Origin of the sequence: Symmachiella macrocystis, assembly GCF_007860075.1 — a bacterium.
GTDB lineage: Bacteria > Planctomycetota > Planctomycetia > Planctomycetales > Planctomycetaceae > Symmachiella > Symmachiella macrocystis.
On sequence record NZ_SJPP01000003.1, the window covers coordinates 288,358 to 403,700 of the forward strand.

The 115,343-nt window shown below is 55.3% G+C and carries 95 protein-coding genes, 3 tRNA genes, 1 other RNA gene and 2 pseudogenes (2 of these 101 only partly in view); 33 read left to right on the forward strand and 68 right to left on the reverse strand.

Annotated elements, in window-relative coordinates:
* From CA54_RS24570 to CA54_RS24580, 3 genes are all read left to right on the forward strand, one after another.
* A protein-coding gene (locus CA54_RS24570; protein ID WP_146373652.1) for an ExbD/TolR family protein crosses the window boundary here: on the forward strand, positions 1-296 show its 3' portion. 127 nt of this gene lie to the left of the window's left edge; the window shows 296 of its 423 coding nt (coding positions 128-423); its start codon lies beyond the left edge, outside the window; its stop codon occupies positions 294-296.
* Complete coding sequence (locus tag CA54_RS24575; RefSeq protein ID WP_146373653.1) at positions 293-2,527, forward strand: hypothetical protein; 2,235 nt, start codon at positions 293-295, stop codon at positions 2,525-2,527. Before CA54_RS24570 ends, CA54_RS24575 begins: the two co-directional genes overlap by 4 nt.
* A 278-nt stretch (positions 2,528-2,805) precedes the next feature.
* On the forward strand, positions 2,806-4,311 hold the full coding sequence (locus tag CA54_RS24580) for a carboxypeptidase M32 (RefSeq protein WP_146373654.1): 1,506 nt from the start codon (positions 2,806-2,808) through the stop codon (positions 4,309-4,311).
* 47 nt (positions 4,312-4,358) lie between these two features.
* Here CA54_RS24580 and CA54_RS24585 read toward each other — a convergent pair whose 3' ends face one another.
* The gene (locus CA54_RS24585; RefSeq protein WP_197532803.1) at positions 4,359-6,062 is read right to left on the reverse strand and encodes a serine/threonine protein kinase; all 1,704 of its coding nucleotides are present in this window, start codon (positions 6,060-6,062) and stop codon (positions 4,359-4,361) included.
* Positions 6,063-6,632: 570 nt separating this feature from the next.
* Here CA54_RS24585 and CA54_RS24590 point away from each other — a divergent pair.
* Entirely contained in the window at positions 6,633-7,226 is a 594-nt protein-coding gene (locus tag CA54_RS24590) for a hypothetical protein (RefSeq protein ID WP_146373656.1), read from the forward strand.
* Positions 7,227-7,271: 45 nt separating this feature from the next.
* On the opposite strand, the gene CA54_RS24595 is transcribed toward CA54_RS24590, so the two are convergent.
* A complete protein-coding gene (locus CA54_RS24595; protein ID WP_197532804.1) occupies positions 7,272-7,745 on the reverse strand; it encodes a DUF6717 family protein in 474 nt (157 codons plus the stop codon).
* A gap of 317 nt (positions 7,746-8,062) precedes the next feature.
* Here CA54_RS24595 and CA54_RS24600 point away from each other — a divergent pair, with 317 nt between their 5' ends.
* Positions 8,063-9,403: an MFS transporter gene (locus CA54_RS24600; RefSeq protein WP_146373657.1), complete on the forward strand. Its 1,341-nt coding sequence runs from the start codon at positions 8,063-8,065 to the stop codon at positions 9,401-9,403.
* Between the two features lie 324 nt (positions 9,404-9,727).
* Here CA54_RS24600 and CA54_RS24605 read toward each other — a convergent pair whose 3' ends face one another.
* Positions 9,728-10,273 (reverse strand): GspE/PulE/PilB domain-containing protein, encoded by a 546-nt coding sequence (locus CA54_RS24605; protein WP_146373658.1) that lies wholly within the window; start codon positions 10,271-10,273, stop codon positions 9,728-9,730.
* 265 nt (positions 10,274-10,538) lie between these two features.
* On the opposite strand from CA54_RS24605, the gene CA54_RS24610 reads away from it, so the two are divergent.
* Together CA54_RS24610 and CA54_RS24615 are read left to right on the forward strand one after the other, a co-directional pair.
* The gene (locus tag CA54_RS24610) at positions 10,539-11,768 is read left to right on the forward strand and encodes a Glu/Leu/Phe/Val family dehydrogenase (RefSeq protein ID WP_146373659.1); all 1,230 of its coding nucleotides are present in this window, start codon (positions 10,539-10,541) and stop codon (positions 11,766-11,768) included.
* A 2-nt stretch (positions 11,769-11,770) separates the two neighbouring features.
* The gene (locus tag CA54_RS24615; protein ID WP_146373660.1) at positions 11,771-12,298 is read left to right on the forward strand and encodes a cyclic nucleotide-binding domain-containing protein; all 528 of its coding nucleotides are present in this window, start codon (positions 11,771-11,773) and stop codon (positions 12,296-12,298) included.
* A gap of 18 nt (positions 12,299-12,316) precedes the next feature.
* Here the strand turns inward: CA54_RS24615 and CA54_RS24620 are convergent, their stop codons facing one another.
* The 8 genes from CA54_RS24620 to CA54_RS24655 all read right to left on the reverse strand — a co-directional run bounded on the left by CA54_RS24620 (position 12,317) and on the right by CA54_RS24655 (position 25,663).
* Positions 12,317-13,306 (reverse strand): DUF3738 domain-containing protein, encoded by a 990-nt coding sequence (locus CA54_RS24620; RefSeq protein ID WP_197532805.1) that lies wholly within the window; start codon positions 13,304-13,306, stop codon positions 12,317-12,319.
* A 177-nt stretch (positions 13,307-13,483) separates the two neighbouring features.
* Positions 13,484-14,803: a PQQ-binding-like beta-propeller repeat protein gene (locus CA54_RS24625; RefSeq protein WP_146373662.1), complete on the reverse strand. Its 1,320-nt coding sequence runs from the start codon at positions 14,801-14,803 to the stop codon at positions 13,484-13,486.
* A gap of 120 nt (positions 14,804-14,923) precedes the next feature.
* Positions 14,924-15,817, reverse strand: a complete 894-nt coding sequence (locus CA54_RS24630) for an aldo/keto reductase (RefSeq protein ID WP_146373663.1) — start codon at positions 15,815-15,817, stop codon at positions 14,924-14,926.
* A 321-nt stretch (positions 15,818-16,138) separates the two neighbouring features.
* Positions 16,139-18,784 carry a malto-oligosyltrehalose trehalohydrolase gene (treZ, locus tag CA54_RS24635; RefSeq protein ID WP_146373664.1) on the reverse strand — a complete coding sequence of 882 codons (2,646 nt, stop codon included), beginning with the start codon at positions 18,782-18,784 and terminating at the stop codon, positions 16,139-16,141.
* An 18-nt stretch (positions 18,785-18,802) separates the two neighbouring features.
* Positions 18,803-20,785, reverse strand: coding sequence for an alpha-amylase family glycosyl hydrolase (locus tag CA54_RS24640; RefSeq protein WP_146373665.1), 1,983 nt, complete (start codon positions 20,783-20,785; stop codon positions 18,803-18,805).
* On the reverse strand, positions 20,769-22,982 hold the full coding sequence (locus CA54_RS24645) for an HAD-IIB family hydrolase (protein ID WP_146373666.1): 2,214 nt from the start codon (positions 22,980-22,982) through the stop codon (positions 20,769-20,771). The genes CA54_RS24640 and CA54_RS24645 overlap by 17 nt, the downstream gene beginning before the upstream one ends.
* A gap of 119 nt (positions 22,983-23,101) precedes the next feature.
* The gene (locus CA54_RS24650) at positions 23,102-24,601 is read right to left on the reverse strand and encodes a DUF4301 family protein (protein ID WP_197532806.1); all 1,500 of its coding nucleotides are present in this window, start codon (positions 24,599-24,601) and stop codon (positions 23,102-23,104) included.
* Positions 24,602-24,676: 75 nt separating this feature from the next.
* Positions 24,677-25,663, reverse strand: coding sequence for a PP2C family protein-serine/threonine phosphatase (locus CA54_RS24655; RefSeq protein WP_146373668.1), 987 nt, complete (start codon positions 25,661-25,663; stop codon positions 24,677-24,679).
* 572 nt (positions 25,664-26,235) lie between these two features.
* On the opposite strand from CA54_RS24655, the gene CA54_RS24660 reads away from it, so the two are divergent.
* Complete coding sequence (locus CA54_RS24660) at positions 26,236-27,180, forward strand: formate/nitrite transporter family protein (protein WP_146373669.1); 945 nt, start codon at positions 26,236-26,238, stop codon at positions 27,178-27,180.
* Between the two features lie 394 nt (positions 27,181-27,574).
* Here CA54_RS24660 and CA54_RS24665 read toward each other — a convergent pair.
* Together CA54_RS24665 and CA54_RS24670 are read right to left on the reverse strand one after the other, a co-directional pair.
* Positions 27,575-27,659, reverse strand: a tRNA-Leu gene (locus CA54_RS24665).
* A 233-nt stretch (positions 27,660-27,892) separates the two neighbouring features.
* On the reverse strand, positions 27,893-28,759 hold the full coding sequence (locus CA54_RS24670; protein WP_146373670.1) for an alpha/beta hydrolase-fold protein: 867 nt from the start codon (positions 28,757-28,759) through the stop codon (positions 27,893-27,895).
* 217 nt (positions 28,760-28,976) lie between these two features.
* Between CA54_RS24670 and CA54_RS24675 the strand changes: the two genes are divergently transcribed.
* Both CA54_RS24675 and CA54_RS24680 read left to right on the forward strand, forming a co-directional pair.
* The gene (locus tag CA54_RS24675; RefSeq protein ID WP_197532807.1) at positions 28,977-31,094 is read left to right on the forward strand and encodes an alpha/beta hydrolase; all 2,118 of its coding nucleotides are present in this window, start codon (positions 28,977-28,979) and stop codon (positions 31,092-31,094) included.
* Positions 31,095-31,133: 39 nt separating this feature from the next.
* A complete protein-coding gene (locus tag CA54_RS24680) occupies positions 31,134-32,210 on the forward strand; it encodes a hypothetical protein (RefSeq protein WP_146373671.1) in 1,077 nt (358 codons plus the stop codon).
* Between the two features lie 17 nt (positions 32,211-32,227).
* Here the strand turns inward: CA54_RS24680 and CA54_RS24685 are convergent, their stop codons facing one another.
* The 3 genes from CA54_RS24685 to CA54_RS24695 are packed head-to-tail and all read right to left on the reverse strand — an operon-like array spanning position 32,228 to position 34,809.
* Positions 32,228-32,635, reverse strand: a complete 408-nt coding sequence (locus CA54_RS24685; RefSeq protein ID WP_146373672.1) for a hypothetical protein — start codon at positions 32,633-32,635, stop codon at positions 32,228-32,230.
* Between the two features lie 24 nt (positions 32,636-32,659).
* Positions 32,660-33,202 carry a peroxiredoxin-like family protein gene (locus CA54_RS24690; RefSeq protein ID WP_146373673.1) on the reverse strand — a complete coding sequence of 181 codons (543 nt, stop codon included), beginning with the start codon at positions 33,200-33,202 and terminating at the stop codon, positions 32,660-32,662.
* A complete protein-coding gene (locus CA54_RS24695; RefSeq protein WP_146373674.1) occupies positions 33,202-34,809 on the reverse strand; it encodes a Ppx/GppA phosphatase family protein in 1,608 nt (535 codons plus the stop codon). Before CA54_RS24695 ends, CA54_RS24690 begins: the two co-directional genes overlap by 1 nt.
* A 163-nt stretch (positions 34,810-34,972) precedes the next feature.
* On the opposite strand from CA54_RS24695, the gene CA54_RS24700 reads away from it, so the two are divergent.
* On the forward strand, positions 34,973-35,479 hold the full coding sequence (locus CA54_RS24700; protein ID WP_146373675.1) for a GNAT family N-acetyltransferase: 507 nt from the start codon (positions 34,973-34,975) through the stop codon (positions 35,477-35,479).
* Between the two features lie 40 nt (positions 35,480-35,519).
* Here CA54_RS24700 and CA54_RS24705 read toward each other — a convergent pair whose 3' ends face one another.
* The 7 genes from CA54_RS24705 to CA54_RS24735 all read right to left on the reverse strand — a co-directional run bounded on the left by CA54_RS24705 (position 35,520) and on the right by CA54_RS24735 (position 45,380).
* Entirely contained in the window at positions 35,520-36,179 is a 660-nt protein-coding gene (locus CA54_RS24705; protein WP_146374186.1) for an ABC transporter ATP-binding protein, read from the reverse strand.
* A gap of 77 nt (positions 36,180-36,256) precedes the next feature.
* A complete protein-coding gene (locus CA54_RS24710) occupies positions 36,257-36,592 on the reverse strand; it encodes a (2Fe-2S)-binding protein (protein ID WP_231963187.1) in 336 nt (111 codons plus the stop codon).
* Positions 36,593-36,626: 34 nt separating this feature from the next.
* Positions 36,627-38,258: an MJ0042-type zinc finger domain-containing protein gene (locus tag CA54_RS24715; RefSeq protein WP_146373676.1), complete on the reverse strand. Its 1,632-nt coding sequence runs from the start codon at positions 38,256-38,258 to the stop codon at positions 36,627-36,629.
* A 67-nt stretch (positions 38,259-38,325) separates the two neighbouring features.
* On the reverse strand, positions 38,326-40,125 hold the full coding sequence (locus CA54_RS24720) for a prepilin peptidase (protein WP_146373677.1): 1,800 nt from the start codon (positions 40,123-40,125) through the stop codon (positions 38,326-38,328).
* A gap of 84 nt (positions 40,126-40,209) precedes the next feature.
* The gene (locus CA54_RS24725) at positions 40,210-40,833 is read right to left on the reverse strand and encodes a response regulator transcription factor (RefSeq protein ID WP_146373678.1); all 624 of its coding nucleotides are present in this window, start codon (positions 40,831-40,833) and stop codon (positions 40,210-40,212) included.
* On the reverse strand, positions 40,830-44,183 hold the full coding sequence (locus CA54_RS24730) for a PAS domain S-box protein (protein WP_146373679.1): 3,354 nt from the start codon (positions 44,181-44,183) through the stop codon (positions 40,830-40,832). Before CA54_RS24730 ends, CA54_RS24725 begins: the two co-directional genes overlap by 4 nt.
* 351 nt (positions 44,184-44,534) lie before the next feature.
* Positions 44,535-45,380, reverse strand: a complete 846-nt coding sequence (locus CA54_RS24735; protein WP_146373680.1) for a PEP-CTERM sorting domain-containing protein — start codon at positions 45,378-45,380, stop codon at positions 44,535-44,537.
* 401 nt (positions 45,381-45,781) lie between these two features.
* Between CA54_RS24735 and CA54_RS24740 the strand changes: the two genes are divergently transcribed.
* Positions 45,782-46,174, forward strand: coding sequence for a hypothetical protein (locus tag CA54_RS24740; RefSeq protein ID WP_146373681.1), 393 nt, complete (start codon positions 45,782-45,784; stop codon positions 46,172-46,174).
* Between the two features lie 60 nt (positions 46,175-46,234).
* Here the strand turns inward: CA54_RS24740 and CA54_RS24745 are convergent, their stop codons facing one another.
* From CA54_RS24745 to tsaB, 5 genes are all read right to left on the reverse strand, one after another.
* Complete coding sequence (locus CA54_RS24745; protein WP_146373682.1) at positions 46,235-46,660, reverse strand: hypothetical protein; 426 nt, start codon at positions 46,658-46,660, stop codon at positions 46,235-46,237.
* Between the two features lie 148 nt (positions 46,661-46,808).
* Positions 46,809-48,065, reverse strand: coding sequence for an outer membrane protein assembly factor BamB family protein (locus CA54_RS24750; protein WP_197532809.1), 1,257 nt, complete (start codon positions 48,063-48,065; stop codon positions 46,809-46,811).
* A gap of 277 nt (positions 48,066-48,342) precedes the next feature.
* A complete protein-coding gene (gene glpK / locus CA54_RS24755) occupies positions 48,343-49,839 on the reverse strand; it encodes a glycerol kinase GlpK (RefSeq protein WP_146373684.1) in 1,497 nt (498 codons plus the stop codon).
* 217 nt (positions 49,840-50,056) lie between these two features.
* The gene (locus CA54_RS24760) at positions 50,057-50,380 is read right to left on the reverse strand and encodes a DUF6793 family protein (protein ID WP_146373685.1); all 324 of its coding nucleotides are present in this window, start codon (positions 50,378-50,380) and stop codon (positions 50,057-50,059) included.
* A 296-nt stretch (positions 50,381-50,676) separates the two neighbouring features.
* Positions 50,677-51,351, reverse strand: coding sequence for a tRNA (adenosine(37)-N6)-threonylcarbamoyltransferase complex dimerization subunit type 1 TsaB (gene tsaB / locus CA54_RS24765; RefSeq protein ID WP_146373686.1), 675 nt, complete (start codon positions 51,349-51,351; stop codon positions 50,677-50,679).
* 180 nt (positions 51,352-51,531) lie between these two features.
* Between tsaB and CA54_RS24770 the strand changes: the two genes are divergently transcribed.
* The 3 genes from CA54_RS24770 to CA54_RS24780 all read left to right on the forward strand — a co-directional run bounded on the left by CA54_RS24770 (position 51,532) and on the right by CA54_RS24780 (position 56,656).
* The gene (locus CA54_RS24770; RefSeq protein ID WP_146373687.1) at positions 51,532-52,227 is read left to right on the forward strand and encodes an ABC transporter ATP-binding protein; all 696 of its coding nucleotides are present in this window, start codon (positions 51,532-51,534) and stop codon (positions 52,225-52,227) included.
* 33 nt (positions 52,228-52,260) lie between these two features.
* Positions 52,261-55,779 (forward strand): ABC transporter permease, encoded by a 3,519-nt coding sequence (locus tag CA54_RS24775; RefSeq protein WP_146373688.1) that lies wholly within the window; start codon positions 52,261-52,263, stop codon positions 55,777-55,779.
* A gap of 265 nt (positions 55,780-56,044) precedes the next feature.
* On the forward strand, positions 56,045-56,656 hold the full coding sequence (locus tag CA54_RS24780; protein ID WP_146373689.1) for a DUF4291 domain-containing protein: 612 nt from the start codon (positions 56,045-56,047) through the stop codon (positions 56,654-56,656).
* Between the two features lie 193 nt (positions 56,657-56,849).
* Here the strand turns inward: CA54_RS24780 and hisA are convergent, their stop codons facing one another.
* From hisA to CA54_RS24805, 5 genes are all read right to left on the reverse strand, one after another.
* Positions 56,850-57,590 (reverse strand): 1-(5-phosphoribosyl)-5-[(5-phosphoribosylamino)methylideneamino]imidazole-4-carboxamide isomerase, encoded by a 741-nt coding sequence (hisA, locus tag CA54_RS24785; protein WP_146373690.1) that lies wholly within the window; start codon positions 57,588-57,590, stop codon positions 56,850-56,852.
* A gap of 59 nt (positions 57,591-57,649) precedes the next feature.
* Positions 57,650-58,255 (reverse strand): imidazole glycerol phosphate synthase subunit HisH, encoded by a 606-nt coding sequence (hisH, locus tag CA54_RS24790; RefSeq protein ID WP_146373691.1) that lies wholly within the window; start codon positions 58,253-58,255, stop codon positions 57,650-57,652.
* Positions 58,256-58,487: 232 nt separating this feature from the next.
* Positions 58,488-59,498: a DUF1571 domain-containing protein gene (locus CA54_RS24795; protein WP_146373692.1), complete on the reverse strand. Its 1,011-nt coding sequence runs from the start codon at positions 59,496-59,498 to the stop codon at positions 58,488-58,490.
* A gap of 399 nt (positions 59,499-59,897) precedes the next feature.
* Positions 59,898-60,878: a YdjY domain-containing protein gene (locus CA54_RS24800; RefSeq protein WP_146373693.1), complete on the reverse strand. Its 981-nt coding sequence runs from the start codon at positions 60,876-60,878 to the stop codon at positions 59,898-59,900.
* 99 nt (positions 60,879-60,977) lie between these two features.
* Positions 60,978-61,832, reverse strand: a complete 855-nt coding sequence (locus tag CA54_RS24805; RefSeq protein ID WP_146373694.1) for an alpha/beta hydrolase — start codon at positions 61,830-61,832, stop codon at positions 60,978-60,980.
* Positions 61,833-62,019: 187 nt separating this feature from the next.
* Between CA54_RS24805 and CA54_RS24810 the strand changes: the two genes are divergently transcribed.
* The 3 genes from CA54_RS24810 to CA54_RS24820 all read left to right on the forward strand — a co-directional run bounded on the left by CA54_RS24810 (position 62,020) and on the right by CA54_RS24820 (position 65,707).
* Positions 62,020-63,186 carry a hypothetical protein gene (locus CA54_RS24810; protein ID WP_146373695.1) on the forward strand — a complete coding sequence of 389 codons (1,167 nt, stop codon included), beginning with the start codon at positions 62,020-62,022 and terminating at the stop codon, positions 63,184-63,186.
* A gap of 52 nt (positions 63,187-63,238) precedes the next feature.
* Positions 63,239-64,492, forward strand: a complete 1,254-nt coding sequence (locus CA54_RS24815; RefSeq protein ID WP_146373696.1) for an outer membrane protein assembly factor BamB family protein — start codon at positions 63,239-63,241, stop codon at positions 64,490-64,492.
* Between the two features lie 219 nt (positions 64,493-64,711).
* Complete coding sequence (locus CA54_RS24820) at positions 64,712-65,707, forward strand: alpha/beta hydrolase (protein ID WP_197532810.1); 996 nt, start codon at positions 64,712-64,714, stop codon at positions 65,705-65,707.
* Positions 65,708-65,768: 61 nt separating this feature from the next.
* Here CA54_RS24820 and crcB read toward each other — a convergent pair whose 3' ends face one another.
* Both crcB and CA54_RS24830 read right to left on the reverse strand, forming a co-directional pair.
* Positions 65,769-66,170, reverse strand: a complete 402-nt coding sequence (gene crcB, locus CA54_RS24825; protein ID WP_146373698.1) for a fluoride efflux transporter CrcB — start codon at positions 66,168-66,170, stop codon at positions 65,769-65,771.
* 49 nt (positions 66,171-66,219) lie between these two features.
* Positions 66,220-67,611: a DUF1501 domain-containing protein gene (locus CA54_RS24830; RefSeq protein WP_146373699.1), complete on the reverse strand. Its 1,392-nt coding sequence runs from the start codon at positions 67,609-67,611 to the stop codon at positions 66,220-66,222.
* Positions 67,612-68,106: 495 nt separating this feature from the next.
* Between CA54_RS24830 and CA54_RS24835 the strand changes: the two genes are divergently transcribed.
* Positions 68,107-69,129, forward strand: coding sequence for a response regulator transcription factor (locus tag CA54_RS24835; protein ID WP_197532811.1), 1,023 nt, complete (start codon positions 68,107-68,109; stop codon positions 69,127-69,129).
* Positions 69,130-69,336: 207 nt separating this feature from the next.
* Positions 69,337-69,407, forward strand: a tRNA-Gln gene (locus tag CA54_RS24840).
* Positions 69,408-69,496: 89 nt separating this feature from the next.
* On the opposite strand, the gene CA54_RS24845 is transcribed toward CA54_RS24840, so the two are convergent.
* Positions 69,497-69,985, reverse strand: a complete 489-nt coding sequence (locus CA54_RS24845) for a hypothetical protein (protein ID WP_146373701.1) — start codon at positions 69,983-69,985, stop codon at positions 69,497-69,499.
* Between the two features lie 456 nt (positions 69,986-70,441).
* Between CA54_RS24845 and argB the strand changes: the two genes are divergently transcribed.
* The 3 genes from argB (at position 70,442) to argF (ending at position 73,798) form a co-directional block, all read left to right on the forward strand.
* A complete protein-coding gene (argB, locus tag CA54_RS24850) occupies positions 70,442-71,329 on the forward strand; it encodes an acetylglutamate kinase (RefSeq protein WP_146373702.1) in 888 nt (295 codons plus the stop codon).
* A gap of 153 nt (positions 71,330-71,482) precedes the next feature.
* A complete protein-coding gene (locus CA54_RS24855; protein ID WP_146373703.1) occupies positions 71,483-72,688 on the forward strand; it encodes an aspartate aminotransferase family protein in 1,206 nt (401 codons plus the stop codon).
* 186 nt (positions 72,689-72,874) lie between these two features.
* On the forward strand, positions 72,875-73,798 hold the full coding sequence (gene argF / locus CA54_RS24860) for an ornithine carbamoyltransferase (protein ID WP_146373704.1): 924 nt from the start codon (positions 72,875-72,877) through the stop codon (positions 73,796-73,798).
* 19 nt (positions 73,799-73,817) lie between these two features.
* Here the strand turns inward: argF and CA54_RS24865 are convergent, their stop codons facing one another.
* The 3 genes from CA54_RS24865 to CA54_RS24875 all read right to left on the reverse strand — a co-directional run bounded on the left by CA54_RS24865 (position 73,818) and on the right by CA54_RS24875 (position 77,016).
* A complete protein-coding gene (locus tag CA54_RS24865; RefSeq protein ID WP_146373705.1) occupies positions 73,818-74,105 on the reverse strand; it encodes a YbeD family protein in 288 nt (95 codons plus the stop codon).
* A gap of 154 nt (positions 74,106-74,259) precedes the next feature.
* Complete coding sequence (locus CA54_RS24870) at positions 74,260-75,537, reverse strand: SpoIID/LytB domain-containing protein (RefSeq protein WP_197532812.1); 1,278 nt, start codon at positions 75,535-75,537, stop codon at positions 74,260-74,262.
* 150 nt (positions 75,538-75,687) lie between these two features.
* Positions 75,688-77,016, reverse strand: a complete 1,329-nt coding sequence (locus CA54_RS24875; protein WP_231963188.1) for a tetratricopeptide repeat protein — start codon at positions 77,014-77,016, stop codon at positions 75,688-75,690.
* Positions 77,017-77,371: 355 nt separating this feature from the next.
* Here CA54_RS24875 and CA54_RS24880 point away from each other — a divergent pair, with 355 nt between their 5' ends.
* Both CA54_RS24880 and CA54_RS24885 read left to right on the forward strand, forming a co-directional pair.
* The gene (locus CA54_RS24880) at positions 77,372-79,702 is read left to right on the forward strand and encodes a DUF1549 and DUF1553 domain-containing protein (RefSeq protein ID WP_146373708.1); all 2,331 of its coding nucleotides are present in this window, start codon (positions 77,372-77,374) and stop codon (positions 79,700-79,702) included.
* Positions 79,703-79,731: 29 nt separating this feature from the next.
* The gene (locus CA54_RS24885) at positions 79,732-81,180 is read left to right on the forward strand and encodes a DUF1501 domain-containing protein (protein WP_231963189.1); all 1,449 of its coding nucleotides are present in this window, start codon (positions 79,732-79,734) and stop codon (positions 81,178-81,180) included.
* 58 nt (positions 81,181-81,238) lie between these two features.
* Here the strand turns inward: CA54_RS24885 and CA54_RS24890 are convergent, their stop codons facing one another.
* Both CA54_RS24890 and CA54_RS24895 read right to left on the reverse strand, forming a co-directional pair.
* A complete protein-coding gene (locus tag CA54_RS24890) occupies positions 81,239-82,228 on the reverse strand; it encodes a leucine-rich repeat domain-containing protein (RefSeq protein ID WP_146373709.1) in 990 nt (329 codons plus the stop codon).
* A 27-nt stretch (positions 82,229-82,255) separates the two neighbouring features.
* Complete coding sequence (locus CA54_RS24895; RefSeq protein ID WP_231963190.1) at positions 82,256-82,738, reverse strand: RbsD/FucU family protein; 483 nt, start codon at positions 82,736-82,738, stop codon at positions 82,256-82,258.
* Positions 82,739-82,979: 241 nt separating this feature from the next.
* Here CA54_RS24895 and sucC point away from each other — a divergent pair, with 241 nt between their 5' ends.
* Together sucC and sucD are read left to right on the forward strand one after the other, a co-directional pair.
* Complete coding sequence (sucC, locus tag CA54_RS24900; RefSeq protein ID WP_146373710.1) at positions 82,980-84,167, forward strand: ADP-forming succinate--CoA ligase subunit beta; 1,188 nt, start codon at positions 82,980-82,982, stop codon at positions 84,165-84,167.
* 65 nt (positions 84,168-84,232) lie between these two features.
* Positions 84,233-85,111 carry a succinate--CoA ligase subunit alpha gene (gene sucD / locus CA54_RS24905; RefSeq protein WP_146373711.1) on the forward strand — a complete coding sequence of 293 codons (879 nt, stop codon included), beginning with the start codon at positions 84,233-84,235 and terminating at the stop codon, positions 85,109-85,111.
* A gap of 188 nt (positions 85,112-85,299) precedes the next feature.
* Here the strand turns inward: sucD and ndk are convergent, their stop codons facing one another.
* Both ndk and CA54_RS24915 read right to left on the reverse strand, forming a co-directional pair.
* Positions 85,300-85,767, reverse strand: coding sequence for a nucleoside-diphosphate kinase (ndk, locus tag CA54_RS24910; RefSeq protein WP_146373712.1), 468 nt, complete (start codon positions 85,765-85,767; stop codon positions 85,300-85,302).
* 214 nt (positions 85,768-85,981) lie between these two features.
* On the reverse strand, positions 85,982-86,545 hold the full coding sequence (locus CA54_RS24915) for a hypothetical protein (protein WP_146373713.1): 564 nt from the start codon (positions 86,543-86,545) through the stop codon (positions 85,982-85,984).
* A gap of 472 nt (positions 86,546-87,017) precedes the next feature.
* Here CA54_RS24915 and CA54_RS24920 point away from each other — a divergent pair, with 472 nt between their 5' ends.
* From CA54_RS24920 to CA54_RS24945, 6 genes are all read left to right on the forward strand, one after another.
* Positions 87,018-89,147, forward strand: coding sequence for a LamG-like jellyroll fold domain-containing protein (locus CA54_RS24920; RefSeq protein WP_146373714.1), 2,130 nt, complete (start codon positions 87,018-87,020; stop codon positions 89,145-89,147).
* Positions 89,148-89,314: 167 nt separating this feature from the next.
* A complete protein-coding gene (locus CA54_RS24925; protein WP_146373715.1) occupies positions 89,315-90,322 on the forward strand; it encodes an ABC transporter ATP-binding protein in 1,008 nt (335 codons plus the stop codon).
* Entirely contained in the window at positions 90,319-92,604 is a 2,286-nt protein-coding gene (locus CA54_RS24930; RefSeq protein ID WP_146373716.1) for an ABC transporter permease, read from the forward strand. The genes CA54_RS24925 and CA54_RS24930 overlap by 4 nt, the downstream gene beginning before the upstream one ends.
* 144 nt (positions 92,605-92,748) lie before the next feature.
* A complete protein-coding gene (locus CA54_RS24935; RefSeq protein ID WP_197532813.1) occupies positions 92,749-94,071 on the forward strand; it encodes an outer membrane protein assembly factor BamB family protein in 1,323 nt (440 codons plus the stop codon).
* A 170-nt stretch (positions 94,072-94,241) separates the two neighbouring features.
* Positions 94,242-94,597: a transfer-messenger RNA gene (ssrA, locus tag CA54_RS24940) on the forward strand.
* Between the two features lie 60 nt (positions 94,598-94,657).
* Entirely contained in the window at positions 94,658-94,888 is a 231-nt protein-coding gene (locus tag CA54_RS24945) for a hypothetical protein (RefSeq protein WP_146373718.1), read from the forward strand.
* Here the strand turns inward: CA54_RS24945 and CA54_RS30260 are convergent.
* From CA54_RS30260 to CA54_RS25070, 25 genes and pseudogenes are all read right to left on the reverse strand, one after another.
* Positions 94,859-95,911: pseudogene (locus CA54_RS30260) on the reverse strand (tyrosine-type recombinase/integrase); the annotation flags it as partial. The gene CA54_RS24945 and the pseudogene CA54_RS30260 overlap by 30 nt on opposite strands.
* Positions 95,912-95,917: 6 nt before the next feature.
* Complete coding sequence (locus CA54_RS24955; RefSeq protein ID WP_197532814.1) at positions 95,918-96,127, reverse strand: helix-turn-helix domain-containing protein; 210 nt, start codon at positions 96,125-96,127, stop codon at positions 95,918-95,920.
* On the reverse strand, positions 96,124-96,489 hold the full coding sequence (locus CA54_RS24960; protein ID WP_146373720.1) for a hypothetical protein: 366 nt from the start codon (positions 96,487-96,489) through the stop codon (positions 96,124-96,126). Before CA54_RS24960 ends, CA54_RS24955 begins: the two co-directional genes overlap by 4 nt.
* Positions 96,490-96,570: 81 nt before the next feature.
* A complete protein-coding gene (locus tag CA54_RS24965; protein ID WP_146373721.1) occupies positions 96,571-98,064 on the reverse strand; it encodes a DNA primase family protein in 1,494 nt (497 codons plus the stop codon).
* The gene (locus tag CA54_RS24970) at positions 98,054-98,296 is read right to left on the reverse strand and encodes a helix-turn-helix transcriptional regulator (protein WP_146373722.1); all 243 of its coding nucleotides are present in this window, start codon (positions 98,294-98,296) and stop codon (positions 98,054-98,056) included. Before CA54_RS24970 ends, CA54_RS24965 begins: the two co-directional genes overlap by 11 nt.
* Positions 98,286-98,483 (reverse strand): hypothetical protein, encoded by a 198-nt coding sequence (locus tag CA54_RS24975; protein WP_146373723.1) that lies wholly within the window; start codon positions 98,481-98,483, stop codon positions 98,286-98,288. The genes CA54_RS24970 and CA54_RS24975 overlap by 11 nt, the downstream gene beginning before the upstream one ends.
* Positions 98,484-98,608: 125 nt before the next feature.
* Positions 98,609-99,307 (reverse strand): hypothetical protein, encoded by a 699-nt coding sequence (locus CA54_RS24980; protein WP_146373724.1) that lies wholly within the window; start codon positions 99,305-99,307, stop codon positions 98,609-98,611.
* Between the two features lie 339 nt (positions 99,308-99,646).
* Positions 99,647-100,108 (reverse strand): hypothetical protein, encoded by a 462-nt coding sequence (locus CA54_RS24985; RefSeq protein ID WP_146373725.1) that lies wholly within the window; start codon positions 100,106-100,108, stop codon positions 99,647-99,649.
* 144 nt (positions 100,109-100,252) lie between these two features.
* Positions 100,253-100,660, reverse strand: a complete 408-nt coding sequence (locus CA54_RS24990) for a hypothetical protein (RefSeq protein WP_146373726.1) — start codon at positions 100,658-100,660, stop codon at positions 100,253-100,255.
* 121 nt (positions 100,661-100,781) lie between these two features.
* On the reverse strand, positions 100,782-100,997 hold the full coding sequence (locus CA54_RS24995) for a hypothetical protein (protein WP_146373727.1): 216 nt from the start codon (positions 100,995-100,997) through the stop codon (positions 100,782-100,784).
* Positions 100,998-101,487: 490 nt separating this feature from the next.
* Positions 101,488-102,294: a hypothetical protein gene (locus CA54_RS25000; protein WP_146373728.1), complete on the reverse strand. Its 807-nt coding sequence runs from the start codon at positions 102,292-102,294 to the stop codon at positions 101,488-101,490.
* Positions 102,291-102,533: a hypothetical protein gene (locus CA54_RS25005; RefSeq protein WP_146373729.1), complete on the reverse strand. Its 243-nt coding sequence runs from the start codon at positions 102,531-102,533 to the stop codon at positions 102,291-102,293. The genes CA54_RS25000 and CA54_RS25005 overlap by 4 nt, the downstream gene beginning before the upstream one ends.
* Before the next feature lie 481 nt (positions 102,534-103,014).
* The gene (locus CA54_RS25010) at positions 103,015-105,327 is read right to left on the reverse strand and encodes a hybrid sensor histidine kinase/response regulator (RefSeq protein WP_146373730.1); all 2,313 of its coding nucleotides are present in this window, start codon (positions 105,325-105,327) and stop codon (positions 103,015-103,017) included.
* Positions 105,328-106,375: 1,048 nt separating this feature from the next.
* A complete protein-coding gene (locus CA54_RS25020) occupies positions 106,376-106,573 on the reverse strand; it encodes a cold-shock protein (protein ID WP_145377640.1) in 198 nt (65 codons plus the stop codon).
* A 221-nt stretch (positions 106,574-106,794) separates the two neighbouring features.
* The gene (locus CA54_RS25025) at positions 106,795-107,175 is read right to left on the reverse strand and encodes a DoxX family protein (protein ID WP_146373731.1); all 381 of its coding nucleotides are present in this window, start codon (positions 107,173-107,175) and stop codon (positions 106,795-106,797) included.
* Positions 107,176-107,186: 11 nt separating this feature from the next.
* The gene (locus CA54_RS25030) at positions 107,187-107,384 is read right to left on the reverse strand and encodes a hypothetical protein (protein ID WP_146373732.1); all 198 of its coding nucleotides are present in this window, start codon (positions 107,382-107,384) and stop codon (positions 107,187-107,189) included.
* Positions 107,385-107,507: 123 nt separating this feature from the next.
* Complete coding sequence (locus tag CA54_RS25035; protein WP_146373733.1) at positions 107,508-108,515, reverse strand: methyltransferase; 1,008 nt, start codon at positions 108,513-108,515, stop codon at positions 107,508-107,510.
* A gap of 202 nt (positions 108,516-108,717) precedes the next feature.
* Positions 108,718-108,802 (reverse strand) — tRNA-Ser (locus CA54_RS25040).
* Positions 108,803-108,986: 184 nt separating this feature from the next.
* Positions 108,987-109,775: a PEP-CTERM sorting domain-containing protein gene (locus CA54_RS25045; protein ID WP_197532815.1), complete on the reverse strand. Its 789-nt coding sequence runs from the start codon at positions 109,773-109,775 to the stop codon at positions 108,987-108,989.
* A gap of 112 nt (positions 109,776-109,887) precedes the next feature.
* On the reverse strand, positions 109,888-110,526 hold the full coding sequence (locus CA54_RS25050) for a PEP-CTERM sorting domain-containing protein (RefSeq protein WP_197532816.1): 639 nt from the start codon (positions 110,524-110,526) through the stop codon (positions 109,888-109,890).
* Between the two features lie 646 nt (positions 110,527-111,172).
* Complete coding sequence (locus CA54_RS25055; protein ID WP_146373736.1) at positions 111,173-111,784, reverse strand: PEP-CTERM sorting domain-containing protein; 612 nt, start codon at positions 111,782-111,784, stop codon at positions 111,173-111,175.
* A gap of 311 nt (positions 111,785-112,095) precedes the next feature.
* Positions 112,096-112,899, reverse strand: coding sequence for a potassium channel family protein (locus tag CA54_RS25060; protein ID WP_231963191.1), 804 nt, complete (start codon positions 112,897-112,899; stop codon positions 112,096-112,098).
* A gap of 45 nt (positions 112,900-112,944) precedes the next feature.
* Positions 112,945-113,220: pseudogene (locus CA54_RS30265) on the reverse strand (potassium channel family protein); the annotation flags it as partial.
* Between the two features lie 431 nt (positions 113,221-113,651).
* Positions 113,652-115,025, reverse strand: coding sequence for a neutral/alkaline non-lysosomal ceramidase N-terminal domain-containing protein (locus CA54_RS25065; RefSeq protein ID WP_146373738.1), 1,374 nt, complete (start codon positions 115,023-115,025; stop codon positions 113,652-113,654).
* A gap of 243 nt (positions 115,026-115,268) precedes the next feature.
* Positions 115,269-115,343, reverse strand: partial view of a nuclear transport factor 2 family protein gene (locus CA54_RS25070; protein ID WP_146373739.1) — the 3' end only. 327 nt of this gene lie beyond the right edge of the window; the window shows 75 of its 402 coding nt (coding positions 328-402); its start codon lies beyond the right edge, outside the window; its stop codon occupies positions 115,269-115,271.

Below are 115,343 nucleotides of genomic sequence, written 5' to 3' on the forward strand. Positions count from 1 at the left end.
ATATCAACCTGCCCACCGTCAGCGAAGCGCGGCCGTTGACCAATCCGCCCGACCGGATCGAAGTCAATGTGTTTCGCAACGGCCGCATCAAAGTGGCTGGTCAGTTTCTAACGATCGACGAACTCAACGTACGGCTGCAACAAGCCCAACAGCGTTACGCCGATCAAGCGGTGATGATTCGCGCGGATGGCAACAACGCCTATCAACAGGTGATCGACGTTCTGAGCATCTGCGAACAGGCCCAAATCAAACATTTCACATTGGCCGCTCGTGTCGAAGGTGAGGATCCGCAATGAGTGCGACAATTTTCACCGGACTCGAAAACTGGTTACCCTCGCTGTCGTCCAACAATTGGCTGTTGAACCTGGCCTGGGTAGCGCTGGGGTTGGCCACGGTGGTTTTGGCATTTATGTTCATCACCGGCCACGGCAATGCGCGGCAAGTGCGGATCTCGTTAATGATTTCGATCATTGCCCACTGCGCGCTGGCATTGGGCACGGATAAAATCCCCATGGCCGGCGCCGACATCCGTGTCAAACCCAAAGAGCCAACCTTTGAGATCGAGCAATTGGTGTTCACCGCGATCGACGATCAGCAACAAGTCGCCGACCCCAATGCCCCAGCTTGGGATGCCCTAACCCCGACGCCACTGCCCGCCACGCAGCGTCAAAGTTACGAAGACGCGACCGAGGAACTCCCGGAGATCGCCCGTGAAGAGCAGTCGCCGCAAGACCCCGAACCAGTGGCGCTTGCCGATGTTCCCGACGAAATGCCAGAGGACCAACTTGAAATCCCAAGCGCCGAAAGCAGTGTCCCGGCGACCGAACGGACAGCGGACGGAACCCAACTCGACAATTACGAAGAGACAGTCGAATCGCGTCCCGACTTGGACATCCCGGCACCACGCACCGGAGAGCGGCAACCGGAGGACCAAGGGGTGGCGAAATCTGAAATAGAACGCGAAAGTCGTCGTGGCCGCACAGAAGACCCCACTGCCAACTTGCGGGAAAGCCAGCGAATGGAAGTGGCCGACGCTACCACCGACCCGTCGTCACAATTGCAACGCGGGCCGAATTCCGAGGCGGCCAATCGCCGCACTGCAGATGCCGCCGAGACCTTATCGGCGGATGACCCCGGAGCGGAGACGGCCCAACGTCGCGAAGAGGTCGGCAAAGGGCGCCCCAAATCGAAGGCCTTTACCCGTCGTGACAATCCCGGCACCACGCCCAGCACACCTGGTTTGGATGACGATGTCGAACGGAATCCCCGACCGGAAAGCGACGACGATCCCGACTCGCTCTTGTTGACGCGTGAGGGAGGGCCACAACCGATCTCCGAAGACGCAAAATTGCGTCTGACGCGCACGAAAACGACGCGATCCGGCGACCAACGACGTGTGGCCCGCTTGCCTGCTACGTATCAACTTCGCAATGTCGACAACCGCGAGCGAGTCGCCATCCGCCACGGAGCGACCACCGCTTCTGAAGAGGCGGTGGAAGACAGCCTGCAATGGTTGGCCGCGCATCAAAGCGCCGCCGGATTTTGGGATGCCAATGGCTTTACAGAAAATTGCCCCAAAGGAGCCGACGTTTGTTGGGGACTGGCCGGACTCAAAGGACACCAAGGTTCCGAAAAAGACAACGTCCCCAAATCGGGCGTCCAGGCGGACTCGGGGCTGACCGGGCTTGCTGTTTTGGCATTTCTCGGCGCAGGCTATACCCACGAAGAAGGAATCTACGCCGACCAAGTCGACCATGCTTTGCGGTGGTTGATTCGCCAACAAGACGGTGACGGCTTCCTCGGCGGCAACGCCACGCATTACGCCAAGATGTATTGTCACGGGATGGCGACAATCGCGCTGGGTGAGGCCTATGGCATGACACAGGACCCTACGCTCCGCGAGCCATTGGAAAAGGCGATTGCATTCATCGTAGCACGGCAGAATCCCAAGGATGGCGGTTGGCGGTATACACCCGGCAAACTGGGCGACGTCAGCATGTTTGGTTGGCAATTGATGGCGCTCAAAAGCGCCGAAACGGCGGGACTCACCTTTCCCGCTGAAACACGCAGCCTGACGATCAATTTTCTTGTCTCGCACTCACGCGGTAAAAAACGAGGATTATCCGCATATCGCCTCGACGATAAGGTCACCCCCGCCATGACCGCCGAAGCTCTGTTTTGCAAACAGGTATTGGGCATCAAACGCGAAAACTCGCAAAGCGCTGCCGCCGTCGACTATCTGATGCAACATCTGCCGAAACAGTCGGAACAAAATTTGTATTACTGGTATTACGGAACGTTGGCCATGTTTCAATACGGCGGGCAGCCGTGGGAGCAATGGAATGAACGCGTCCGCGAAACGTTGGTGGAAACGCAACGCAAAGACGGACACGCAACCGGCAGTTGGGATCCGCGACCTCCCTGGGGCGACTATGGAGGACGCATCTATTCCACCGTGCTGAGCACGCTCTGCTTGGAAGTCTATTACCGCTTCCTCCCCATGTACCGCGCCGGCGAAACTGAGTAATGCACACACTATAGTATGACAGCGCTACTTAAAATTTCAGGCCATCCCGATTTGGGGTACCACTGGCGGCTCGTCCGCCAGTGTGAACAATGACCAACGCAACTGAACAGGCACACCCCATCCTAACACGGCACTGGCGGGCAAGCCGCCAGTGGCACCCAACACAGTATTTTTATAAGCGACAAGTTGTGATCCGCATTTCGACGATTTAACTTTGCACTTTCAGATTAACTCGCTAACGCTTGAATTCCCGCCCTTCCCTTTTGATACGCGTGCCCATGACCTCCTACGATTCACTACTCACAGAACTCCGCTCAATCGCCTTATTAGAATCTTGTGGCCACGTCCTCGGTTGGGACGAACAGACTTACATGCCTCCCGGCGGGGCGGAACATCGCGCCAATCAACTCTCACTGCTCGCCGGAATGGTGCACGAACGAGCCACGTCGCCGCAATTGGGCGACCTGCTCGCCTCAGCCGAACAAAACGAGAAATCGGACGATCCCGATTTGCCCTCGGCAGCCAATCTCCGTGAAGCACGGCGGAAGTACGATCGTTCGACGAAACTGCCGCGCAGATTGGTCGAGGAACTCTCACGTGTCTGTACCTTGTCGCAACAAGCCTGGGTGCAGGCTCGCAAGGATTCCAAATTTGCCGACTTCCTTCCCTGGTTGGAACAGGTCGTCGCACTTCGCCGCGAGGAAGCTGACGTGGTGGGCTACGGCGATGGTGTTCCCTACGACGCATTGTTGGATGAATACGAACCGGGCATGACCGCAGCTGAGGTGACCACGCTGTTCGCCGGGCTGCGCGACGAACTGGTGCCGTTGATCGCCGAAATCGTCGATAGCGGGCGGCAACCGGACATTTCTATTTTGCAACGCAGTTACCCGGTCGCTGAGCAACGAGACTTCGGCACAGCCGCCGCGACGGCAATTGGTTTTGACTTTCACAAAGGCCGATTGGACGAAGCAGCCCATCCCTTTTGCAGCGGCTTTGGCCCAGGCGATACACGGTTAACCACGCGTTATGATGAACATCACTTCCCCGGCGCATTTTTCGGCACACTGCACGAAGCGGGGCATGGGATCTATGAGCAGGGACTTAATCCCGCCGAATTCGGCACGCCGATGGGGACCTACGCCTCGCTAGGCATCCATGAATCGCAATCGCGGTTGTGGGAAAACTTCGTCGGCCGCAGTCGCGCGTTTTGGAATCACTATTATTCCTCCGCAAAGCAAACCTTTTCCACCGCCCTGGCCGATGTCGCTGAAGACACGTTTCTATGGTGCGTGAACGATGTGCGGCCGACATTCATTCGTGTCGAAGCCGACGAAGCCACCTATAACCTGCACATCTTGTTGCGGTTTGAATTGGAACAGCCACTCGTTTCGGGCGATCTCAAACCGGCGGACGTTCCGGCCGCTTGGAATGAAAAGTTCACACAATACTTCGGCATTACGCCCCCCACCGATGCCATGGGCTGCCTGCAAGACATCCATTGGAGTGGCGGCGGTATTGGGTATTTCCCCACGTATTCATTGGGGAACATGTACGCCGCTCAATTCTTCGAAGCGGCCCGCCGCGATCTGGGTGATCTGGACGAACAATTCGCCGCCGGGGATTTCGCACCACTAAAAACGTGGCTAAACCAAAACATCCACCAACGCGGCCAACAGTACCGGGCCAACCGACTGGTGGAAGTCGTCACGGGGGAACGGTTAGCGTATCAACCATTGGTGAATCATCTCCGCGAGAAATTCTCTGCGTTGTACGGCCTTTAGCAGCGACCGATGGCTGGGGACGGAGCGACACCAACTGAAAGACATGGCTACTGCATCTGCACTTCCAGTATGGTCGCTTCGGGTAGGTCCTCCGTGACCGATTCGCTGTTGGGAGCGGATTCCGGGGGGAGTTTGGCCCACCACGTTCGCGCTGCTGCCGTTGTCCACGCACCGGCGTTGTCACACGCGTCCAAGGCTTCTTCCAATTCCACAGCGGACTGAAACCGGTCCTGCGGCGTCTTGGCTAAACAACGCATGACGACAGATTCCAAATCGGCGGGTATGTCGTCGCAGAAGTTCGAAGGAGGCACGACATCCTGATGCACGTGTGCAAACAGGGCTTTGATCGGTTTGCTCTCCACAAAGACCGGCTGGGCGGTTAGCAGATAGTAGGCCACCGCACCCAACGAATAGATATCGCTACGGGCATCGGCCGCCTGATCACCGGTAACGGTTTCAGGAGGAGCGTACAATGGTGATCCCACCAACGCGCCGTCTAATGTCAAATCCGGCGACCCTTTGGTCGGCAGCGCTGTTTTCACCAAACCGAAGTCTAGAAGTTTGGCGACGTCATACACACCGCCCCGCTGCGCCGCGAAAATATTGCCCGGCTTAATATCACGGTGCACCAACCCACTCGCGTGCGCCTCCTCCAGAGCCGAAGCCACTTGTTGCAGCAGGTGAATCACCCGAGATGCCGGCAAGCGGCCGTAGCGTTCAACCAACTCCTGCAGGCTCAAGCCGGGAAGGTACTCCATGGCGTAATAAAAGGTGCCGCTATCCGTGTGCCCGTAGTCATAGATTTCAATCGTGTTCTGATGGGTCAGTTGGGCGGCCGCTTGGACTTCGCTTTCGAAACGCGCGATGGCTTCGGGATCCTGTTCGCGGTCACGGCGAATCAACTTCACCGCGCACGGCCGTTTGAGCAATCGATGCTCGGCCAGATAGACTTCACCCATGCCCCCTTCGCCCAGCTTTTTGCGCAATGCATACGAACCAATTTGGCGGGCGTTGACGAAGCTGCGCCGCAGGTCGCCGATCTTGTGCGACCCATAAACCGATGCGACCGCCGCCATGATTAGCCACAACAGCATCCACAAAAATTCGCCATGACTGAGCAAGTCGACTGGATGCCCTCGCGTTGCTGCCGCCGCGACGGTGACGGCAACTGGTGCTGCCACCATCAGTCCGGTGGCGACCGCCGCGCGCTTCCAAGTGTTGGGAATGAACAGCCCATACAGGTAGATCAACGTCACCCACTCAACAGCGGCGTCGGCAGCGAAGAGTGTCAAGAAGACTTTCATTGCCCCGGCATGCTGGATGCACAGACAGGCTTCGTCGAATTGTTCCCAAGCAAAATAGGCGCCGGCCAGGCCAAACACGCCGACTTCCACTTTTCGCAGTTGGCACAGCGTGGGGCACCATCGGCTCCACAGCAAGAGACAAAACGCTCCCATGCCGACCGTAGTCAGCACGTGCGAAGTGAGCATCGTGTCGCCCTCAATATCGTCGGCGGGCGAGTAGGCGAGGTCCAGGGCCAAAAAAGCGAGGAAGCCGAGAAACATCAGCAACGTGGCCGCTTTGAGCCGCACTTTCAAAAGCGTCAGATTTTCGGCCGACAGTTGGGTGGATGCGGCGTTACCTGCGCCCAGCATGGGGCAAAACTGTCCCGATGCGGAGAGCGGTGCTGAGTGACGGTTGCTGACTCTGTCACCCAAGTCGCCGGGAGTTGCCCCAGTATCGCTAACCATCGTCATTCCTTTTCCAACTCACGCAGGCAGCAGAGGTGCGGTCCCGCGCATTGCTTCATCCAGATGCGTCAGCCCGGCCTTGGCAAGCGATCCCTAAAAAACGCCCCAAGCGATGAGCTATTCGACAGGTATTCCAACACCTTAGCTTGAAAGCCATTATAGGCAAAATAAATTCCCCAGGCGAGCGAAACGAGCACGCGTGCCCGTGTGGGGCGTCGTTTGACCAGTCACCGTAGCCCCCATTTTATCTCTGTACGACTAAAACGATGAAAACGATTGATTCATCCTTGTCGATTTTGCCGATAACATAAAACAGGCAATTTGGTGTTTTTTGCGTGCCGGTAATCCGCCGACCGTTTTGAGACATCGATGACCTATTGTCAACGGGATTCCCCGTTGAGGCTGTGCGATAAAGCACACAATGAGGATTTACTGAGCGACGCGACGTTCTGCGAAATCATCCATCTACGGATGGTTTCAGGCCGCAAGATTTGTTCTTGATGGTTCGGTCGAAGACTTACGCAGGTCGCGCAAAAATTGTTAGTTCGTAGCATGAGAAGGAACGGCAACATGCGATACCGGCTCAATTTGATTCTGTTCGGCAGCCTGATCTGGGTCGCCACCGGCTGTTGCTGCTGTTATGACCAGTGTTGCAACTACGGTGGATATGGTTATACCCCAACGGCCTATAACTATGGCGGCGGATACAATACGGTCGCCACAACAGGCAACGCCAAGACGCAGGCCACTGGCAACTCGTCGTACGTTGCCAGCAATCAATCGAACTACAACGCAACCACCGGCGCTGTGAATAACTACGCACCGGTCAATGGCACGTACACTGCTGCCAACAACCAAACCATCATGCCGCAACAGCAAAGCTCCACGAGCGGCAATCTCTGCCCCTGCGAAACGTCGGACTTTAGCAGCACGATTATGCAGGACGTCAACGGGACGCCGATGCCCATGGAGGGTATGGTGTATGACGCTTCGGACATGTACATGCCGATGATGACGGCACCGCCGACCACTGCGGCGGAATTGAAAACCGAAACCACCAAACCGGGCGAACTCATTCCGGTTCCGCAACCGGAAATCGGCATCCCAACCAGCACGGATGGTCGCCCGCTCGTCCCGCCCGCCCCTGCTCCGCTGGACAAATAGCTGACCGTAATTGAAATCGCGTTTCACGTGCAGGAACCACACCGCTTAAGGCACCGGGTCGGCTTTGACGAACAATGCATTGGGCGGCGCCGTGTAATACTGAAACAAGGCCGGGCAGATCCAGCCTTCCATCGGCGGATCATCAAGACGATAGTAGTTGCCGGTCCCGTCGCTGCGCGTCCAAGTGAGTTTCTTTTGATACCCGGGGAACTCGGCGGCGGAAAACGTCAGTCGAAAGCCCTGCTCTGCGTCGGGAATGTCAGCGACGAGCGCGTCGATCATCTCCGGCACACCGGCAACGAACGGCTCGCGCACCAGCCCCACCGATGTGTCATCGAACACCCAGGTGCCCGCGTAGCGGTACGGCTGAATGATCATCACGGAGTTGGAACTCGGTGCGGCGCGCGCGTCGCCCTTTATCCCGTAATACCACGTCAGTCCGCCCGCGATGGCGATCGCCAAGAAGGAATAAACGATCACACGTCGTGAATTGACAACGGGACGTTTTGACTCGTTCATAGCGGGACTCCGCTGCGGTGAGATGCACATGGAAACTGTTTCGTACAGTGTCTCACTTGCTGCGCTGCCAGTCAAATCGAGTCAGGCGAAACTGGGGTGCTTCCCATTGCCGCAGCAGGGCCAACTTGCCGTGACCGCTGCCGACCTTTAGGATGCACGGATCGCATTTCACCGGCAGCGCGTTTCCCCATCGCTGTCGTGTCTCACTAGAACCAGTTTCAAAATCCGGGCTGCGCTTGTTCTCGAAACGTGCAGATCAGTGTCAGTAAAACGCGTCAGAGGGTTTTGAAACTATTCGTATTGAAATCGGACCGTGTATGGAAGATGGAAAACCCACCAACGTCCGTTGGACGGTGCTGGCCTTGGCCTGTTTCACGTCTTGGTTTTTATACTTGCACCGCTACACGTGGAATTTCATCGGCCCGGCATTGGAAACGGAATACGGCTTCAACAAAGCTGAGACCGGGAGTTTGGCGGCGTTTTTTAATATCACCTACGGAATCGGGCAAGTGCCGTCGGGCATCTTGAGCGACTTCATGGGACCGCATTTTTTCCTGGGGCTGATCATCGTTCTCTGGTCGTTGGTGTTGCCTTGTCAGGGTTGGGTGACGAGCTTCTCAGGACTGGCGACCACACGCTTGGCGTTTGGGGCCGCACAAGCCGGCGCCTATCCCAGCTTGGCCAACGTCACACAAGCTTGGTTTCCGCTCTCCAGCCGAACGATCATGCAATCGATCATCGCCACCCTGTTTGGCCGAGGGGGTGGAGCGATGTCTTCCATCATTTTGGCGACCGTCTTGATGTCCTGGTGTGGTTTGACTTGGCGAACCGGATTGCTGGTCATGGGGGGCGTCGGCGCGCTCTTTGGCATTAGCTTTTTAATACTGTTTCGCAACTCGCCACATCAGGATCCCCGTGTTAACGATGCGGAACGCGAGCTCATCGACGAAGGCCGACTTCCCCCAGCGGCCGGCGCGCCGCGTGTCTTGCCTTGGCATTTCGTACTTAAAAACCGCAGTATGTATTTTTTCGTGATCCAACAATTCACCAGCGCTGGCGCCGACATGGTCTACAGCCTGTTCATGGGAGATTACTTTTTAAACACCAAAGGCTTCTCGATCGGTCAAACGGGTTTGTTGGTTAGCCTGCCGCTGTGGGGAGGAGCCATCGGCGGCGTGCTGGGCGGCTTTTGCAATGACTTGCTGATTCGCGTAACGGGCAGCCGGCGTTGGTCGCGCAGCACTGTGGGATTTCTGGGTAAGTTTTTGGCCTGCATGTTGATGTTTGTGGTCATCTCCCGCGAGAGCGGAGTCGCCGCCGGTTGGGCACTGTTTGCGGTCAAATTCTTCAGCGACTGGAGCCAACCGACAGTCTGGGGGGCATGCACCGATCTAGGGGGACGGTATTCGGCAACGGTGTTTAGCATCATCAACACGTCCGGCACGGTCGGAGGTGTCGTCGCACCGGCGATTTTTGGAGCGATTCTGGACTTCAACTCGGTGGCGACCATGGTCGAGGGGAAGGAAAAGATGATTGCGAACTACGACCCGCTCTTTTACCTGGTAGCTGCTCTTTACCTAGTCAGCGCCACCTGTTGGCTTTTCATCAATTGCACCGATTCCTTGGAGCGTCACGGAGCCGACGTCAAGGAAGATTAATCGCGTAACCTACTCATTAATAAACACTTGCGACTCCCGGCACGCTGACCATCGATTCGCAAATAAAAACGCCAATTCCCTGAAATTCCTCCCACGCATCGCCCGGCTATGGCGTATTAAATGTGGGAAACTGAAGAACGAAAGCAGAAGTTTCTTCGCATTTAGCTCGCATTAGTCAGCCAAATCGAGGAAGAATACGACGTGTAAAAGCCGCCTCAGGGCGGCTTTTGCATGCGCGGATCACTTTTGGGGCATGCAGCCTGACGGGAGTAGTTTACGAGCGGAGCGTTAAAATGGATCGTCAGGAACGTCAACCCAATCGCTCTAGCAGCCATCGGGTTCGTCGGAGTCGATGCCGTCGCCGTAGTCCGTTTCGGTGAAATCGATCGCCGTTTCGGTGAATTCCGCGAGCATGGAGTCGACCGACTCTGTTTCGCTTTGACCATAGTGACGGTTAATGGCGGCCTGGATCGCCTCTTTCGAGGCCAGGACCACGTCGACATCCCGGTCGAGGATGAAGCGCAGTTTGTCCAACACCTCATAGGCCATCGGGTCGTGGATGGCGACAATCAGCGCTTCTGATTCCAGTGCGAGGGGAATCACGGTGTTTTCTCGCGCGATCGATTCCGGAATCATCTCAATGATCTGCATCGAAATCGGATGTTCCTGGAGAATCGATGCGACTTCTTGCTCAGACAGATCTTCGCTTGAATCGCCCAGCAGGCTCGAATTCGCTCCAAACCACAGCAAGCATCCGCAGTGCGGACAAGGCGCATCGCCTGGCGGCTGTGAAGGTTCGATGACAACTGGTTTCCCGCAAATCGCGCACTGGTTGTCGTCCCCTTCCGGTGTTCGCGACGAGATTTCCATAACGCCCCCTGAGAGAATGTTTGGCTGCCTCAATTCTACGGGCATTTTCAATCGGCGGGCAAGTTTTTTTCGGGAGTCTGCCGAATTTTTTCGCTTCCCACGACTGGCCCGCGGGTAGGGTTTCCACTTGCGTCGTTCCCGACGTCTATGGTACACGAACCGGTACGTGACAAGCAGACAATCGCTAAGTTACACTTGCTGCAGCGGTGAATTTCCGTTCATTTCTCAGCCGCGCCGCAATTCTTAACGTGAAGGTGCAGGAAAGATGAGTTCATTTGATGCTGCCCGGTTATATTTTGAGCAGGCCGCGGAGCACATGGGCCTATCTCAAAACATGCGAACGTTGTTGTTAACTCCCGAGCGGGAACTCAAAGTCCAAGTCGCCATTGAACGCGACAACGGCGAGATCGGAACGTTTATTGGTTATCGGATTCAGCACAACAGCGCGCGCGGCCCGATGAAGGGCGGCTTGCGGTTTCACCATGAGGTCAACGCCGATGAGGTGCTGACGTTGGCATCGTTGATGACGTGGAAAACTGCGCTGGTGAATATTCCTTACGGCGGTGCCAAGGGCGGGGTCTCGGTTAATGTCCGCAATTTGAGTCCCGGCGAATTAGAACGACTCACGCGCAAGTTTGTGGATGAAATCCATGACTTCATTGGCCCCGACAAGGATATTCCTGCGCCCGACATGGGAACCGATGCCCAGGTCATGGCCTGGATCATGAACCAGTACTCAAAATATCATGGCTTCAACCCCGCCTGCGTCACCGGCAAGCCGCTAGAATTGCATGGAGCGGACGGACGTATGGAAGCCACCGGTCGTGGGGTCGGATTGTGCACGGCGGAAGTCTTGCGACGCAAAAAAATGGACATCAACGGCACAACGATCGCGATTCAAGGCTTCGGGAACGTCGGTACATTCACAGCCAAGTTCCTGCACGACCAAGGCGCCAAGATTGTGGGAGTCACCGATGTTTCCGGCGGTGTCTGGAATGCAGAGGGTCTGGATGTCCCGGAGTTAATCCGTTACGCCCAAGAACATCGCGGCATTGCCGGGTTTGAAGGGACCGAGCCAATCAGTAACGACGATTTGCTCACCAGCGAGGTCGATGTGTTGATTCCCGCAGCTGTGGGGGGCGTGTTGAATGTAGAAAACGCCCCGCACGTGCGGGCAAAAATCATTATTGAAGCGGCCAACAACCCGACCGTTCCCGAAGCGGACGAAAGCTTCAATGATCGCGAAATATTAATTCTCCCGGACATTTTGGCCAACGCCGGGGGTGTGATCGTCAGTTATTTTGAATGGGTGCAAAACCGCCAACACTTCCGCTGGGACTTGGAACGGGTGCGTAAAGAACTGGATCGCATCATGTTGGAAAGTCTCAACAAGGTTTGGAAAATCGCGGAAGAAAAAGGAGTGTCGCTCAGGACTGCTTCGTACATTATTGGATTGGGGCGTGTGGGCCGCGCTACCGTGTTGGGAGGAATGTAAACGTGTCGAAATACACTGCGGCAGATTTTATCGACTGTCCGATGTTCGTGAACATGTCGACCGAGGAATTGCAAAAAGTCGTCAACCTGATGTCGATCGAAGACTACAGCGCCGGAGAGACGATTTTTTCCGAAGGAGACTCGCACGCAGTCATTTGGATCATCATCGATGGACGCTGCAAAGTGACCAAAAAAACCCGCGATGGCGGGCAGCGCGATCTGGCAGTGCTGGCACGGATGCGGACGTTCGGCGAGATGTCGTTTTTCCACCCCGCCCCGCATTCGGCCACCGTAACCGCCGAAACCGATGTGACCGTCGCACGTCTAGATCGAGCGCGGTTCCACAGCTTGGTTGACTTGGGTTCCCAAGCGGCGCTGAAAATTGCCTATAACACGATCGCCGTTGTCTCGGAACGTTTGCGAGCGATGGATGAATACGTCGGGCAGATCATCAAATCGGGCGAAACACCACGCAGCGGCCAAGAATGGGGCGAGTTTCGCGCCAAGCTCTACAGCGAATGGCAGTTTTGAACTACGGTAAGAACGGCGTCATTCGACAACATCCGCATCAGTTCCGGCAACCTGCTTGATGGGCTGTGCGGTCTCGTCGGACCGCTGACTCCGCTGCGGCGTAATGAAGATCCCCTTAACGCGCTGCTGCGTACGGCACAGTGTGAGGCCGTATTTGCGCAAGCTTCTGTCGATGTCTTCCAATCGCCGACGGCGAAGCTCGATCAGCGTTTCAGCGGTGTAGTAATCGTAGTCGGAATCATCGACATCCGGGACGGTTTCGTGATCGAACTTCAGCGTAACTTGTCCACTCAGCTCGATCACATTGACCACAGCCTCGCCGATTTCATCCTCAAGGTACTCGACAAAACTGGCGAGAGTCCCCTGGTATTCAACCTCCGTCACGCCGTCGCCGTCTGAACTGGTACTCACGCTTTGCGAATGATCGTCATCTTTGCGGTTTTCAAGCTTCTTACCAATGTTCCCTGCGGCTTCCTTGAGCGGCATCAGCGTGAGAACGGGAATTTCGCGGACTTCGCGGACAATCTTGATGTCGAACGAGGTCTCCAAAGCGCGGGACAATTGGTCGGCCGCATAGGCGCGGGAACCGGTCTTGGGTAGCCCCTTGATGACGACATTGTACCGCCCCTCGGGAAGGCGATTTCCGCCAAAGACGCGCAACGGCGAAATGCGGCATTCGCCACAGAGCAACTGCAACAGCGATTCGTCTTTCACACGCAGGCGACCGAATCGGTGATCGCGTTGTTCGTGCTTCCAGTAACCATGGTGGTTGTCCCAAATGTCATCGTCCTCGTCGCTCTCTTCGATCCGGATGATGCTCACATCTTTGGTGCGCGACAACTCCGTATCAATTGGCGGCGGCGGTCGGAAGCGCTGTTCGTCGGCGGGATCCTCCGCACGTCCGACAGTGGAAACAATGCACAAAACCAGCAGTGCCGCAACCACGTGAAGAGACTGTCGGCGGCATTGTGGCTCTGCCGTTTGAAGCGCTAGGCGTGAGACAGACATGCGCCTCCTCGGTTCTGGTTGGAACGTGTTGCCCATGTCTTGACTGCCTCCTGCTCCACTCATGCCTCGTATTTCAAGCGTCAGCACCTTCGCTCGCATTCTACCCAGGCAGACTGAATGAATGCAAAGAGATTCCGGTGATGTCGAGCGAAAGCAGGCCAAGAATCGGCGGCCAAGTCATTCCGCCAGATCGACCCGAATAATCTCCTTGTCATTGCGGATAAATGCTGATTTCTCCGCGAAGGCGGGATGCGCCCAGACCACCGGGCGGCCGAACGCTTCATTCGTCGGTTCAATGGCGTGGAACCGACTGATTTCGTCGTACCCTTCGGGCGACAATTTGGCGATGATCAAGTCACCGGTTTCACTGAAGAGGAAATACCGGTCCTCCTGTTTGACCAAAAACGCGGTGCCGTGATCGGCGCGGCGTTTACCGCCACTGGTCGGCACGCGAGTTTGCCACAGTCGTTCCCCATCCTCGATGCGGGCACCGACAAGAGCTCCGTCGTGGCAATCGACGCCGTAGATCATCCCATCCTCAAGAATCGGCGTCGCTTCGGCGGAATAAACGGCCTTCTTGGCTTTTCCCCGCCACAATTCACTTACGCCTGGTTTCTCGTCATCCAGTTTCAGCATGACTCCCACGCGGCCAATGCCACTGGCAAACAGCAAATCGCCCGACTGTCGTGGCGCGATGATCGACATTTCATAGGCGGGTTGCAGCGGCACACTCCACAACACTTTTCCAGTCTTGGGCTCCAAGCTGTTGAGGTTGTACGGATCCCAGATCAAGAGTTGTTTGATGCCAGCCGCTTCGATCATTGTCGGGGGACAGTAGCCTTGCGGGTCGGCAGAAAGCGCCCGCCAGACTTCTTTGCCGGAATCCTTGTTAAACGCGACCGCCACGCTCCCTTTGCCTCCCACGAGGCAATACAGCAAATCCCCGTCCACCAACGGATGCCCGGAGAAACCCCAGATCGGGGCGGTCGTGTTGTATTCTTTGGTCAGGTCCTTCCGCCAAACAAGTTCCCCCGTGTCAGCGGTCAGACAGACCAAATCGCCCTCGGCGCCCAGCGTGTAAACCTTGCCTCCCGCAACGGTCGGTGTGCAGCGGGGACCGGCGGCGTAGGAGAGGTTGTAGGTCCGGTCGTATTCGTACTTCCAAAGCTCTTCACCCGTTTCAGCCGAGAAACAGAGCACGCGTTCTTTTCCATTCAGTTTGTTCCGACCGCCCGGGCTGTTAATGATGTCGCCCGACTCTTTTACATAGTCGGTCACAAACACGCGTCCGTCGGCGACCGCCGGTCCGGAATAACCCAAGTCGACCGGCATCCGCCATTTCACGGGAGGCCCTTCGTCTGGAAACTTTTCGATGATGCCCGTTTCCCGCCAAATGCTATCCCGCTCCGGCCCCAACCATTGCGGCCAGTCGTCGGCATATCCAAACCGAGACAAACTGAGCACCACAATAAAAGCCAACAATTTCGTCTGTCGCATCGCGGATCATCTCCGGGGATTTTTAGGAATGCAAGAACATCAGAGCACTGCGCTCACATTGTGCCAACCCCCGTCCAGCCTGTCAAAGCGAATAGCATGTTGAGTGGGGTTTGCGGCGAGCTATGCCCCCAGCGCGGCGACGCGGGTCGTGATTTCGTTGTATAGCTCTGCGGGTAGTGCCCCTTTTTCGATGGCGGCGACGTTTTCCGCCAGATGATCCGCGTTGCAGGTGCCGACGATCGTGGTATCGCAGTGTGGGTGCGAAATCGTGTAACGCAGAATGAGCTCGGCGCGGTTCATGCCCTCCGTAAGCAGTTCATCCAGCTCAGCACCGCTCCATACTTGGTTGAGTGCATCGCGTTGGATCTCCGCATCGGGACCGCCGTGCGCAATTCCCCCGCGAATGATAATTCCCGCGCCGGTCTCAGCGGCTTTCGTTATCCAATCGTGATGCCCCGGTGCGATGCAGGAATAGGGAATTTGAAATGTGTCGAACACACCCAATTCGATCAGTCCGGGAAGCCGCGGCAACGAACTGGAGGACCCGATGAAGCGGATCACGCCTTGATCGCGATAGTCCATCAGCAACTCGATCAACCCCGCGCTCTGCAGTCCCTGTGCGTCGCCTCCGTGAAACTGAAGCAGATCAATATGATCGGTTTGCAGTCGCTCAAGACTCGTTTCAATATTCCGCTGCACGACCTCTTTGGTCCAAACGTGATCGATATCGATGTGATCGAAATGTTGCGTATAGGCACAACCGCACTTGGTCGCTAGATAATACTCGTTGCGGCGGGAACCGATGTATTGGCCGATGCGCTGTTCACTGATTCCATAATCCGGGGCGGTGTCGATGAAATTGATTCCCGCATCCAGCACCGCATTCAGGAATAACTCGGCCGCTGCGTCATTGACCGTGCGGACGCCCCAGGTGTTCGGTCCCCGCAGCCCCATGCTGCCGTAGCCTAGCTGCGTGACTTCCAGTCCGGTACGGCCTAATGTTTTTTTAATCATGGTTGATTTCGCGGTTGGTGAAACAACTTACCTAAGAATTTCCGCACAGAACCCCGAAGGGGTTGAACATTACAGCCCAGGGGAAACGGCGAAGCCGTGCCACGCTGGGAAAGCCATCGCCATCGAACAAACCGTGAAGGGGTTTGTCAACGATTGTCAAAGATTGCTCGGCGGGTTAATGATTGAACTCCCCCTTCAGGGGAGGCATTTGACATCGCACTTGTTCCTAGGGTGCGCTCACTTCGTTCGCGACCCTAGGCTATGATGAGTTACGCCTTCGGCGTAAGTGGCTTCGTACGCGGAATGTGGAGCAATGGGTCTTCACGAGGTCTGGCTGATGACGACTTGGTTGGGATGTAGCGTGATGTTTTGGTTGTCGGACTGCGGGAGTTTTGCGGACGATAAGAGCACAGTGCCCTCCATCGGAATCGAGACGGCTTTGTCGGGACTTTCAGCGGGGCCTATGAGCCGTGTTTGCACGATGACCTCTGTTCCGGAATCTTTTCGAAAGCGCAGGAAAAAGATTTCAGTCTGCGGATCATAACCGGCCGCCATGCTGTCGGCGGACAACCAAGCTTCGGCGAGGCCTTGTTTTCGCAGTGCGATCAAATCGCGGTACCAGGCGAACATCTCCTCGTCGCGGCGGTCGGGGACATCGTGTTTGGCTTGATAAAACGTGTCGGATTGGGACGGCAGCAGAAAATCGCCCCAGACGTGTTGTGGAAATTCACGAGCCCGGCCCGAATCGACAGCTTGTTTCAGTGACGCATTTTCAAAGTCGACGAAGAACGGAAACGGCGCATCGATCGCGAATTCTTCGCCCATAAAAATGATCGGGATGCCGGGATACAATAGCGTTAATGCCGCCGCCGCTTTTTGAAACGCCTTGGATGTCAATTGATGAATCCTCTGGCCTTGTGGGTGATTGCCAACGGAGTCGTGTGTTTGCAAGCCGATGATGAACGACTCGATGTAGGACTTCCCTGCGGCGTTGCGTGACAGATCTCGGCGTTGCGATGCCTCGATGCGTTTTTCGTCGCGACCGAAATAGACAAACCCGTATTGCAGCGCGTCGGCCAAATCGCCACCGAGGTATTCTCGATGGGCGATCCGTAGATCGGGTAATGCATGTGCATAGATCGCATGCATTATACAGTCGCACCAGACGCCGTCGAATGCCAACCGATCGACTTGGTCGTTCAGCGATTCCTGATCAAACATGTTTGTCTCGGCGATCAAATGAATCGTGCGGTCGATCGATTCAGCGTAGCGGGACACGTCGCGGCGCAATTCATCCACAATTGCCGGACGGCTGTCGTCTTTTATAAAGTGCGCCGCATCTAGCCGCAGTCCATCGAGATGATAATCCTCCAGCCAGAACAGGGCATTGTCGATGACAAACTGCCGCACCTCTGTGGAGCCCGGTTCATCATAGTTAAAGGCGTCGCCCCAGGGGGTGTGATGTTTCGTGGATGCATAGGGACCGAACTCGGTCAGATAATTTCCTTCCGGTCCAACGTGGTTGTAGACCACGTCGAGGATCACCGCCATACCCGCCGCATGGCAAGCATCGACGAAACGTTTAAAGTCGTCCGGCTCGCCGTAGGTGTTGCGGACGGCGAAGAGGTTCACACCATCATAACCCCAGTTCCACTGCCCGGGCGTTTGCGCCACCGGCATCACTTCGACAGCGGTGATACCCAGTGCGGACAACTCGGGCAGTTGCGCCGTCGCCGCTTGAAAGTCCCCCGCCTGCGTAAATGCGCCGATGTGCAATTCATAGATGACGAGATCGCGCTTGGCGATGCCGGGCCAGTTCTTATCGGTCCAGGGAAATGCGAGGGGGTTGATAATTTGTGACGGCCCATGCACACCGTCGGGTTGATACCGTGAGGCTGGATCGGGGCGGACTGTTCCGTCGTCCAGCCGATACTGATAGCGGGCCTTTGCAGCGGCCTCTGGCACAACGCCGGTGAAGTACCCCGACTCGCCTTTTTGCAACGCGTGCGTGACCGTCGTTTGACCGTTGTCAATTTCCACTTCGACACGACGCCGATCGGGCGCCCAGACACGAAAATACGTGGCCTGATCGCCGATTGGCGTGGCTCCCAATTTTTGGGGCAAGGATTTCTCGCGATCAACCAATCCAAACCAACGACACCCTTCCCAGACCCCGGTGGTGGCTGGCTGGGTCGCCAGATACAGTCGGTTTTCCCAACCGGCAGTGCGATGCGCCGCATACGCCTGTTGCGCGACTGCACGGTTCGCATTCCCCACAACAATCGCCCGATAACCAGCTGTCAGTGCTGCCAGATCGTTGCCCGAATCGCCCGCGAAGACAATTGCATCCTGATGCAGATCATTCTGTTCGACCCACCAAGCTAATGCGTGCGCCTTAGAGCCCCCACTGGGGAGTAGATCGATTAAGCCATCGCCGTTGAAAGGATCGACGCTGTGGATAATTGAATAGGGTGCGGCGGTTTGCGAGAGTTTCTGTTTGATTTGCTCGACCAAGCAATCCAGCTGCGCGGCATCGGCGTAGTAACTGAGCTTGAACGGCCCCTGTTTCTCTGATTCTTGTAGTCGCAACCCGTCGATAGCGGATAGATGCTGCTTCAATTCATCGACAGGCATTTTAGCGACGATCTCGCCAAGATGTTCCGCATAAGCATGGACCGTCTTGAGAGTGCCGTCGGACTGCCGATGAAAGATTGACGTTCCTACATCGCAAATCAGCCAGTCAGGTTGTGGTAGTTGGTGCTGCTCGATTGCCGTTTGAGCGGATGCGAAATGCCGGCCCGTGATAAAAATCAACGTGACGTGATGACTCTGCAATTGCGCTGCTAACAGGGACAAGTCGGCGGTATTTGCAGGATTGTCAGCGAGTGGAATCAGCGTGCCGTCGAGATCGGTCGCCAAGATTTGATTTGTCAAAACGGGGCGGTCGTGCTGCGAGGGGGTGTTCATTGATTTTCGTTAAGCTGCTCAAACGCGTTTCAACCACAGGATCTGGTACGGTTCCAACTCGACGGGAGCGGAGGTCTCGAACGTCTTCTTTTCAATCACGTCTTCAAAGAACCGCCCGATCCCGGCTGTGCGGAGTTTGTTTCCTTGGACGCTCTGAACTTCTTCAGAAAAATTTGCCAGCACGATCAGACGATGCCCCTCGAAGATCCGCAAATAGCCCAAGACATGCGAATTGTACGTGTTGATCAACTCCATATTCTGGCCGGCCAAGGCTGGTAAGGCTTTGCGAAGGGCAATGAGCTGTTGTGTCGATTTGAAAATGCGGTTGCGGATCGATCCGTTGCCCGATTCGATATGGTCGTTCAATTCTTCCAGATAGTCCCATTGCATTTTCGGCCGATGAATCCAGCGAGAATCGCCCGCCTTGGCAGGATCGGTCACGAACTCGTAATCGTTGAGCATGCCCCATTCTTCGCCCAGATAGAGCAAAGGGATGCCGCCGATGCTGAGCGTGACGCCATGCAGCAGAATCATGCGACGAATCGCCAATTCCTTTTTCTCTTCATCATCCTCTTCGATCGCCTGTTCCAAACCAGCCAACGAAGCCATGGTCCCCGAAATCCGCATGTCGCCAGTTTTGATGTTCTCCTGGAACGGAATCCCGCGGGCAAACGAACCGGGGAATTGTCCCGTGTAAAACTGATTGAGAAATTGCCGATGATCGTATGCCGAGATCCCGATCATGGCCGCATCGTCGTCGTCGAATGTCCAGCCAATGTCGTCGTGGCAGCGCAAGTAATTGACCCAAGCGGTGTGTTCCGGCAGGCGATGCCGGTGCCGCAACGTTTGCATGATCAGACTCACCTGCCGGGTGGCCAACGACTCCCACAGCAACGCCATCAATGTGGGGTTGTAAGAGAGTTGGCATTCCTGCGGGCTGATGTATTTGACGACTTCATCCGGATGCACGATCGCTTCGGATTTGAACAACAAACTCGGCGTCGAAATGCGGGCCAAATGATTGAAGGCTTGGATCAACAGATGCGCTTCCGGCAGATTTTCACAGCCGGTCCCCATCTGTTTCCAGATAAAGGCCACCGCATCCAGTCTGAGTACGTCGACGCCGACATTGGCCAGGAAAAACATTTCTTCCAACATTGCCCGGAACACGGCGGGGTTGCCGTAATTCAAGTCCCATTGAAAGCTGTTGAAGGTGGTCCAGACCCATTGCTGCATACCGTCGTGCCAGGTGAAGTTTCCCCGCCGTACGGTCGGAAAAATCTCACGGAGCGTCGCTTCGTACTGCTCAGGCACGGTCCGGTCGGGGAATAAGTAATAAAACTCCTGGTATTCTCGATCGCCCGCTTGGGCTTTTTGCGCCCAACCATGATCGTCGGCGGTATGGTTGAAAACGAAGTCCAGGACTAGGCAAATCCCCGCGCGTCTGAGTTCGGCGGCCAACATTCGCAGGTCGTCAATCGTTCCGAGTCGGGGATCGACGGAGCGATAATTGCTGATGGCATAACCGCCATCATTGTTGCCCGGTCGCACGGCAAACAGCGGCATCAAGTGCAGATACGAGAGTCCCAACTGCTGAAAATAGTCGACATGCTCACGGGCCTTGACGAGATTGTCACTGAACAGATCGACATACAGCGCGCCGCCGACAATCTTCTCGGATTGAAACCAATCCGGTTCATTGATGCGATGGCGGTCCAAGTCGCGTAGTTCCGCCGGACGGTCGGACCAAGCCTCGGCCGCCGTCTGCAAGATACGCTCGATATGAAAAAAGAAGTCGTACCGCGAACCGTACAAACGAAACAAAATCTCAAACAGCGGACGCCAGTGCGCGTTTAAGCGGCGCTCGAATTCACTGCGCTGTGCCTCATCAATTTCGTTGTTCCGCCAGACATCCTCCAACCGCGGCTTGAGTCGTTCCAATGTCAGATCGGCTTTGAACTCAATCCCTTCGGGAGCGCCGTTATCATTCAATCCGATCATTGGGAATGACGATTTTGTCCAAAAAGTTGTAGTATTGTATACCCTCGAGAATTCCGGCCGCATTTTCGGCTTCAGCGAAATAAATCCGAGGAAGATTTTTTAGTCGATTCAATTCGCTGCTGTGATTCCCCACGACAACGCCCAGCGTTCGCCCCAACAACATACCGGCGTCGTTGCCGGAATCGCCGGCCACCAACACATGCTCCGGAGCGAAGCCCCACTTCCACAGCACGTGCCGCATCGAGAGGTCGCTGCCGCCGCGGACCGGGATGACATCGAGGTACATCCCCAACGACATGACTATTTTAGCACGCAAGCCCGCTTCGCGCAGACTTTTTTTAATGGCCGCCAAAGTCGGCGATTTCGTGAAATCAACTTCATAACTGATTTTGAATTCCGACTGGTGGCTTTCGTCCTGGATAAACATTCCGGGGAGATTGTCCAATACTTCGCGTATTTCGCGAGGTTTCCAAGCGTATCCAATGGACTTTTGCCAACTTTTATCCGGGGTGAGGCTTTCGCCGTAATGTAATTGTGTGCCGCAATCAGTATCCATCAGGTCGGGACGCGGCAATCCCAGTTTTTCCACCAACTCGTGAGCGCTGTCCAGACGCCGCCCTGTAGCGATACCAAAACCGACATGATCGTTTTCGCGAATCAAGTCGACAAATTCCGACAACGAGTCCTCATGGCCGGTCAGTGTATTGTCCAAATCGGTAATGATCAACCGGTCAAATTCCGGTAACCGGCGCGTGATCGGCCGGTTCATGAGCGTCGGGGAGGAGGAGTGCTTATGAATATCGTTAAGATCCCGCAAATAACGCTTCGCATGGTTGCTCCAGGCATAATTCTTACGCGTGCCCTCAACCCCATTGGACGACCATTCCGACCACTCTTCCGGCTCGGTCAACGTCCGCAACAAAGCATGCTCGATCTCTTCACGATTCAACGGATCAACCAACAGTCCGTTACAACAATTCGCAATAATATCGCGCGGGCCGCCGTCATTTGTAGCGACAATCGGCAAACCGGTGGCCCCCGCCTCCAGCAGTGTCAAACCAAACGGCTCGGTCAGTGCGGGATTGATGAACACGCCCCGCGTCGATTCAGCCAAACGATACAAATCGGGTACATCTTCCGGCGCATGTGTTTTGGGATAGGCGACTTTACCATAAAGGTTGTACAGGTCGATGAGGTACAGCACATTGTCGATGACCGCCTGCTGCGCTTTGGGCAGGGAGCGAACGTCGTCGCGGGTCCCCAGCACCAACACCAAATTCGCAATTTCCTGCAATTGCGGGCTTTCACCATAGACCTTGACCAGCATCTCCAAGTTTTTCCGCTCGTCCGGTCGGGCCACCGTGAGAATCATTGGCTTATCAGGCTCGCGGAGGAAGTGGCTTAACTCCTCGGCAATCGGACCGGGGCTCCACTTTTCATCGCGGGGATAAAACTGGGCAAGATCAACGCCGGGAGGAATCACCTCCATCCGATCCGGCACGTAGTGGTCATAGAGTTCGTACTGTTGATGCACCTCTTGGTTGGTACTGGTGACTACCATCGAGGCAGTCTCGAGCGCCATTTCTTCGGCTTCGATTCGCGTGGTGAATTTGTACCGCTTTTCCAGAGTCTCCTCATCAATGCTGCCCAGCGAAAACCGTTGGCGTTTGACACGCCCCAGCGAGTGGCCAGTGAATACAAAGGGAATATGCAGCAATCGAGCCAATTGCGCGCCCACCAAGCCAGCATCGGCATAATGTCCATGAATGATGTCCGGCAATCCGGTCCGCTTAAAGTGCGGCAGCGTCTGGTCGATGAACATTTCTAGATAAGGCCACAACGACTCTTTGCGAAGATAGCGTTTGGGGCCGCACGGGATTCTGACGATTTTCGCGTTCTGTGAAATCGGCTCTTCTAATTGGGCGTAGTCGTCGTCGAGTTTGGGATCCAAGATCTGCCGCGTGAGCAACTCGACTTCACGAACGTGGGGGTGTTCCGCCAGTTCGCGTGCCAGTTCCAGCACGTATTTGACCTGCCCCCCCGTATCGGCGTCGCGCCCCAATTCCGGATTGCGTGCTCGAATCAAGCCATGAATGCTGATCAACGTGATCTTCAAATCTTCCGTTCGCGTGGAAGTCGCCAAGGAAATGCTGTCAGATATCGATGCCTCAGCGCCGTTTGTCAATTCCGTGGACATGTTCACCTCAATTGAATTCAGGATCGTCATGCGAGCAGTGTGAATTATTTATAATACCGTTTTCACAAAGCGTACGCATCTATCGTGTTGAATTGCCGCGTCCATGCAGGTTGAGCCGTTTACAAATTTGCTGATCCTCCGTCATCGCCGGGCGGCTGATGTTCCTTTCTCATCAAGTCGAACACAGTTTTGACCGGCGAAAATACGTCGATGGGAACTTCGACGAAAACGGTATTCCAACCCGACATCGTCCCGTTCCACAACCCCGGTCGTTCCAAGACCGTGGCGAATTCCCCCCCCACCCGCTTGCGCGTGATGATCGCTCGGTCATGATCTACAAAGTTCCGCAGATCAAATAATTCGCCGTTTTCGTCCCGTACTGCTGCGGCAATGAACACCGGATTGAAATGGGTGGCTTTACCAAAAATCGCCTGTTGAGCGGAGTCGTCCGCATTCACTTCAGCCGACTCGACGATCTCCGCTGAAATGGTGCCATCCGGTTTCTGCACCCAAAACGGACCTCCGCCCGGCTCCCCCACATTTTCGACCATACCACACACACGGAGCGGGCGTCGCAATTGCGCGATGAGCGATGCACGCAAGACTTGTTGGTCAGTGGTTTCTGATTGCGTGGAATCTGGAAATGTGACCTTCACAAAATCAGCGGCAGCAGACACGGCGGCGGCGTCTCCAGTTTCGAGAGCCCGCAGGTGTTGGTGAATGGCTGCTTGCAGACGGACGAGATATCCACCTAAAACCTGCATCCACTTGACGGAGGCGTCTTGTGCATGTTCGTGGCCGACATTGTCGATGTTTTTGACAAAAACCAAGTCGCCCTGAACCTCATGCAGATTCTCGACCAACGCGCCGTGCCCGCCCGGACGCATGACCGGTTGCCCTAGTTCATCGCGCAACAGTTCTCCGGCATCATCCAAAGCAATCGTGTCGGTCGAGGGATGTTGCACAGAAAACCCAACATCGAGGGAAACGCCATCGCGTCCCGCAGCAAATTTCCGCAACTGCTCGGCAAACAATTCGACGTGGTCCCCACCGACGGTAAAATGCGCCTTCAGCGGTTTGCCTTCCGCTCCAAATCCCGCTTGTGCTTCCAACAGATGCTCTTCGAAGGGTGTCCGCGCCTGGTCGGGATACTTATGAAACTTCACCAAGCCTTTGGGAAGCCTTCCAAAATCGAGACCGGGTGAGGAGATGACCGCATTCACCACGTCATCGTCACCGGCAGTGGATGACTGATCGTTGAGGTCAATGCCCTGTTCCGTGAACCAGCGATGCACATCATCGGCGAATGCGAACTGATCCAACGCCTCACGAAACCGCTGCTTGTCTTCATCCGAGGCCACTGCAAACATGCGTGTTGCCGCACCGGAGGCGGGAACAAACTTCAACCACCGTCCCGCGTCGACCGATGCACGGTGCATGGCGATTAAGTCGCTGTGCACATCCGCGGGCAATTGCTCAATCCCATCGCCGATAGTACATGGTCGGACCAACACAGGCGCCGGAGGCCGGTTCGCCATTTGAGCCTGTTGCCGTTGTACCTCTTCAAGATTCACGCCATATTGCCGCCAGAATTCCTGGTCAGCATCAGTAAACGACATCAATAAATCCATCCTGAATGACTCTGTTGTGTTAAGGAGAAGTTGGCATCGCGCTCAATACATCCTACGGTGCATTTAACGGGACACAACTTTGCTGGGAGTTGCGACTGGAATCGTGGCAGCCTGAGGGGCCGAATCAATTTTCTCCCCACCGCCCAGCTCCGCAGCCCCCGTCTCCTGTGCGACTTCCTGATCCTGCACCAACGGTTTCTGTTTTGTATCATGAAAACGCGCGACCGCAACGGTAATGTTGTCTGCCCCGCCGGCGGCATTGGCCTTGTTGACCAAGTCTTCACAGACTTCCCGCGCAGAATGCCGTTTATGCAAGATGTCGGCGATCTCGTCATCAGTCACATGTTTGTGCAAACCATCGGTACAAAGCAGCAACGTATCGCCGATGGACAAACTGGAATTGTAAACCTTGGGATCGATGTCAGGCGATTTTCCTCCCACGACATTCCACAGCGCCCCTCCGCCGAGCGACTCCTGAGCATCGGCGATCGTACACTCCCCGGCATCGACGCGCGCTTGGGCCAAGGTGTGATCTTGGGTGACCTGCTGCAATTCGCCGTCATGGCTGAGATAGCAACGGCTATCCCCAACATGCACGACATGCAATGCGGGCCAGTTGACGATCGCAACGGTCAACGTCGTTCCCATCCCCTGTTTCGCTACGTTCCACTCAGCTTCATCGTGAATGCGTCGCTGACAAGATTTGAGCGCTGTGACCAAATCAGCAAAGAGCAAGCGTTGATCATCACGTTCGGCAGCATGGCCGAATGCGGACCAGTACATGCGGTTGACCATGCAGTTGATTGTCTCATCAACGGCTAACGTACTCGCCCGGCTACCAGCTGCGGGATTCCCCAAACCATCGGCCACCAGCAGAACTTTTCCCTGCGAATCGCCCGAGACCTTGGAATAATCATCATAACTCAGTGAGGTCGACTGAATTCGCACAGCTTTGACCAGATCGGCGACCAGATACTGATCGTCGTTCTCGGCCCGCCGGCGCCCCATGTCCGTCTTTGCAAAGCAATCCATTTTACTGAGATTCATCATCTCTTACGTCCTTCCTTTTCCCCCGTGAGAAACCCCTGTGCACATTTCCAGCATCTACTACGCTGATAACTCAGTCCGCCTCACATTGTTTGACTGGTCGATAACCATCCAACGTGGTTTCCTCCCGACCATCCACTGTGAACAGAAAACCACCAGGATCGGCTTCAATGCGACCACATCGCAGACCTTGTTGGCAAAAATTGCTTTGAATGTGCTCAGCAATCGATCGCTTTTGCACAGTCACAGCCCATTCTCGTCGACCGATCGTGCGTACGCTCATACGGGGTGATTCAATAACCACAAGACTCCTTATGTTAAACAAGACGGACATTTCGTGTCGCTGCACAGCGACCTGACAGCAATAGTGCAAACCGCGTGCCAGGACCGCGAGAATTGAAATCGCTCCGACGGTCGACCTTTCCATACCACTGCAAAAGACATTGTCTCAATTCACCAAGCTGTATGAACGACGGTATCAGCCGAGGCACACTTATGCGTAAAATGAATTCGCATGAGTTCGACAAACCCGAATCTAAAACAAAAAAACAATTCGACACGAGTAAGGATGTAGGATGGCTGAGGAACCAGGCAAGATTTTACTCCCTGACGGCACCGTCGCGAGTGCCGAAGAGGATACGACCACCGAGCGGGGAAAGGATCGCAACTGGGAAGAGGGCCAATACATTCCCGTGATCGTTAAACGCAGCGACGAAGTCCGTCGGCATCCCGACGACTCGTTGGAGCACGCGATCGACGACGGCTTAGAACAACTCAAACGCCCGACCGTTTCGCTGTTCTTGTCAGCCATTGCAGCAGGCTTGACTGTCGGCTTTTCTGCGATGGCCGTAGCAGTCGTCACGCAGGCCGTTGCCCCACTGGAATCAACCTTGCTGACGCGAATCGCCACGGCAGTTGTGTATCCGTTGGGATTTGTTTTGTGTGTCATGAGCGGAGCACAGCTCTACACCGAACACACCGCCACAGCCGTCTATCCGCTGCTTGACCGCCAAGCAACTTTTAAAATGTTGCTCCGATTGTGGGTCATTGTGATTGCCGGCAATCTCTTAGGGGCGGCGGCGAGTGCGTCTTTGTTAACAATGACTGAAACGGTCATTCAAGCCAAGGCGGGTTATGTGGCGATCGGACACCATTTGGTGGAGTTCGATGCCTTTTCACTCATTGTCAGCGCACTACTCGCCGGCTGGTTGATGGCCCTTGGCGCTTGGCTGGTGATCTCCACAAGAATCGGCTTTAGCCAGATGGTTTCGATCTACGTGGTGACGTTCCTCATCGGATTGGGAGGACTGCACCACTCCATCGCCGGCTCTGCCGAAATGTTTACTGCACTGTTCATCAGCGACGAATTCACGCTCCGGCAGACCATGCGATTCATTGGTCTGGCGCTATTCGGAAATCTAATCGGGGGCAGCCTGTTTGTCGGAGTGCTGAATTACGCTCATATCCGCAAAACGCAACCTGCCAGCGAAGCATCCTCCATCAAGACTGAGGATTCGTAAACTGCGGGGCGGAACATGCGGCCTCTAGCAGAAGAGAGGAGCGCATAAAAATGGCCCGCGAATTGGCAGGCGCTCGCCTTGGGTAAACCCAAGCTGCCAACTCAAACGGACCACAAGTAGACTAACGTGCTCTGTTGCATGTTGCAACAATAATCTCTCGTTTTTTTCGCAGCCGAGTGAAACATCAGCCAAACGGGCGTCCACGACTCACCACGACATGAATCAACCCGATTAAAGAATTCCGACCATCGCCAACCACGGCATCCCAGCCAAGCTCAGACCGTTGGGACCCGCTTGCTCCGGAATTTGGTTTTGTGTCAACGAACTGGCAACGTTCCAGTCCCAATAAAAAAACGACTCACAGCGAATTGCCGTGAGTCGTTTTCTACCAAAGTGCCCAAGAGAGGACTTGAACCTCCACGGGATTATCTCCCACTAGGTCCTGAACCTAGCGCGTCTGCCAATTCCGCCACTTGGGCTGGGCTGGTGTACTTGCTGCAATTTCTTTTCAGCAAAGCACTTGTGTGGGCCAATCCGTGTTCAATCTCCCTCTTCGCGGGCAACGCTTACGCGAGACCCTTTGAGAATTTACCACAGATCGTGCCGGTCCAAACGTCTTGCGAGCGTTGGGACTCCGAGCATTATACAGATTCGTTCTCAGGTTTCTACTGTGAAAACCGACAAACATTTCGCCATGCGTGGATGTCGATCGCTAACGTGATTCCAACATCAATCCGACCGCTTCCGGCAGCCATCCGCTGTTCCAGGAATGTTCCCGTTTCGGGCCGTTGCGGTAGAGATGTTTGATTTTCAATTCGTCCATCAAAGCATGAACGGCGGTGTGCTGTTGTTGGAAGCCGCCGTAGCCGGTGAGGATTAGCCGGGGTGATTTTTGCAAGAGGAGGGCGCGTTTTTTCAGAAGCGACGTCACGCGGTACTTTTCGAAATTCTCCTGCGTACCAAAAATCGGTCCCATCCCGTACTTGTTCGGCTGAGCAACCATCAACGGGGCATCCCACGAGGCTGCCTGGCTGAACAGTTTCGGATGCCGCAACAACAGGCTATAGGCCCCGTACCCCGATTTGCTAAAACCAACCAGCAACCGGCCGCCTGGGGTCGCGTCGGCCGGGTAGGCTTGTTCTACAATCGGGACGACGACTTTTATGAAATAGGACTCCTGGCGAATCGTCAAATCGTGGGGGTGATCGGCATACCATGGGAGCGCCGAAAACGTGGGAAATACACAAATCAGACGATGCTGATTATGCAAATCATGCTTCACGACTTCCGCCACGGGGTCTCCCCAGCGCTGTCCGTTCCCCGCCTCCACCGGCAAGACGTACAACACCTTAAACTTCTCGTCCGGTTTTCGCTCGCGCGGCAGCAAGATGCGAATTTGCGTTTCGCCGGCCTGGTAGGGCGAAGCCACAGTGTGCAGTTGCACTTCGTGTTTCTCTTGCTGAGCGGTTGAGATCGAAACCTTCTCATCCGCGATCACTGATTCCAAAACCGCCTGATGCAGGACGAGCAACGTCGTCATCCCACTCAGCAGCAACGCGCGGTGTTGGTCGTGTGTCATGGGCCAGACCTCTGTAACTTGATTGCATGCGACATCGAAAACGTGTTCGGGAACCCTCCACTGCTTCTGTGGTGCTGTCCAGTGGCCATCCGTACGCCCACTGTATCACGTGCGACTGCGCCGGGCTATAATTACAGAGACTAGCAGTCGCAGCAGAAGGTTTGTCGCGACGGCTTCACCAAGAGAACGAATTGCTCAAGTCATAGAGGATTAGATCATGATGCGCGGCGGTATGCGATTGGCCATTTTATTGGGTGTCTTGTGCGGATTGACGGGGCGGAGTTGGGCGGAAGAGAAAACCAGCGTCGACACCACGCGGGGCGACCGCATGCTCAAGGAGTATTTCCGTACCGAAACCGCGAAGATCTCCGACGTCTCTTTAAAAGACATCAAAACCGCCGAGGACTGGAAAGCTCATCGCGAATTGTTCCACGCTCAATTACAGGAAATGCTCGGCCTCGATCCGTTGCCGGAAAAAACGCCCCTGGAGGCGGTCGTTACCGGTACTGTGCAACATGAAGAGTTCACCGTCGAGAAAGTGCAGTTCCAATCACGTCCCGGTTTGTATGTCACGGGCAATTTGTATCTTCCCAAAAACCTCGACAAACCGGCGCCGACGATCCTCTACGTCTGCGGTCACGGCCGAGTCAAAAAGAACGGCATCAGTTACGGCAACAAGACACACTATCAACACCACGGTGCATGGTTCGCCCGCAACGGCTATGTCTGCTTGATGATCGACACGTTGCAGCTGGGTGAAATCGAAGGACTGCACCACGGGACGCACAACAAGGGGATGTGGTGGTGGAATGCTCGCGGCTATACGCCGGCGGGTGTGGAAGCCTGGAATTGTGTGCGTGCGATCGATTACTTGCAGTCGCGCAAGGAAGTCGATCCAGAGCGGATTGGCGCGACGGGACGTTCCGGCGGCGGTGCTTATACGTGGTGGATTGCCGCTTTGGATGAACGGATCAAAGTCGCCGTACCGGTGGCCGGCATCACCGATCTGGAGAATCATGTCATTGATGGCGTCGTCGAGGGGCATTGCGACTGCATGTTCATGGTGAACACCTATCGCTGGGACTACGCACAGGTTGCCGCTCTGGTTGCTCCACGTCCACTATTGATCTCCAATACCGACAAGGACCGGATTTTCCCGCTCGACGGCGTGGTTCGCGTGCATGAGCAAGTCCGCATAATCTACGACTTACTCGGAGCGGGCAATAAACTTGGGCTGCAAATTGTTGAAGGACCGCATGCCGACACGCAGGTGCTGCGGATTCATGCGTTTCAATGGTTCGATCGTTTCCTCAAAGGGGACACGCCGCTGATCGAAACGGCGGCAACAAAATTCTTCACGCCGGAGCAGTTGCGAGTTTTTGAAGAGAACCCGACTGACGAGAAAAACACGACCATTCACGAATCCTTTACCCAAACAGCAGACCGGCCCGAGGCGATCACGACCGATTCGCAATGGAAGGCTGCTCGCGATGGCTGGCTGACAGCACTACGGGAAAAATCATTCCGCGCCTGGCCCCAAGAAGAGACCGCTGAGGCGAAATCACTCGACCTAAAACCGGCCTTTTCCGTTGCTCGCGAAGGCGTGCACTTTAGCGCCTATGATTTCACTTCGCAGGAGAATGTCGAACTACGGTTGTATGTCACGTATCGTGAGGGCTTAAAGCCGAGTGAACTGGATCTCGTCGTGATGAACGTTCTCGACGAATCGGGCTGGAAGGATTTCCTGGCGATGATGCGTCCGCAGTTTGCCGAGCAACTGGTGGGAGAACAACTGCCTGAGGGCGACAAAAAGGCGTTTGAGGAACAACGCGACATGTTCAAAAGTTTCAAGTGGGGTATGGCCTATGTCGCGCCGCGTGGCGTTGGCCCCACGATCTGGAATCAAGACAAAAAGAAGGCAACGCACATTCGCCGACGGTTTATGTTATTGGGACAAACCATCGACGGTATGCGAGTCTGGGACATCCGCCGCGCAGCACAAGCCCTGGAAACGATTGACGGATTCCAAGACGTACCGCTGTGGTTACAAGCACACGGCCCCTCGGCGGGACTGGCGTTGTACGCCTCTCTATATGAACCGGCGGTCAAGCGGTTGGATCTCTATAATCTGCCCACATCGCATCACGACGGTCCGACGTTCCTCAATGTGCTGCGATATTTGGACGTCCCGCAAGCGGTCGCCATGGCTGCCGAGAACACCCAAGTGCGAATTTACGACGGCGAAGCTGCACATTGGCAATTCGCGGCGGACACCGCTAAGAACCTAGGCTGGGATAAGAAGCAGTTGCAAATCCGCAAACCTCCCCAAAAGTAACCCACCCGGCACTTGGCACAATCCAGTATTTCAGAGGACATGATGAAACGATTGGCAACATGCTTTGCGGTTCTGTGCCTACTCAGTGCTTGGTCCGCGTGCGGGTCCACGGTCGTCGCTGAGGATGCCGCTGTCACCAGTCTGGCAGATCGATACGAATGGGTCAGCGTGAATCCCAAGGCCCCGTTCATGCCGCGCGATGGCGCCGGGGCCTTGTCCTATCGCGGGCGGATGTGGCTGATTGGTGGGTGGAATCCGAGCCTCCTCAAGCGCAAATGCAGTAACGACGTCTGGAGTTCCCCCGATGGCCGCGACTGGTCGGAGATCAAGCCGAACACATTTTTGGGGACTGACTTTGACGCTACCAAAGATTGGGAGGGACGCCATACCGCTGGGTACGCGGTGTTCCAAGACAAAATGTGGATCATCGGCGGCGATCCGCTCCAAGGGCATTATCAAGATGATATCTGGAATTCGTCGAATGGAAAAGATTGGACGCTCGTCCTGAAGAAGGCCCCCTGGGGTCCGCGTGCTTTGCACTACACCGTCGTGCATGACGGAAAACTGTGGGTCATCGGCGGACAGACAATGCCTGCATTTGCCCCTGCCGATGAAGCGTTTTATCGCGACGTTTGGAACAGCAGCGACGGCATCCATTGGAAAAAGATCGAGTCACAAGAACCCTGCTGGTCGCCGCGCGGTATGATCGGCGGGGCTGCGGTGCTCCACGGCCGCATTTGGATCCTCGGCGGGGGAACGTATGAAACCCCCAGCACGCCGCACCGCAATTTCTACAACGACGTTTGGAGCACGGCCAACGGCATCGAATGGAAACGACATGCCGCGGCGCCTCCGTGGAAGCAGCGACAATACCACGACGTCGCCGCTTTCGACGGTCGACTATGGGTCTTGGAAGGTTGGAATAAAGCGAACCGCAACGACGTCTGGGCCTCGACCAACGGCACCGAATGGCAAGAACTCCCCGGCACCCCCTGGAAACCCCGCCACGCCGCCAGCGCCTTCGTCTTCAAAGACGCCCTATGGATGGTCGCGGGGAACAACTTCGAAAGCGACGTCTGGAAACTCACCCGCAAGCCAAAAGCCATACGCCGATAACTCCAAGTAGGGGTTGGTTACACTACATCTTTCTCTCGTGATATTTTCCAATTCTCGCGCCCCACATATTTGAGAAATTTGATTTGCGCAACCAGCAGGGTGGTTCCGATCGTGAAGTCGATAAATAGCACCAAATCGAATGCGCGGGCCGCGCCCAAGATGTCGCTCAGTTGCCCCACAGTAATTAGCACGTAGAAACCACAGTTCATTAGAAAAAACAGTCCAGCCAACATCCATAAACCGCGATCTGTGCGCCACTGCTCGAACGTTCTCCCCGAGGCTCCAAGACTAATTGCGAACAGAGCGGTGATCACCGGGGCGAAGACCATTCGAGTGCTAACTAATGCCACCAGAATCCCAAACGAAATTAACCAGGGCGCAGCTCGTATGACCATTTCAGGTTCGCCACGAAAGAGATGTCTCATGGTTGTTTCCTGCAATGTGGTAACTCAAGATTTTGCGCCAGGCAACTCACACGTAGCGAATTCCCCATAGTCCGGGCGGTCGGCGGAGGTATTGTATGTGAAACTGCGGATGATCTCGCCGTTTTTGACAATGAACGCGCCGGGCATTTGTAGGACGTCGCCGATGATTCGACCCACGCCGTGGCGTTTGAAAATCGTGGCCACCATCCCCCGCCACCAGACCCTGGGACCGGCGACTTGTCGGTGACTCCCGCGTTGTAGTCCGAATGCACGGTACACCGCGCACTGAGGATCGCTGATGCGAGGCAGATCGTCCAATCCGTACCGGGCGAAATACTCCGCAGCGAACTCGTCGTCGTACATGTGCACCAACACGATCCCCACGCCGGCTTGTTGAATCGTGTCGCGTTTCTCTGCGATTTCCGCCAAGGCTTCACGGCAAAAGGGACACCCACTGTGCCGCAAGAAGACCACCAGCAACGGGCGTGTCTGCGACAAATCGGCAAGGTTCTCCCCGGTATTGGTGACGGCCGCCATCGTACATGTTTTCGTCGCATCCTGTTTCATCAACTCGACACCGTTTGTGGATCGGGACTCGTCGGCTCTTCAATTTCGACGCCATTGAGGCTCAGTGCTAAGCGTTTTTTGAAAGTTTTCTTGAACGACCATGCGTGATTCTGGAGTTCACCTATTTCCAATTGGCAGTCTCCCTCAGCCGTCACGTCCAATTGTGTCGTTTTTTTGTCCATCGGACGAAACTCGACCTGTTTCACGACTTGGCCATGCGTGCGATCCAGGCTTTCGGCCAATCGCAACAGCACACACAGAATCCGTACGACGCGGCGATGTCGTTTATCCAATTCAGCGAATTGTGGATGTTTACGACGGGGATACGACTTGTGGTGATACAACACGGTGACGGCCATAACGGCTATTTCCGTTTCATCGAATCCTAAAAGCTCTGCATTGCGGATGAAATAATAGGAATGCGCGCGGTGCCTGCGATAGGACAAAAAGATACCGATATCGTGTAGCAAACCGGCATACTCCAGCAGTTCCCGTTCGGGTTCACCCAGCTTGTGCAAGCCGACCGCCTTGCTACTGTCGAACAATTGCAGCGACAATTCCGCAACGTGCTTGGCGTGGGCTTCCTCGAAACCGCACGAATGCCCCAGTTGCAAAATGCTCCGCTTGCGAAACGTGCGGTGGTCCATCCACTCGCTACTGCCGCTGCCGGAGAGGTAATCGATCGGCATTCCTTCGCGCAGTCCGCGATCACTGATGCGGATCTCGGAGAGATTCAAGTCCTCCATCAACGTGTCAATGATCGCCGCCCCTGGGATGATAATGTCGGCCCGTTCGGGATTGATCCCCGGAACCTTGGCCCGCTCTTCGACCGACAAGCTGCACAAATGAGCGACGACTGTCTTCAAATCCGCACGTGTCAACACGTCAACCGAGCCGCTGCCGCTCGGATGACATAACTTAGCGGCGATTTCCGCCAGATTGATCAGCGTACCCGAGCTGCCGACCGCGCGACTGAATTTCAACGGCTTGACCCGTTGTATGGTCCGCACCGACGATTGCCGTACGTGACGTTGAATTTTTTTATACCGCCGCTGTGTGACCGGACCGGTCTCCAACGGCGAGAAAAACTTGGTGTACAACCGGATCGCCCCTAGATTGAGGGAATCCAAATAAAAGTATTCCTGTTGATCGCCGACAACAATTTCAGTGCTACCACCGCCAATGTCGATGAACAGCGCTTTCTCATCTCCCAGCTTTAAGCCGCTGGAAACGCCCAAATAAATCAGCCGCGCTTCCTCCTTGCCGGAAATAATACGGACGTCCACACCGGCTTCACGCCGCAACCGTTTGAGAAACACATCCTTATTGCGGGCATCGCGGCTGGCCGATGTGGCGACTGCTACGATTTTCTCAGCATCATAACCCTGCGCCATTTCCACAAATTTCCGGCACACCAATGCCGCGCGGTGCATCGCCTGCGGTTGCAGCACGTTGGCGATAAACTCCCCTTCTCCGAGCCGCACCACTTCCTTGAGCCGATTCAACTCCGAATAGGCACGATCAGGATGCGAACGGACGACCAAAAGCCGTGCGGAGTTCGTCCCCAGATCAATAAACCCGACGGTATGTTCTCCATCACGACTCATTTCCCGCTCCCCTCACCTGCCACATCACAGTACTGCTGCTGCAAACTAATCTAATGTATGATTCTAACAACGAGTTTTGTGAAAACGCACTGCCGCCGGGTCGTTTAAATCTCGTTCCTGGCCAATTCTCGTATATGATACGGATTTGCACGGAGAGCATAGCATGGCAATTCACTATCGCGAAGAAACCGCGGACGATCTGCGTGCGATCCACCAAGTCAATACGGCAGCGTTCGGCCTGCCTGCCGAAGGGAACCTCGTTGACCTGTTGCGGAACGATGGATTGGCCGTTGTCTCCTATGTTGCTGTCTCAAACCACGCACTTGTCGGGCATATTCTCTTCAGTGAACTGCCGATTGAAACTAAACAAACGACGATTCCCGCAGTTGCCTTGGCCCCCATGGCGGTCTTGCCGCAATTCCAGAGACAGGGCATTGGTACCGAATTGGTTCGGCGCGGTTTGGATATCTGCCGGGAACGAGGGCAGCAGGTGGTGATTGTCTTGGGGCATCCCGCTTACTACCCCCGTTTCGGGTTTTCGTCCGAGTTGGCCAAGCGGATTTCCTCGCCATTTTCCGACGAAGCCTTCATGGCGCTCGAACTGGTTGCGGGAGTTCTGGATAATGTGCAGGGGCAGGTTACCTATCCGCCACCATTTTTCTCGGTGTGACTTATCTCAGTGTGCCCCCTGCCCGAATTTCCAACTCGCACTACCACTGAATATCGTGCGGCGAAGTTCGTTGGGTATTCACTTGGGCCTCGGCGATGGTCCCCTGCCCCAGTTTGATCACACGATGACCCAAATGCGAGATGGGGTTATTGTGTGTGATCAACACAATCGTCTTTCCCAACTCCGCGCACAGCCGGTCTAACAACTCCAGCACCATGCGTCCGGTTGACAAATCAAGCGCCCCGGTTGGTTCATCACAGAGCAGCAACGTGGGATCCTTGGCCAGTGCGCGGGCAATCGCCACGCGTTGTTGTTCGCCCCCGGACAGTTGTGAAGGGAAGTGATCTTTGCGATCTCCCAGTCCAACCATTTCCAGCACTTCGTCCACGTCCATCGGCGTACGGGATATTTCGGTGGAAACCAGCACGTTTTCGCGAGCCGTCAATGTGGGTACGAGATTGTAGAACTGAAACACGAATCCCACATGCTCGCGGCGATAGGCGGTCAATTCCCGCTCGTTGAGCTGCGTCAAATCGCAGTCTTGGAAAAAAACATCGCCCGAAGTGGGGCTGTCGATCCCACCGATGATATTCAACAGCGTGCTCTTGCCCGAACCCGAGGGACCGACAATCACCATGATTTCGCCGGCGTAGATCTCTAAGTCGACGTCGTGCAACACCGGCACTTCGACTTCGCCCATGCGATAGGTCTTGCTCACCCCGGAGAGCTGAAACAATGTCTGCGTCGCTGTGTTTGTCACCGCTCTCCCTCCTTGAATCAAGCGATCGAATCCGAATCGTGACTGGACGTCCCGGGAAGCGGAATCGCGCCGGCGGGTGGCGTTCCGTTTCCAGCAGCGATGTAAGCGGCCCGTTGTTGAGCATACTCCTCAGCCGACTGAGACTCATTTCCCGGTTCGTTGGTTGTGGCAGCGGCCTCGAAGTATCGTTTCAAATACGAAACGCACCAACCACAACCGGTTCCCGCACCGCCGCACTGGCTGACTTGGCTGGGACGCTTCAGTTTGTGAATGCGGATGTAGTTAACTATCTTCCGCTTGCTCACGTGGAAACAGTAACAAATTGTATCGTCGAGTTCCAAAGCCGGACTCACTTCCCCATCAACCGCGGGACGAAATCCGGCGGAATTATTTTTTGTTCAGTTCGCTAATCACAATCTTACCATCTCCAATTGTCGCACCCAAACCGACAGATTCAAGCAACTGCTCGAAAACTTCTCCCACCGTCACGTCTTCAAACTCTAGCTGTACCGGGTGGTCCCATATTTTTTTCTCAGCCCGACAGCGACGAGCGTCGTAATCCAACGGGACAGCCACCATTTCGGCGAGTTCTTCAAACACCGGACCAAAGGTGGCACCGTCACCCGATTGATACCGCAGCACCGGTTGGTCCAAGCGAGCATGGATCTGTTTGTCTGTCAGCGGAGGCGGCTTGGCGGCAGCTTCTTTTTCGGCGCGCTGTTGTTTCTCCGTTTCTGCGATTTCATCGACGATGAGGACCAATTCGTCAATCGAAACGTCGTCGGTCGGCGGGGTCTTGTCGCCGGCTTTGTCCTCAGTCGTTGCGTCTTTCACCGGCTCTTCGTTAGCGGCGATCACCAGCGGTGGATGTTCGCGGTAATAGGCATCGGCCATCGCTGCTTCGCCGCGCAGAATGGCAGCATCGGTTTGTGCAGAATGGAACTTCACACTGCCGTCGGCCATCAAAACCCACATCCCGTCCGCTTGACCGCTGCCAAAACCATCAGGCCCATTGATATACGGCTCGTTAACAAATCCCCGCACTGTCGCTGGACCACCGGCCGCCCAAGACCCCAAGCGAGACTGGACCCCCGCCACCATGATGGTCTGCGACAAGCCATCTTTGACGTCCGCCTCCGTGGTTTTTCGGTCATATCCAAAAATACCCGCCCGCTCATGAGACACCGGAAGTTGCGCCGCATCATCCCCCACACCTGCCATACCCACGAAATGACTAGCGGGAAAACCATTGTCTCCCACCAATGGCTCCACATCGGGATTCAAAAACACCGACATCCGACGTCGCACAAAACGTAGATTGACTGGATCACTCCAGGATTGGTCCCAACGGGGAGTCAATTCGCGACCCGAGGATTGTGTGGACAAGCGTGCTAACCAACTGAACCGTTCCGTAGGCTCGTCGGAGCCATTCGTCCCTTGCGGAAAATGCCCGGTGTCCTTGCGCTGCTGCTGGATCAACTGGCCAAGGCGGGACAATTGACCTTTCGCATCACCCCCCGGCGCGTCCCACAGCAATAGTGCCGGCTCGACGTCATCGTCTTGAACCCCCTCATCGTTACCACCCTCCTCATTCTCAAGTAAAGCATCCGGAGCCGTTTCCTTCAGTGCGGCGGGCGGCGCGATCTTGGCATCTGCCAGTTTATCGACGCGCGACGGGGCCGAGTCGGTGGCGATGACCACCGTCATACAGATTCCAAAGACGGCAGCGACGGCCCATGCAATCACATGCGGCTCATTCCACCATACAGCTTTGCCCTCATCCTCGTCATCGACCAATACGCCTGTCGCAATCGTGTGCGCTGCGGCCGGTGCCTGTTCGGCCGGTTCCATTTCGCTCGTAACCGGCGGGACATCTAGGATTGACACGTGACGGCCATCGTAGGCCAACCGGAAAGCTTCACCGCAATCGGGACACGGGACTTCGCGACCGACCAGCGCGCTATCCTTAACTCTCAGCAATGCGGCGCAGTGCGGACATTGAAACGAAAATGGTTGCATATCAGTCGGCCCTCACCAGCGACTCACTCGTCTCCAATTTCAGGACATCAACGTTCACCTTCGTGCGTCAAGGTTCCACCGCGGCTGCGGGCACCAACCGTAGCGGTGCTTCCCCCCGTTCCATTGCCGCCTTGGCGGTGGTAATGATTGCGCGGTCTTGTGTCTCACGGACAACTACGACCATCCCTTCTACGGTCAAAATACGATCCAGAACAGCCGTCGCCGGCGTCTGTTGCATCGCGAATTCCTGCGGCAGGTTTTGCGTGACACCGATCAACATCAAATCATCCCCCATGATTTCCATCTCCACACCGGTTTCGCTGGCGATATAGGCAATCGCTTCATGCAACGGTGTCCGCCGAAATTCACAGTCGATCGGCTTGGCCAACCGCTGGGCAATGGTTCTCGGAATAGGTACGGGGTTTGTCGCAGGGACCGTACTTGGTTCCGACGTGGATTTGCGCAGTGACTCCCGCCACGCTAATCGGGAAGCCAGCGCCAAATTTGGTCCTGCGATTTCTGGAAGCTGCGTCTTCACAATCGCATGCCCCCCTTCCCTGTCAATTTTTGTCCCTCGTTCCACCGCTAAACACATCGCCGGAAAACGACCCAAGACCCGTTTCGTCCCCACGCTTTGCGGATTCCACAGCGAGACCGTTTCCAACATCGATTCCGGCAATCGCTGCATCTTCTCCGTCAACCCCCGCTGCAACCGGTCGACATCGAACCGAGTTCGAGGCTGCACGACCGCCTGAGAGCGAAACGCTGGCTGTAGCCGCACACCCCACGACAGAGTGGCCGCATCGTCCCCCAGCCAGTCCAAGACAGCGGCCACTAATCTAAATACGTCGCCCGACACCAACGATTCACTATGAATTCGTAAATCGGCCGGTTCGCAAATCACGGTCAGTTGGTCGTCCCGGTCACTTTGCCGCACAATACGCAGCAAATTCTCGCGCGTCATGGCCGGAGTTTTGATCGTTTCGCTCCAATCCGCAACCATGGTTGAGGGGCAAAAGGCAAAGGTTTGCTCATCGATCAACAAATACGACCGCGTCGGTCCCACGTAATAAGGCAACTCGATGTCACTTTTTCGCTCACCCTCAAACAGCGGGATCAATTCGGAGCGTTTCCTCGGCTGGGCGAGCGTAATCACCCCAGCTATCTCAACAGCCTCACCCGGTGAGCCAAAATAGAAGCAAAACTTGGCTTCTTGAATGTCCTCGGGAGGGAAGAGACACTTTTGCTGGATCCATTCGCTCAAACTGGCCCGCAATGGCTCGCCGAGACAGTCCAGAACATTGCCTCCCGCCGGAGCAGCGGCCCAGATCTCCGCCGGACGCAGATGTACCAACAAGCCCATACCGTGCGGGACGTACTGTAGGTCGATCGCCGGTCCCTTTGTGACTTTGGGCAACGAACTCGTTGCTGCCGGTTGAGTCGGCGCCGTCGGGAGCGGTGCCGCCTTGTTGGGTGTCGCCTGGTTCACATTGGTAACCGCCGGATCCGGACCGCGCTGAAACAGCCACCACCATCCACCACCGAACAGCGCCAAACAGGTCGCAGCCGCCGCTACGATCCACACTCCACCCCGATCGCGCCGCCGGCGGGAGCGCAGTCGCGCCGAGACACTCGGTTCATCGGCGACGTCAATCTGTATTCCCGCGGCAGGCGGCGGGGGTGTAGTTGGCTGAGGTGCTTCCGGTGCATGGGCCGGCTCTGCTAACTCCAACTCGACTGCCGCCGGATCGATAAGTGGAAAGCGGGTTTCGCACTGCGGGCATTTGCCGATCTTCCCTAACAGCTTCGGATCGCGCAATTTCAGTTTTGAACCGCAATGCGGACAAGGAATCACAATCGGCTGCATGAAGCGCTCCGAAACTACTGACTTCCAGGGCATCCAGAATCGGCTCAGCTCCGAGCCATCGCCGAGATGCCGGGGTGATCGCAATCAGTTCTTTTCGGCCTGACCGCCGACCTCGGTCATAATCCTCACGAGATCGACAACGGAGTCCGTGTTCATCTTCCGCATAATGCTCGTGCGCTGATTGCGAACGGTGTTAAAACTTGTGCCAAGCTGTGCAGCGATCGTTTTGGTTGGATTCCCCTCAATGATCAATGCCAACACGGTTTTTTCGCGCGGCGTGAGGGTATCGACCCGCTTTTGAAGTTCGCGGTTGCGATTCCATTGCTTCCGCGCCTCGAGGTTTTTCCCCATGGCGTCTCGCACCCGGCGAATCAAATCATCAGCACGAAACGGCTTTTCGATAAAATCAGTGGCCCCCGTTTTCATCGCGCCGACAGCCATCGAAACATCCGCGTGGCCGGTGAGAATGATGGTGGTCACCGGAACTTCCATTTTCGACAAATGCCGCTGCAATTCCAAACCGCTCATCCCCGGCATCCGCACATCCAAAAGCAAACAGCCGGCGCGTTCCGGGTCAAAGCGATCCAAAAACTCTAATGCGTCGGAGTACATTTCCGTGCGGATTTTCGCGGTGGACAGTAGAGTCGCTAACGAGTCACGAATGATTTGATCGTCATCGATAACAAAGACAGTTGGCTCGTGAGTCATAGGGACGTCCTTTCAATAACTGGCAAGGAGAATCGAAACATCGTCCCATTGGCTGAGGTGTTGGCCACATACAAGCGGCCGCCGTGAGCCTCGATGATAGTTCTGCTGATGGAAAGCCCCATCCCCATACCATTGTCCTTCGTCGAATAAAACTGTTCAAATACGCGGTCGACATCCGTCGAGGCAATTCCTGGACCGTTGTCGGCCACCTCGACATCTATCATCTCGTCCGTTGTTGCTGAAACAGAAATCGCCAATAACGGCTGCTGGATACGCGCAACCTCCATAGCTTCTATGGCATTGCGGACGAGATTGAGAATCACCTGCTCGATTTGTATCCGGTCAGCCAGTACGCCAGGGACCTCATCGGGAGCGCCGATTCGGACCTCAACCCCGGACTGAGCAACGTCTGCGTCAACAAGTGCTACGACTTCTCGAATCGCGTCATCCAAGTCCACCGCATGATACATAGAATCGCGTCGAACTACTAGTTTTCGCAGTCGTCGCACAATTTCTCCTGCCCGTTGCGCTTGAGCCTCAATTTTGCTAAGGACCTCAGACAGCTTTTCAGAATGCGGTGTTGCCGAGGCAGACTCCAACATCATCAAACAGGCAGCCGCATAGGATGCGATCCCCGAAATCGGCTGATTCAACTCATGCGCGATCCCTGTCGCCATTTCTCCCATCGTGCTCAGCCGTGTGACATGCGCTAGCTCATCACGATGTCGACGACTCCGCTCCTCGGCTTGGCGTTCCGCCGACACGTCCCGCACAATCGCCAACAGATCGTCCTTGGCACCGACCAGAATGCGTGTTTCGTAATCATGGGGGATTCCGTCGAGATCCAAGCGGTATTCAATCACTTGTGCCTTGCCGGTCTCCGCAGCTTTGCGTTGCGCTTCCACGCTGAGTTGGGCAACGTAGGGTGGTAGAACGTCTTCGATTTTTTTCCCTAGAAACTCCTCCCGAGGCAAATACGGAGGAGAATCGGCGGCTGGTATGAAATCGAGTAGCGTCCCGTCCCGGTGAACACGGAAAATCATATCTGGAATCGCTTCAAGTAGCGCGCGTAGCATCGATTCGCTATTCCGCAGTTCCTCCTCCGCCTGCACGCGGGCGGTCACATCCTGCGTTGTTCCGGAAAGCATTATCGCGTTTCCAGAATCATCATACGTCACTTTTGCTTGTCCATGAACGTGCTTCTCTGTTCCGCTGGGAAGTACGACACGGTAATCGATACTATAAAGGCCGGTTTTCTCAATGGCCTTGGCGAACGTTTCGCTCACAAGTTTGCGGTCGTCGGGATGCACAATGTCTAAGTAACGCAAAAATGAACCGTTAAATCCCTCAGCGCTAACTTCAAATATACGGAACATCTCATCGGACCACTCGATTTGGCTCGTTTCCAAGTTCCAATCCCAGTTCCCCAGGTGCGCCATCTCTTGAGCAGCCTGCAGGCGTTCCTTGCTTTTTCGTATGGTTTCATCCGCAAGCACACGATGGGTGACATCCAATAACGTGACAATCAGGCCGATCACCTTTCCGCCACGGTCTTTAACCGGCGTCAACGCCCAATTCCAATAGGTCACCGGCTTTTGGGAATCCAAGACATTGGCAAACGGTTTCGCCCATTCCGAATGCGGCTCTGTCGATTCGATCACCGACTGAAAAATAGTCCGCAACTCCTCGTTGCGATAGACATCAAAGAAATAATTTCCAGGCACAAATCGTGGACAGATGCCCTCCTCCGCTGCTTCGGACCACGCACGATTGACCATCAGATAATTCAGTTGAACATCCAAATAGGCAATCAGGAATTGCGTATTGTCGAAGATTGCCTCTAACAACTGATGCGCTTCGTTCAACGATGCCTCAGCCTGTTTGCGTTCGTCAATGTCAGTGGCGAATATGGAGACTCCATCCACTTCACCATCGCGAAAAATCGGACCATACCGGATGCTGTACCAATGCCGTTTTCCCCGTGGGCCACGTGCCAACGCTTCAACGCTGGCAAACTCACCGGTTGTAAAAACCTCATTCATCAGTGTTTGCAATTCGTCACGATACGCAGCGTCGGCCAGATCGAAAACAGAGCGGCCGTGCAACAATTTTCCCGGGACACCCACCGGAGTGCGATTGGCATACGTAATCCGCGCGCTGCGATCGACCGTGACCAGATAGTCGGGCGCTGCCTGAACCATAGAGCGCCAGCGCGATTCGGAGGCCTCTAACGCCGCTGTTCGTTCAGCCACCCGCCGTTCCAAATCGCCTTGTGCTGCACGCAGTGATTTCTCATACTGTCGCCGCTCAGTCATATCGGTGATGACCGAAATGTATCCAACAACCTGTCCGGAAGCGTTGCGTTTGTAATCCCAGTCCATCTGCACATAAAAAACGCGACCGTCGGCGGCGCGATGTCGCGTGATCAGCGGCTTTGCCGGCGGCTGCTCAGTGCGACACATCTTAAAATACCGGCAAAAGTCGTCCGATTCCTGTTGAGTCGGCAACAAATCCAGGACCGATCGGCCGATGCGCTCTCCCGGCCGATATCCCAACATTCGATCGCACGCCGAATTGCAATACAGCAGGACACCGTCCAGGTTGAACTCTTGAATACCGTAAGGAACCGTTTCGATCAAAGCATGGTAACGGTCGACCCCATTCCGGATTTCGGCTGCCACCAGCTTCGCAGCCGTCACGTTTGTATTCGTCCCCAATAGACGAATCGGCACGCACTCCGCATTGCGTATAATACGGCCGCGACAAACAAACCATAATGCCTGTCCATTTTTGTGGACAAGCCGTTGCTCAAATTCGAACGAACGCTCATCATTTTCCAACGACGCCTGTGACTGCCCACGCGTCCGCTCACGATCGTCGGGATGGACCAATTCAGACCAAGCCTCCAACCGATTCGGAATCTCATGGTCTTGGTACCCTAAGATTTCCTTCAAACAAGGATCGATGAACAAATCGTTCGTCTGTAGATCCCAATCCCAAACACCAATTTGGTGTGACATAGCGGTGGATGTGTACTGCCTTGCAATCTCGTGCAGTGAATCAGGCGGAATCGCCGTCACCTGTCGCTCGGTGGAATCATACCCCGCGAGAGTTTCCGACATCGCGGTCGCCGTAACCTTAGCGAATTGATTGAGCGTCAATTCAGGTTGCTCGCTGACTAAACGCGATTGCGCCTTTTCCAACAGCCGGACAACGTCCATCAAGGAAATCTCAGCGCAAGCAGCTTGACGACCCAATTTCGCAAATGGGCTGGAAGCCTGCGGCTGCGCTGCTACGACACTTTGTCGCAGTAAATCATAAAAAGCATCGCAGCATTCCTGATTGGTCATAAATCGGTCAATCCTCGCAAGTGGTTGCGCCGACAGTTTTCAAGTTTGTCCCGGTGGTATGCTCCCTCAAGAATATCCAGTGTCTTTTCCTAGAGCATCGGTCGCAATAGACGCTTTATACCGTTAGCCGGTTCTTGCAATTGAAGTGACGCCCGATATTAACATTCCATTCGATGGGGGTAAACCACTGCTGCGGTCGCATAACTAAGGGCAAAAAAGATACTCCGTAAACCAGCAACCCAAGCCTCCTCTTCCCTACGGCATGTCAACGTAACCTGGATCTTTAGAAACGAAAAAAGGCCGCTCCGAAGAGCGGCCTTGGTGTTGCGTGTTATAACTCAACGCTTGTTGTTACGACTTCGACTGGCGGCGACGCCAACCGTAACCGGCCAATCCAATGGCACCGAGTCCCAACAATAGGAAGCTGGACGGTTCCGGAACAGCGGCGGGGGCCACAAAATCATTTCGCATGCCACCATCTAGGGCGCTGGTCTCCAGATAGTCAACGTAGCCGATGGTGTCCGCATTCCCGGACCCGACCCCCAACTGAACTTGAACGATCGTCGAGTTCTGCAGAATGTTTCCCCATGTGCCATCCGCAAACCATTCGTTGAGCGTCAAACTGTTATGCGGTGCGTTAATCACGCCTGTTGCGGTCGTGCTTTCTCGGCTGAACATCCACCATGTCCCGTTATCAGCGTCGATCGATTGAGTGACCCACGTTCCCACAGGTGTCGTGCCAGCGTTGGGATTGTCGTACGGCTCATAAATCAGGACTTTGTCCCAATCCTGCTCCCCAATTCGACCTGACGGACTACCGACGTATTCGCTGGTCTTCAAACCGAGTTTCAGAGCTGGTGCAGGTGCGCCGACCGGGCTGTCTTTGTACCAACGATACTCAGCCGTGAATAATGAATCGAGAGCACCGAAGCCATTGGCGGTGTTGACTCGGGCGATTGTCGCCTTGTCGTTACTAGTGGGCGACGACAGCTGCACCGCACCGGTTCCAGCAACATTAGTGAAATCAATCCGCTGCGCAATCTCTGCGGGTGTAGTCGCATTGACGCCATTAATCCTTGTGTCCGTCGACACCCAACTATTGTCACCTAAGGCACCAACGTCAATTGTGGCGGCTGAAGCCGATTGTGCCAGAGTTAAGGTGATCAGTAACGCGACGCTCATTGCAATCGACTTCATTCGAAGTAACTCCCCTGCATCTCAATGAAAAACCTGTTGTAAAACTTGATACTTCGCCGACGCAGCGAAGCACAGTAACCCAGGCCCGCCATATAAACGAACACGGTTATGTTGACCGCGAACAGGTAACCTACCGAATTTCTAGGTCAGGTACAATGAACTATGCCGAATAGGCAAGATTTTCCAGTTTGAGCGATTTCGCAGATTATTCGGGATCCAGGCGGCCCCCCATTGTTGACCAATGCCCGGGTTTTCCAGGAGCGCGGCAATCAAGACTGTGGTAACCGCGTCAGTTCCTTTCGAATTCCTCTGGTCAAAACGATCGATTTCACAATAATCGCGGCCACAGGCTCAGCACCGTATTGGGTCGGACTAGTGAGTTCTTCGAGGGAGCGGCGGACGTGGACAGACAACGCCTGGATGGCAGGATTCCAAAGGCGAATGTGCTGAGAAGGATCGACAGCCGTAGTCGCTGGATCATTCTGATTGGGGTTTTGGCCGTATCTTGGCCAAATTTGGGCTGCGCGATGCGCAATGTGGCCTCATTCACGGACCAACGGACCGCCATCTTAGAAGTCATCCCCTTGGGAACGCCGCGGGGAGAAGCGGCTGTCTTGCTCAAAGAAGCCGGAATCAGCTATTCGACCTCAGGCGGACCTGAGCCGGGCGTCTACTATTGCGAATCGTGGGAAATGGAGCCCGGCGATCGGTTTCACCTCTTCAGTGAACTGCTGTTCGATGAAGAGGGACGCCTGCAAGACGTTCGCGAGATTCCCAACAATTTTGCCCCCTAATCGACTTCCACATCGCACTTGTGAGTAAGGCAGTCTACATCAAAAAGTATGCGGACTGCGTCAGTCGATAAATTGCAGCATGCTGGAGCAGAATTTGCATTTGACCATTTGGCCGGCATATTTTTGCGCCACTTTCAGCCGTTCTTCACAACTGGGGCAATCGAGGTAAAAACCCAAGTTTTTGATCTTGGGATCACTCAGCGTCAACGTGAAGGTTTTGCTGCATTTCTTGCAGTTGAGTCGCTTGCCCAAATACTGGGCGTTGATTCGCAAACGTTTGCGGCAATGTGGGCAACCAACGTAATAACCACGTGGCTTGGCATCCACGCAACTATCAATCTCTTTCAATGGTTTAAAGGGCGGAATCTCCACGCTTTCGAGTTCCAATTCTTCGTTGAGCAACGTGCGGCAATTCACACAACGAATCAGGTTCGCGGGCATTTCTTCGTTACAAGTGGGGCAAGGACCGCCTGGCCAAGCTGGCATTCGTCTTCTTTCAACTAAGTCCGAAAAACAATGATCTCAGCGAATCGGGGGCATGTCGCCGAGACGTTGATTTGACTCGTTACTGCGGGCAACGCCAATCAATATGTCGATGTGATATCGCTCAAGGTTACTTCGCTCAAAATTTGCTTTAATTGGTGGATTCCAAACAAGCCAAGCTATGAAAACCCCTTAGATATAAACGTCCATGTGCTACTGACGGCGTGCTGTGACTACTGTCACCCAACGGACTCTTACCGTAAAGCCGGTATTGGGGAGCGGCATCGATGACGGCAACCTTCCCATCCTCGGCGATACAGTAGATCTTTCCGTTAATTAATACTGGTGATCCACTGTAATTACCCCCGATACGCCGTGTCCAGATGTTGTTTCCCGTTTTTGTCTCCTGACACTTCGCAACTCCATTGTCATTCCAGAGATAAGTATACTCTCCGTTTGTCAGCATTGTAGGAACATAGGGTAATTCCCTGTGTTGGGAGTAGACAACTGCGGGGGGATTCTGCAGATTCGCCCCGGTAGGATCGACCGCTATAAGTAGTTTCCCCCGACCACCGCCACCGCACGTAGCCAACAACAAGCCCTCAGAATAAATGGGCGACCCGATTGTTCGGGCGGGAAGCTCTCCCGTCTGCCAATTCTGTTCCCCAGTCAACGGATCAAAACTGCTCAGTCCAGCGCCGCGACTGAGAAAAATGAGTTGTTGGTCGCCACCGGGAGGCTCGATCAGAATGGGGGTCGTATAGGATGTGCGTTGAATACTGCGGGACACGCTCCAGACAGTCTCGCCGGTTTGTTTGTCAAATGCCCGAATCCAACTTGGTCCCTCCTGGTCTCCGGCCATAATCAACAGGTTATCAACAAGCATGGGTGATGCGCCCAAACCATGCGTGCTCCCGTAGCCCTCTAATCGCCGACGCCAAACCAACTCACCTGCGAAGTCGTAGGCGGATAGGTAAAACGTTTCATTGTCGGCAAAAGCCACATAAACAAGTTCGCCATCGGTCGTTGGTGTACTGGATGCAAAGCTATTTTTGTTGTGTTTGGGATTCGAATTCATGGCAATCGAGCGACACCAAATCTCTTCGCCCGAATCAGCGTTTAAACAAAACAGATGCCGCAATTGACCTTCGTCGGTCGCGGAAGTGACGAACAACTTGTCCTTCCAAATCACCGGAGCAGCATGCCCTTCTCCGGGCAATGAAACTTTCCAGGCATAATCATCTTCGGCCCATTTCGTAGGCAATGCACGCGCGGTACCTACGCCCGTGCCATTGGGCCCGCGAAAACGCGTCCAATTCTCATCCGCAGTGGCAACTCCGGTCAAGAAGACGAACGCCACCACCAGAACTAAATGCGCACAGCGCGACATCACGATTTGATTCCGCATTTTCAAAAACTCCCAACAGCTCATTTCAACGTCATTCTCCGCCCCAGAATTCATCCCGACGGCGGCTCCACGGATCATTTAGAATGCTTGAATCGCTACCGAGAAGCAAGTCAGCGGGCAACAACGACCAAGTGGATTTTTAGCCATCGCGAATTCGGTCAGTTCGTTCGCTGGGAACCGTGAGTAGGATCGCGATTGGTCAAGACAAAGCGGCATTGCTGCGGTCTTGGTATTGGGTGCCCTTCCCCTCGCCAGTTTGGAAGAGACCGAGAATTCGCTATGAGGGTTCAGCCCAATTCTTGGAACGGCTAATCGCCTCACGCCAGCGCGCGTAGCGTGCGTTGCTTTCCTCGGCCGACATTTCCGGAGTGAATTCTCGATCCAGCGCCCAATTCTTGGTCACGTCGGAGCGATCTTTCCAAAATCCGACCGCTAATCCGGCCAAATAAGCGGCTCCCAAGGCAGTCGTCTCCGGTACGACCGGCCGCCGGACAGGGACACCTAGCACATCGGATTGGAATTGCATTAGCAGATTATTCTCAGAGGCTCCGCCATCGACTCGCAAATTCTCCAAGGTAACCCCGGAGTCACGTTGCATCGCTTCCAAGACATCCCGCGTTTGAAATGCCATTGATTCCAGCGCAGCCCGTGCCAAATGCCCCCGTGTTGTCCCTCGTGTGAGGCCCACAATGGTGCCGCGTGCATTTTGATCCCAATCGGGCGTCCCTAAACCGACCAAGGCCGGGACAAAGTACACATCCCCTGTATCGGGGACCGTCGCCGCAAGTTTCTCGACATCCGCCGAATCAGTGATCAGCCCTAAACCGTCACGCAACCATTGAACCACCGCACCGGCGATAAAAATCGAGCCTTCCAGACAATAGGTGATTTCGCCACCGATGCCCCAGGCAATGGTCGTCAACAGACCGTTATCCGATTGGACCGCTTTGTCCCCCGTGTTGAGCAACATAAAGCAGCCGGTGCCATACGTATTTTTGGCCGTACCGACCTCGAAACAGGCTTGTCCAAATGTGGCAGCTTGCTGGTCGCCGGCGATTCCCGCGATCGGGATTTTTCCGCCGAAGAGTTGCTCGTCGGTCTCGCCATAGACTTCGCTGGATTCACAGACAGTCGGTAGTATGGCTCGGGGCACACCGAGAATTTTGAGTAACTCGTCATCCCAATCAAGCGTGTGGATGTTGTACATCAATGTGCGGCAGGCATTGGTGTAATCGGTGATATGTACCTTGCCGCCGGTCAATCGCCAAATCAAATAAGTATCAACAGTACCGAACAGTACGTCCCCAGCCTCGGCGCGTGCGCGGAGTCCATCGATGGTATCGAGGAGATGTTTGACTTTTGTCCCGGAAAAATAAGCATCGACGACCAGACCGGTCTTCTCTCGAAACGTCTGTTCGTGTCCCGCGGCCTTGAGTCGATCGCAAATCGGCGCGGTCAATCGGCTTTGCCAAACGATGGCATTGTGCACCGCTTTGCCGGTGTTTCGGTCCCACAGAATTGCCGTTTCCCGCTGATTGGTCACGCCAATCGCAGCCACATCCTCGGCGCCGAGGCCCGCTTCAGCCAGCGCCTGCCGCGCGGTGGCCAACTGCGACTCCCAGATCGCTTCGGGGTCGTGCTCCACCTCGCCCGGTTTAGGAAAGATCTGCTCAAATTCCTGTTGCGCGGTCGCCACAGCACGACCATCATGCCCAAAAACGATAGCGCGGCTGGAGGTCGTCCCTTGATCCAATGCCAATACATACTGAGACATGACGCGCTCCATGGAATGCTGAGGAGGAGGAGGCAAAGCCATTAACCGCCGGAATCAAATGATCCGCCGTGAATACGATCCGCCGACGTTCCTGTTGTCGCCTTGGCGATCAAGTTCAGTAGTCGAGCCGAACAACCGCGCAGGATGGCAATAATTGACGAACGATGCGCGCGAATAGCGCGAGAGGCGGAAAACCAACGGTCTGCTGGAGGGGCTGCTACCAGCCCAGCGACATATTTGTTTCGATCGCTTTTTGTGCTTCATGCAAATCCACACCCGTGTCGAGCATATATAGGCGAATGGCATGCAATTTATCGCCGGCGGCACGGGCCAAGCAGTCGCGAGCCGTATCACAAGGGTCGCTGCTGCCCTCAATACCGAGCAAACGTTTCGAAATCACCCACAAGTCACGCGGACGTTGTGTGACGCGTAGAATATCCTCTTCGGGATAGTTCTCCTTAGCGATTGCTTCTGCCTTTTCTCGCGTTTCTGCCCACCCCACCATGATGTGGGCACTCGTCTCAATTTCATACAAGGCCATCGGACCGCCTCCTGATTTGTCGTTGCTTAGTAGAAAAGTGGTTTGCCATCCCCGCGACGAAGGTCAATGGCGCCAAAGTTTGCGCCAATGTCCATCTCGGACGGGAACTGAAACCGTTTCCGGAAATCCTCACCCATCCCGGTATTTGCCGCCCTCAGCTCCGCGTCCATTACGATGAAAATCGGGCATGCCATTCATTGTCGTCGGGATTATAGCCGACTCAAGTCCGTCTCTCCAAGTGTGGAATCAAAGTTGACCGACGATCCTCAAAGGTCCTGTGATTTTCGTAGACAGCATCATCCTGCCCACCGCTCCTCAGCGGCGCTTTTTCGTAGGTAAAACGGTTGTAACCCCCAGATATCAGCAGTCCGCTCTGCTCGAATTTCTTGTTCCCCGATCTGGGCAATCACCGCTGCGTGCGGCATCCAGGTTGCCGGGGGCAAGATCGTGCAGCGATCTCGGAATAGCTCTGCGAATTTGATCACCCCAGGGCCCGTGACATGGTCGTGCGGATTGCGTTGGCTGGCGAATTCGTCGGCGTCAACGATTGTTATCGCAGTTACCTGTTCCCAAATCCCGTTGTCATCACGACCAAACTCAGCACAAAACAACTGCTTTCGCTGCGCATCGCTGACCACAAACAGACGCTGCACATCGTCGACCACATTGTGTGCGACGCTGGTTAAAGTGGGGATTGCCGCCAATTTGGCGCCGGTGGCATAGGCCAATGTCTTTGCGCAGGTCACCCCAATTCGCAAACCAGTAAAACTGCCAGGCCCCTCACTGACGGCAACCGCCTGGCAATCGCGTAAATGATATCCATGCTCAGCCAACAGACCTTGAATTTCCGGAATAAGAGTCTCCGCATGCCGACGATCGGTCTGCAGCGTACGTTCCTCCAAACAGATCCCATCGTCGCACAGTGCGATGGAACCGGGGATCAGTGAGGTTTCGAGGCCGAGAGTTAGCATGATACCAGTCGGTAGAGGGCAGTGGGCGGTAGGCAGTTGGTAATGCGGCGGGTGTTATGTCAGCTGCGATTCGGTATGATGCAGGTTCGTTTCATCTTAGGGCTGCCGCGCAAAACCCACCGGCTATCCCGAATTGTTTTCTTGGCTGATATTGTTTTGATTAGTGGAATAGACATTCCTATGAGCGATCTTGTTGCCCGTCAAGTGACGAAGACGTTTGAAACGCCCGCCGGGGAGCTATCGGTGCTCTCGGGGAGCGACCTGGAGATGAGACGCGGCGAGGCTGTCGCGATCACCGGGCCTTCTGGGTCAGGAAAAAGTACGCTGCTATACATCATTGGCACGCTGGATTATGCGACGTCCGGGAACGTCTCGATTCTGGAGACCGATCCCGCGCCGATGACGCCGGCCGCATTGGCGAAGTTTCGCAATGATGAAATCGGCTTCATTTTCCAGGACCATCACCTATTGCCGCAATGTTCGGTGTTGGAGAACGTGCTTTTGCCAACGCTGGCCGGGGCGGGGACTGGCAAAGTCGAGGAACAACGCGCGACGCAATTACTCGAACGGGTCGGACTGGGCGAGCGTCTCACGCACCGACCGGCGCAGCTCTCCGGCGGAGAACGCCAACGTGTTGCCGTCTGTCGGGCGCTGATCAATCAACCATCGTTACTGCTGGCCGATGAACCGACTGGAAACCTGGACCGCCAAACGGCGACGGCGGTCGGATCGCTATTGTTGGAACTTCGGGAAGAGCAAAACACGATGCTGATCATCGTCACGCACAGCACGGAATTGGCGGAGCGGTTTCCCCGTTGGTGCGAATTGGTCGACGGAAAACTCGTCGAACGCAAAACGACCGCCCACGCTTCCTGACGCGCAGAACCGCTTGCTCGACTGAAATTCATCATGCTACGCAAACTAGTTGTCTCCACACTGTTTTACTATTGGCGCACGAATCTCGCTGTGTTGCTGGGGGTCGCTGCAGCGACGGCGGTGATCGGCGGCGCGCTGGTCGTGGGCGATTCGGTCAAAGACAGCTTGCGGCAAATGACGCTTGACCGGCTGGGACAAATCGATCATGTCCTGACCGGCCCACGATTCTTTGAGGAATCACTGGCCGACCGGCTTGATGCGCAAACCAGTGAAAAGTATCAGCCGCTCGCGCCGGCAATCGTCATGCAGGCCAGCCTCGAAACCGAGCGGACCGGTGATGCGCAACTTTTAAGGCGCGCGGGACAGGTCAATCTGTATGGTATTGATACGCGACTGTGGGATCTGACCGAGCATGGCGATACACTGTTGCCGACGGATCAAGACTTGGTTCTGAGCAGCAATCTGGCTACGGCGCTCGGCGTGACTGTCGGCGAGACATTGGTGGTCTCGCTCGAAATCCCCAGTTCCGTCCCGCGTGATTCCTTGTTGGGTAAAAACGACGACGACGTGCGCGAGATCGTGCTGACCGTCTCGGCAATTCTCCCGCAAGAATCGGGCGTCGGTCGTTTGGGACTGCACCCCAGCCAACAGTTACCGCTCAACGCATTCATCTCGCTCGACACGCTGCAGGAGACGCTCGATTTGGACCAGCGGCGGCGGTCGCGGAGTCTGCCCGACGGTCGCGTCGCGCGCATCAACGCCCTGTTCGCCGCCGCCAAGTCCGCCGCAGACCGCGTCCCACAAGGCGCCGACGAACTCAATACGGCCGTCAGTGACGTGTTGACGTTGGCCGATTTGGATTTGCGTGTGCGTGAGAACAAAACCCCCGCGTATCTATCACTCGAATCTTCACGGTTGATTTTAGAAACCGCCGTGGCCGATGCTGCGGAGGAATTGGCTGGGAAGGCGGACACGACCTCACCGGTGTTGGTCTATTTGATCAATGAATTTCGCTCCGGTAAGGCGGACGATGCGTTTTCGATGTATTCCGTCGTCGCCGGATTAGACGCCGATGTTTTCACCAGCGATGCCAAGAAACCATTCGGACCGTTTGAGTTTGTTGGCGAACCGCCAGAACAGCCCTTGGGTGACAACGACATCATTCTCAACTCCTGGCTGGCTGAGGATCTGCAGGTCGGCGTTGGCGATGAAATTACACTGGCGTACTTTTTGGCCGGATCGAAGGGTGAATTGGGAGACGAGACGCGGACCTTTACGGTGCGGGGTATTACGAAACTCGACGGTTCACCGGCGGCGGATCTGGGTTTGACGCCCGAGGTTAAAGGGATCACCGATGTCGACACCATGGACGATTGGGAACAGCCGTTCGAGATGGACATGGGCCGCATCACCTCGCGTGATGATAGCTATTGGACGGAATATCGCGGCACGCCGAAGGCGTTTGTGACGTTAGAGACCGCGCAGAAGTTATGGACCAGCCGTTATGGCGATTTAACGTCGTTTCGATTCGTACCGGGGGGCGGCGAAACGTTGCAAGCGGCGCGCGAGCGTTGGGAGCGAGAGCTTCCCAAGAAATTATCGCCAGACAAAATCGGCATGGTGTTTCAACCGATCAAAGCGCTGGGCTTGATGGCCGCCAGCGGGACGACGGATTTCAGCGGGCTGTTTATTGGTTTTAGTTTCTTCATCATTCTCTCCGCAACCATCTTAGTGGGGCTGTTGTTTCGACTGGGGATCGAACAACGTGCGACGGGTGTCGGATTGTTGTTGGCGGTGGGATTCACTCCGAAACAAACCCGCAACATGCTGCTGGCTGAAGGATTGGCGATTGTTGCAATCGGGGGGCTGCTGGGGGTGGGATTGGCGATTGCTTATGCGCATTTGATGGTGTACGGCTTAAAGACGTGGTGGATCGGCGCGATTGGGACGCGTTTTTTACTGGTCTCGATTCACCCCGGTAGCTTGATTATCGGTTGGGCGATTTCGGTGATCGTCGCCATGCTCGCCGTTTGGTGGGCCATGCGGGGGATCAATGCGATTCCGGTGCGGCGACTGCTTTCTGGCGATGCTCAAAAATCAAAACCGGTTACAACTGCGGCGCCGCGACTCTCGAAAACCTTCAAAATCAGCGCTGGACTGTCGATCATACTGACCGTGGGGGTGCTGACCGGGCTGGTTCCGCAGAGTGAAGCGTTTGGTGGATTCTCCTGGACGATCGTCTGCTTCTTCGTGGTGGGGATTTCGCTGTTGGTGGCATCGCTGGCGCTGTTGTCCTATCGACTGGCTGCGGACACGCGGACGTCGATTCAGGGACGAGGCCTGGCTGGATTGCGACGGCTTAGCCGGCAGAATGCGGCGCGGAATCGTTCGCGGAGCGTGCTGACTGCTGGGTTAATCGCCTCGGCCACTTTTGTCGTGGCCGCCGTGGCCGCCGGACACCGCAACCCGGCGGTCGAACGCCCCGATAAGGACTCGGGCAACGGTGGCTATACGTTCGTTGCCGAGTCGTCACAACCGATTCTGTTCGATCTAAATTCCGAAGATGGGCGAGCGGAATTTGGCCTCGACGATGACGCTTCTAAAGCGGCGCTGAAGACGGTGCATTCCATCGCGCAATTCCGTGTCCGCCCCGGTGAGGATGCGAGTTGTTTGAACATCTTCCAAACTCGCCTGCCGACCATCCTCGGCGTCCCCCGGCAATTGATCGATCCGCCCGATGGCCAACGCCGCTTCAAGTTTGCTGATACGCCGGGCGAGAATCCGTGGAAGTTGTTGGACGAACCGCAGGAGGACGGCACGATTCCCGTGTTGGGCGACATGAATACCCTCATGTACAGTCTGCACAAGGGCATCGGTCAAACGGTCGACGTGCCGGGCGGTAAGAAACTCAAGATCATGGGCATGTTCGACGGCAGCGTGTTTCAGGGACAATTGCTGATGTCAGCAACGAATTTCGATCGTGTGTTTCCGCATGCAAAAGGAGGCTCGCAATATTTTCTGATCGACGTCGCCTACGACGACAACAAGTCGCTCGCCGAAAACCGCCAGGTCGCTGAGGGCGTGGAAAAAGTATTGGAGTCCAAAATCGGTCGTGGATTCGACGCGCAATTTGTCTCGGACCGCTTAGCCAGTTTTTTAGCCGTGCAGAATACGTATCTCTCCACGTTTTTGGCACTGGGTGGTCTAGGGCTACTGCTGGGTACCTTTGGCTTGGCAACAGTGATGCTGCGGAATGTTTTCGAACGGCGGAACGAATTGGCACTGATGCGTGCCGTCGGATTTCGCAACATGAGCCTCGTCTGGCTGGTGCTATGGGAAAACGGCCTGCTCTTGGTCTGGGGACTGGCAGCCGGCACGCTCTCAGCACTAGCCGCCATGCTCCCACACCTGCTCACAACCGGAGCCGACGTCCCCTGGGGAATGGGAGCCGAAGTCCTAGCGGCGATCTTCTTAGCCGGCATGTTCGCCGCACTCTTCGCCGTCCGCAAAGCCGTCCAAACCCCCGTTCTAGAAACACTGCGCGGTGAATAAAGCACACCCCCTCGGGTGGCCGCGATAGCTTCGCTATCGGGGCGGGCGCAGCCCGCAAGAAGCCGCAATGTCCGCGTGATCGTATAGGGGAGTTGGACAAACAAAGGAACGTCGAATTGCGGCTTCTTGTGCTTGCAGCACACCGATTGCTTCGCAATCGCTGCCACCCCCTGTGAACTTATTTGAAATTCTATGTGTCGTGTTCATACTCCGCCGTTGAGATTTATCTCTCGACGGACACTCCTTACATAGTTGGAAGAGGCAAATGAATACGGGACCACCATTGCGACAAATTCGGGCACAGTTTGATGACCAGACAATACGTGTCTACCAAGCGTATTCACCGCAGATTGCGACGCGGGCATTACGTGCCCAAACGTTCGTTTCCCCCTTTAAGATGTCGCGGATGACTTGGATCAAACCGTCGTTTCTGTGGATGATGTACCGTTGCGGTTGGGGAACAAAACCGGGGCAGGAGCGCGTTCTGGCGATTGATATTTCGCGAGAAGGATTTGAATGGGCGCTTCGCAATAGCTGCCTGAGCCATTTTGATGCTGCCCACGACGAAACCGAAGAACAATGGTCGCGCCGCAAAGAGAAATCGCCCGTCCGAATTCAGTGGGACCCGGAACGCGATGTCCGGCTGGAGCGAATGGAACATCGGTCGATTCAAATTGGGCTATCCGAGGCCGCCATTGAGAAATACGTCCACGAATGGATTCAACGCATCAGTGATGTCACCGATTTGGCCCGCAGACTCGAAACCGCAGTCGCTAACAATGATGCCGCATCAGTGCAATCTTCACTTCCCGTGGAACTCCCGTATTCAGTACCGTCTGACATCCAATCGCGCATTGGAATGCAAATCAACGATTAACGCGGAGTCCCCCTTCCTCGGGTGGCCGCGATAGCTCTGCTATCGGGGCGGGCGCAGCCCGCAAGAAGCCGCAATGTCCGCGTGATCTAACAGGGAAGTTCGACAAACCAGGGAACGTCGGATTGCGGCTTCTTGTGCTTGCAGCACACCGATTGCTTCGCAATCGCTGCCACCCCCTGTGTTTGTGGGGAGTTTATTTTTGGACCAGCGTCACGGCTTCGGGGAGTTGAATTGTTCCCTCGTACAGTGCGCGGCCGATGATTGCTCCGTTTACGCCGGGATGTTGGCGCTCGACTTCTAACAAAGCTTCGATGTCTTTGAGTGTCGTCACGCCGCCAGAGGCGATGACGGGGATGCCGGTTTTTGCTAATTCGGCAAAGTCCCGCAGCGTGCCGTCATCAATACCGGCCATCATGCCGTCGTTGGCGATGTTGGTGTAAATCACCGCAGCCAGGTCCAACCCGGCATATTTTTGTGTTAACTCGATGGCCGAAGTTTTGGAAACTTCCAGCCAGCCTTCGGTGGCGACCATGCCGTCGCGGGCATCGACCCCTAGAATCAAACGGCCGGGATATTTTTCCGCCATTTCGCGAAACCAGTCGGGGTGCTTGAGCGCCTGTGTGCCAACAATCACCCGTTGAATGCCGACATCGTCGAGCAACAATTGAATCGACGCTTCGTCGCGAATACCACCGCCAAGTTGGCAGGGAATACTGACCCCTTCGACAATCCCCCGCACAGCATCGAGGTTCACCGGGCGACCGACTTTGGCACCGTCCAAGTCGACCAGATGCAAACGGCTGGCCCCTTCGCTTTCCCAGCGCGCAGCCATTTCAGCCGGATTATCGCCAAAGATCGTTTCTTGGTCGTAATCACCTTGTCGCAGGCGGACACATTTTCCGTCACGCAGGTCGATCGCGGGGAGCAATTCCATGAGCAGTTATTTTCAATAGCAAGTCGAGGAGTACCAAACCAAAGCCGCCATGCGGGCGTTTAGAGTTCGGCGAAATTTTTCAGCAGTCGCAATCCGACCTTTTGACTTTTCTCGGGGTGGAATTGCGTGGCGAACATATTGCCTCGCGCGATCATTGAGACAAAGTCGATTCCGTAGTCGCTCGTGGCGGCCACGACCGATTGGTCCTGCGGGGCGACGTAGTAGCTGTGCACGAAGTAGAAATAGGCATCGTCGGGAATCCCCGCCAACAGCGGTTGCTCGCCGGAGACCTTCAGCCGATTCCACCCCATGTGGGGCACCTTGAGTTCCTCGAAATCGGGAAAGCGGACCACTTCGCCGGGGATGACAGCCAATCCGTCGTAACGGCCATCTTCGTGGCTGATCTCAAGCAGCATCTGCAGTCCCAGGCAAATCCCCAGAAAAGGCCGGTCGGCGGCAATGTGGGCCAGAATCGGCTGGACCAATTCCTGTTTGTGTAGTTCTGCGATGGCATCGCGAAAGGCGCCGACTCCCGGCAGAATTAGTTTTTCCGCCGTAGCAATTTCGCCGCGGTCCGATGAGACGCGCGCGTCAATCCCCACGCGCTCACACGCCTTTTGCACGCTCCGTAGGTTGCCCATTCCGTAATCAACGATGGTAATCATGTCAGGATTTTAGCGGAATGCGAACAGCAAGGCGAGTGAACGGGCGAGGTGTGAATTGAGAAAGCAAATCGAACGGAATGACCTACGAAAAAACGGCGAGCTTAAACTCGCCGTTTTCCAAATATCCTCCCCTCGGGGAGAGAGGAGTCGGGGGTGAGGGCCCGCCAACCGGAATATCGACCGAATTCCATGGGAGGGACAGCAAACGGCGAACCAAGGTTCACCGCTCGTCTTAGAAGCGGTACTTGGGGCTGTCCTTTTCGAAATCATCGCTCCGCAATTCGGTATCGAAATCGATGTTTGAAAAGGCGTAGTATTCTAAGAAGGTTTCTTCGTCCAACTGTTCCGGAGTCAGTTTGGCCATCTCTTCATCTTCGGTGTCGTACCATCCAAAGTTTTGGACGAGCACGGGGATGGACCATTCCTTGTCGATGAGAACAACCGATTTCCGGTAGTCCGCTTCGACCTCTTCGTCTTGGAAGTTAAGCGTGAAACTGTAACAAGGGCGTTCGTTGAACAGTTGTTCTTGCCCCATACAGCATTCGACGCTGTCGCCGTGTGCCAAATCTCGGCGGCGAAACTGGGCCATGGTTTTTGCGAGGTTCAGCAGACCGGCTTGGGTGATCGGATGGCGGGATTCGCCCATGGCGATGGAACTGTCGGGGGCAATGGACAAAGTGAGTTTGCTTTTCAGCCCGTTGCCGCCGGCGTGTACAACCATTTTGTTGCCGTGTTGGCCTTCGACAAACAATACTTCGCGACCGGCGTCGCCATTGAGCCAATGCATATAGACGCTAAACGGTTGGTGACGGTTCTTGATTTCGATGGTCTGCAATTCGGTGAGTTCTTCGGCTTCGTCCAACCATTCCTGTTTGTGAAAGTTCGCCGAATAACCGGGATGCTTTTCCAACATGCGAATGCCGTCTTCCAACAGCGCGATATTGAGCAACAAGGCGACTCGACCGCGGCAGACCGCACCGAGCATCGCCGAACTTTTATCTTGTTCGTCGGTAGTACCGCCGTTTTCGGCTGTGGCATCGCTGGCTACATCCGGTGATGCGGCACGCGGCGCGATTTGTGAGATCACTGGCCGTTTCAACGTGTTGCGGGAAACGGCGCGGGCCGGTTCCAATTGAAAATTGAGAACCAGAACTCCAATGGCGGAGCAGGTGATCAGCACGGCCAAAAAATTGGGACGTGTCGCGCCCGCAGGGAGGGCGTGGTGGCGTGGCTTTCGCGTCATACGAGTCAAGTCCTCGAATGCGAGACACCGCAACGTATTGATCGATCATCGCGCGGCCCGGAAAATCTATCTTTTCGCGCGAGATCGCATTACATTACATTACATTCAGCGAGAACGGTTGAGCACGCCGTAAAAATGGTCGTGCCGGACGACCGCCGTCTCAAAACGGAGGCCGTCAGTGTGAATCGCCGCAGGCGTCTTGCCGTGTGAATGAATAAAGTCGGGTGTTTATTCTTCGGAACACAGCGATGCAGCGAGGCATGATTTTACATCGGCGTAGTACAAGGCGTGAATCAACACTAACTAGATTCACCCTCGAAGATTCCCCGTTCGGTAAAGTCCCCGCAGCTTGGCTCGTCGAACAACGGTCTCTCAATTCGTTGCCGACGCGCGTTGCAGTCATTTGCTCGATGATTTTGCCGGCAACTTTCCCGGTGCTGCGGCCGGTTTTTTCGTCGCTTTACCTTTGACCGGTTTGAATTGCGGAATCAACTCGACGGTGACTTCGGTGCCGAGAGGAGGGATCTGATCGGTCGCCGCCTCGAAAAGCAGGTTCGCCTCAGAATCGGTGCTCTTCATGGCCACGTCGATGACCGAGGAGGAAAAATTGGCGACGCTGATAATCTGTCCCGATTCGGCCAAATAGTATTCCGGTCCCCCCGGTTCGTCGCGCACGAATTGACTGCCGGCAAAGATCCAATCGGCCTTCATTTTGCGCGGTTGGCTGTCGTCAAAAAATTTCTCAATTCCCTTTTTATAGGCCGCATCCTTGCTCCAAGCGAGCAGGCGTTTTTTTTGTTCCACTGTCATGGGACCGAACCACAGCAATTCCTTGGCGAATTTGTCGTAGCGCAATTCCGATTCGGCGGGGATTTTCAGATCATTCGGCAATTTTTCCATCGGCACCGAATAGAACCGCCGCGTGACGCGCTGCACCCAATCTTGTGCGCGAACGCGATGCAGTGTTTTCTTTTTATCCCGCCATTGCACAAAGATGTCGATCTTTTGGCCGGTGGGCGGTTTGTATTCCGGTTCAAATTGCGCCGGCTTGCCCGGCTTGGCACCAATTCGCAGCAAAGCGGCATGGATGAACATCGCCTTGGAATCCAAGGAGACGATCGATTCGTGTTCCATGGTTTGAGACAAACAGCAGAAAAACTCCAGCACTGCTTCGCGTTGCACAATTTTGGTCTTCAGCAAAACGCGTTTGCCTTTCAAGTCCAGCAAAACGGTTCCTTCTGGATTCAATTTGACCAAGGCATCGGCAGCTTTCTCCTTAGTAGCCGGTTTTTCAGCAGCCTGTTTGTCAGAGGCGCGGGCTGTCGACAATATTCCGCAGGTTACTAAAAGCAGAAGCAGAATTTGCGGAAATGTTCGCATGGCTGGGCCTCGTAGAAGTTGATGTCAGAGCGCACTGTCGTACAGAATCATAACACACATTCGCCCGTAGCCCATAGGCAATCCGCCGCGAATCGCCGACTAGCTGATCGTATCGATCCAGTACAACAAGTCCCGCACCGCTTCGTCACGATTCGGCTCGAACTCCAAAGTATGTGCCGCATCGGCATATTCAATCAGCTTGCGTTGATGGGATGCGAAACGCAGGAAATAGCCGCGTGTCGCGCGATTGTCGATGATACGGTCTTGCCCGGCGAGCATCAGGAGCGAGGGACACACGATGCAATCGGGCGCATCGAGCAATTGCCGATCCATTTGTCGATTGACCAGCAGAAACCCCACGGTCACTTCGCGCAAGGTGAGCGGATCGCGAGAAATGTAGGTTTGCCAATCGGGATCAGTGGTGAACAGACTGGGATCCTGCAGCGGAATCGGCACACGTTTTTTTTGCGCGCCTCCCACATCGGCGAGTGACAGTTTGAAGTTTTGCCTAGCCGTCGCGCGGATTTTGGTGCGGATGCCGGGATACAGCAAAGCCAAACCGTCGAGCAACTCCGGTCGCCGCGCTGCCGTGAGTGCAGCCAATTTCCCGCCCCAACTGACCGACATCAAGATCACGGGAGCCTGTCCACCAGGCTCATTGGTAAAACGAACCCACTGCAGGAACTGCGCCACGTCGTTCAACAACCGGTCCGCATGCGGGGCATCGCCACGGCTGCGTTCGTTTAAGCCCGATCCGCGGCGATCCATAAAGAGCACGTCATAACCCGCCTCGCACAGCTGGCGGCTGGACGCGGAATACCATCCGGAGTGACTTTGAATGCCGTGCAAGGCGACGATTGTCCCCCGCGGCTTGTCGTGGGCCGCCCTCCACCGGCGGTAATGCAGGCGATATCCATCGGAAGCGGTAAAGAATTCAATCGCCGGTTGATGCACAGTGGTCGCTCGGGTTCGGGGAGGCGTTCAATGCGGTGGGGGAGTTCTTGCTTTATTTGTATCGGCGACGCGTCGGTGGGGCAAGCGTTTCTTGCGTTGGCGAAACGGCTTGCGGTACGATGGGCCTTCCGGAATCAATGTGTGGCGATCCAAACGGCCTTCTAAAAAACCAACCGAAAGCTTTGCGATGACTGGGCGATGTGTGGTGTCTTGGATCGCGGCGGTGCTCATTTTTGCTGGACCGCTTCAGGCGAAGGCAGATGAAATTGATGACCATCTGCAAATAATCGCTGCCTGCGGACCGGGCGGTCAAGGTTCGGCGGCGGCCAAGCAAGCGGCACAAGAACTCATTAACTCCGGCATGGAAGTCTTGCCGCAACTGCTGGAAGCGATGGATACCGACAACATCCTGGCTGCAAATTGGTATCGCACTATCTACGAACAGGTGACCCGGCGGGAGTTGAAAAAAACTTCGCCGCAGTTCCCTCTACACTCACTGCGCGACTACGTGCAGGATGCTGGACATCAAGGCCGTTCGCGCCGTTTGGTCTTGGGGCTATTGGACCGGTTGGACCCGAATTTTCGCGATCGTTTTGTCGCCACGCAAATAGCGGACGCCGAATTCCGTAACGATGCGATTACGGCGTTGTTGAAACAGGGCGATGAATTTCAGCAAGCGGAAAAATTCGCCGCGGCGGCCCGGGTGTATGAAACGGCCTTTCGTGCGGCGCGGGAGAGCGGGTTAATCCAAACGACGGCGGCGAAATTGAAAGCGGTCGGCCGCGAAGTAAGCATCATCGACCACATGGGGTTGGTGATTGATTGGCACGTGCTGGGACCGTTTGATGCGCCGGGCAAAAGCGGGTTTGACACCGTCTTTCCGCCCGAAGAGACCGTCGACCTACAGGCCACTTATCCTGGACAAAACGGACGGGACATTTCCTGGAAACGTTTCCGCACCACGGACAAGCTGGGGAACGTGAACCTGGTGACCGCCATTGCTCCGGTGGAAGAGGCAGTCGGTTATGCCTATACCGAAATCTTCTCCCCCCGCGACCAGGACGTACAACTTCGCTGCGGCGCAGACGACAATCTCTCGGTGTGGGTCAACGGCAAAAAAGTCTTCGCGCGCCGGCAATGGCTCAACGGCACACGGCTGGATCGCTTTACCGCAGCGGTGCATTTGGAAAGTGGTAAGAACACCGTGCTGGTAAAAATCTGCCAAGGCCCGCAACACAAAAACCCAGCCGTCGGCAACAACTGGTCGATGCAACTGCGGTTTTGCGACAAAGACGGTGCCAGCATCGGAACGCGTTCGGCGCTGCCTCAGGATTCTGAGGCGAACGCAGAGTAGTGATCGGAAGCCAACACGTTCAAAAAAACAGCGGCGGTTGGAGAGTCAAACCATGTTTGTGAAATCTGCAATTCTAGGATGCCTGTTGAGCACCGCTCTGGTCGGCAGCGCCAGGGCCGATAACTGGCCCGGATGGCGGGGGCCGGGTCGTAACGGGGTTTCGGCGGAAAGTGAACTGCCCACCGAATGGTCCGAGACGACCGGCATTCGTTGGAAAACAGCTGTGCCGGGGTCGGGGATCTCCAATCCGATTGTCTGGGATGACCGCGTGATCGTGACAGCTTCGGACGGCCCGCAACAGGCGGACTTGCATATCATTTGTTATGCGACCGACGACGGACGCGAATTGTGGCATCAACGTTTATGGGGCACCGCTCCTACGCGGTATCACGCCAACAAAAGCAGCATGGCCAGTCCGGCCGCCGTCACGGATGGCAATCACGTCTTCGCGTTTTTCGGTACGGGCGATGTTTTTTGCACTGACATGGAGGGGCAATTGCAGTGGCAGCGGTCGCTGGCGAACGAATATGGACAATTCGAAAATCGCTTCGCTGCCTCAAGTTCTCCGCTGTTATATCAAGACACGGTCATCGTGCAGTGCGATCACTATGGCGACTCCTACGTCATCGCGCTGGATCAAAAAACGGGGGCCAATCGCTGGAAGCGCGATCGTCCGGAAGCGTGGTTATCGTGGGCTTCGCCGCAATTGATCCTGCTTGGCAACGGCCAACACGAATTGATCGTATCGGGATCGCACAAAGTCGATGCGTTTGATCCCACGACTGGCGAACCCTTGTGGACGGTGAACGGCATGAGCCGCGAGTGCATTCCCACACCGGTCTTCGGCGATGGGTCTCTGTATGTGGTGAGCGGGCCGAAGAGCCCGACGATGGCGATCCGCCCTGGCGGTCGCGGCGATGTGACCGAAACGCACGTCCGTTGGCGAAATACGCGCGGGGCTCCGTTTGTTCCGTCTGCGATATTAGTGGGCGAGCGGTACTATCTGGTCGACGATGCGGGAATTGCCACCTGCCTGAACGGGACTGATGGAAAGCGCGTGTGGCAAAAACGATTATCGGGTGCCTTCACCGCCTCTCCTGTTGCCGGAGACCAAAAGATCTATTTCACCAATGAACGTGGCGAAACGACCGTGATTGCCGCCGCAAAGCGCGGTTACAAACGATTGGCACTCAATTCTGTAGGTGAACCGGTGTTTGCCTCCCCGGCGATATCTCAAGGCTGTCTTTTTATGCGCACCAATCGGCATCTGCTCTGTATTGACGGTCGTGGCGACGATGATCAATGAAACGATCGCCGCACGTTTGCCGATGATGGTGGGTTTTCGGCTGCCGATCAGTAAACGTAAAGTGCGAAACACCGGGTGTCCGAAGTGCGGATTGACCGGGTTGCCATCGGTCCATAGAATGAAAATAGCTGCTTGGGAGCGGCGTGGGACGGCAAATCCACCGTTTCGCTCCGCAACGCTTTTCACTGCGAATTGATTACTGGAATGGGACGGCCACCAATGAAGTGTTTGCAATCATTCGGCGCATGCGACGCCGACACGCCAACCCCAAGAACCTCTCGCACGAAATTTTTCGTCTGCTTAGCTTTGGTCGCAGGAGCCTGCCTGTTGGCGGCGCCGCGTGGAGCGCAAGCACAGGCCAACGACCCCAAACCGATCCAACCGCCGCGCGACGTCACCTTCAAAACCAAGGACCGCATCGACCTCGCCGGGACCTATTGGGAATCCAACGTCGGCCGAGAGGCACCGGTGATTTTGATGTTGCACCGCGAAGGGGGGAACCGACTGGAGTGGACCAAAGGAATTGCATCCTCGTTGCAACTCGCCGGCTATGCGGTGATTTCAGTCGACCTGCGCGGCCACGGACAAAGCAAAGTCAATGCGGGGGCCAATAACCAAAACCGCCAGCGGAACAAACTGAAGTTGATTCCGCAAGATTATAAAAACATGGTGGGGTACGATCTCGAAGCGGTGAAGGCATTCATCTTAGAAGAACACCAAGACAGCAACCTGAACATGAACAAAACCGGAATTGTCGGCGCTGAGATGGGTGCTGCCGTCGCCGTATCGTATGCTCTACTCGATTGGAATAAACCGCCGCATCCCGATGGAATTGGTGCCGACCGCACGCCGCGCGGGCAAGATGTACGGGCCTTGGTCTTGCTGTCACCGGAAAAGGTTCCCGGTTTACCTTACGCCCGACCGCTGACCGTCCTACGCAATCCAGAATGGAATGTGCACTTGCTAGTTGCCGTCGGCAACCAGGACAGAGACGGGCTACGCGAGGCCGAAAAACTTTACGAACTGTTCAACAAAGTGGGGCAGAACGAAAACCGCAGCTTCCTGCAAATCTACCCAGGCAAATTGCGCGGCTCTGATTTATTGACCCCCAAAGAACTGAACGTCGAAACACATATCACGAAGTTCTTCGAACAATCGCTCAAAAGTTTGCCGGCGAATTGGCGAAACCGCAGAAGCAAACTTTATAGCGAGTGAAATTGATCCGGCGGAAGCACGCACCGGCAAACGGCACCTGCCAGTTTGCTCTGCGAGCTTATCATCCCAAGACCAGTTGGGCTGACCAGCGCCCTAGCACAACCGCTCCGATTCCCAGCGCCAGATTTCCGACGACATTCAGGACGGCAAAACGGGCATCCCCTTCTTTGAGAAACATCTCAACGGTTTCGCTGCCGAAGGTGGAAAAGGTCGTCAAAGCTCCCAAAAATCCGGTCATCAACAGCAACTGCGTTTCCTGGGAGAGGTGATTGCGCTGCACTAGGACTGTTGATAGGCCAATCAAGAAGCAGCCAGCGACATTCACGGCCATCGTTCCCAAAGCAAAAAAGGGAAACTCCGGTCCATAGCGCTGAAACAGCAATCCGCGCACCCAACCGGAGAGGTAAAAACGGCTCACCGCTCCTACAAATCCACCGACACCAACAAACAACAGTTCTTGCATAACGCGATCACTTCATGGTTGTGTTGAATGGCTGTGCTGTTGGGGACGGTCAAGACAAGCCGGGAATTGGGTTGGCCGAGGCGGCGCGGATGATGTCGCCCGGTATCCCACTTTGTACCCGCAACTCAGCGACGTCGATCAATCTGCTCAGGACCGTAGCGACCAGATGTTTCAAGGTAACCGGCTCAGTGAGCGGCCGCGATGCGTCGCGGGTTGATTGTCCGATCACCTGCCCCGGAGCAATTCCGCCTCCGGACAGCAACAACGGCGCCAATCCGCCCCAATGATCGCGTCCACCTCGGTTGTTTATGCGCGGCGTTCGGCCCATCTCGCCCGTGCAAACGAGTAAGATTTTGTCACTCAATCCACGGGCATGGACGTCTTCCAGAAACGCGGAGATCGCATGATCAAACGGTCGTCCCATGTAGTCCATGCCTTCGGACACGCCGGCGTTATTTTGGTCGCCATGCATATCCCACACAAAATTGGTCGTCACCGTCACAAAACCGCACCCACGCTCGCACAGTCGCCGCGCCAGCAACATTAACTTTCCAAGCGACTTGGAATTGTCAGCATAGCGTTCGTGGTTTTTCCACTTCTTGTTGATCGTGTCAGGACGAACTAACGGAGCCGTGTCATAGCGGGCGACTACCGCCGGATCCTCGCTCGATAGATCGAATGCGTCACTCACGCCCCCTAAAATTGTATCGAAGGCTTGTTGCTTCAGTGAATCGAGTCCAGCCAGTGAATTGTCGACGTCTACGGCACGGCGGATTCTATCCAAATTGGCCAATAACCGACGCCGATCGTCCAACCGCGCCAGCGGGAGTTGCAATTCCATGTTCTTACGCATCTCGCCCCCACCGCTGGGCACAAACGGCGCATAGCCGCCTCCCAACGTCCCAGTGGATTCGAAGTCGCCGAACTTCTTGATGGCCGGCATGGTGGAATCGTCAACCGCCCTGGGATAAAGGGCAATATTTGTGGGCATGCCATTTTGGGGATGATTTTGCCCGGCCACGCGGGAAAACAGAGAGCCGAGATTTGCCCCGTGCGTTGCTTTGCCTACGATTGGTTTGATGTCGTGCCGACTATCGCCCGAGGTAAAGGAGCGCACGATCGTCGTTCTGTCGGCCCATTTGGCCAATTGGGGAAACGTGCTGCCGTAGGTAATGCCCGGAATGGCCGTGGCAATTTCACCAGTGGCACTGGCGATTCCCACCGGAGCGGACATTTTAGGATCAAAGGTTTCGATCTGACTGGGACCGCCATGCATAAATACGAATACGACGGACTTTCCGGAAATCAGCGACTGCCTGCCGGCTGCCTGCAAGGAGTTGGTGAAGAAGTCCGCCAACGACAGCCCCCCTAGCGACAATCCTCCAATTTTGAGGAATTCGCGCCGTCGCCCCGTTTGGCCTCCTTCAATGACCGTGAGCATGATTCATCTCCAGACCGTCACCGCATGATCCTATCAGCCACTATGCTATGTTCTCCTAAGATACAGCATACGGTAGTGCAACGTCTATCGTCAATTTGCGATGTTGAGCCGCGTGATGTGTGCAAGATTTGTGCAAGGGATAGTACTGACTCGGAACTTGGTCGCACGACGAAAAAGAATCGGCGACAGTCAACTCATGGTAGCGGCATGCTGAAATTGCTGGAACGTTCGTCGACAAGCTTGCTATCCCCCTCCTAAGAAAAAGTGCAATCGTGCAACTGACCAGCAACGAGAAAAAATGCGACTGCGCGTTTTGAGCGGGCTTGTCCTTGAAGCCTCACGGCAGTTTGCCAATAATTAGGACTAAAATCGCGATTGCTTCTCAGAAATGTGCGCTCGATCAAATTGACTGAGCGTAACAGTCTTTTTGAAATCGTAGAGCGTTTGCAGTGGCCGCGGATTTTATTCCGATCGCTAACGATGAAAAATCTCGACATGACTATCTTGCTCGTCGAAGATCAGCCTGCTCACGCGAAATTGATCGAACGCGCATTCGAGTCAGCAGGCTCCGGTTTCCGACTCTCCGTAGTCAGCAGCCTGCGAGAAGCGCAAAAGTTCCTCACCACGAGTACTCCCGACGTAGTGATCGCTGACTTGGAACTTCCCGATGGGCGCGGGACCGACCTGATCCGCCACGATGACAATGCGCCGGCATTTCCGGTCGTCGTGTTAACCAGTCATGGTAATGAACAGGTCGCGGTCGAGGCCATGAAGGCCGGGGCGCTGGACTATGTGGTCAAATCGGCGGCAGTCATGCGGGATTTACCGCGAATTTCCGCAGCGGCGATTCGCGAGTGGACGCACTTGGTCGAACGTCGCCGCGCCGAAAAGGCGCGGACACAGTCACTGCGACTTCTGGAGGGGGTGCTCGATTCGTTATCCGCCCAAGTGGCGGTTCTGGATGACAACGGCATGATTCTGATGGTGAATTCGGCCTGGGCAAATCAGTCAAGTCCCAATCCCTTTTCCGGCAAAGCGTTTGGGGTGACCGTCAACTATCTCAGTGCATGTTCAAACGTGACCGGTGAAATGCAACCGGCCGCCAATACCATTGTCGCCGGTGTGCGCGATGTCATTACCGGAATACAATCGCAGTTTTGTGTGGAAGTCCTCTGTTACCACGCCGCGGACCAACGTTGGTACCAGGTCGAGGTCTCGCCGTTTAGCGGAGCGGGAGCGGCCCGGGCCGTGGTCCTGTACGAGGATATCAGCGAACGCAAACATGCGGAAAACGAGGCACGAGACAGGGCGATCCATCGCGAACGTCTGGCCACACTTTCGGACCGCGAGCACGAGGTGATGACGATGGTAGTCGCCGGGAAAGCCAACAAGGTCATCGCTCGGGACCTGGGACGCAGCGAAAAGACGGTCGAAAAACACAGGGCCAACGTGATGAAAAAACTCAAAGTCCGCACAATCGCCGATCTGGTGCGAATTGCCGTTTCGATAGAACGGTAATCCCGAGGAACTACTGCTCGGCTCACCACAAACGGTAGCCGCATATTCGCTCCCACGCTGCAGCACGCGTGAAAATGAAAGGTGCCGCTGGGCCTCACCAGCGCGTCTGGGTCGCTCTGCAGAACTTGCCCTGTCCAATCTTGCAGAGGATGGTGACATCGTCTAAGATTCGCCTACCGCGTGCTGCCAACGGCAGCGAACGCAGTTTCCCCCCTGGTGTAATGGCAACACAACAGGTTTTGGTCCTGTCGTTCCAGGTTCGAGTCCTGGGGGGGGATTTTTTTCACCGGCTCATTCAGTCGGGCTGCATCATGCCACCCCGACGAATCGCTATTGGGGGCGTTATTCGAAGATTCGCTCCCCTGCCTCAGATTTGCTCGCGATGACCGTTCGGGAATTCTCGCAGTCCCGGACCGACTTTTGACGGCGGCGATTCGATGAGCTTCAAGCGGATCGGATTATCGTCCCAGTAGCCCTCAATGGTCACCAGAGAGGCTTCTTCGTCCGCAATTTCCGCATTTTTGGCCGGATGGGCGGTCCATTCCCAGCGTTCAACGAGATTGAACCGCCGGTACAATTCGTGCATATTGAATTGAAAGCTCAGCGGACGGTTTTGGCCGTCATTCTTGCCGCCGACCAATTCGCAAGTCCCCAAATACAGGCTGACCTCCCAGCGATCCTCGGTGAGTCGACAGTCGAACCCCACGCGTCCCACGCTGCAAAGTGGTTCAAAAAGCTCCGCCACCTCCTCAATAATGGGGGTAATCCACTGAGGGCGGTAATTGCGACGAGGTCGACGTCCTTGCTTCTCAAGTTGCGCAAGCAGATGTTGTATTGGCAAGTGTGTATTGCTCAAGAGTAGTCTCTTTCCGAGTCTTCTTGCTGTAAAATCAAATCCCGATGCGGCATGGGCATCACACAATTCACGTTCCCTAGAAAAGGTAGGGTGCATCGAAGATTTGATGCTGGTGTAGGGTTTTGGAGTGTGTTACTTGGCGAAGTGCCGTTCGCGGTACGTTTTGAGTTGGCTTCTCTAAAAGCTTATCGGGGGGAATTCACCGCTGGTTTTACGCCAAATCGCCTGCATCTGCGGCTCCGGGGAAACCGGGTTTGGGTCAGCGCGAAAGTACCGAGGCTACCGCGATTGTGATTTGAGGCCGGTCGTAACCGCCGTATCGATTTCGCGGACACTAAAATCGTTTGGTGGCTAAGAGTTGCGCTGCCGAATCTGGTCTAATACGCCTTCAGAATTGACTCACGCACGGAAGGCTCTACAATCGGAACTTTTCCCTTCCGTACGAGACAATCACCTGTGGACGACGCGACTCAAAAGGCGGGCGTGCTCATCGAGGCGCTGGGTTGGATCCGGCAATTTCGTGATAAGCACGTAGTCATCAAACTGGGCGGAAGCGCGCTCGAAAACGACGAAACTGTCCGGAATTTGCTCACCGACGTCATTTTCATGGGCGCTGTCGGCATGCGTCCGATTCTGGTACACGGCGGCGGCAAGGCGATCAGCCAAGCCATGCAGGACGCGGGAATCGAGCCTCGTTTCGTCCAAGGCCGCCGGTATACCGACCAAAAAACGATCGATTTGGTCTCCGAAGTGTTGGCCAAGGAGATATGTGGAAGTTTGGTTGGCGAAATGCGTAAACAGGCTGGGCATGCGATGGGGCTGAGTTACCTTTCGCAAAACTGCCTTGTCGGTGAAAAGTTGACCCTCACCGGCGAGAAGGGTGACAAAATTGATCTGGGCCGCGTGGGCCGGATTGTGGATATTGACGAAGATCTGATTCGCCGCACCTGTGAAGCGGGCATCATTCCGGTGATCCCTTCCATCGCGTTGGATAGCGCGGGCGAAAAACTAAACGTCAACGCCGATACCGCAGCAGCGGCCGTTGCCCGGCTGCTGAACGTGGAAAAATTAATTTTTCTCAGCGACGTGCCGGGAATTTTCTTGGATCAACACGATCCGGAGACGCTACAGAATCATTTGGATGTCAATCGTTGTCGGCAGTTGATTGCCGATGGCACAATCGCAACGGGAATGGTTCCCAAAGTCGATGCCGCCTTGGAAGCAATCGCCGCGGGGGTTCGCAAAGTCCATATCGTCGATGGCCGGAAGTCACACTCGTTGTTGCTGGAGATTTATTCCGATCACGGAATTGGAACTGAAATTGTGCCGCCCGCATCGGCGTAGAAATCGACTCGTCACACGCGATTCACGGTTTTTTAGTGAAATCGTGAACCTGCCCCATTGGTTAGGTGTCAATAACTTTTTCGCCGATTCCACGCGGCTTTGGTTCGACCCGCCGCAAACCTCTCATTCGTTTGATCCGCAGGAGACAAAATTGTGAATCCCGTCGCAACGCAGAGTAGCCAGGACACGATTGCCACGTTTGAAAAACATGTGATCCCCAACTATGGGCGATTTCCAATTTCATTGGTCCGCGGCGAAGGCTCGAATGTGTGGGACGCGGAAGGACAGCGGTATTTGGATCTGTTCCCCGGTTGGGGCTGCAACATTTTAGGGCATTGTCCGCCGGCGGTTGTCCAGGCGATTCAGGAACAAGCGGCCCATCTGATCCATATTCCCAATTCCTGGTATACCGAACAACAAGGCAAGTTTGCCGAAGCACTGACGACACGCGGTTTCGGGCAGGCCTTTTTCTGCAATAGCGGCGCCGAGGCAGTTGAGGCGGCCATCAAATTGGCGCGACTGCATACCCCTGAAAACCGTCATCGCATCATCACGTTCGAAAACGGTTTTCACGGCCGCACGCTGGCTGCGACGACAGCGACCGCTCAGCCGAAGTACCACCAAGGACTTGGCCCGCTCATGGCTGGTTTTCGCTATGCACGCTTCAACGATGCCGATTCGGTCCGCGAGCTGATTGATGACGAAGCGTGCGCCATCATGATTGAGCCGGTCCAGGGCGAAGGGGGCGTCAATATCCCGTCAGACGGTTTCCTGGCCGAGTTGCGTCAAATGGCGGACGACAACGATTTGTTGTTGATTTTCGATGAAGTCCAAACCTGCATGGGGCGTACCGGAACGTGGTTCGGTTACCAACAATGGAATGTGCAGCCAGACATCATCACCTTGGCCAAAGGGCTGGCCGGGGGAGTGGCCTGCGGCGGAATTCTAGCCAAGGAAGAAATCGCCCCCAGCCTGCGCCCCGGAATGCATGCCAGTACCTTTGGCGGCAATCCACTGGCGATGGCCGCTGGATTGGCGACCGTCGAGACGATTGAAAACGAAAACCTGCTCGACAACGTATCCGAGATGTCAGCGCGGTTTCAGTCGCATTTTGAGGCACTCCAAGAAGAATTACCGATCATCCGTGAATTGCGTGTGCGGGGCATGATGATTGGCGTGGACCTCACGATTCCCGCCGGTCCAGCCGTGGGCAAGTGTATGCAACGTGGCGTATTGGTGAACGCCACACACGACACAGTTGTGCGTTTGCTCCCCGCATTGAATGTCACAGCCGAACAAGTTGATGAGGGGTGTGAGGTCATCGCCGACGTTCTGCGTGAAATGGCCGCGGAAGTTTAACACGACAGCAATACATCAAGCATTGGGTTGTCCCGATTGGGAGTGCCACTGGCGACTCGTCCGACAGTGCACACGTGGACCGACGTTCCTGAACAAGGAAACCCCAGCTTGATACGGCACTGGCGGACAAGCTGCCAGTGGCCCCCAAGGGAAGTCTGAAGCCGCACCGAGTAAGGAATGACAAACATGAGACACATGGACACGCTCTTGAACTTCAGCGCAGCCGATGTGCAAGAGATATTCGCTACTACAGATGAACTGAAAACGCAATCTTTACAGGGCAACCGCGATCCTCGTTTAGCCGGCAGCGTGCTGACGATGCTCTTTGAGAAACCGTCACTGCGCACGCGGATCAGCTTCGAAGCGGCAATGGCCCATTTGGGTGGGACGTGCATTTTTCTCTCCACCGCTGAAGCCGGGTTAAACGGTCGTGAAAGTGCCGCCGACGTCGCTCGTGTTTTGGGCGGGTATTCCGATTTCGTGGTGATGCGCACCTTTGAACAATCGTTGATCGACCAATTCGCCCAGCACGCCGGCTGCCCTGTGATCAACGGCCTGTCCAACGACAGCCATCCCTGCCAAGCCTTGACCGACTTCTTCACCATACGTGAGGAGTTCGGTTCGTTGGCGGGACGACGATTGACCTATATCGGCGATGGCAACAACGTCGCCAAATCCCTGGCAATTTGCGCCGGGTTGCTTAAGGTTCCGTATGTCGTATCGTCGCCGGCAGGTTATGAATTGACGCCCGGTTTTCTGCAACAACTCAAACACGCCATCCCCGATGTGGACATCACGCTCATCGAAGATCCACACGCAGCCGTGAATGATGCGGACGTGGTCTATACCGATGTGTGGGCCAGCATGGGCCAAGAATCAGAGTCCAATGCGCGCAAGCAGATATTTGGACCGTATCGCGTGGACGCCGATTTGATGGCGGCTGCGGCGCCAGGCGCCAAATTCATGCACTGTTTGCCCGCCAAACGGGGACTCGAGTGTACCGATGAAGTCATCGACGGCCCGGCAAGCATCGCGTTTCAACAGGCGGAAAACCGCATGCACGTCGCCAAGGGGGTCCTGTCTTGGTTGTCAAACGTTAACGCCAAGTAGCCCAGCCGGTAGCGGACCATTAAAAGATCATCACCACGTCTTCAGTCAGATGCAGCGCCGAGTAGGCTGCAACGACCTGATGCGGAGTCCGCACCACCGGTTCGAAGGTGACCGACACATGCCGCCCGCCGGATGTCTCGCGTAAGCTGTGCGGCGGATCGGCCGAGGCCTCCAGGGCCGAGCGCATGGCTGTGACGACCCGTCCCGGAAAATCGTTGACGTTTTTGCCGATGATCTTGAAGACATACCGGCAGGGAAAATTGTGCGTCGATTCCAACAACTCGATGGTAGGGATTCCGTCCGACATTCTGTGTCCTCATGGGGCCGAGACGCCTGGGAGCGTCTTTGCAGCGGCGGGGCGATCCCGACGCAATTTTCTCAACGGCAATACGCGACGTGTCCTGTTCACTCGAACGCCAAATATCCTGCGCGACGGCTTCAAACGGCAATCCTCAGTTTGGTCAGTTCCGTGCCACACTATTGCCAACGATCACGATTTCTGATCCAGGATAATAATACTGTAAGATTTGTTGCACGCCACGGCCAATTTTTGCTTGTCCCCGGGCGCCCCATTGGCACAACCCCACACCGTGGCCGTGTCCGCGCCCATGCAGCGAATATTTCCCTTGATGCTCAATGCGAAAGTGCGGGCTGCGGACGCCATGGCTTGAGAGCGCCGTCCTGAGCCGGTCTCCGCGAATGGTGCCGTGACCCTGCTGATATTTGGCATCAAATTCCAGAAGTCGCCCTGGCGCCGCTGGCGGGATGTTATCCAGCGCCACCAAACGTCCCCAACTGCCGGTCCGTCCTTTGACGGCGGGATTGACTTTTTTCTCCATTTCGGCAGCTGTGAGCGAAACATCCCAGCGGTAATATTTTGCCTCGCGACAAAAATCGCACGGGACGGCCGCCACGGCGGGAACGGCGTCGCTGAATAACTCAGTGCCCTGCAGCGTATGTCCCCCGCAGACGGCTGAATAATAGGTGCAGAACAAACGGCCGGCGTAGGTGCAGACCATGCCTCGCGTCTCGTCAACAATCTTGCGGCTTGAGGCGGATTCGCCGGCCAATAGACGATCCCCGGCACCGCGATACTGAAAACCCAAATATTTCTGGCTACGGGTATCAGCATAGACTTCGAACAGGGCATCTCGCGAAGCCTGTCCCATTTGATATATGGCATAGGTCCGCGCGACGATCGCTTGTGCTTTGCGAGCTTCGGGTGGAAACGCGGCGGGCATTTCACTGTCGACCACGCTGGCGACGTATTCCTCGAGCGGCAGAACATTGACGGCCATCAACTTTGAGCCGGGACGGCGATAAATCCGAACCGTTCCTCGATATTGATGCCCGTTGATCCAAATCGCCGGGGATTGCTGCGGATGGATTTCGAGACGCGTGACCGGATAATGATTACGACCGATTTGAAAACCGGTCTTGGTCACGGTGACGGACGTTGCGGCCAACTTTGCGGCCTCGGCCAACACACGGGGGTTGCCCACCGGTTGTATACGATAGGCTCCGTCGATTTGTATTGGTAGCGACGTGACCGGCGACGGAGTCAGGTTCACACGAATCGAGGACAACCGCCCGCTCCCGACGCTCTGAACGGGTGCGAGTTGCAGTAACGGGGGCCGCTGCATTTTCTGGGCGGCACGCCGATCAGCCGGCCAAAACGCGTACGTCAGACCGGCGACGACAGCCAGGAAAAGGAACGCGCGACCACGTCCGTTAGTCATGCGGATCTTTCGCGTCGTGAACACAAACAACGGGTTGAAATCAGACTGCCGCCCGTTCCAAAACCCCGATGGCATTTTCCCAGTCGTAGAGTGGATCCACTCCGGAAATACCTCCGCGGGTTTTGAAACCAGTTGCAAGTAGAACCGGTATCAGTCGTTGCGTAACTTGATGCCGATGTCGGTCAGTTTTCGCCGGACTTCGTTGAGCGAGGTCACGCCGAAGTTTTTGCTTTCCAGAAGTTCATCGGGTGTACGAGAGGTCAACTCGGCCAGCGTGTTAATTCCCAATCGCGACATACATTTGCGGGCCCGGACCGACAAATTCAAATCGGCCACCGGACGATTCAGCAACGCCTGTTCTTGCGGCGAAAGGTCGTCGTTGCGAATTGCGTAGTCCCGCGGTTTGTCGCGTGGCGCCGATTGGCCTAACCGGAGGCCTTTGGACTCCATCATTTCTCGGATTTCGACCAGCGAAGTTTCCCCGAAGTTCTTGCCGCCGAGCAAGTCGGTTTCAGACAACTCGGTGAGGTCGCCCAAATTGCGAACTCCCATTTTCTGCAGGCAATTGCGGCTGCGGACGGAGAGTTCGAAATCGGTGACCGGCGTCATCAAGTCTTGGTTCAAGCGTCGCTGCGTCTTTAAGTTGTCTTCGTCGAAATACATATCGTGCGAAGCGTCAATGTCGCGAAGGTACAACGCGGCCCGTTCGTGATTGGGATAGACCTCAAGCACTTTGCGGAAACAATAGGCGGCAGCGCGGTAGTTTTCGCTGTCTTCGTAAAGCAAGCCCAAATTGAGCAAGGCTCCCAAATACAGTGGCGGCCGCGAGAGCGCCCGTTCGTAAAGACGAATCGACTCTTGGTCGTTTCCGTGCAGCGAGTTGATTCCGGCGAGCGAAAACAACGCGCGGGCATGGTGCGGGTCAATATCGACGGCACGTTCGAAATACTCAATCGCACCGTAGGTGTCACCGCGATCGGAGTAGATACAGCCGTATTGATAGGAATACTCGGCGCGGGTGGCCCCTTCGCGAGCGACGCTGCGGAGTAGTTCTTCGGCTTCTTCAATCCGTCCCACGGCACGAACGGCACCGGCTTTTAACAATGTGCTTTGCACAGCGTCGTAGCCGCCTTCGATCGCCCGGTCGAACGACTTGATGGCTTCGTCGAATTGCCCCAAGGCGACTTGGGCATTGGCCAAATAGTAACTGGCCAATCCATTGTCTTTGATTTGTTGCAGGCAGTTCACCGCATCGGCGTGAAGCCCGACCATATAGGCCCCGATGCCGGCGGCGAGGCTTTTTTGTAACGAAGTGTCTCCCTGCTCAATTTCTTCGAGCAGTTCGCGGATTCCTTGCGTGACATCCTTATGTTGGTCATGAGTCACGGCTTCTTGTAATTCGCGAACTTCGTCCAAGCCAAAGGTTGTCCGCCCGCGCAGAATCCCTTGCACATCAATCATTTCAGTCACGGTCACCACGAAAAACTCCCTACGGCAACGTCATTCGTAAATTGTCAGGTCGTACGGCTTGGCGGGGGCGCAGCTCCCGTCGAACCGCAGGCGTATTTTTCAAGCAATAATCAACGGCATCACGACATCCAGGTCGGTCGTCCCCAACGGGACGCAAATGCAAAATCCTGGCTGAACGCTCAGAATCATATTCTGCGAAATCGCAATTCGCATGGCGCGCATCATCACTTTGATTTTCGTACCACGTCGTGGTAAAGTATACAAATGTCGCTGATGTATGCAAGTTGGTCCGCTCGTTGGCCTTGTGCCTTGGACGGCCCTGTGAAAACCTGCCGACCTTTTTCGACTTTTTGACGGACCGCGCATGTCTGATATTTGCCAGTGCACGCCCCCTACGACTCGGCTCACACCGCAAATTCGGCTCACAATTGCCGTTACGGCGCTCATTTCGCTCTCCGCCCTGCTCTTTTGGCAGTCTACCGTTTCTGCAGACGCCACAGCTGAGAAATCTCCTTTTGGAGCCGAAGAAGCGGACTATTGGGCATTTCAGCCGTTCACTCGCCCGGAAATCCCGTCGGTCTCTGCCGCGGATTCCGTTCGGACACCGATCGACGCGTTTATCCTCAACCAACTGCAGGAAAGTGAGTTAACTCTCTCCGCCCCCGCGGAACGGGGTGTTTTCATTCGGCGGGCAACCTATGACCTGTGGGGGCTGCCCCCCGCGCCGGCGGAAATTGAAGCGTTTGTGCACGACGAATCGCCCGACGCCCACGAGAAATTGATCGATCGATTACTGGCGAGTCCCCGTTACGGCGAGCGGTGGGGGCGGTATTGGTTGGATGTAGTCCGTTTTTCCGAGACGGCCGGGTTCAACGCGGACACCATGCGGCCGTTGGCCTACAAATACCGCGACTACGTGATTCGCGCCTGGAATGACGACATCCCCTACGACCGTTTCGTCCAGGCTCAATTGGCGGGAGATGAATTATTTCCCAATGACCCCGATGCCTTGATTGCCACGGGATTCAATCGGCTGTGGCCGGATGAGAGTAATGCCTCGAACGTCGAATTGGCCCGGCAGAGTATGCTAAACGACATGACCGGCACGGTGGGTGCGGTTTTCTTAGGAATGTCGATCGGTTGCGCCCAATGCCACGACCACAAGTTCGATCCCATTCTGCAAAAAGATTTTTACCGCCTGCAAGCCTTCTTTGCCCCCATGATTCCCGTGCAACGTGTGACGGTTGGTGAAAAACAACCGTTGGCTGACTATCAAACGGAGTTGGCGAAATGGGAAGCGGAAACGGCGGCGGTCCGCAAAGAGTTGTGGGAATTGGAATTATCGGTACGCACGAAGGCGACCCACGTCAAACGGCTGAAGTTTCCCCCCATTGTGCTACAGGCTATCGACACTCCCCCCTGGGAACGCACTTCCCTGCAGAACCAATTGGCATTCTGGACTGAGCGTCAAATCAAGTTTACTGACAAAACTCTCGTCAAAAAACTCGATGAAACGCAGCAACTACGGCGCAAGGAGTTGAAAGCGCAAATCGAATTGCTGCAGAAAGACCGGCCGCCGCCTCCCGGCAAAATGGATATCATGGCCACCGTCGACGGTGCCTCGATGCCCGCGACTGCCCTCTTAGCAGGAGGAACGTACAACAAACCGGTCGAAGAAGTGCAGCCGGGATTTCCCACGGTGTTGCAAACATCGCAAGTTTTCCAACCGGCGAAAATCACTCCGCCGCGTGACGGCACCACGGGACGACGCGCAACGCTCGCGCGCTGGCTGACCGACTCAAAGCATCCGCTCACTTCGCGGGTGATGGTCAATCGCATTTGGCAAGGACACTTCGGCCGCGGCATCGTTGCCAACGCTAACGATTTCGGCACACAAACCGCCCTGCCCTCCCATCCTGAATTGTTGGATTGGCTGGCGAGTGAATTTGTCGCCCAAGGTTGGAGCATCAAAGCACTCCACCGCCTGATCATGAATTCGGCCGTGTATCGCCAATCGAGTCGTCCCACTGATCCCCGCGTCACTGAACAGGATGCGGACAACGAACTCTACTCACGGTTTCCGCGCAGGCGATTGGATGCCGAAGCGATTCGCGATGGGTTGCTGGCGGTTTCGGGCGAATTGAATCTGGAAATGTACGGTCCCGGCGTCAAACCGGATCTGCCACCGAATTTCAGTGCCCGTGAGGCTTGGAAACCATCCCAAGATCGCGCTGCACGCAATCGGCGATCGATTTACATTTTAGCGAAGCGGAACATGCCCTACCCGCTGTTACAGGCTTTTGACTTTCCCGACATGCACGAGAGCTGTGCGAAGCGACAAGAAACGACGATCGCGCCACAAGCGCTGTCGCTACTCAACAGCGGACTGGTGTTGGGATTGGCCGAACAATTCGCGGCGAAGTTGATTCGCGATCAACCGCAATTGGACATCAACGACTGTATCACTCAAGCCTACCAGGAAGCGCTGGGTCGCACGCCGAATCCAGACGAGGTGGCTGCGGCGGCTGACTTTATTGCCACGCAGCAGAGGGTGATTGCCGCGCATCGCGCCGCAGGGCATCCGTCGCATTTTCCGGCGAATGTTCCTTATGTTTACGACGCCGCTTTGGTCGGCGGGCTGGTGGACTTTTGCCACGCGCTGTTCAACAGTAACGAGTTTTTGTACATCGACTGACTGACCGGCTGCAAGAGGTTGAAGTGATTATGGACGCGTTCTCCCCAAACCACATGCCACACCACCAATCGTCACGGTCGCGCCGCGATTTTCTGGCACAGGCCGGGGGTGGGTTTGGCGCGCTGGCCCTGCAAGGCTTGTTGCAACAAGAGGGCTTGCTGGCTGCGGAAAAGTCAGCCGTTAATCCGTTGGCAGCACAGGCAGCGCATTATATCGCGCAGGCGAAGAGCTGTATCTTTCTGTTCATGGACGGCGGACCAAGCCATTTGGACACCTTCGATCCCAAACCCAAGGTGAACGAATTCGCTGGCAAGCCGTTGCCCGATTCCGTCGAACGTGTGATCACGCCGATGGGCGTTTCGGACAATACGTTACTGGAAAGCAAACGCAAGTGGACCCGCTACGGCGAGAGTGGCATTCCGGTCTCCAACTGGTATCCGCACGTTGGTGAGTGCATTGATGACATTGCCGTCATCCGTTCCTGCTGGGCGAACGGATTGAATCACGTCGGCAGCGTTTGCCAAATGAACACCGGCAGTATCCTCGCCGGGCGTCCGAGCCTGGGAGCCTGGGTCACATACGGACTGGGGACCGAAAACCAAAACCTACCCGCTTTTGTCGTGCTGTTGGATGAAGCCAAGGAACCGCCCGGCGGCAGCCGCGTGTGGGGGACGGGATTCATGCCCGCCACGTATCAGGGAACGCGATTCCGCAACGGTGATAGCCCCATCCTGCACCTCGCCTCGCCGGAGAGCATTGCCCAGGCGCAGCAACGGAACAAACTTGATTTCCTCAATCAGTTGAATCGCCAACACCTCGAAGTGCGGAGCGGCGATACGCAATTGGAAGCTCGCATCGCCAGTTATGAATTGGCGTTTCGCATGCAATCCCACGCCCCCGAAGCGGTCGACCTGGCGCAGGAAACCGAAGAGACGCAGCAGATGTACGGTCTGGACCAAAAGAACACTAAAGCCTTCGGCAAAAATTGTCTGCTGGCCCGGCGATTGGTCGAACGGGGTGTGCGGTTCATCCAACTCTACTCCGGTTCGGGTAGCAAATGGGACGCGCACTCGAAGATTGAAAAGAACCACACCAAATATTGCGGCAGCACCGACAAACCGATCGCCGGTCTACTCAAGGATCTCAAGCGCCGCGGGCTGTTGGATTCGACGTTAGTCATCTGGGGCGGCGAGTTCGGCCGGACGGCGATGTCGGAACAAGGGGACGGCCGCGACCACAACCCCTACGGCTTCACCATGTGGATGGCCGGCGGCGGGATCAAGGGAGGCCAAATCATTGGCCAAACCGACGATTTCGGACTCCACGCCGTCGAAGACCGCGCCCACGTCCACGATCTGCACGCCACGATCCTCGAAGCGATGGGACTGGACCACACCCAACTGATCTACCAGCACCAAGGCCGCCCGGAACGGGCGACGGTGAATGAAGGGGAAGTGATCAGCAACGTGTTTGCATGATCGTGGCAATCCCACCCGGCGAAGGTGTGGGAGTTTACGCGCCAGCGGGCCATGCTTCTTAAGGCGTGGGCGGTGTCCATTGGATGTCACACCCCAGTAGTTCGTTCTGTAATGCTTCAACACCGGCGGCGGTCACACGCGAATTGGAAAGCGTTAATTCAACGAGATTCATCAATCCTCTGAGATGCTCCAGTCCCCCATCGCTGACCTGGGTGTTGCGCAGCCAGAGGTTACGTAATGATGTCAGCCCGCTTAAATTCTGCATGCCGTCGTCGTCGACTTTTGTGTCGGACAGCCATAGGGTTTCGAGCGATGGCATTCCCCGCAAATGTTCGAGGCCGGCTCCGGTGATATTGGTGTGGTGTAGGACTAGCGTCTTGAGCTTCGTCAAGCCACGGATGTGCTTGAGGCCGGCGTCCGTGATCCCCGTTTTGGAAAGCGATAAATCCTCAAGGGTCGTCAACCCGCTCAGATGTTGCAGGGCGGCATCGTCGATGGACGTTTCATCCAATCCCAAACTCTTCAATTTGGGGAGTCGGCTGAGTTGGGCCAGCCCGGAACCGCTGACCTTGGTGTTGGACAGATCAAGCAACTCAAGATTCTTCAATTCACTCAGGTGCACCAAGCCCGCATCGCTGACATCGGTATTGTGAAGCACAAGGGTCTTGAGAGAAACCATTCCGCGCAGATGCGTCAAACCTGCGCCGGTGATTTTTGTGCCTTGCAGGTCCAGGTATTCGATGTGTGTCAGCTCACTGAGTTGTTTCAATTCGTCATCGCCCACCGACAGAAGAATCAATTCGGCGGACACGACTCTTTCGAATAATGGGAGCTGCGAGTCGTCAATCGAATTCGGAACCCAACCAGGGCGGATGACCTCAGTTTTCACATTGCCCCGCCAATCGTTGACGGCAGTGATCGCCTGCTGTTCCAGGTGGTAGGGCCACCAAAAGCAGAACACACCGGCCGCGATAAGCAGGAGACCGGTGACTACACAGAAAACTGTGGTTCGGGAAAAACGGCGTTGCTGCGGTTGGGTTTCGGTCATGGGAACGCTCCGTTTAGACTGACAATCCTACGGCGCCACAACCCCCTTCTTCAGAATCAGATTCGCGTACAGTGCCGTTTCGCTCGTTGCCACAATGGCGTAGGCTTCGCGGGCGCGGTCGTAGAAGGCGTGGCGGTCGATGAGGGTGAGTTGGATTTCGCGGTCTTCGGCGCGCTCCAATGCGCGGCGGAAGCCGGTCCAGATGGGGGGTTCGGTGGCGGACTTATCGACTGGCTGCATGACGACGGCGACGTCGTCGACGAAGGTGTCGACCGGCAGGAATTTCAAAATCCCCTCGATAACCGGCAGCCCCGCTAAACCGTCGCAGCGGACGAGTTGCTGGGCGTGCGAGTCGGCGGGGAAATTGCCGTCGGCGATCACGATTTCGTCGCCGTGCCCCATGCTCATCAAGACATGCATCAATTCGGGGGAAATCGTGGTCGGTACGCCTTTGAGCATCGCCTGTGCCTCCGGGGTCTGGTTGTGGAATTTTGTGGGATTTGTCGGCATGCATGTTAACGATTCCTGCTGGCATTGCCCACTGTTTTATGGATCGGTGGGGGTGAGTGAATCGTTGCGGGGAGATTGCGTGTGGGGTGAGGGCCCTCACCCCGGCTCCTCTCCCAAAGGGAGAGAGGAGAATCAATTTCTTAGCTGCGTGGCGACTAGAAACGTGTCGGGCGCCTCGCTATGATGGCCGCGTTGCCGCTGGAAAGGGCAATTGAATATTCACGAAAACGAGAGTATCAGCATGAAGATTCACGAATATCAAGGCAAACAATTGCTCGCCGATGCGGGTGTCCGCGTTCCGCGGGGAGTCGTCTGTAAATCGGCGGACGAAGTCGCGGCGGCCTATGACACGCTGGGCGGGTCGATTGCCGTCGTCAAATCACAAATTCACGCCGGCGGCCGCGGAAAAGGGCGATTCAAGGAATTTCCCGAGCAACCGGGCGTCGTGCTGGTCAAATCAGCAGCTGAAGCCCGTGAAAACGCGGAACGGATGTTGGGCCAAACGCTGGTTACGATTCAAACCGGCGACGAAGGCAAACAGGTCAATACGCTGTTTGTCGAAGAGGGACTGCAAATCGCCCGCGAATTGTATTTGGGTATTGTGGTCGATCGCGAAGCGGGCGGACCGGTCTTGATGATGTCCTCCGAAGGGGGGATGGAAATCGAAGAGGTTGCCGCCAACACGCCGGAAAAAATCTTCCGCGAACCGTTTGACGCCGACTACGGATTGATGCCGTATCAGGTCCGCAACCTGTGCTTTAAGCTGGGTTTCAACTCCGCTCAAATGAAACAAGCCGGCAAATTTCTGCCGCAAGTCTGCAAGTTCTTTGCCGACAACGATTGCAGCATGGCCGAGGTCAACCCCTTGGTGGTGACGGCCGATGACGAATTGGTCGTATTGGACGCGAAGATCGCCTTCGACGACAACGCCCTGTTCCGTCACAAACCGCTGCTGGAATTGCGGGACCTGTCCGAAGAGGACGCAGCGGAAGTTCGTGCCGGAGCGGCCGGGCTGAGCTACGTGAATCTCGACGGCAACATCGGCTGTCTGGTGAACGGAGCTGGGTTGGCGATGAGCACGATGGACCTGATCAAACTGCATGGCGGAGAACCTGCCAACTTCTTGGACGTAGGTGGCGGAGCCAACGTCGACCAGGTGACCGAAGCGTTCAAGATCATCCTGTCGGACTCGAACGTGAAAGCGGTGCTGGTGAACATTTTCGGCGGCATCATGAAGTGCGACACGATTGTCGAGGCGCTGTTGACGTCGTACGAAAAAGTGGGCTTCACCATTCCGTTGGTGGTGCGGTTGGAAGGGACGAACGTCGATAAGGCCCGCGAAATGCTGGCTGCCAGCGGTCGCGATATTGTCAGCGCCACCGATTTGACGGATGCCGCTAAGAAGGTCGTCGGCACGTTGAGTGCGTAATCGGTTTTTAGCCATAGATTGAATACCAAGCAAAGTCGCGAAAACGAAGAAGGCGAAATAGATCGATGAGTATTTTAGTCGATGCCGACACCAAGGTAATTTGCCAAGGGATTACCGGCCGCGCCGGGTTGTTTCATAGCCAGATGTGCCGCGAATACGGCACGCAATTGGTCGGCGGCGTGACTCCCGGCAAAGGGGGAACCGAGGTCGACGGGTTTCCGGTGTTCAACACCGTCGAAGAAGCCGTCGCCAAAACTGGGGCGAATTGCTCGATGGTGTTCGTCCCGCCGCCCTTTTGTGGCGACGCGATCATGGAATCGGCCGATGCGGGAATTCCGCTGATCATCGGCATCACCGAAGGGGTGCCGGTCCTCGATATGGTCCGGGTCTCCAAATGCTTGGCACGCACAGGCAGCCGGCTCATTGGCCCGAACTGCCCCGGCATCATCACGCCCGGTGCTGCCAAGATCGGGATCATGCCCGGTTATATCCACAATCCCGGCACGGTAGGACTCATCAGCCGCAGCGGCACGCTGACCTACGAAGCGGTCTGGCAGTTGAGCAACGTTGGCTTGGGCCAATCGACCTGTGTGGGAATCGGCGGCGATCCGATCATCGGCACGAACTTCATCGATCTGCTGGAGATGTTCCAAAACGATCCGGGGACCGAAGCGATTTTGATGATCGGCGAAATCGGCGGCAACGCTGAGGAGAAGGCCGCGGAGTTCATTAAGGAACACGTCACCAAGCCGGTCGGATCGTTCATCGCCGGTCGGACCGCCCCTAAGGGCAAACGGATGGGACATGCCGGTGCGATTATTTCCGGTGGCAGCGGCACAGCTGAGGAAAAAATTGCCGCACTAGAAGCCGCCGGCGCCGTCGTCGCTGAAAGCCCAGCCGACATGGGCTCCGCCGTGCAACGAGCAATCGCCAAAGCGGGTTGAAAATCTAGGGGTGGCCGCGATAGCTCATGCTATCGGGGCGGGCGCAGCCCGCAAGAAGCCGCAATGACAGTAGTCCTGACCAATGAGTCTTTCTTGGTCAAGGACCGTTGTCATTGCGGCTTCTTATGCCTAACGTCACCCTGATTGCCGATGGCAATCAGGGTGACCCCAATAGGTAATCGGCAACTCTACTTCTCGTCGTCGGCACAGACCCATCCGGCGAGAGTGGTTTCGTATTCGATCAATTCTTCCGGGCGGAAGTAGATCGGGATTTCCCGTGCGGCTGCTTCGGGGCCGTCGCTGCCGTGGATCAGGTTCATTTGGCGAGACAGGCCGAAATCGCCGCGGATGGTTCCCAGGTCCGATTCCCGGCCGTTGGTTGAACCCATCATGGTCCGCATGACCGAAATCGCTTCGGGGCCTTCGACGACCAACGCCACAACGGGGCCGGAAGTGATGAATTCTTCCAGCAGCGGATAAAACGGCTTCTCGACGTGTTCGGCGTAATGTTGGGCGGAAAGCTCTTTGGTGACCATCAACATCTTCAGGCCGACGATTTTCAGGCCCCGTTTTTCGATACGGGAGAGCAATTCGCCGCACAGACGGCGTTGGACGGCATCGGGTTTGAACAAAATCAAGCTACGTTCGTTGGCCATTGTGGCGATCATCCTTATGGGATTTCGGGGGGATTGTCGTGTGGGAAAATTCCTCTGGGCCGTGAGTTTTAGCGAACACCGGCGGTCGAATGCAACACTGAACCGTGACGAAACGGCCTCAGAGCAGCGCATAAAAAAACAGGCCGCGCGACATGTATCGCGCGGTCTGCGAATTTGATCTGCTTGTGAGCCGATCGAATTTCAAATTGTCAATTCAGTCGGCCAAGATTTTCTTAGTTTCAGCAGCGACCTTTTTGACGTTCTCTTTTTTAAGTTTGCCTTTTCCGAAGGCGTGGTTGACTTTGACTTCCGATTCGACCCACATCATGACGGTGACGTCGGCGTCTTTGGAGATCTTGTATTCCTCAGGACCGGCGACATCTTCGATGATCGTCAGGGGAATCGTCAACTTGTTCTTTTTGGCCAATTCTTTGATCTTGGGTTCCATCGTGTCGGCGTCGTCACTGAGGAAGACGACGAAAGCGGACATTTTCTTCGCTTTGTTTTTGCCAACTTGCTTGTCGACATCTTTAATCAATGCCGTCAATTCCGGTGTGATTTCGCGGGCGAAAATGTTCACGACCGGCTTGCTCCCATAGCGGCAGCGGTAGCACAAGGTTTCCCCTTTTTTGGGACCTGTGATGTCGCGCACGTGATAGGCAGGAACAAACGTTCCCGGTTTCAGGCCGGATTCAACTTCAGCAGATTTTTCGGCTGCCGAAACGGCAACAAAGCCAGCCAAGATTAGCGCGAGACTTGGGACAACAACCTTAAGCATAGTGAAAGTGCCTCCTGATGGCGGGGTACGATGAGATGTGCCCATTTCAAGCGGGCACACAACAGCTTTGGTAAACGTAACAATTGACAGGGATGACCGTAAGCATGACAGATTGCAACCGGTCAACCACATCCTGTCCCTAAAATTACTTAGTTTCCTAAGAGATTGAAAGCCTGAGGGACTCCTCTGGCAGCGACGAGAGCAAATACAAAACGACTCGTCCATCGGCTGCTCGACAGTGATATGATCGTATGGGGCATGCGGATGTTCTGTGAAACGCATCACAGTCGCAGCTATTTTTTTCTACAAGTCGTGTTGTCCATGCGACAAGAATCGGGCAATTGGCAAAACAGCGGGGTGGCGGAATTCCCTCATTGTGTGCGTCACGTTAACATTCAAACAGGTCTTTTTGTATTCAATACTCCAGCCAGAAACTGGCGTTTGCCGACTGCGGAACCTCGAAGGGAATGATATGAGATCGGTTGCAGCAATACTCACCATCGGTGTTTTGATACATTTTGCAGCAACACCAGCCATGGCCGGATTGCAGGCTGGGGCTGCGGTGGTGGATGTGACGCCGACGCAACTTCCAGTACTGGTCAACGGAGGCATGCTCAGCCGATCGGTGGAGACAGTCAAGACGCGGATCAACGCCCGGGCGATCGTGCTGGACGATGGGAAGGAGCGGTTGGCGATTGTTGTGGTCGACAGTTGTATGATGCCCCGTCCGTTACTAGATGACGCAAAAGCTTTGGCGGCGCTGCGCACGAAAATTCGAGCGGATCACATGTTGATTTCAGCGACGCACACGCACTCAGCGCCCTCATCGCTCTCCTGCCTGGGAACAGATGCCGACCCCAACTATGTGCCGTTTCTGCGCGACAAACTAGCCGAAGCGATCGCCGCTGCGGAAGCAAACCTCGAACCGGCCCGCGTCGGCTGGGCCGTCGGCAACGCCGCGGAGTTCACGGCACTGCGGCGCTGGATTCGCCGGCCGGACCGGATCGTGAATGATCCCTTCGGCAATCCCACGGTCCGCGCGAACATGCATGCAGGTGCCAACTGGGATGACGTGACGGGGGAATCGGGTCCGGAAGATCCCGACCTGTCGATCATTTCCATCCAAGCCACCGATGGCCGACCGATTGCCGTGCTGGCGAATTTCTCCATGCATTATTTCAGCGACCAGGCGCTGAGCGCCGATTATTTTGGGCTGTTTAGCGAAGGTCTTAAGAGCAATTTAACAGTCGATGAGGACACTTCGCATCCTCCGTTTGTGGGGATCATGTCGCACGGTTGCAGCGGCGATATTTGGCGGCGCGATTACACGACATCCCCCCCGACCGAACCCGCTAAAACAATCGAAAGTTTCGCAAACGAATTGGTAAAGATCGCACTCGATGCGATAGGCACGATCCAGTACGACGAATACGCGACGCTGGCCATGGCCGAAAGGCGATTGACACTCAACTACCGCGTCCCCACTGCCCAGCGGTTGGAATGGGCCAAAAAAATCGTGGAGGCTATGGGCGATCGGCCGCCGAAGAACACGACCGAAGTTTACGCGCGCGAGCAACTGATTCTCCACGAGCGGCAATCGACGGAAGTCGTGGTTCAAGCGTTGCGAATTGGAGACATTGGAATTGCGACCACACCAACGGAAACCTATGCCCTGACCGGTTTGAAATTAAAAGAGCAAAGCCCACTGAAACATACCATGGTGATTGAACTGGCCAATGGGGGTGACGGTTATATTCCGCCGCCGGAGCAACATTTGCTAGGGGGATACAACACCTGGGCGGCGCGGTCGGCCGGGTTGGAAGTCCAAGCAGAGCCGAAGATCACCGAAGCGGCACTACAATTGCTGGAACAAGTCGCCGGGAGTCCACGAGAAAAGTATCAACAAAGCCGCGGACCGAGCGCTGAAGCCATCTTGGCAGCCAAGCCGATCGCATATTATCGGCTGGATGAGTTCGAGACGCCGCACGCTGCCGATTCGTCGGGACACCATCGTGATGCGGTGTACGAACCGGGCGTCGTCTTCTTTTTGGAAGGTCCGCAATCGGAAAAATTCTGCCAAGAGGGTGAAACCAACCGCGCCGCGCATTTCGCAGGGGGGCGCTTGCGGGCGCATATGCAGGATCTGGGAGACCAGTATTCGGTCTCGATGTGGTTTTGGAACGGCATGCCCAATGAGGCTCGCGAAGTCAGCGGCTGGTTATTTTCGCATGGCCCCGATCATGGTTTGGGCGCTGACAGTGACCACTTGGGTTTGGGAGGAACGGAGCATCCCGGGAAGCTCATTTTTCGGCACGGCGGAGCTGGAGCAAAAACAGAGGTGGGGAAAAAAGCAATCCCGCGTTGGACTTGGAACCACGTTGTGTTCGAGCGGGATGGTGAGTTCGTGCGAGTTTATTTGAATGGCCAACAACAACCAGAAATTGGAGTGAAGCTGCCATCCGGGTTGTTGTCACCAGGGAAACAGGTATTCTGGGGAGGTCGTGGCAATAACGAATCCAACTGGGAAGGCCGCTTGGATGAGATCGCCGTTTTTCCGCGCGTATTATCTATTGAGGAAATAAAAACGCTCGCGGGTCAATAATTACGGCGGCTCGACGAATTTCCTACTTCGAGAAACTCTATAACGCGACTCAACTCCTTTGATCCCTCGGTAGCTTTTCTGCGTTCTTGATTGTTGTCACGCGCCGACCAGAATGCAGTGCTGCAAATTTCCCCCCTGGCCCTCAACGAAACCTTGAGTGATTGCCTATGTCCGACTCGTCCATGATCATCGTTGACGATGTGCGAAAGACCTATCGAGATGGGTTGTTTCGCCGACAAAAGGTGGAAGCTCTCAAGGGGGTCTCGTTTGATGTCAAACGAGGCGAAGTGTTTGGGCTGCTCGGTCCCAACGGTGCGGGCAAGACGACGCTGATTAAGATCCTGTTGGGGATTGTCCGCAAGACCGGCGGGCAAGCGACCTTGTTGGGGCGTCCTGCGGGAGATCGTGCGGGACGGCAACGGGTGGGGTATCTGCCCGAAGGACATCGCATTCCACAACACCTCAACGGCAACACAGCATTGGAATATTACGGCAGCCTCAGCGGCCTGTCGATGTCGCAAATCAGGGAACGCCGACCGGAATCCCTGGCGACAGTTGGACTGGCCGAGTGGGGCAAGATGTCGGTCAAGAAATATTCCAAAGGGATGCTGCAACGCCTGGGTCTCGCCCAAGCGATGTTGCATAATCCCGACCTGCTCATTTTGGATGAACCGACCGATGGCGTCGATCCGGTCGGACGCGCGGAAATGCGGGAAATCCTGGCACGACTCAAAGGCCAAGGAAAATCGATTTTCCTCAACAGCCATATGTTGCAAGAGGTCGAATTGGTTTGCGACCGCGTGGCCATTCTCCACAAGGGCAAATTGCGTCATGTGGGGGATGTTAAAGACATCACTACGCTGTCGGGAGCGGAAACGGAATTCCTGTTGGAAGGCGCGGAGGAAACCATTCGCAAGACGGTTGATGAAGCAGCCGTCCTATCTTGGAGGGGTGCTGGTGAAAATCGCTTTCAGGTCGGTCTCCGCATCTCCGCGCAACCGGATGTCGACCGCACCGTTGATCAATTGCGAAAAGCGGGCATCAGCATTTGTCGAATGACGCCGCGGAAGTTGACGCTGGAAGAAGCGTTTCTGCAACTCATCCAAGCCCAAACCGACGATAAACCGGGCGTGGAACAACCTACTGAAATCACAAGCTTTGGTGCCGAATCATGAAAGCGTATCTCGCCGTCATCAAAGACTCGTTTCGTGAGGCGTTCGCGTCGCGGGTACTGTGGATCTTGCTCGTGCTCATCACGCTGTTGTTGCTGTTACTGGCTCCCTTGGGAGTGAAGGACGAAGTGGCAGCGACGCTGAGTCGGGGCGACATCTCAACGGGGAGCGAATTTTCCAACAAGCTCGTCGAACAATCCCGGTCAGAGAGACCATTGCCGGGAAAACACATTTGGCAGATGCTGCCCCGTGACTTGCAGGAACAGATGACGCAACAGCAGACCGGGGAGAATGGTCGGAATTCGTATCGAGTCCTCAGGCTGCTCATCAAAAAATTGAATGAATTGCTCACGCGGACCGACTTCTATGACGAGGCGGCTTGGAGCCGTTATCCACTGGGCAAGGAAGCACGACCGTTGCTGGAACGCGGCGTTTCGGAGCTATCTGAAACGGAGCTGAAACGCTTCAATCGATTGGCACTGGACGCGGCGTATCCGGCCGATATTCGGCCCGTTCCCAAAATAGCAACGCGCGTGGTCTATTTCGGTTATGAAATGGGTGGCCCACTGCCAGCCGACCGCGAAAAAATGCGTGATGTGGTGCAGCAGGTGTTGGTACAGGTCATGACTTTGTTGGTGGGTGTGCTGGGTGTGTTTGTGGCGATTCTGGTCACAGCCTCGATAATTCCCCACATGTTTGAATCGGGCGCCATTGATTTGATGTTGAGCAGACCGTTGTCGCGGTCGTTGTTGTTTCTGTCGAAATTCATCGGAGGCTGTACGTTTATTCTGTTGAACTCGGCTTATCTGATTACCGGACTGTGGCTGTATGTCGGATTGCGATTCGACATTTGGAGCAACAAATTACTGCTCTGCGTTCCGGTGTTCTTGTTTTTGTTCGCTATCTACTACTCGGTCTCGGCGTTTGCGGGTGTGGTTTGGAAAAACGCTGTCGTGTCGGTGGTGATAACAATTTTATTCTGGGCCGCCTGTTTTGCTGTAGGGACGTCGAAGGGTGTCGTGGAAACGATGTTCCTCAACCCGGAGCGTTTCGCCGTTTTAGTTCCGGCAGGAGAATCGTTGTTGGCGGCGAATAAATCGGGCCAGACTTTTCAGTGGCAACCCAACGACCACACGTGGCAGCCGGTTTTCACCTCTGGATCAGGCGATGCCGGTCTCTTTGGATTGATCTACCCCATGGTCGGTCCGATCTATGATTCCCAAGCGGATCAATTGGTCGCCATTGCATCGTCCCGACCAGGGGTTCCCGGCTTCGCAGGATCGGGAACGATTGTCGTTGGCAAACGCAACAACGATTGGGAACGCATTCCCAGCATTTCCACGCCGCCCGGCACGCAAACGTTGTTTATCGAGTCCGAGGGAACAATCCTTATCGCCGGCGCTGTTGGGATCTTTCGCCTTGAAGGAGGGACCATCACAGATCAGGTCGCGGGGAACGACGTGGCTCCACAAGGCAAAGCGGGGAAATTCGTCGAAGTGGGACCGGAAGGAACGGACTCTTGGTCGCCCCCCTTCGCTGCTGATCGCAATCCAGAAGACGGAAGCCTGGCCATTTTTTCGCGCGGCACCTTAAACCTGCTCAAACCGGCCGACGATGGGAGATTTACGATTGCCCAAGAAACGGACCTAGAGACCAAGGAACTGGCGCTGGTGGCCTATGCCGGGAAGACGATCCTCGTCGCATTGGGCAGCGGTGAAATCCGCACGTTCGATGCCGAGACATTGAAACCGACCGGCAGCTTTCAGCCGTTCGACAGCGACAAACCACAGCAAGTGGCCGCCGCCACGAACGGCCGCTGGTTCACGGTGCAGTTTCACAATAACAAGACATGGACGTTCAACACAAAAACCGGCAAACCGCTTGAAACCGATATTGCCGGCCAAGGGAATATCTCCGCTGTTGCATACACAACGGACAACAAACTTCTCGTCTCCGACCGCTATCCGCGCGTGCTCGAATATGACTTAGACACCGGCAATGTCACGCGACGGTTCGAAGCGGGCAGCGGGCGGTTGGAGTTGTTCTATCGCTACATTCTCAATCCGATTTATACGGTTTTCCCCAAACCAGGCGAACTCGATAGCTTGGTGATGTATCTACTCACCGACGAGAAGGCGCCTTCCCCCGAGATTCCGCAGCGGGTGGAAAGCCTGCAGAATGAGCGTGTGAAGTTGAACATTTGGGAGCCGGTCTGGAGCAACTTGGCATTCTTGGCCGTGATGTTGGGCCTGACTTGTCTGTACATCGAGCGCAAGGACTTTTAAGCCGCGACCGGATACAGAGAGAATGCTCGGGCTGAATTGTTGAGATTCCGCCAACGACCGTCTAAAACAGAGAGAGCGAAGTCGCGCACTAGTCGCCCGTTACCCTCACGTGCAATCGATTGCCCTACAGCTAGGATGTTCCCCATGACATGTTTGAGGAGTTTTGTTGTCCTATCGGCACTGACCATGGCGACAACACAATTGACGGCGCCACTGCCAGCCGGTGATCACTCACCCGAATGGCGGGGAAACGATGGCCAAGGGCATTCCGATGCGGTCGATCTGCCCGAATCGTGGAACGATACAGAACACATCGCCTGGAAACAGAAGATCCCCGGCCTGGGATGGTCATCGCCGGTCGTAGAAAACGGCCAGGTGTGGGTGACGACCGCCGTCGATAAACTCGCCCCGCCCGCAGAGGCCGAGCGGCGACGCAAGACCAGCACCAACTCGCAGCCGCTGCGGATTTCAGAATCGGTGAGCCTGCGTGCGGTGGGATTGGATTTGCAGACGGGCGAAATCATTCGCGAAGTGGAGGTGTTGTCTCAACAAGATCCACAGATGATCCACATCGACAATACCTATGCGACTCCCAGTCCGATCATCGAAAACGGACGGCTGTATTGTCATTACGGCCCTTGCGGGATCGCCTGCTTGGATGTCAACACGGGTGAGGTGTTGTGGCGGAATCAATCGTTGGTCGTCAAGCACGAGAATGGGGCGGGCAGTTCGCCGATTCTGTGGAACGACCTGTTGATCATCCATTGCGACGGCATCGATCGGCAATACATCGTCGCTTTGGACAAACAGACGGGCGAGGAAGTTTGGAAGACTCCACGAACCGGCAAACTGCACGACAATCCACAGTTGCGCAAATCGTATGCGACATCGCTGATTGTCGACATCAACGGCCAACCACAAATCGTCTCTCCCTCCGCCGATTGGATTTATGGATACGATCCGTCCACCGGCAAAGAGCTGTGGAAGCTGAATTACGGCACGTTGGGATTTTCCAATGCCGCCCGGCCGGTGGCTGGCAACGGAATGATCTTCACCTGCACCGGGTATATGAAATCGCAAATCCTGGCGTTCAAAATTGATGAGCAGAACAAACCGACATTGGCCTGGCGCTACAAAGATCAGGTCCCCAACGTCTCCTGTCCGTTATTGGTCGGCGACGAAATCTACTTCGCCTCTGATGCCGGAATCGCCACCTGCATCGATTCCAAGACCGGGAAGCTGCATTGGAAGGAGCGGATCGGCAAACGATTCTGGGCCGCACCGCTGTACGCCGACGGCAAGATCTACTTTTTTGACCGCAACGGCACAACGACAGTCATTGCCCCAAGAACAACTTTTAAGAAACTGTCGGTGAACAAACTCAAAGGCACTCTGCTCTCCACCGCCGCCGCGGTCGATGGTTCGCTGATTCTCAGAACTGATCAAGCACTGCACTGTATTCGTTAGCAGTTCAGTATTCGTTAGCCGTTTAGAAGTGGAAAATGCGGTCAATTTGGCAGCAATTCACCGAAAATCCCACTGGAAAGGGAAAGTTGGTGGTTGACTCGGTTTGAATTGGGACGATAATTACTCATGGTGCGGACGGAAATTGACCATTCGCAGCAACAACCCGACCCGGGGGCGATCGGTTTCGACTGGATCACTGCAGGTAGGGGTGGCGTGTCGTGGTTGATCAGCCGGCCACGTAAAAAGCTGATCAAAAACTAATTGCCGAAAAGCAATTCCAAATGGCTGCCTAATCATGGCAACCCTGGTTTAGGAATCCCCGCCTAAGGAGTCCGAAGACCAGTCAAAAAATTGGGCTGGCGCCGAGTCAATGTCCGCTACGTTCGGCGCGAGACAAGTGGTGGGCTAGCCGCGAGTAGGCTTTGTCTGTTGAGCCTACCAACGCGAAACTCAATCGGCAGAATACACACGTAGAGGCCTTTACTGAGGTATCACAGGACGCGGGTTCAATTCCCGCCGCCTCCAATCCCCGGTTTTGCAGTGTATCGCCACAAGTCGCGGAACCTTGCAATACCGGGGTTTTTTCATGCGCTCCCCCTTCGGCTTGCGACTCACAACCATTCCCGGCGCGTTCCGACTGCGCCGCTTTTTGCGCCGCTTTTTCTTCCGCATCGGTTGGTGCATGTTCTTCGGCCCCGACACCGGCAATCGCCCGCTCAAAATCGGCGTCGGTCACGTCGACGTAGTGACGCATCGCGACGGCTTGCGTGTTCCCCAACCACTTCGCCACGACCGCCAACGGGAATTTGCGGGCTAAGTCCGTTTCACAACTCGCCCGCATCGAATGCCACAACCGGGACCAGGGTTCCAGACCCGCGCGGCGAATTACTTTTGCCAGCGTTGTCCTCAGGTTGGCGTTCGCCCAGCCGGCCGGGCCTTGGGCACGTCGCCGGTATTCTTCTGGAATGACGTATTCGGCCCCTTCGGGCGCGTCGTCCCAGGCCTTTTCCAAGTATGGCCGGACGGCGGGGAATAGCGGAATAACTCGGTAGCTTCGCCCCGCCAGGTGTTGCGTCTTGGGGCTGGGCACGGTCAAACGCCCTCGCTCCCAATCCACGTCTTGCCATCGCAGGCTAAGGGCTTCGCTCGGCACGCGCAGGCCCGCGAAACGGGATAAGGCAATGAGCAACTTCCAAGTGCCGTTGGGGGCGTGTTCAATAGCACGTTCAACGTCGGCCAGAGGGACATAGGCTCGCCGCTCCGATGCGTCGCCGGGCCGATGCCGGACAAACTCAAACGGGTTCGCATCAACCAAACCTTGCCGCTTGGCGTGGGCAAAGAACATGCGGGCATGTTGCAACCGCTTGTGAATTGTGGTTGCTCGCAGTTCCGCAGCCAACATGGATTGCCGGAATGCTTCGGCCTTGTCGGGCGTCACTTCCGTAAGCGGGCAGTCGGCCCCCAGGAAGCCCGTCAGGGCGTTGACAACCTGCCCCCAGGCAATGAGACTTGTCGGCTTGTAGTCACCCTTTCGGGACGCCAGCCAGGCTTGCAGGAACGGCCCCAGCGTCGCCACCGGCTTGGCTTCGGGATCGGGTACCAATCCCACATTGGCAAGTTTCTTCGCCATCTTTGGTTCCAGGTCGGCGACCCATTGGGCCAAGTCGGCTTCCATCGGGCGATTCAGATTGAGTGATTCAAGCAATTGTTCTACGCGGTATTTAATGCTTTCGGCCGCCCGCTGCGAAACTTTTCCCAGGCGGATCGTCGGCCGCCGGCCATCGGGGGCTACGAAAAGAATCCGCCGCGTGCCGTTCTTATCTTTGGCAATGCTGGCCATCGTGTGTCACTTTCTTTTCGGTTTTGGATTGCGGCCCATGTGAACTGTTAGTTGCAGGAACGCGCCCAACGCATTTAGCGATTCCATCGAGAGGCCGCGATGCCCGTTGTAGAACTTCGCCAGTGCGCTTTCGTCGATGTCGGTTTGCCTGGCGATTTCGTATCGCGACAGCCCGCAATCGTCGATTGCTTGCCTCAATTGGTCAGTCAGTTTCATAGTTCGTTTTTTCGCCATGCGGGTATCATATCGAATACTGGTCTCTTGGTCCAGCACGCTTGCCGTACCAAACGGGGAATTCGAGAAACCGGCCACAACTGCCGCAGTCCCGCCGGACGAATTACCCACCGTGAATCGGTAAGTCGCGCCAGGTTGTCGAACCGCATCGGCATACCGGCTTCGTGGGCTTCGCCGGGGGGTCGCTCTGCTCTTTCGATAAGTTCAAGATTCGCGGCCGCGATGTGCTGCCGCTCGTGGTGGTCAATAATCCGCATGGCCCGCTCGTGGTCCTTGCTCGGGAGCCATGTGCTGATGTCTTTGGCGATGGTCCACGGGTCGACAAGTTGTTCGGGTTTGGTCATGGTTTTTCTTTCAAGGTTTGGTGAATTCTGGACCTTCTGGACCTTCTGCCGGTTAGTCTCCCGTGGGGGCGTTTTTGGCGCTTATGCCGGATTTAGGTCCAAAAGGTCCAAACCGTCCAAAACGCCGATGCCTAAGTACCATTTCACGCCCTCCTTCAATCGTTCGTAACCTCTTTCAGTCATTGCCTCTCCGAACTTTCGTTGAGTCAAAAAGTGTTCGCCATTGGTTTCGGACCATTGCTTGTAAGCCTCGTAGATTTGCGACGCTTTACAGCGGTACGACAGCCCCGTGATACAACAATCATCGATGAACGCGCCGATCACGTCCTGACTGCCCCGATACTCGCTTGTCGCCAACTCAATCGCCGCTGGTAGCGACGTCAATCCTTCACGCTGCCACACCAAACAGCCCTCAACCAACCATGCCAATATTGCCGCGGATTCGGCCCGCAGCTTGGACGGGAGTTGCTTGTCCTGTTTGTCTTCGGGAACGATGTTCTTGAATGGGATCAGCCGCAGGCGTCGCCAAATCCCGTGGTCGGTGCCTTTGACGGTCGGCTTGTGATTTGTGCACAACACCAGCTTGTGAGTTGATTCAAACTCGAAGAAATCCTGCCGCATAAATCGGGCGCGGATTCGGTCGCCGCCAGTCAAGGACTTAATCAGCGTTTCGTTGAGTCGTCCGCCGTCGCCACTTTCAACGCAAGCCACAAACCGCTTGCCCATCAGGTCGGCCTTATCGCACGGATGGCCGTCGTTGCGTTTTTCGATTAGAAAATCCTGCGCGGCCTGCATCGAATAATCCGGCCCCATTGCGTGAAGGACGGCTTCCAAAAACGTGGTTTTGCCGTTCGCTCCAACGCCAAACAGAATCGCCAACATATGCTCAACGGTTTGACCAGTGAGAAAATAGCCAAACAGCTTTTGCAGCCACGCAATGAGTTTAGCGTCAGAGTTGAACGTTTCGGACAGCCAATTACACCACAGTTCACTTTTGGCACCCGAAGTGTAAATCGTTGGTGAAAGTTTGGTGATGAAATCCTCGCGCCGGTGTGCCCGCAATTCGCCGGTCTTCAATTCAATCGTGCCGTTCAAACAATTAAATAACATCGGGTCACAATCCAGGTTCTCCGGCAGAATGGACCGCTGGTCCCGTGATACTTTGACGATTGCATCCATGCTGCGAGACGATTGTGATCTTGCCGCGTGACTGCTTCCGCTGTCGTCTCCGTATGCTTCACGGAACATGTTGATTACGGTCAACTTGACCTTTCGGAATATCTCGCCGGAATCATCCTGTCGCCAGCATTTGCCGTTCCAAATCAACCACTTGCCAGTCTGGAAGCAAAAACGGATATTTTCGCCGTGGTCGTCCACGAACCGCATCGCGTTACCCAAATCTGTCGTCGGGTAAAGTTTCCGCTTGCCGTTTTGTTGCGTTTTAGTCGCGCGACTATTGTGCAACTCCTCCGGGTTGGCGTCTTGGAATTCACGTTCCATCGCCACACGTGCTTCGCGGTCGGTTGCAAGTATCGCCTGTTGGGCTTCATGCCCGTGATATGCTTCAATCGTCATCGTCGCCCCTTTTCTCAGCTTCCGCTTGCCGGCTCAGCCAAGCTTGTAGTTCGGCAACGGGATACAAAACCGATTGCCGCTTCCCGTGTCCGATCCGAAGGCAGGGAATCGGGCCGCGCGGGGCCGTCAGCCCCCACAAGGTGCGAGGGGAAATGCCCAGCGCGATCGCCGCGTCGCGGGGCCGCAGGGCCAGGGGAGTGGGCGTCGATGTCGCAGGGGTGTTACTTCGCATGGTCCACCCCCTGCCGTTTCTCTGCGGCTTTTGTCGCTACGGCGTCTTGCACCGCTACCGCGTTGAAGAGATACCGTTTGCCCGCAAGCAAACAGGGCACCTTGCCCGCGTCCGCTTGTTCCCGCAGCCAGTCTTGAGTTACCCCAAGCCGCCGGGCCATGCGGGCCAATGAAAGCAAGTCACTCATCGCAAGTTTTCCTCAGAGAAGGAATGAACCGCCGGCCAATGGCCAGCATCTGCGATGAATCTTAAGAATGGGCGTGCGCGCTACCGGCGCGCTACCCGCGCGCTACGTGGTGAGTTTGCCGCGTATTACGTGTCAGGCTCGGCCAGTCGATGCGATCCTTTGCTGCCGCCGGGCACGATCAGCGTTCCCCATGCACAATGATCGCGAAACAACGTGGATAGACGCGCAGGCGGGGCCTCGGGGTCGACCGCCAAGAGAAGCGTTTCGTCGCCCACGTCGGGTGTACCGGCCTTCCAGTTCTCGTATAGCAACCGCATCACCGGGGCCTGGTTCACCGTGAAAGAATAGAGATTGCCACCCCACCACATCGACCGGAAGTCAGTGCTCGCCGCTCCCGAGGGTTCGCCGCCCGCTCCCAAGGTCCTAGCCACCGGGGGCTGCCCGTTATCGTCCGCCGTCTCGTCGTCCTGCTTGGCCGTTGTCGAGTTGTCGTTGTCAGATACGGTATCCTCGCCGGAAGCAGTCTTCTCGCGTCTTCGCCGCCCGCCCATGAACAAGTACATCCGCTCTGCCAGGTTGCAGATGCCTGCGACGATCTCACCGTACACCCCATTCTGCGCGTCCTCGATCATTACGACCCAGGCTGGTGCCTTGCCCAAATCCGACTTAGTCCATAGTTCGAACGAGAAGTTGAACGCCGCATACTCGGTTTCTTTCATACCCTCGCAGATGCGAGATGCATATTTCTCACCGTCGACGACGCAGACGGGGATTTTTGCAGGTTCGGTGTCGGCACCCTCAACGAAAATGGTGAATGCGGGCATCGAAGTCGCCTTTCTTTAGGTCGGGCCGATCCCCAGCACGACGATGCGAAAGGCGAGAAGCATCCATCGCGCCAGGGGCCGCTTGGCCGCCGGTTTGCAACCCGGTCAACCTTCCCGAATACCTCTAATTCTCGTGTTTTCGGACTGCGCGGTCATAAGCGTAATCGAATGACGAGACAACCACCCCGCCCGACTTGAGGTTGTACACCGCCGTAGGTTGGCACATGGAGTGATGGCCGTAGGGGAACCGCTCCTTGTCTCCTCGCCAGAAGCGGAGCATTCGTATTTGGCGTTCGGAGCAAATGGATCTTCCCTGCTTCGCCTCACCAAATCATCACCTTACCAACGGTACCCCCGGCTCAATCTCCATTCACCGTCCACAATCTTCAAGGCGAAAAACTGATGTATCTTCTCGCCTCCTTCCTCAAAATCTATGCGTACCATCCAAAAACCCGCCTTACCTCTGCGGGCCCATGATATCTTGAATTTCTTAAGGCCAATCTTCTTGTATCGCGCGCAATAGTCTTCAAATTCTGTTTGAACGGTAACATCCAACTTCGCAGGCCCATACCATAACTCTCTTGCAGATTCATAATTTTCTGCTTCGGCAAATTCCAGGAATTTCCTCACCGAGTCGCCCGGCACGTTGCCATTCTGATCCTTTGGCGGGCACAAGTAGTAAACGTAATAGCCCAAACCGGCTATGGCAAACAGCGTCAGGAGGACAATCCTAAAAACGATCTTCCCGCTTCTTCGGCATGTCTCCACCGCAGAGACATTTCCATGTGTTTGTGCTTTCATAGCATGCCTTCGATAGTGCTATCGAATAAATATCCACACGTGGATCGCCCGCGAAATCTCATAGGTTTCTTTTAAGCAACGACAGCGTGCGCGCGTTCTATTTCCCGGCACCTTGGCCTTACACCGGTGTTTGTACCGGGCCGGTTACTTTGGGTAATTCTCACCCCAGTCTATTGAGGGAACAAACCGCAGAAAGGCTTCATAGTCTGCTGGCTGCGAAAAATACCATTCATTGAAGCCAAAATCGTAATCTGTTTTCACGAACCAATGTTCAGCCCATGCCCCAACGTGGCAATGTGGCAGGTCAATCGTGCAAGCTGGATACTCAGAATACCGTTGTGAACATTCACCATTGGCTGGGCCGAATTTTTTCCAACACCAGCGATTCGCGAAATCAAGTTCCGGAAATGCCAACTCCAGCATAACGGCAAATGGAAAATCTCTAACAATCTCCTGCCGTTCTCTTTGTTGGTCAGCCTGCTCCTCAGCGGTGTCGCCACCGGTTTCCAAATATGCATCGAAGGTTGATAGAATAGCTGTTCGATAAATCATGATTCATTTGGTGGCTAGGGTAGGTGAGACTGATACCGGGGCGACTTCGGGGCTTCATTCCGAGCAGCCTCGCCAACCGGTCATTCCGTGTGACCGCCGACGTTCCCATCAGCATGAACCATCATACTTCGCCACGAAGTACTGCACTAGCACTCTCTATGGAGGGCCATTCTCGGTCCGTAAGTTTCTCAAATAAACACTGCAAATTCCATAAAACCTGTTGCTCGGCTTGGTCTTGAATTGTCAGTTCGTCTGTTTCGGCGAAACGGCGAAGAAAAGAGTCAAGCACAACAGCCTCGGGAACTGTGATTTGGATGACGACATCTGACTCGGCCATGTCACACTCCGACAAGCTAGTTCGAACTTTTCTCACCTCAAGTAGTGGCGACATTCCAACCCAAAGCTAGAATCGGCTGTTAGCTAACTCGCTTCGGATTCATCAATCGACGCATTGAAACTACCAAGACGCGGCAAGTTTGAAAACGTTCCATTTCCGCGACAAGTGGCATACTCGCGGCCAGTTGCTCCATTTGTCTTACAGGGCAGTGCCATAAACCCATCATCGCAGCAATGAATAACACATCCGATTTCCCCTCCACGGCACTGGCGTAGGCGGTCTGTGCCGCCGCTCGAAAGCCTAACTAGCCCACTGCCGTACGCTCCCTTTCAACCATGTAGTCCGCTGGCTGTTCCTTGCCTATCTTGACTCCTGAGGGGGCTTAGGCTGGATATCTACATACGATATGGGACCGGGCAACGGGCGGGGGGAAGCGGTTCGGATCTCGGCGGGTTCGGTTTTCGGGCCCGAAGGTGGACACTGTCCGCGCTCATTGGCCGCTCATCTCCTCCCGCACATCATCGAGCAGCCCACGCACCTCCTCAATGGCCATGCGTTCGCGCCGCATCACATCAGCCTCACCATCATCCGAAGCTGTGGCCTTGGCCGCCACATCCACGTACTTGGCGTAGCTGCGGATACTGGTTTCGAGCCAACCGAGGGCAGACCAGGAGGGAGCAGGGGACAGGGCCAAGTCCAGCCGAACCACGGTCGCATGGCCCGGCTTCTCTTCCACGATCCGGAGCCGATTCGCCTGCACCCATCCAATCTCAGCCGACAGCGAAGCGTTGGCCGGCAACTCGGACCACGAATCCGGAATGGCCGACAGCCCCTGAATCTGGCCATCGTCTACTGGGCGCTGCGCCCGGACACTGTCCGCGCTTGGCTGCTCGGCTTCCGCCGCTTTCGCTGGATACATGCGGTCCAGTTCGCCGTAAACCCATAGCTGGGCGTCTTCTTTGCTCATTCCCTGCTTCCGGGCGAGCTTCATCATCTGGTTGCGTTCCAGCTCAATATTCCCAGCCCATCGCCCCTCAGCCTCAAGCCGCCGCTTCACCGTGATTTTAAGCGGCTCCTCGCGCGGGCGGGCGGGAGGTTCCGGCGGTGGATCGCCGGACGCTGGCCCTGGAGGAATATCCCCCGCGTCCTGATCACCGGTTTGGTGATCAACGGTGTCCTGTTCTCCCGTGTTTTCCGTGTCTTCTGCTGTGTGTGTTGGATTGGGTGCTTGCCGGGGAATTGGTCCTGCCGTCGACATCGCGGTGATGTGCGCTTCCTGGTCGGGTGTTTTGGTCATGGAGCGTCCTCGAATTCTCCGGTGAAGGGATTGTCGCCCGAATCCGCCGCCCGGATCATCGCCAGGATGCCGACCTTGATGGCTTCGGGCAGGGCCGGCCAAGCGTCGATGATGACCTGCAGGTCGGGGTCAGTCGGGGCGTTTTGTACGTTGAGTGCGCCGCTTTCTGCGCCGCTTTGGTCGCCACCCCCACGATTTCCCGACGATTTCGGGTCGGGTTCAATTCCCGCCGCCTCCACTTGAGCCGAACTTGTTACAATTGTAGCACGTTCGGTTTTTTTTTGGCTTCAGCTCAGGTCCTCATTTGTGTGTGGGCGGGTTCGCTCAATTCTCCAAGTTTAATCGGTATCGCAATGTTGGCTAGCGAAATTGAACTAGTCCTTGCCAATTGGATTCGGCAGGCGACATCCGGGACAGGGCACCTTCCTGAAAATATTGACGCTTCCACTTGGGTTGCTCAAAAGTTTCTACAATGGTGGCAAGACAAGGGCGTCGTCGAGGAGTTGGACGACGCAGACCTTGCTGTCTCCAGAATTCAGTCCGAGTTGGAACGACTCGGCGGTTGGAAAAACCCTCAATTCGGTGAGACAATGGAGGAAATGACCCACTTGGCTGAGGCTCTCGCAGGTATTCGGGAAATGTTTGGTCCACGAAATGCTGATTCACACCCGCAATAACAGGGACATTTCAGTCGGCAGCATTCCTACCCAGCTTCCTCGTTCATAACGTGACATCCACAGCGCATGAATACGTCGCCAACATCGCGACGAGCCGTTTTCTATCAATCGGCTTGGTCGTGTACTCGTCACATCCAGCGTCGAGACATTTCTCTCGATCTCCAGTCATCGCATGTGCGGTCAGCGCAATGATTGGATGAGTGTAGCCGACGTCTCGGAGTCGGCGAGTTGCCGAATAGCCGTCGAGCACTGGCATTTGCATATCCATGAGGACCACATTGAACGGACGGTTCGCCCTGCTAGCTTCCGTCGCCAAGTCAAAAGCAATCTGGCCATTATCAGCCAACACGACCTCTGCTCCCGCCTTCTTCAGAACAAACGCAATCAGCCGTTGATTATCAAGTCCGTCTTCGGCCAGTAGAATTCGGGTGTTTGCCAATGAAGCTTGCGGTTGACCGGCCTCTGAGACTTTCCTTGTCTGGGACTCCGATTCGCCGGCACCGTGAATCATTCGAGATTTCTCCAATGGCCCCGTTGCAACCGTGATGGAGAAGGTGCTTCCCCGGCCCGCGGTGCTCTGCACACTAATGTCGCCACCGAGCAGTTTGGTCAGTCGTTTACTAATCGTCAGCCCGAGTCCGGTTCCGCCAAATTGTCGCGTTGTCGAATTGTCGGCTTGCGTAAAGGGCGAGAACAGCGTGTCGATTTTGTGACGGGCGATCCCGATCCCTGTATCAATCACATCAAATCTCATCTTGGGCTCGTCGCCTGGATTATCCACTAAGCAGGCAACGATTGTGACCGAACCGTGTTCCGTGAACTTAATTGCGTTTCCACAGATGTTGATAAGAACCTGCCGCAAACGAGTCGGATCACTTTGAATCGTCTCGGGAATGCCTCCCTCGAAGCGGACTTCCAACGGTAAGTTTTTCGCGGCGGCCCGTACGCGCATCAGTGAGGCCACTTCGCCAACGATTCTTTGCGGGGAACAGTCCAGGTGTTCTATCTGACACTTGCCGGCTTCAATCTTCGACAAATCGAGAATATCGTTGATCAGTTCGAGCAGGTAATTTCCGTTCGCTTTGATCGTATGAACGGCATCGACATTGTCCTTGTCGACCACGTTGTCAAGCAGGATGTCGGTAAAACCAAGAATGGCCGTCATGGGCGTGCGAATCTCATGGCTCATATTGGCCAGGAATTCACTCTTTGCACGGGTAGCAGTGAGCGCGTCTTCCCGTGATTCTCGAAGTTCCTCATCAACCTTTTGACGTTCCGACGTGTCGAGAATGACGGCAACAAACACTTTCGTCCCGGCAAAATTCTCCATTTGGAGTCGCACGTCGACAGGATATTCCGAGCGATCCTTGCGCCGATGGACTGTCGAAAACTGGATATTTTCCTTGGTTCCGTTCCTAAGCGGGGCGACTATTTCGTCAAACGAAGCACGCATGTGTTGCGGTTTGATATCGAGCGGCGTCATATCTTTGAGCTCAGCCATCGTATAGCCGATATTGTCTCGCGCGCCATGATTCACGTGCATAAACTTCAGCGAGCGGGAATTGAAAATGTAAATTTCATTGTGAGACCGATCAATGATTTGGCCAAACGCATTTAATTCTTCCGCTCTTTGTTTCGACTCCTGCAAGCTCTTCGCCTGCAGTTGCAGTTCATGAGTTCGCGCTGCGACTTCCGCCTCTACCGTTTGATTGGTGGACTCAAGCTGCGCCCGGTTCCGGGCCATCTCTTTCATTTCTTTTACGCTTTGCCGGATCGTGATCAGTAAAAAGACATCTTCAAACGCGATCCAACCGGCATGCTCAAATACACGCCACGGGCTCGCGGTCAACACGCCGAAGACTGATTGCGGATAGTACACACCACGCAGAAAATGGTCTGCCGCCACGACGAGTGTCGCCGACATGAGCACGCGCCAATCCCGATAACATGCCAGGAACGCTAACGAACCGAAGATGTGAAAATGCGTCTCGATGCGGCCGCCGCCTAAGTGGATTAACAAGCCGGCCGTCAACATCTGCCCAATGGCGATGACGTGGCGAGTTAAAGTCGAGCCGGGACGAGCAAGCGCAAGGCAAACCGGAAAGAAAGAGATGATCCCGCCAAGAAAAATCGCCGCCCACACATGAATATGCGTTGCGCTGTCTGTGCCTGCCCAAGTGTGAGGAGAAATCCAGTAGGCTGCGGCGACACCGGCAAACCACTGGATGACCATCAGCCCGGCAAACAGGCGGTCGGTCCGCCGAAAAATATCCAATTGGTTTTCGCGATAGAGTTCATCCGCCCTTCGCGAAACGCGATCGATCGGTTCAGTGGAATGTGACAATAAACGCGTCATTATCGCGGTTTCCTACAGCAAGCTTTGTCTCGCCCCAACAACGGGCATCCGAAGACAAAAGTGTGATTCCGGTCGGACTCACCATTCAACGCGAGCGACTCTATCGCCGCTCTTCCAGGATTGTCACCACAGTGACCTCGGGATCCTGTAATCCCGCCATGAAACACCAATTGACCGCTACGGTCGTACAACAACGAATATCCCGACGTGGTTGCACCAAATCTCTTCGCTTCGGATCCACTCTCGTCGATAGCGACGTTCACGCCGGGAATGCTTTGGGCAGAGTCCCAAAGATCGGTTTGTTCCCATTCAGCAACAAATCCCGCCGGCCTATAAAACAGGACACGGGTAACAATGCGCCCCGAACAACGGGACATGATCAACGCCAACTCGTTGAGGCTTGCACGGGTACACGGACAGCGAGGGTGCGCAAATACAATGAGCGTCAAGTGATTTGAATTTCGTTCGACCCGGCTGTCAGTGGGCCATTGCGTAGGAGACTGAGTGACCTCTCCCGGTGTCGCTTCGTGCTCCCAGATCCATGTGAGTCCGATCCCAATAATGACACACCACATCACCGTCAGAATTGGTAATCCAAGCTGGATGGTTTTCTGCTGACGTCCCTTTGTCTCGAATTCATCCCTGCTTGTGCTTAATGCTGCCATACCTCGGATAGTCCACATGCATACTTTAAAATGAATGCCAATCGCGAGGGAGACGAGGCAGCTCCACGACGGTTACAATAGGTTGCGTTTTGGCAACGGACCCCCAGGCCAGGCATGAAATGTAGTAAAAAAACTGTCGCGGCTTGAAATGGTGGGGTTATCACGGTTTTGACACGACGCTGCTTCGTTTTCGGTCACACGGAACCAACATGCCTCACGAATTTCAGACACTCGCAGGGCGTGATACACACAACACAAATTCTTCATGGTGCAATCGCGAATCCTCAGCCGACCGCTTGCGAATGCGCACGGCGCACCTTCTCTTGGCGCACGAAAAAAGCCGACGAATTTCGCCGGCTTTCTTTTTCAGATTGAGCAAACGTTTATGCCAATTTGACGTTCTCAGCCCGGGGGCCCTTCGGTCCGCGTCCTTCAGTGTAAGACACGCGTTGTCCTTCGCTCAACTGCTCGTAGCTCACGCCTTCGAGGTTGGAGTTGTGGAAGAACATGTCTTCACCATTGCCCGTGTCGATGAAACCGAAACCTTTGTCCGTCAGCTTCTTGATCGTACCTTCTGCCATCTTCAATCCAATTCTTAAAAGATCCTTTACGGCCTTGCCCGACACAACAGGTTCAGGCTGCTCAGCCGCAAGGCATGATCATACCGAGCGCCATTGAGAAAACAAGGCGGTGTTGAAGAAACTGCCAGTTAATAGGCAGGAATCGCGTGAATACTGGGCAAAACCACAAAATTCCTGCAAAGTTGCGAGTTTCAAGTGGTAATCGCACTATTGCCCACTCATTAGCTTGCGTCGCTAACGGTCCACCTTGTGTGCCAATAAGCCCACAGGATGAACACACCTTGGAGCGGTAAACGCAGCAAATGCACGATGTGCGGCGCCGGTAAGACGTCAGGATTTAGATAGACGTAGATGTTGGCGGGAAAGACCGCGACCAACAAGGCAATGATCCCCCACGCCGCCAATCGGGAATAGCGGGGAACCAACAACAACACACCGAGCGCGATTTCACAGACGCCGCTCAGATAAACCAATTCCAAGTGCAGCGGCAAATACGGCGGCATGATCTTTAAGTAAAAGTCGGGCTTCACAAAATGCAAAACCCCGGCGACGATCATAAAAATGGCCAAAACGAACTGCGATAACGTTTTGAACTTCCGCATGCCGTTCTCCGTTATTCGTTCTCTTTGACCTGCGTCGCGGCTGCCTGATACCCCGCACAGCGGAACAATGGTTGCGGTGGGTACTTCGCAAATCGCGGATCGGTCAGCGACAATTCGCACAACACGAATCGTGATCCCGTCCCCGAGACGATGTCCCGTCGATGATGGCAGGTACGACACAACGTCGGCGGTAGACCGGGCTCTGACACGATGTTGATCTCTCCTTGTCCCGAAGGATCTCCAGAACCCGTTTCAAATCTAGTTGAGCTTGTTCAAGAAACTTGCAGATTAGCATCAGCGGGACGCGTCAGAGGGTTTTGAAACGACTTGTACTAAAGCGCAACCGCTTCGATCACGCTGACCTCCGTCGACGTGGGCACCACGCGTGTCAGTCCGAAACCAGCTTGACTGAACAATTCGCGATACTCCTGTTCGGTCCGTTCCTTGCCGCCGGGAATCAGTAACATCACCAAGTCCAGGAATTTGCCGCCGAACGGTTCATTCCCCTCGGGGATGACGCTTTCCACGACGAGTAGCTTGGCGCCGGTTGCTAATGCTTGATGACAATTGTGCAGGATGGCCAGCGATTTTTCATCGTCCCAATCGTGGATGATGTGCCGCATCATATAGGCATCCGCTCCTTTGGGAACCGATTCAAAAAAGCTGCCGCCGATCAACTCGCAGCGATCCTTGACTCCCAGCGCCTCAACATTCGCATACGCTCGCTCGACAACGTGCGGTAGATCGAACAACATGCCGCGCATCGATGGATGCTCCTTCAACACACTGGAAATCAACGTGCCGTTTCCCCCGCCGATATCGGCCAGCACGCCGAATTCTGAAAAGTCGTACGCCGCGGTGATCGCATCCGATTCCCGACCGTGGATCCCGGTCATCGCTGCATCGAAAATCTGGGCCTTCTCGGGATGTTCGCCCAAGTATTCGAAGATCGGTTTGCCGTAGACTTTTTCGAAGGCCATGTTTCCCGTACGAATGCTGTATTCGATTTCGGTCCAAGCGTGGAATTGTTCATCGCCCGCCATCAACGCCAACGCCCGTTTCGATCCCGGCACGCCGCTGCGGAGCGGTTCGGCCAAGGGTGTTAAGGAGAAATGCCGTGACTGACCTTCGGCAAAAATCCCGATACTGGCCAACGCCCGCAATAACCGGTACAGCGCATCGGGGTTGGTCGACGTGGCTGCGGCCAAATCGTCGATGGACAGGGGACCGTCTCTGAGATGCTCAGCAACATCAAATTTGGCCGCCGCATAGATCGCCTGCGAGACCCAATACCCGGTGATCATCTGGTCCAAATGTTCATGGGGTGCTGCGTTGTCCATGTTGCATTTCTTTCTTGAGCAAGTGAGCACGAAAAGGGGCCGTGGAATAGGACACGTCCAACGCGCAGATTCCGCCGAAACCAATGCAAAAAGCCCCAAGCCTCGATGAACTGAGACTTGAGGCTGTAAACAGTAGGCTTTAGGAAAACAGATTCGCCATGGACCTCGTCGGCCTAGGGTCTGCGGCCTAAAGCCGAATTAGCGGAGAGAGGGGGATTCGAACCCCCGGTACCTTGCGGTACGCTGGTTTTCAAGACCAGTCCGTTCGACCACTCCGGCATCTCTCCGAGTCGTAGGGAGCGTCTGAGAGAGTTATAGCTTGTGGCGCCGGCGAGGAAAAGTCAAATCGAAACGAACCAGTTGTTTCCGCAGTTGAGTCGCGTTAAGAAATGCGCCCCCAGGGACCATCAGCCCACAAAAAAACCGCCGACGTTTTCACGCCGACAGTTGGAAGTTCTTTGACAATTGGTTTCACGCAGCCTGTTGCCGTTTGCGTCGCCAGCCGTAACCGACCAGGGCGAGGCCGCCGATGCCGAGCAGGGCGAAGGTGCTCGGTTCGGGGACGGCTGCATTGAACGGTGTGTCCGTTACGATCACGGTAACATCTGGATTCTCGGTAAAAGTACCTAAGTTATAGAAGCTTAGGTTCGCACCAGGAATTGTGATGATGAATGACCCACTGCTCGGAAAGGTAGTTGAGGAAGGCAATAATGTGTTAACGATGTAGAGATCATCACCATTACCAGCACCATCATCGTCGGGACCAACTCCCCAGCCACCAGGACTGCTACTGACTCCACCCACCCCATCACCAAAGATTGATGGGCTTTGTCCAATGTCTGCTCCCCCAGCATCGTAGGAAGTGTAGTCTCCTACATCTTCAATCAACGACGACGGCCGCGGGCCGCCCCAGGGATTTAAAGAGGCTACGGTGCCGGTATCTGGGTCCATTTGGTCCCAGGCAAAGATAAAACTTGGAGCGGAAGCCCCAGCAGTCGAATCCCAACTAACTGTCCAAACAATGTCATTCAGGTCTGAGCTAGGCTGGATTGTGACCATGAACCCCGCCTGAGCAGAAGAAACCAAACCAAGACTGACCAAACCGGCAAGAAGAATCTGTTTCATGGGGAGAATCTCTGAATCGAATGTGGTGTTGAAAATGAGCCGCTTTCCAATGGCCGAGTCACCATCCTGCCACATCACAATTCGCATAGCAAGCAAAAACGGCTCAATTTCTACAAACTGCCCAGGCTGAGACATGCGGTGTGGCGAACGCGACACAAAAACGGCCCGCGAATCGGCAGGCGCACAGCGCACGAAAAAACCGCCGACGCTTTCACGCCGACGGTTGGAAGTTCTTGGACAATTTGTTTCACGCAGCCTGTTGCCGTTTGCGTCGCCAGTCGTAAGCGAGCAGTGATACACAGGTGATGCCGAGGAGACCGGCGTAGGTGGAGGGTTCGGGGACGACGGCGGCATCAGAAACGAGCAACCAGCCGCCGTTCGAGGAAGGGACACCGCTGAATTGTGCGACAAACACGAATGTCGGGCCGAATTGTAAGAGGTCCCTAGTGGACGAGGTGTCGTCAGATCCGTCAGGGTCGGTGTACACAATTAAATTATTTCCTACCGTCAATCCCAACGCGGCAGCCAACGCCCCACCGTCGTAATTCGCCCCGGTCGACAACGAAACTGATGTTCCGGTTGTGAACCCTGCGGAGGCGGGTATCGGACCGTTGAGCTGTATGCCCGAGGCTTCGAACAAATTGTCAAACTCGTCGGGGGTGGCCAACCGCGCATTCGAGTATGTCGACTGAGCATTCGCCAACGCGGCCGCCTGGGACAGCCCAGCGCTGAACGTCATGTCGAGGTAGCGGAGGCCGTCTGATGGATTCCCAAGATCGTCGATGATATTCAAATCGCCGACCTCAATGACCTCACCAAAGGTCGCCGTGGGGACAACGGCCAGCACCGCCACACACGCCACCGTCAATTGAATCATTCGCTTCATCGCGTTCTCCATTGGGTCATTTGCTTCAACCGAGTTCATACGGACGAAGGCGAGCAACCGCAGTATGGGCCGCTTTTCTTCAAACTGTCTACGGGGAAACGCACTACCGCCGACCGATTGCACACATCCGCAAATTCTTGCGGTTTAGCGAAACGCTGCATTTTCGGAGCAAGTCTGGCGAAGAACGGATACGCCAACGCGGCCGAAAACAGCCCGCGAATCGGCAGGCGTGAAGCAGACAAAACCGCCGACCTTGCAACTCGGCGGCAACTGATCGTTTTTCAGGCGGGTGTCATGACACCTGCACCGCCCGGTAAAGACCGGTTTTCCCCGGTTTTCTTGCTACCGGAAGCGAAGCGGCTGAAACGCGTTTCACTCTATAATACAAGGGTAATACAGCGTTTTGGGTTTAGTAGCGAACGCGATTTCAAGACCAGTCCGTTCGACCACTCCGGCATCTCTCCGAGTCGTAGGGAGCGTCTGAGAGAGTTATAGCTTGTGGCGCCGGCGAGGAAAAGTCAAATCGAAACGAACCAGTTGTTTCCGCAGTTGAGTCGCGTTAAGAAATGTGCCCCCAGGGACCATCAGCGCACAAAAAAACCGCCGACGCATAACGCCGACGGTTGAAGTTCTTTGACAATTTGTTTCACGCAGCTTGTTGCCGCTTGCGTCGCCAGCCGTAGCCGACCAGGGCGATGCCGCCGATGCCGAGGAGTGCGAACGTGCTTGGTTCTGGGACGGCTGCGGTGGCGTTATAGCGGACCTCAACAATAGCGTAATTGTTCAGATCTTGTTCGCCGTAGTGCGTAAAGTTCGCCGCGAATGTAAGTACCTCGCCGGTCGTCCCGTATGTCACCTCTAACACCTCGAAGAAACCGCTCGCCGTATTATCCAGTCGCCCGGTGCTGCCGAACTCCAATCCTGGCCGGTCGGTGTCCTGGAACGGGAATCGCTGAAAATCGTTATAAACACCCGGCGCAATCAGAGCGTCGAAAGGGGCTGCGAAATTTAAAAACCACCGATCGACTGATGTCCCGCTGAGGGCTGGTCCGGTGATTTCGAAGCCAATTCCGTTATCAAAATTCCGCGACGGGGTGAAGGTCCAGCCATCTGAAGGGGTCACCATGTAATCTTTATATCCGCGTGCAACCCAACTTGTGTTCGAACTATCGACCACCGTAAACCGCGTAACCATTCCAGCGTCTGCGGACGAAACCAAACCAAGAGTGACCAAACCGGCAAGAAGAATCTGTTTCATGATGAAGAATCTCTGAATCGAATGTCGTGCTGGAAATGAGTCGCTTGCCTATTTCGAGTCACCATTATGCCCCAGGACAACCCGCATAGCAATCAAAAACGGCACAATTCCTACAAACTGCCCAGACGGGTGTTTTCGGACCAGCAGGTCAGGATATGCCGTGCAGCGAACGCGGCACAAAGACGGCCCGCGAATCGGCAGGCGCACAGCGCACGAAAAAACCGCCGACGCTTTCACGCCGACGGTTGGAAGTTCTTTGACAATTGGTTTCACGCAGCCTGTTGCCGTTTGCGTCGCCAGTCATCCAGAAATCAAACATTCGTAGAAACGGGGGCTTCTCTGACGAGATCTTTATCAGAAGTCGGTGAATCAGCAAGGCCGTCGTCAGAGAACGCTGTTGCGAAGGCAGTGTCACAAGGGCCTTGTGCCAACTCTTTCATCCGGGCTAAGTCTTGAGCATACCCAGCTACGATCACAACATCACCTGGTTGGAACGATTCGTTGCCGTGGGGCTTCATCTTGGTTTCACTTGAACTTCGGACAATCGCGACAAAGGAAATCGAATTCTCGATTTGACCGTATTGGCTTACCGTGCGGCCAATTAAAATTGAGCCCTTTTGGATCTCGATTTCGCTCAGCTCAAAATCTCCGCTCGATTCATGAGAGCTATTCATGAAATTGGCGAGATTCGGAAAAAGCATGGAATTGACGATATTCGAAGCGGCCGTTGAATGCGGGGAGACGACGAGCGATGCGCCCGCTCGTTTTAATTTCCCATGAGATTCGTTGGAATCCGCGCGGCAGACGATAAACAAATCGGGATTGAGTTCGCGCGCGCTCAGCGTTATGAAAACGTTCTGAGCATCGGAATTGACGCCGCAAATCACACCACTGGCTTTCTCGATTCCGGCTTCACGCAGAACATCGTCGTTTGTGGCACAACCTTGCAGTGCCGTGTAGCCCTGAGCAGCTGCGGCTAAATATTCCGATTCGTCCTCTTCGACCACCACAAATGGTGCTTTGAGCTCTTCGAGACGTTCGCAGGCGGCTTTGCCTAATCGACCGAAGCCACAGACCAGAACATGCTGTTCCAGGTTCTTGATTTGTTTTTGCATCTTTCGCCTCCAGGCAAACTGATATCCAACGGCCAATTGAACAAGCACGCTGAGTGTGTAAGTCGCGGTGCCGATTCCAAACAACACCAAAACAATTGCCAATTTCTTGCCGTCGGGAGAAAGTCCTTCATCCCCGTAGCCGACCGTCGTGATTGTGATCAATGTAAAATAGATCGCGTCCCAGATGTCCCACCGTTCCTCGGTGAACGTGAACCCAATCGTACCACCGATGATAATCGCAGCGAGAACAATCATACACGTGACGACTTCACGTCGTCGGCGCTGCTCCGGTGCCATATTGAGGAGTCGTGTGGGTAACATGTGAAATTCTGGGGTTTCCCATCCCGGGGGGATTCTGTTGCAAGCTGGATTGCTCGGGTCGACCTGCAGAGTTCAGTGTCGTCCACACGAATGTAGGACACTCCTTGTCCTGAAAAGGTGAGCACACCGGCCTGCAGCACGAAAATCCTCGTTTACCCACCACTAAACTCCACAACCGTTATAATTAGTTCTCCTGAATCGGAGTTCTTGCTACGACCGGTACACCCCTGTAGCGACTGCACAAGTGGTTGGTGTATGCGGACAACTGTCCTAATGAATGCCCTGCGGCCAGTAAATCTGCCAGGGTATTCGCACAAAAAAACCGCCGACGCGCGGGCGCCGACGGTTGGACGTTTTTGTACAATTTTCCTCATGCAGGCTGGGCAGCAATGCAATGTAAACTCGGCCTGGCTCTTAGAGGTCCATCCAAATCAGGGTGTTTCGGATTGTTTCAGACCGCCGACCAATTCCATGGCTGCTTCGGTCATTTGCCGGCCTGCATTGGGGCGGACACGGGAGATCGAGGCTTCGTAGCCCCCCGTGACCGCGGCTCGGGGCGTCACGATGTAGCCCAAATAGCCGTTGGAATACCCGGCGAGCACCATTGATTTGTCCAACAACTGCTTAATCCGCTGCCTGAGTTCCAAGGCGTATTCCACAAAAATTTCGCCGGGGATCGAGACAATCACCAAATCGCCGATTTGCAACACCTGCACCTCGGCTTGATACTGCTCGGGCATCTTGAGGCTGCCGTCGGCTAAGCCTTTCGCGAAACGTTCATTCATGCTGTACAGCCGCAACCGGTTGCGGATCGCTTCGCGCAATTCCTTGTTCGCGGCTGTGTCCTCTACCGCTTTTAACTCTGCTTCGGCTGACTGGATCGCAGCCTGCGTTTCGTCCAACGAAGGGATCTGCCGCGCCGCCAGATTCAATGTGGTCGTCGCTCCGGCTAGTTCGATTTCTTCCTCGCCGCGAATAAACCCAGAGGCTTTGATCACTTCACCCGCAACGGTCCGCCCCAAGCGTTCGATCTCCATAAACGGATCGCCACTGCGGTGCACGGTCACATCTCCTGCGGCACCTTGGGTAAAGATTGCCACACCCCCGAGCATGTTTTCTACCGCCCGTTGGGCAGCTCCGGGATATTCGCCCGACAGCAACAGATTATTCGAGCCGACGATCACCGGGTGACCGGTGAAGTTAAACAAGGTGGCAATTGTCTTACGGCCCTCGCGTTCCTCGACACGAAGCACGCCGACTTGCGTATCGACAAGATCGTTGCGCTGCTGGCGATTGCGCGTCGCCCCTTTGAGTTCCCCTGCGTGAAAACCTGCCCGCGCGGTCACTCGGTTATTAAACGCATCCAGGCCCACTTTGGTAAACCGTTCCACAAAAAACGCGGCCGATTTCTCATTGGGATCGTCAATTTGTCCCGGCCGGTTCACCGAGGGAGAGGAATGATTGTGCGTGCTGGAGACCATAATATTTTGCGGCGGAATACCGGTTTCCCGTGCGATATTATCACGCACGCGGGCGGTGATGTCGGCACTGACGTTGATCAGATCCGAACCGATGATCAAAACTTGCGTCTGTCCGTTATCCAGTACGAGCGCACGGGCATAAATCTCGTCATGCACCCCTGTGAACGGTTCCAAACGGTCAAAGAACCCGCCCATCTTGGTGGGAAACGGGGGAACGATGCTCTCTCGGGCTGCCCCGGCACGCAGTTCTGCGCGTGCGGTCTCGTCGAAACAAAGACAACAGAGAATGAACAGCAGTGTACTGAGGACTAATCTACGGGACATGCCTATTCCCTCGGTTACGGGCTACCTGCAAAGGTGGTGTCAAAAACAAGCCGACCAAACAAAGATCTAAACGTGCTGAGCCACTTGGCGTCAAGTCACGCGCAAGGCTCATGAGGACTCGATTCGGTATCATCTGTGATTTTTTCATTTGTGTTGAGCCTGAAACGGTTCCAGGCACATCGGGTGACGGACGCCGACTCATCTCCTCGTGAGTCGACGCATGTCGCCGCAAATCTTAGCGGACTATCCGGATGCGTCGCGCATGCGTTCCAACATTTGTCCCATCATTTGATGCACCACATTGATGGCTTTGAGTGG

What these genes read in the sequence shown, in the direction of transcription:
- CA54_RS24575 (WP_146373653.1), top strand. Translation starts at nt 293, where the DNA reads ATGAGTGCGACAATTTTCACCGGACTCGAAAACTGGTTACCCTCGCTG.
- CA54_RS24580 (WP_146373654.1), top strand. Translation starts at nt 2,806, where the DNA reads ATGACCTCCTACGATTCACTACTCACAGAACTCCGCTCAATCGCCTTA.
- CA54_RS24585 (WP_197532803.1), bottom strand. Translation starts at nt 6,062, where the DNA reads ATGGTTAGCGATACTGGGGCAACTCCCGGCGACTTGGGTGACAGAGTC.
- CA54_RS24590 (WP_146373656.1), top strand. Translation starts at nt 6,633, where the DNA reads ATGCGATACCGGCTCAATTTGATTCTGTTCGGCAGCCTGATCTGGGTC.
- CA54_RS24595 (WP_197532804.1), bottom strand. Translation starts at nt 7,745, where the DNA reads ATGAACGAGTCAAAACGTCCCGTTGTCAATTCACGACGTGTGATCGTT.
- CA54_RS24600 (WP_146373657.1), top strand. Translation starts at nt 8,063, where the DNA reads ATGGAAGATGGAAAACCCACCAACGTCCGTTGGACGGTGCTGGCCTTG.
- CA54_RS24605 (WP_146373658.1), bottom strand. Translation starts at nt 10,273, where the DNA reads ATGGAAATCTCGTCGCGAACACCGGAAGGGGACGACAACCAGTGCGCG.
- CA54_RS24610 (WP_146373659.1), top strand. Translation starts at nt 10,539, where the DNA reads ATGAGTTCATTTGATGCTGCCCGGTTATATTTTGAGCAGGCCGCGGAG.
- CA54_RS24620 (WP_197532805.1), bottom strand. Translation starts at nt 13,306, where the DNA reads ATGTCTGTCTCACGCCTAGCGCTTCAAACGGCAGAGCCACAATGCCGC.
- CA54_RS24625 (WP_146373662.1), bottom strand. Translation starts at nt 14,803, where the DNA reads ATGCGACAGACGAAATTGTTGGCTTTTATTGTGGTGCTCAGTTTGTCT.
- CA54_RS24630 (WP_146373663.1), bottom strand. Translation starts at nt 15,817, where the DNA reads ATGATTAAAAAAACATTAGGCCGTACCGGACTGGAAGTCACGCAGCTA.
- treZ (WP_146373664.1), bottom strand. Translation starts at nt 18,784, where the DNA reads ATGAACACCCCCTCGCAGCACGACCGCCCCGTTTTGACAAATCAAATC.
- CA54_RS24640 (WP_146373665.1), bottom strand. Translation starts at nt 20,785, where the DNA reads ATGATCGGATTGAATGATAACGGCGCTCCCGAAGGGATTGAGTTCAAA.
- CA54_RS24645 (WP_146373666.1), bottom strand. Translation starts at nt 22,982, where the DNA reads ATGTCCACGGAATTGACAAACGGCGCTGAGGCATCGATATCTGACAGC.
- CA54_RS24650 (WP_197532806.1), bottom strand. Translation starts at nt 24,601, where the DNA reads ATGTCGTTTACTGATGCTGACCAGGAATTCTGGCGGCAATATGGCGTG.
- CA54_RS24655 (WP_146373668.1), bottom strand. Translation starts at nt 25,663, where the DNA reads ATGATGAATCTCAGTAAAATGGATTGCTTTGCAAAGACGGACATGGGG.
- CA54_RS24660 (WP_146373669.1), top strand. Translation starts at nt 26,236, where the DNA reads ATGGCTGAGGAACCAGGCAAGATTTTACTCCCTGACGGCACCGTCGCG.
- CA54_RS24670 (WP_146373670.1), bottom strand. Translation starts at nt 28,759, where the DNA reads ATGACACACGACCAACACCGCGCGTTGCTGCTGAGTGGGATGACGACG.
- CA54_RS24675 (WP_197532807.1), top strand. Translation starts at nt 28,977, where the DNA reads ATGATGCGCGGCGGTATGCGATTGGCCATTTTATTGGGTGTCTTGTGC.
- CA54_RS24680 (WP_146373671.1), top strand. Translation starts at nt 31,134, where the DNA reads ATGATGAAACGATTGGCAACATGCTTTGCGGTTCTGTGCCTACTCAGT.
- CA54_RS24685 (WP_146373672.1), bottom strand. Translation starts at nt 32,635, where the DNA reads ATGAGACATCTCTTTCGTGGCGAACCTGAAATGGTCATACGAGCTGCG.
- CA54_RS24690 (WP_146373673.1), bottom strand. Translation starts at nt 33,202, where the DNA reads ATGAAACAGGATGCGACGAAAACATGTACGATGGCGGCCGTCACCAAT.
- CA54_RS24695 (WP_146373674.1), bottom strand. Translation starts at nt 34,809, where the DNA reads ATGAGTCGTGATGGAGAACATACCGTCGGGTTTATTGATCTGGGGACG.
- CA54_RS24700 (WP_146373675.1), top strand. Translation starts at nt 34,973, where the DNA reads ATGGCAATTCACTATCGCGAAGAAACCGCGGACGATCTGCGTGCGATC.
- CA54_RS24705 (WP_146374186.1), bottom strand. Translation starts at nt 36,179, where the DNA reads ATGGGCGAAGTCGAAGTGCCGGTGTTGCACGACGTCGACTTAGAGATC.
- CA54_RS24715 (WP_146373676.1), bottom strand. Translation starts at nt 38,258, where the DNA reads ATGCAACCATTTTCGTTTCAATGTCCGCACTGCGCCGCATTGCTGAGA.
- CA54_RS24720 (WP_146373677.1), bottom strand. Translation starts at nt 40,125, where the DNA reads ATGCAGCCGATTGTGATTCCTTGTCCGCATTGCGGTTCAAAACTGAAA.
- CA54_RS24725 (WP_146373678.1), bottom strand. Translation starts at nt 40,833, where the DNA reads ATGACTCACGAGCCAACTGTCTTTGTTATCGATGACGATCAAATCATT.
- CA54_RS24730 (WP_146373679.1), bottom strand. Translation starts at nt 44,183, where the DNA reads ATGACCAATCAGGAATGCTGCGATGCTTTTTATGATTTACTGCGACAA.
- CA54_RS24735 (WP_146373680.1), bottom strand. Translation starts at nt 45,380, where the DNA reads ATGAAGTCGATTGCAATGAGCGTCGCGTTACTGATCACCTTAACTCTG.
- CA54_RS24745 (WP_146373682.1), bottom strand. Translation starts at nt 46,660, where the DNA reads ATGCCAGCTTGGCCAGGCGGTCCTTGCCCCACTTGTAACGAAGAAATG.
- CA54_RS24750 (WP_197532809.1), bottom strand. Translation starts at nt 48,065, where the DNA reads ATGCGGAATCAAATCGTGATGTCGCGCTGTGCGCATTTAGTTCTGGTG.
- glpK (WP_146373684.1), bottom strand. Translation starts at nt 49,839, where the DNA reads ATGTCTCAGTATGTATTGGCATTGGATCAAGGGACGACCTCCAGCCGC.
- CA54_RS24760 (WP_146373685.1), bottom strand. Translation starts at nt 50,380, where the DNA reads ATGGCCTTGTATGAAATTGAGACGAGTGCCCACATCATGGTGGGGTGG.
- tsaB (WP_146373686.1), bottom strand. Translation starts at nt 51,351, where the DNA reads ATGCTAACTCTCGGCCTCGAAACCTCACTGATCCCCGGTTCCATCGCA.
- CA54_RS24770 (WP_146373687.1), top strand. Translation starts at nt 51,532, where the DNA reads ATGAGCGATCTTGTTGCCCGTCAAGTGACGAAGACGTTTGAAACGCCC.
- CA54_RS24775 (WP_146373688.1), top strand. Translation starts at nt 52,261, where the DNA reads ATGCTACGCAAACTAGTTGTCTCCACACTGTTTTACTATTGGCGCACG.
- CA54_RS24780 (WP_146373689.1), top strand. Translation starts at nt 56,045, where the DNA reads ATGAATACGGGACCACCATTGCGACAAATTCGGGCACAGTTTGATGAC.
- hisA (WP_146373690.1), bottom strand. Translation starts at nt 57,590, where the DNA reads ATGGAATTGCTCCCCGCGATCGACCTGCGTGACGGAAAATGTGTCCGC.
- hisH (WP_146373691.1), bottom strand. Translation starts at nt 58,255, where the DNA reads ATGATTACCATCGTTGATTACGGAATGGGCAACCTACGGAGCGTGCAA.
- CA54_RS24795 (WP_146373692.1), bottom strand. Translation starts at nt 59,498, where the DNA reads ATGACGCGAAAGCCACGCCACCACGCCCTCCCTGCGGGCGCGACACGT.
- CA54_RS24800 (WP_146373693.1), bottom strand. Translation starts at nt 60,878, where the DNA reads ATGCGAACATTTCCGCAAATTCTGCTTCTGCTTTTAGTAACCTGCGGA.
- CA54_RS24810 (WP_146373695.1), top strand. Translation starts at nt 62,020, where the DNA reads ATGACTGGGCGATGTGTGGTGTCTTGGATCGCGGCGGTGCTCATTTTT.
- CA54_RS24815 (WP_146373696.1), top strand. Translation starts at nt 63,239, where the DNA reads ATGTTTGTGAAATCTGCAATTCTAGGATGCCTGTTGAGCACCGCTCTG.
- CA54_RS24820 (WP_197532810.1), top strand. Translation starts at nt 64,712, where the DNA reads ATGAAGTGTTTGCAATCATTCGGCGCATGCGACGCCGACACGCCAACC.
- crcB (WP_146373698.1), bottom strand. Translation starts at nt 66,170, where the DNA reads ATGCAAGAACTGTTGTTTGTTGGTGTCGGTGGATTTGTAGGAGCGGTG.
- CA54_RS24830 (WP_146373699.1), bottom strand. Translation starts at nt 67,611, where the DNA reads ATGCTCACGGTCATTGAAGGAGGCCAAACGGGGCGACGGCGCGAATTC.
- CA54_RS24835 (WP_197532811.1), top strand. Translation starts at nt 68,107, where the DNA reads ATGACTATCTTGCTCGTCGAAGATCAGCCTGCTCACGCGAAATTGATC.
- argF (WP_146373704.1), top strand. Translation starts at nt 72,875, where the DNA reads ATGAGACACATGGACACGCTCTTGAACTTCAGCGCAGCCGATGTGCAA.
- CA54_RS24865 (WP_146373705.1), bottom strand. Translation starts at nt 74,105, where the DNA reads ATGTCGGACGGAATCCCTACCATCGAGTTGTTGGAATCGACGCACAAT.
- CA54_RS24870 (WP_197532812.1), bottom strand. Translation starts at nt 75,537, where the DNA reads ATGACTAACGGACGTGGTCGCGCGTTCCTTTTCCTGGCTGTCGTCGCC.
- CA54_RS24880 (WP_146373708.1), top strand. Translation starts at nt 77,372, where the DNA reads ATGTCTGATATTTGCCAGTGCACGCCCCCTACGACTCGGCTCACACCG.
- CA54_RS24885 (WP_231963189.1), top strand. Translation starts at nt 79,732, where the DNA reads ATGGACGCGTTCTCCCCAAACCACATGCCACACCACCAATCGTCACGG.
- CA54_RS24890 (WP_146373709.1), bottom strand. Translation starts at nt 82,228, where the DNA reads ATGACCGAAACCCAACCGCAGCAACGCCGTTTTTCCCGAACCACAGTT.
- CA54_RS24895 (WP_231963190.1), bottom strand. Translation starts at nt 82,738, where the DNA reads ATGCCGACAAATCCCACAAAATTCCACAACCAGACCCCGGAGGCACAG.
- sucC (WP_146373710.1), top strand. Translation starts at nt 82,980, where the DNA reads ATGAAGATTCACGAATATCAAGGCAAACAATTGCTCGCCGATGCGGGT.
- sucD (WP_146373711.1), top strand. Translation starts at nt 84,233, where the DNA reads ATGAGTATTTTAGTCGATGCCGACACCAAGGTAATTTGCCAAGGGATT.
- ndk (WP_146373712.1), bottom strand. Translation starts at nt 85,767, where the DNA reads ATGGCCAACGAACGTAGCTTGATTTTGTTCAAACCCGATGCCGTCCAA.
- CA54_RS24915 (WP_146373713.1), bottom strand. Translation starts at nt 86,545, where the DNA reads ATGCTTAAGGTTGTTGTCCCAAGTCTCGCGCTAATCTTGGCTGGCTTT.
- CA54_RS24920 (WP_146373714.1), top strand. Translation starts at nt 87,018, where the DNA reads ATGAGATCGGTTGCAGCAATACTCACCATCGGTGTTTTGATACATTTT.
- CA54_RS24925 (WP_146373715.1), top strand. Translation starts at nt 89,315, where the DNA reads ATGTCCGACTCGTCCATGATCATCGTTGACGATGTGCGAAAGACCTAT.
- CA54_RS24930 (WP_146373716.1), top strand. Translation starts at nt 90,319, where the DNA reads ATGAAAGCGTATCTCGCCGTCATCAAAGACTCGTTTCGTGAGGCGTTC.
- CA54_RS24935 (WP_197532813.1), top strand. Translation starts at nt 92,749, where the DNA reads ATGACATGTTTGAGGAGTTTTGTTGTCCTATCGGCACTGACCATGGCG.
- CA54_RS24945 (WP_146373718.1), top strand. Translation starts at nt 94,658, where the DNA reads ATGCGCTCCCCCTTCGGCTTGCGACTCACAACCATTCCCGGCGCGTTC.
- CA54_RS24955 (WP_197532814.1), bottom strand. Translation starts at nt 96,127, where the DNA reads ATGAAACTGACTGACCAATTGAGGCAAGCAATCGACGATTGCGGGCTG.
- CA54_RS24960 (WP_146373720.1), bottom strand. Translation starts at nt 96,489, where the DNA reads ATGACCAAACCCGAACAACTTGTCGACCCGTGGACCATCGCCAAAGAC.
- CA54_RS24965 (WP_146373721.1), bottom strand. Translation starts at nt 98,064, where the DNA reads ATGACGATTGAAGCATATCACGGGCATGAAGCCCAACAGGCGATACTT.
- CA54_RS24970 (WP_146373722.1), bottom strand. Translation starts at nt 98,296, where the DNA reads ATGCGAAGTAACACCCCTGCGACATCGACGCCCACTCCCCTGGCCCTG.
- CA54_RS24975 (WP_146373723.1), bottom strand. Translation starts at nt 98,483, where the DNA reads ATGAGTGACTTGCTTTCATTGGCCCGCATGGCCCGGCGGCTTGGGGTA.
- CA54_RS24980 (WP_146373724.1), bottom strand. Translation starts at nt 99,307, where the DNA reads ATGCCCGCATTCACCATTTTCGTTGAGGGTGCCGACACCGAACCTGCA.
- CA54_RS24985 (WP_146373725.1), bottom strand. Translation starts at nt 100,108, where the DNA reads ATGAAAGCACAAACACATGGAAATGTCTCTGCGGTGGAGACATGCCGA.
- CA54_RS24990 (WP_146373726.1), bottom strand. Translation starts at nt 100,660, where the DNA reads ATGATTTATCGAACAGCTATTCTATCAACCTTCGATGCATATTTGGAA.
- CA54_RS24995 (WP_146373727.1), bottom strand. Translation starts at nt 100,997, where the DNA reads ATGGCCGAGTCAGATGTCGTCATCCAAATCACAGTTCCCGAGGCTGTT.
- CA54_RS25000 (WP_146373728.1), bottom strand. Translation starts at nt 102,294, where the DNA reads ATGACCAAAACACCCGACCAGGAAGCGCACATCACCGCGATGTCGACG.
- CA54_RS25010 (WP_146373730.1), bottom strand. Translation starts at nt 105,327, where the DNA reads ATGACGCGTTTATTGTCACATTCCACTGAACCGATCGATCGCGTTTCG.
- CA54_RS25020 (WP_145377640.1), bottom strand. Translation starts at nt 106,573, where the DNA reads ATGGCAGAAGGTACGATCAAGAAGCTGACGGACAAAGGTTTCGGTTTC.
- CA54_RS25025 (WP_146373731.1), bottom strand. Translation starts at nt 107,175, where the DNA reads ATGCGGAAGTTCAAAACGTTATCGCAGTTCGTTTTGGCCATTTTTATG.
- CA54_RS25035 (WP_146373733.1), bottom strand. Translation starts at nt 108,515, where the DNA reads ATGGACAACGCAGCACCCCATGAACATTTGGACCAGATGATCACCGGG.
- CA54_RS25045 (WP_197532815.1), bottom strand. Translation starts at nt 109,775, where the DNA reads ATGTCTCAGCCTGGGCAGTTTGTAGAAATTGAGCCGTTTTTGCTTGCT.
- CA54_RS25050 (WP_197532816.1), bottom strand. Translation starts at nt 110,526, where the DNA reads ATGAAGCGAATGATTCAATTGACGGTGGCGTGTGTGGCGGTGCTGGCC.
- CA54_RS25055 (WP_146373736.1), bottom strand. Translation starts at nt 111,784, where the DNA reads ATGAAACAGATTCTTCTTGCCGGTTTGGTCACTCTTGGTTTGGTTTCG.
- CA54_RS25060 (WP_231963191.1), bottom strand. Translation starts at nt 112,899, where the DNA reads ATGCAAAAACAAATCAAGAACCTGGAACAGCATGTTCTGGTCTGTGGC.
- CA54_RS25065 (WP_146373738.1), bottom strand. Translation starts at nt 115,025, where the DNA reads ATGTCCCGTAGATTAGTCCTCAGTACACTGCTGTTCATTCTCTGTTGT.